Below are 115,343 nucleotides of genomic sequence, written 5' to 3'. Positions count from 1 at the left end.
CCGCGGAGGCCGTGAAGGCCGCCAACACCGCCACCCAGGCCGTCAGCGACGCCATCGAGGTGGAGAAGAACGCCCGCGCCGCCGAGGCGCAGACCCTGGAGCAGGACAAGCAGCAGGCCATCGAGGAGGCCCGGCAGCTCGCCGCCATCGAACAGGCCGAGCTCGCCGACGTCCGCGAGAAGCGGCTGATGGCGGAGCGCACCGCCCAAGCGACCAAGGACCTCATCGCCAAGGCGGAAGAGGCCCTGTACTCCGGCGACATGTCGGTCGCCGCGACCCTGGGCCGGCAGGCCGCGGTCGCCCTGATCGACGCCCGCGGGGCCCACACCCGGCAGGCCGCCCAGCACGCCCTCGCCGGCTCCGACGACGACGTCTACGCCTGGATCGACCTCGACCGGGCCCTCGCCCAGGAGCAGGACGACCGCGAGACCACCCTCCACGTGGCGACGATCGCCGGACCGAAGGTCGCCGCTGCCGCCGCTGCCGCACTGGAGAGCACCGACTCCAAGGCCGTCGGCGACTTCCTCACCGGCGGCATGAAGCGCGCCTCGAACGAGGACCTGCGCGTCGCCATCAGCAAGATCATCGCCGAGGGTGCGGGCAGCGCCGTCACCGAGGCCGCCAACGATGCGCTCAACCAGAACACCACCGAGTCCCTCAACTACTTCTTCGACCATGCCTACCCGCTGGCCATCCAGGAGGACGACCGGGTCCGGGCCAGCGAGCTGATCAGCACCGCGGGCGCCTTCACCAAGGCCTACGCGGAGGTCGCGCTCGAGGGACCGCAGTGGATGCTGCGCAACTTCATCTCCGTGATCCAGTTCCGCACGGCCCAGCTCGACTTCGACACCGCCACCCACGTCGCCGCCGTCCGCGGTGCCATCGCCGCCGCCGCGAAGATCGCGGAGAAGGCGCAGGAGGACGCGGCCCTCGCCTCGAAGGCCGCCGCCGACGCCCGCAAGGCCGCCGCCGAGGCCCAGCAGTGGGCGCAGAAGGCACTCGACTCCGCCGCCAAGGCCGACGACTACGCCCAGCAGGCGCGAGACAACGCCGACGCCGCCGACAAGTCGGCTGCCGCCGCCCAGGCCTCCGCCACCAAGGCGAAGAACGCCGCCGCCACCGCCCGCAGCGCCGCCCGCTCCGCCAACTACTCGGCCAACAGGGCCGTCGACTCGGCGCGCTCGGCCATCGCCTCCTCCGCCGCGGCCCAGCGCTCCGCCGCCGCGGCCCGCGCCTCCGAGCTCGCCGCCTCCGCCGACGCGAAGGCCGCCGCCACCGCGTACGCCCAGGCCAAGCAGATCGCCGCCGACAAGAAGCGGGCCGAGGAGATCGCGAAGGCCAAGGAGGCCGCGCTCAAGGCACAGGAGGAGCGCGAGGCCAACCGGGACCCGGCCAACAGCGACAAGAACAACCAGGTCAACCCGAACGGCACCGCGGACGGCGACGCCGACGAGTGGTGGAACGACGCCCAGTTCTACGCGGACGCCGCCAACGTGATCAGCATCGGCGCCGGGTTCCTGGCGGCCGGCTGCGCCCTCGCCGCCATCGTCTTCCCGCCGGCCCTCGCCGCGGCCGGCTTCTTCGCCGGCGTCTCCGCGGGCGCGGGTGCCCTCAGCAGCCTGTTCACGGGCATCGAACACGGCTTCACCAGCGGCGCCTTCTGGGAGTCCGCCGTCGGCACCGGCCTGAGCCTGGTCTCCTTCGGCGCCTACAAGTGGGTCGGCGCCGCCGACAAGGCGCTCGGCGGCAGCATTGTCAAGCCCGTCGTCAGCAAGATCACGGACACCGGCGAGGACCTGGTCTCCAGCGTCACGAAGGGCCTCAGCGACCTCTACGACTGGGCGGCCTGATCCCGCCCGTTCTCCCTCCCGGGGCGCCGCCATCGGGCGGCGCCCCCTGCCCCCTCACTCCTCTCACGGAAAGGTTCTGCCCCCGTGCATGGAATACGTGGCGGGCGCGCCACAAGCAGACGCGCCCGCTCGACGGTCCTGACCGTCCTCACCGCCCTGACCCTCGTCGTCACGACAGCCGCGACGAGCCAGGCGGCCGAGCCGCCCGCGAAGGCGAAGGCCTCGCCCACCACCAAGTCCGCAGCGCCCGGCGCCAAGACCACCGAGACCAGCAAGTTCGCGGCCGGCTCCGGTGAGGAATGCACCGCCACCGCGCCGGGCTCCAAGGAGCGCCGCGCGGGTGCCGTCGAGTCCTGTGTGACGGTCACCCCCGCCCCTGCGAAGGCGAAGACCCGCACCGCTTTCGCGGCCACCGCCACCGCCGCCCCCACCGCCGCCTCCACCACCGCGGCCGCTGACGCCGGCAGCTGCGACATCACCAGCCCCGGCAACTACAGCTACGAGCGCTTCTCGTACTGCGTGAGCGGCATCAACGTCACCTACATCCTCCGCGACAGCAGGGGTCTGGAGATCGGACGCGGCGTCCTGGCGGTCTCGACCGGCGCCGACCTGTCCCCGACCGCCACGACCTGGAGCGAGCAGGTCACCGTCACGATGACGGGCGCCTCCGGCGATGTCACCTCCCTGAACGCCAAGTTCCGGGCGTCCTGCGACGCCGGCTGCACGGCCACCAAGACCGCCCCCTGGTACGGCGGCAGCATCACCCTCGGCCAGACCCTGACCGGAACCGTCACCTACTCCTCGCCCCAGACGACGGGTTCCTCCGCGTCCTTCTACACGTCCTACGCGATGTACGTGACGTCCCCGGGCGCGACGGCGACCGACCCGAACGCGTCGTGGAAGAACGCGCGTGAGATCAGGTGCGACGACGCGGTCGGCGGCACTTCGGTGGCGGGCTGTGCCGTCCCCTCCGTCATGGCCGTCGTGCCGATGAGCGCGACGGCGTCCGACCCGGGTGGCGCCGTGGCCGCCTACGGCTGGGCGCAGAAGAGCCTCAACGGCGGCTGGGGGAAGAAGGGCAGCCCCCTGACCCGGTCGACGAGCGGTGTGGCCGCCCGCACCGCCGCCACCTGCGGGGGCTTCACGGCCCAGCCGGATCTCGTCGACTCCGACAGCTGCGGCGACTTCCCGTTCGGCGAGGCGAAGGAGGGTGGCGCCGCCGGCAGCCAGTGCGTCGAGGTGATCCCGAACCTGGGCAACGGCGAATGGGACACCTACGTCCTGAACGACGGCCATGTCCTCGACCCCTCCGCACCCTGCGTGCAGGCCCACGTCACGCCCACCGAGAAGCAGTTCGCCGACACCCAGCTCGCCGAAGGCTTCAGGGACCAGCGGGTGATCGACACCGACCAGTTCGAGCTGACGGTCTCGACGCCGGACACCGGACCGCAGGCCAGCTGCCTGAACGACCCCCCGCCGGCCGGCTCGCTGCCCAACGGCGACGGCTGGTTCAAGAACACCACCGAGGCGGTACCGCTCGTCAACAAGACCGACCCCACGAGCGGGCCCGGATACCGTCCGACCCAGGCGCAGGCGTGCCTGGGGCGGAACACCGGCAAGGGGACCGGAACCAGCGACCCCGTCACCGGCATGAAGGACGCGGAGGAGTTCAAGAAGGCGAACAACGTCACCTATCAGCTGGCCCGGTGCCATCTCATCGCGAACATCCTCGGCGGACAGGGCACGAGTGCGCTCACTCGCTACAACCTCGTCCCCTGCTGGCAGTCCGGGATGAACACGGGCACGCCCAGCATGCGGACGTTCGAGACCAAGGCGCAGGACCTGATCAAGGGCCCCATCGCCGCTTTCGGAGCGAACGACGCCGTCTTCTACCAGGTGACGCCCGTCTACAAGGACGCGAGCAGCACCATCCCGACGGGTGTCACGATGAGTGGGACGATCCAGCGGGCGAACGGTACGACCGAGGAACTGTTCCCCAACGTCTACGTCACCAACACCTACCAGAACACCGGATTGCTCAACCTGGGTAACTGACCCGCCCAGTTCGCGCCAACGGGAGCCTGCATGAGTTTCACCACCCCACCGCGGCCGTTCGACGTCACCGCGCTCTTCCCTCAACTCGCCCCGCTGGCGCGCACGGCGACCCGGCTGCACCCGCGGCCGGGGTCGCCGACCGTGCACGACAGCTCCGTCGGCGGGCCGCTGCTGTGGCCCGCCGACGAGCCGTGGCCGCACTGCGACGAGCCGCACGACCGGCACGCGTCGCCGGTGGTCCACTCCCCGGACGACGTCCGGACCCTCCGCCGCGATCTCGCCGCGGCGACCGAGCGGCTGCGCCTCGACCCCGGGGCACCCGAGACCACCCCCGAGGAACGGGAGAACTGGGAGCGGATCAAGGCGGGCCGCCCGTGGTTCGACGGCCCGATCCCCCTCCTCCCCGTCGCCCAGCTGTACGCCCGTGACGTTCCCTTCCCGTGCCCGCCCGACGCGGACCTCCTCCAGGTCCTGTGGTGCCCCTTCGACCACGCGGAGTACGCCCACCCCCGGACCGTGCTCTTCTGGCGCTCCGCCGCCGGCGTCACCGACGTCCTCGACGCGCCGCCCGAGCCGCCGGTCGTCCAGTCCGCGCACTACCTCCCGGAGCCGTGCCTGCTCTCACCGGAGCAGGTCACCGAATACCCCCACCCCAGGGAGCTGGACAAGGAACTCCGGGACCAGCTGGACGATTTCAGCCGCTGGGAGTCGATCGACCCCGCGCGGTACAACGCGTACGCGTACGACCCGGGCGAGCTCTACCTGAACAACCTCTCCACCGCCCCCGGCTGGAAGACCGGCGGCTGGACCCGCTGGGACCCCACCGACCCCGTCGACCGCTCCTGCCCCGAGTGCGGCACCGAGGAGGTCCCGCTCCTCACCATCGCCTCCTCGGAGTGGGACGGCGGCAGCGGGACCTGGATCGCCGAGGAGGACCGGACGACCCCGGCCCCGCGTCATCCGGGCGCGGAGGACGGCAACTTCACCTTGATCGACATCGTCGGCGGCTACAACCTCCAGCTCCACGCCTGCCCGGCCGACCCGACCCACCCTCATATCCAGCTGATCCAGTGACCGGCATGCCGGGAGCCGGCATGCCCCGCCATGGAGGAGCTCCGCGGCCCGGAGCGCCCCTTCGGGCCGCTGATCGCCCTTTCCGACAGAACAGAACAGGAACCTCTGTGACCGGAAGATCCCCTCGTGCCGCCTGGATGACGGGAATAGTCACCGCCGGCGTCGCCGCCGGTCTGCTCGGCACCGCGATCCCCGCGAACGCGGTGGCCGGCGCCGCCGTCGGCGACACCTCGTACGCGTTCACCGTGAACCTGCACATCGGTGAGGGCGACCGGACTCGAGCCTGCTCGGGCGCCCTCATCGACGCGCAGTGGGTCCTCACGGCCGCCGCGTGCTTCGCCACCGACCCGGTGGCCGGCGGCACGGTCGCCGCGGGCAAGCCCGCCCTGAAGACGGTGGCGACCGTCGGCCGCAACGACCTCCTGGGCACCGGCGGCCATGTCAGCGAGGTCGCCGAGCTGGCGCCGCGCGAGGGCACCGACCTCGTACTGGCCCGCCTCACCGCCCCCGCGACCGGCGTCCCCCCGGTCCCGCTGGCCGCCACGCCCGTGGCCCCGGGCGAGGTCCTGAAGGCGGCGGGCTTCGGCCGTACGAAGAGCGAGTGGCGCCCCGACAAGCTGCACGCCGCCACCTTCGGCGTGGACGCCGTCACGAACGGAGCCCTGTCCCTCTCGGGCGCCACCGCCGACGACGCGATCTGCGCGGGCGACACCGGCGGCCCGCTCCTGCGCCAGACGTCCGGCGGCGGCTTCGAGCTGGTCGGCATCAACACCCGTTCCTGGCAGGGTGGCTGCTTCGGCTCGTCCGAGACGCGTACGGGCGCGGTGGCGACCCGCACGGACGGCATGCACTTCGGCTCGGCCCTCGCGGCCGGCCAGACGCTCCGGGCGGGCGACGTCCTGGTGTCGGCCTCCGCCCGGGTGGCGATGCGCGCCGACGGCAACCTGGTCGTCACGTCCGTCGCGGGCAAGGCCCTGTGGTCCACGGGCACGGCCGGCAACGCGGGCGCGACGGCCCACTTCGGCGCGGACGGCAATCTCGTGGTCCGCGACGCCGCAGGCACCACGACCCTGTGGCAGTCCGGCACCGGCGCGGCCGGCGGCCGAGCGGCCCTCCTGGACTCCGGCGACTTCGTCATCCGCGACGCCTCCGGTGCCGCCGTGTGGTCCAGCAACACCGCCGTCCGCGGCGACCTCGACCACGACGGCCGCAGCGACATGTCGGCCTGGTACGTCTTCCCACAGGGCACGGACGCCACGTACACCTTCTCCGGCAAGCCGGACGGCAGCCTCAGCGGCTACAGGAAGACGTACACCTCGGCCGTGGGCCAGTGGGGCAACGAGCACATGAAGCGCGCCACCGGCGACTTCAACGGTGACGGCCGCGCCGACTTCATGGCGATCCAGGGCTACGGCGACAGCAGCGTCAAGCTGTTCATCGCGCTCGGCAAGGCGGACGGCACCTACGGCGAGCCGGCCAAGGCGTGGGAAGTGGTCCCGAACCACGTCACCTTCCACGAGAGCTACATGACCCCGCTGGCCGGCGACTTCAACGGCGACGGCCACGACGACGTGGCGATCTGGAACGTGGACAGGACCACGGGCGTCACCAAGCTGTGGACGCTGACGTCGAACGGCAACGGTGGCGTCGTGCGGCTCATCCCGTCCGAGTGGTCCGGCCCCAAGGGCACCTGGCTGGCCTCCCGCTCCAAGTTCGTGACCGGCGACTTCAACGGCGACGGCCGCGACGAGGTGGGCCTGCTCTACGGCCAGGGCGACAACAGCATCAAGACGTATGTCTTCCCCACCACGCCGACCGGTGTCTTCACCACCCCGGCGACGTGGTGGACGGGCCCGGCGGCCACCACGTTCGACTGGAACCGCGCCCTCCCGCGCACCGGTGACTTCGACGGCGACAGCCGCGACGACCTGATGTTCTGGTACGACCACACCGACGGCACGGACACGGTCCAGACCCTGCTCTCCACGGGCACCGCCTTCGGCCCCACGCCGAAGCTCACCCTGAGCGGCCGCCTCGACATCTCGTCGATGCAGCTGGTGACCGGCGACTACAACGGCGACGGCCGCGACGACCTCGGCGCCATGTACGGCGACTCGTCCACCGGCGTCGTCCGCCTGTGGACCTGGACGGCCAAGCCCGACGCCATGTTCAACGGCGCCCTCCTGGGCTGGGAGTCCTCACCGAACAGCTTCGTCTACGCCCAGACGCACTTCATGCACCCGTACTACGCCTGACCGCTCCCCACCCCCGCAGGCCCGGCGTACTCCCACGACCGGGCCTGCGCCCGCCCCGCCGCTTCGCCATCGGCTGTTCCAGGCCGACCCGTTGCCCGCACCCGTACACGCCCCGTCTCGGATCAAGGAAGCTGGACTCGGTCACGCCGATCGTGGCGCCCGGCAGGCTCCGAGGGGCGGGCCTGGCCCGCCGACGGCGTCACGGTCGGGGGGCCTCCAGAGGCCACCAGGTTCTCCCTGAGGGTCGGAACCGGAACCGCACGATGCCCGGGGGCAAGGGGTCAGTGGGCGGTCCCGGCGGACGCGTTCCTCCTGCGTGCGCGGTAGGCGGCGGCCTTGTACTTGTTGCCACAGGACTCCATGCCGCACCACTGGCGCCGCATGCCGCGGGACCGGTCGATGTAGACCCGCGTGCACTCGGGGTTGCCGCACTCCTTCAGCAGGGGGACGTCCGGGCCGCTGAGCAGCTCGACGGCCTGCCGGGCCACGGTGGCCAGGGCCTGCTCGGGAGTCGCCTCGGTGTGCCGGCCGGTCACGGTGAGCTGCGGCGTCGCGGGAGCCTTGCGCGCGGCGCCGTTGAGCACGGCGAGCGCTTCGCGATCGAGTGCCTCATCGAGGCGACGGTTGGTGATGAGGCGGTAGACGGCCTCACGCACCGTGATCGCGTCCCGGACGTCCTTCTCCTCGCCGGGAGTGATCGTGTCCACGAGTCCGGATTCCAGATACCAGGCGTTCAGTCGCTCCGGGGTCACGAGCATCTCGAACCGGGTCGAGCGCCGCGCCCGGAGGGTGGCCGCGAAGTCGAGCGCCGGATGCCCGCAGACAAAGACGTGGTTGGGATTCACGTCACCACCTTGACAGGTGACTGAAGACGAGCGCAAGGATCGTCACCGGCGCCGCCATGCACGCGGGTCAGGTGAGGGAGCGGGCCGGTGCCACCTCCCGCCGCCGGTCGCGTACCGGCTCCAGTCGGATTTCCCGGCCCTGCCACCGCCGTCGCAGCCAGCGGTCATGGCTGGCGATCACGATCGCGCCCGGTCCGGTGCCCAGCGCCGCCTCCAGCTCGTCGCACAATCGTGGGGAGAGGTGGTTGGTCGGCTCGTCGAGCAGCAGCAGCTGGGGCGGGCGGGCCACCAGCAGTGCCAGTGCCAGGCGGCGACGCTGGCCCACGGACAGTTGCCCGACGGGTTTGTCCAGGTCCGTCTCGTGCACCAGGCCGAGCGAGCCAAGCGGCACCTTCTCGGCCCGCGCCGGGCCGAGCGACAGTTCATAGGTGTCACGGACCGTGCGCTCGGGCCGTTCGAACACGGTGTCCTGGGTGAGCAGGCCCACTGTCAGCCCGCGCCGCCTGCGTACCTCGCCCTCGGCCGCCAGACGTCCGGCCAGTACGGCGAGCAGCGTCGACTTGCCCGCCCCGTTGCCTCCCGTGACCAGCAGCCGCTCGGTGGCCGACACGTCGAGGCCGTCCAGCGCGAGCCGGCCCGGCACCCGCACGTCGCGCAGGGACACCAGAGGCCGCCCACCTGCCTCCGCCCGCTCACTCGCCTCCGCCTGCGGGTTCTCCTCCGCCTGCACGGCCAGGTCCCCTGGAGCGAAGCGCAGCGGGCGCGGCGGCTCGGCGACCTGGTTGCGTTCCAGTTCCTCCAGCCGCCGGGTGGCGTTGCGCACCCGGCGGGAGATCTGTTTCTGCACCCGGCCCGCCCGGTGGCCGTAACCCATCTTCTCGTTGTCGCGCCGTTCCCGGTCCGGTGCCACCAGGTGCGCGGTGACGCCCGCCGAGTGGCGCAGCTCCTCCAACTCCTGCTGCTCCTCGGCGTACCGCCGCTCCCAGCGCTCCCGCTCCGCGCGTTTCTCGGACAGGTAGGCGCTGTAGTTGCCGCCGTAGCGGACCGGGCCGTCCACCGCCGGGTCGAGGTCGATCACATCGGTGCAGACGGCGTCGAGGAACGCGCGGTCGTGGCCGGCGACGACCACTGCCCCGGACAGCCCGCGGACCTGCTCCTCCAGGAAGGCGGCGGCACCGTCGTCGAGGTGGTTGGTCGGCTCGTCCAGCAGCAGCGCCGACGGCCGCCGCACGAGCAGTGCGGCCAGGGCGAGACGGGCCCGCTGCCCGCCGGAGAGCGAGCCGAGCGTGCGGTGGTGCCCGACCGCGCCGAGGCCCAGGCCGTCCAGCACCAGGGCGGCGCGGCGGTCGGCGTCCCAGGACTCACGGTCCTGGGCCTGCTCCAGCCGCCTGCCGTAGGCGTCGAGGAGTTCCCGGTGGACGGGGTCGTCCTCCGGGACGCGGGCCAGCTCCGCGCCGAGCCGGTCCAGTTCCGCGAGGTCCTCGCGGGCCTCGCGCAGGGCCTCGTCCAGCACCGCGGCGATGGTCGAGTCGGCGTCGAACGGCATCTCCTGGTGGAGGAAGCCGAGGTCGCCCGGGCGCGAGACGCTTCCCGCGTCGGGTTCGTCCACGCCGGCCAGCACCCGCAAAAGGGTGGACTTGCCGACGCCGTTCTCCCCGATCAGGCCGATCCGATGGCCGGGGGAGGCGGTCAGGGAGATGCCGTCGAGGACACGGCGGCCGCCCAGGGAGCGGACGAGGTCGTGGGCGTGCAAAACGGTCTGATGGGGCACGGGTGTCCGTCCGGTGTGAGGGGTGGTCGGCCCGCCGGGCACGCGGCCTCGGGCGCGGGCCATTGCGCACGCCGGCGGCTCACACCACTGGGGCCCCGGTCTCCCTGAGCTCCCCGTCGGCCAGCCGGAGCCAGCGGCTGATCCCGATCTCGGCGAGGAACCGCTCGTCGTGACTGACCACCATGAAGGCGCCCTGGTAGGAGTTGAGCGCGCTCTCCAGCTGGCCCGCGCTGACCAGGTCGAGGTTGTTGGTCGGTTCGTCGAGCAGCAGCAGATGGGGGGCCGGCTCCGCGCACAGCACGCACGCCAGGGTGGCGCGCAGCCGCTCGCCGCCGGAGAGCACCCCGACCGGCAGGTGTGCCCGCGGGCCCCGGAAGAGGAAGCGGGCCAGCAGGTTCATTCGCTCCGCCTCGGGCCGCTCGGGCGCGAACGCGGCGAAGTTCTCCGCCACGGTGCGTTCCGGGTCCAGCAGGTCCAGGCGCTGGGACAGGTAGGCGATCCGGCCGTCGTTGCGCTTGATCTCCCCGCTGTCGGGGGCGAGTTCGCCGGTGACGAGACGCATCAGCGTCGTCTTCCCGGCGCCGTTGGGGCCGGTCAGCGCGATGCGCTCCGGACCTCGGACGGTCAGGTCCACACCGCCCGCCGCGAACACGTCCCTGTCTGCCAGGCGGACCTGCATCGCCTTGGCGAGGAAGAGGTTGCGACCCGTGGGCACCTGGGTCTCGGGCAGTTCCAGGGCGAGGCGCTGTTCCTCGCGCAGTGCCCGCCCGGCCTCGTCGAGGCGGGACTTGGCGTCGCTCACCCGGGCCGCGTGCGTCTGTCCGGCCCGGCCCGCGGACTCCTGGGCGCCCCGCTTCATGTTGCCGGCGAAGATGCGGGGCAGGCCGGCGTTCTTGAGGTTGCGGGCTGCGTTGCTCGCGCGGCGCTCGGCGCGTTCGCGGGCCTGTTGCATCTCCCGCTTCTCCCGCTTCAGCTCCTGCTCGGCGTTGCGGACGTTCTTCTCGGCAGTCTCCCGCTCGGCGCGCACCGCCTCCTCGTACGCGGTGAAGTTCCCGCCGAACAGACGCAGTTCACCGCTGCCGAGTTCGGCGATGCGTTCCATGCGGTCGAGCAGCGCCCGGTCGTGGCTGACCAGGAGCAGACAGCCGCTGAAGTCCGACAGCACGCCGTACAGCTTGTGCCGGGCCTCGAGGTCGAGGTTGTTGGTGGGTTCGTCGAGCAGGAGGACGTCGGGACGCTTGAGCAACTGGGCGGCGAGGCCGAGTGAGACGACCTGGCCGCCGCTCAGCGTGCCCAGGCTGCGGTCCAGGGTGAGATCGGCCAGGCCGAGGCGGTCGAGCTGGGCGCGGGTGCGCTCCTCGATGTCCCAGTCGTCGCCGATGGTGGTGAAGTGCTCCTCGCTGACGTCCCCGGACTCGACGGCGTCGAGGGCCCGGATCACTTCCGCGACGCCGAGCACCTCGGCGACCGTGAGGTTCCCGGTCAGGGGCAGGTTCTGCGGGAGGTGACCGAGCGTTCCGCTGACGGACACCGTGCCGGTGGCGGGCTTGAGTTCGCCGGCGATCAGCTTGAGGAGGGTGCTCTTGCCGGAGCCGTTCGGGGCGACCAGGCCCGTACGGCCGGGGGGGACGGTGAAGGACAGGTCGTGGAAGACGGGGGTGTCGTCGGGCCAGGCGAAGGAGAGGTTCGAGCAGACGACGGCAGCGTCGGACATGGATGGCGGCCTCGGAGGTACTGGGGCAGAGCTAGACCTCTGCCCTGGGACAGACGGGAAAAGTGGGTACGACGAAACGGACCACCTCAGCAGCGCCCCTTGGCGCCGGCCGGTGGCCGTCAGATCCGGATCTCACCCGGAGATGTCGTCTTCACCCACCACGTCTGTGACTCCTCGATGGACGATCTATGTCATCCACGAGCCTAGCAGCCTGTGTCCCGCTGCCGGGCCCGGTTGCGGCGTGCGGCGCCGAGCGTGAGGCCCGCCGTGAGCGTCGAGACGGCACTGGTCATCACCGGCACTGTCGATCACGTCACCTTCCTGACTGGTGACGAGCTCCTGTCGGCGTCTCGTCACCTGTCAAGATGGTGACGTGGCGATCGAGGCCCGTGGCCACGTGTGCGAGGCTGGGCCCAAGTGCACGAGTGCACGGACACGCAGAGGAGGCTGAAAGATCATGAGTGACGTGGAGGAAACGGCACTGCTGGCGGGCGGGTGCTTCTGGGGCATGCAGGAGCTCATCCGGTCGCTGCCCGGCGTGGTGCGCACCCGTGTGGGCTACACCGGCGACAGCGACAAGCCTCGTCCCACCTACCGCGATCACGGCCGGCACGCGGAGTCGATCGAGATCGTCTTCGATCCCTCGGTCACCGACTACCGCACGATCCTGGAGTACTTCTTCCAGATCCACGACCCGACCACGAGGAACCGGCAGGGCAACGACGTCGGTCTCAGCTACCGCTCGGCCATCTTCTACCTCGACGACGAGCAGCGGCGCGTCGCGCAGGACACCATCGCCGACGTCGAGGCGTCCGGGCTGTGGCCGGGGCCGGTGGTGACCGAGGTGGAGCCGGCCGGTGCGTTCTGGGAGGCCGAGCCGGAGCACCAGGACTACCTGCAGCGTTACCCGGACGGCTACACCTGCCATTTCCCGCGCCAGAACTGGCGCCTGCCCAGGCGTGGCGAGTCCTGAACGCCGGCGTGGCCGGGAGGGGTACCGCTCCTTCCGGCCGCGTGTGTGCAACGGCAGGCCACGTCCGGTCCTCGGACGAGGAGCACGACCTGGCGGTCGCCCGTCGCGTCCGCACCGGCACCGTCACGGTCAACGGTGCGTCCAGCACCGTCAAGCGTCACCGTCTTGACCAGTGACGCCGGATGCTGCACGCTGATGTCGTTCGCCGTGGCGACGAACGAAGGCGATCCACGATCTTCGAAGAAGCGGAGCATGGCCATGAACGACGAACCCACCATGGACACGGACGCGGCGGCGCGTCACGCGCGCTTCGGCAGGCTCCCCGAGCGAGTCCGCTTCGAGGACATGACCGAAGAGGTCGAGGCTGAGCCGGGCGGCGGGGGCAATGCCTCGTACAACCCCGAGCACTCGTGGAAGTTCTACTCGTGCCTGGCCCTCGACATGGGGCTGTAGAACGTCGAGTCGCGGTGCCCGGCGTCCTTGATCCAGCGCATCCTCTCGGCTGGAAGTCCCGCCCGCCGATCTGGCCGCTGTGGCGCACGGCCATGGCACGTATGAGGAACTGCGGTGAAGCGGTGCCGCCCTCTGCGTGATCTCATCGCGAAACGGCCACTGGCGGGGGATTTCTCTTCGGCTCGACGCGCGGGAGACTTTGGGCGCGGCGGTATTCGACTCTCGGCGGGGAGCGGAGATCATGGCGTCGGAGGTGTATTCCATGGGCGTGTACGTCGAAGTCAACGGAACCACGCTCTGGACCGAAACCCGTGGTGAGGGGCCCGACGTCCTGCTGATCGCCGGGCTGAGCGACCCCGCCGAGGCGTGGCAGGCGCAGATCGACGGGCTGTCGGACCGGTACCGGGTCACCGCCTTCGACAACCGAGGGTCGGGGCGGACGCCGTTGCCCGACGGGTCCATGAGCGTGGCCATGATGGCGGACGACGCCGCGGAACTGCTCCGGGTGCTCCGAGTCGACGAGGCGCACGTCGCAGGCTTCTCGGGCGGCAGCGCGATCGCTCAGGAACTGGCACTCCGTCACCCGGATGTCGTTCGCAGCCTCGTCCTGATGAGCACGTGGGCGAGGGCCGACGCCTACTTCACCGCCATGACCCGCTTCTGGCACTGGCTGGCGACGGAGGCGCCCGACGAACGCGCCATGCAGGAGGCGTTCTTCCTGTGGATCTACACGCCGCGCGCCCACGCCGACGGCACGGTGCAGCGGATCATCGACGAAGCGCTCGCCTTCCCGTACCCGCAGCCCGCCGAGGCGTTCCAGCGTCAACTCGAGGCGTTCGTGCGGCACGACACACTCGAGCGGCTGCCCGGCATCACCGCACCGACACTCGTCCTGGCCGGCGAGCAGGACAGGGCCACACCGCCCCGGCTCGGGCGGGTCGTGGCCGACGCCATCCCGGGTGCCCGCTTCGAGGTCATGGCGGGGGAGGCACACCAGCCGTTCCAGGAGTCCCCGGACGTCTTCAACGCACGGGTCGACGCCTTCTGGCGCGAAGTCGACGGCGGTGGCGGGACTTTGCCGTCCTGATCCGTCAGCAGGGACCCGCGGGACTGAGTGATTCGGCGCGCGATTGACCGCGGTCGTCTCGGTGAAGCTCGACCGTCCCGGGTACCTGGGCTCCACGCGGTATGCGGCTGCGGATGGGTGGCATCCCGGTGGCGACGCCTGTCCTCACTGGTCCGGTTCCCAGCCGAGGTTCTCGAAGATCTCGTCCCAGAACGCGGAATCGTCCACGTTCAGGTCTCTGCGGATCATGCGCTCACGCAGATCGGTGACGGCCGCCATGCGTACCGCGTCGTCGTCCGATCGCAGCGCGTCGTTCGACTCGGCGATCAGCCCGAGGAGCACGGCCAGCACGGGGAGGGAATCAGCGGCCGGCCCCTGCCACCCTTGCCCGTGGTCCCACCCATTGGGGTCGTAGTGGGTGATGCCGCCGTCCGCCGCTTCGAGCATCAGGTGCTGGTCGCCCGAGATGGCAACAGCGAAGCAGAAGTTCTCCGGCGGGCTGTCGTCGTCGGGGTAGCGGTTGCCGTAGATTTCGTCGGCATCGAACGCGTTCAGCCCGTCCTTGTGGCGCAAGTGCCTCGTGTCGATCCCCGCGACGTCGAGGTGGACGGCGGGAAAGCCGACCTTGAGCAGGAACTCCCTCGACTCGGCGTCGGTCAGCTCGGTCGGCAGATGGGCTTCGTCCGGCCGCCAGAGGGTGCCTGGGCCCAGCCGTTCCTCCAGCCATCCGGCGTCCGGTATCAGCGGAGTGTCGTTGCTCTTCACCGCGTCGCCCCCATGAGTTCCGTGTGGTCGATCATTGCCGGCCCCAGTCAATCGCACCGCGGCCGGCCCGCGGGGGCCGGGAGGGCGCCCCGCCCTCGGTACCGTCGGGAACCACCGCCCAAGGCTCCGCTGCCAGGCCGTCGCTCCAGGCGCGCAGGGCGCTCCCGTCCACGCACACGATGCCGCACTGCTCGGCGTACTCCAGGGCCGGTTCTGTGAAGTCGCTGGTGGTGACGACGACGGCCACGTCGGCCTCGTGCACGGTGAAGCAGGTTCCGCCGAAGCGCTGCAGTTCCTGGGAGCCGACCTTGTGTTCGTCCCCGTAGCGCTTGCACTGGACGACCAGGCGCCGGCCGTCGGCGGTCAGCGCCACGACGTCGGCACCCAGGTCCCCGGCTCCGCCGACAACCCGCACCTGCGAGCAGCCGTGCCGCACGCACAGCGCGGCTATCGCCTGCTCGAACTCGTCGGGGCCGAGGACATCGTGGTCGAGGACGGGGGCCGGCTCCGGTGTCGTGTCCCCACCGGTGGGGAAGCGCGCGTCGGGGCGCGTGGGCCCGGGGTCCTTCGCCGGCGCCGTCTCGTCCAGGGCGTCCAGCGCTGTCGTCGTGGCTTCCCGGAGTGCCGCGGTGGTGTGGCGTGCGAGCCGTGCCGCGGAGAGGCGGCGCCGGCGTCTTCCGTGGCCGAGGACGAGGGCCGCGACCGTCAGCGACAGCACGACCGCCCAGAGCGGGTGTCGCTGCACGACCCCCACCGCCGCGCGCGCGACCAGCCCCACGATGACCAGGATCACCGCGCCGAGACCGAAGAACATGGCTGTCGCGCGCAAGTCGAAGCGGCGCTCACGGTGCGCGCGGCGCTCGGGGCGCTCGGGCATGGCCACCAGGGTCACTCCTTCCTCCTGACCTTCCGGGCCCGTGGACCGTCCGGACCTCCGGCGACGGAACGAAAGATCACCTACGTTCGTGTGCCCGCGTATGCTTCCCGGCAACTCCCCCGACCCGCGGAGGACTTCGTGCAGTTGCTGCCCCGCTCCCCGTCCGGCTGGACCATGGCCGTGTTCGGCGTCCTCGCCGCCGCGCTGGGTGTGGTCGGGCTGATCGCCCCGGACACCCTGCTCTCGCTCATGGGTTTCGCATCCACGGCGGGGTCTCGGCGCGCGGAGGGGGACCACACCCTGGTCTTCGTGACGGCGTCCTCCATGGCAGCGCTCAACATGGGCGTCTACTACGTGCTGGCCTCGCTGGCCGACTGGAAGGCGTTCTTCCGCTGGACTGTCCCCTTCCGTCTGCTGACCTGCGTGGTCTTCACGCTGGTGGTGGCCGGCGGCCGCGCTCCGTCCGGCTTCCTCGGGGTGGGCCTGTGGGAGGGGGCCGGCGCGGTGGTCACGGCCGCGGCGCTCCGGTACGAGCGGCGGCGCACTGCGCCTTCGGGGCGGGATGACCGGCCTTGATGTCCGGGTGTGGCCGTGGGCGGTCACCATGAACGCGTCGGCGTCGACGTCGCCACGAACCCCTCCCGACGGCAGCAGTTCCCGGACGGCGTCAGCCGCCGACGTGAGCGGCGCGGCGAAGGCCCGTAGACCCAGGCCATGTCGCCCTAGACAGAGCTCAGTTGATGCCGGTCACTGGGACGAGGTCTCCCAGACGAAGCCGTCAGGGTCGGTGAACGGGCGGTCGGCGCCGGACAGCACGATGCGGTGCGACCCGGTGCCGTCGGCGGGGACACCCGCGACCTTGGCGAGAGCACGCCGCTTGCACAGGGACCTCGACACCGAGCAGGAGCACGAGTTCGTCGACGTCCCGGGTGACCGGGCCGGTGTCCTTCTTGGCCGACGTCGCGATCTGCCAGACCGTGCCGTCCGGTGCCTGCACGCCGCCGCCGTATCCCCACAGCGACTTCGATCAGTCCCTGCGGCTGCCCGGCTCCCCGCCGTCTCCCGGGCATCCGGAGCCCGGGGCGGGCCCCGTGCCCGGAGCCGGGCTCGGCGTCGTGTCGACGGGGATGCCCAGCCGGCCCGCCACGGCGGTGAGGGACGGCCCCAGCGGGAGCGCGACCCGCGTGAGGGCGTGCCGGTCGCCCCTGGTCGCGTCCCGGTTGACGATCAGTACCGGCTTCCCGGCCTGGGCCGCCTGGCGAACGAACCGCAGCCCGGACATCACCGTCAGTGACGAGCCCAGGACCAGCAGCGAGGTCGCCTCGCGGACCAGGTCGCGGCAGTGCTCGACCCGGCGTGGCGGAACGGCCTCCCCGAAGAACACCACGTCCGGTTTGAGGATGCCCCCGCAGCGCGTGCAGGGGACCACGCGGAAGTCTCCGACCTGTTCGTCGGTCAGGTCGGCGTCACCGTCCGGATTGATGCCTGCGGCCACTGGCTCGAACCCCGCGTTGGCCTCCTCCAGCCGCCGGGCGAGTTCGCGGCGCGGGCTGAGGGTGCCGCAGGAAAGGCAGACGACCCGGGCCAGGCTTCCGTGGAGTTCCACGACACCGTCGCTGCCGGCGGCCTGGTGCAGACCGTCGACGTTCTGGGTGATGACCCCCGCGAGCAGGCCGTGCCGCCCGAACGCCGCCACGGCCCGGTGCCCGGCATTGGGGCGGGCGCGGCCGAAGGTACGCCAGCCGAGGTGGCTGCGCGCCCAGTACCGGCGCCGGGCCTGCGCGCTGCCGGTGAAGTCCTGGTAGGTCATCGGGGTGTGCCGGCTCAGGCTCCCGCCCTCGCCCCGGTAGTCGGGGATGCCGGACTCCGTGGAGATGCCCGCCCCGCTGAGCACCAGCACGCCACCGGCGCGCAGCGCCTCGACGACCGGCTCCGGATCCGTGGTGCCCGGCGGCAGGTCGTCACCAGGGGTCCAGCTCAGAGTGGGGCGCATGCGCATGGCGCCAGGGTACGCATCCCGCTAGAGGAAGAGGTGCGTCCGTGCGGTGGTGGTCGCGGGCAGAGGACCGATCACAGTCGGCGCTCGCACCTCGGCCGCGACGACGCCGGTCTCCTCATCCAGTTCCCGCAGAGCGGCCTCCTCGGGCGCTCGGCCGCCGGTTCCGCCGCCGGGTAGATGCAGTACCCGGCGCTGACCGCGACGTGCTCGTACGTCCCAGGCCGGCCGTGCTCCCAGCCCATTCGTCTCCCTCCTCACGTAGCGCACTGGGCCGCCGGTAGTGCGCACTGTCCGGCGGCCTTGACGCACACAGGCACGGTGATCAGCCCGGCGAGTTCAGTCGGCGGTGGTTCGGCGCGCGATCGGACTGGGCAGCCGGGCGGCGCCGTGTGGGGTACTGCGACTGGTGATCGCCGTGCTCGCCCTCCGGATCTGACTCCAATCGGCTCGCACAACCTGCGATGAGAAAGAGGCCCATCGATCAGCCTTCGCTGAGAACGTTCGGCTTCGTGCGACGAACTGTGACTGAGCGGTGTAGCCGGCACCGATCGCCAAGTAACTCGCTCAGTGCCCCGCGAGAGCACCGTGACTCTCGCGGGGCCGGTCGGGCCGTGGTACTCGTTCAGCTGTGTCCGGCTGGCGTCAGTTGAAGTTGACGTCGCTGCACAGGAAGTACTTCTGGTCCATGTGGGACGCCTTCCAGACGGTCACCACGACGTGCCGTCCGCTGTAGCCGGAGGTGCTGACGTCGGTGACGTAGTGAGCCTGGTAGGGGTAGCGGCCGGTCTTCTTCACCAGTTCGAGGTCGTCCCACCCGATCAGCTCGTACTCGGGGTTGAAGCCCTGCTTGGTGACGTAGACCTCGAGCCAGTCCGCGCCGTGGCGGGCCTCGTCGTAGAGGTCGACGGTGAAGTTGGAGCCGATGTCGGTCATCTTCCACGGGCCGGGGCGGTCTAGCGGCCGGTAGTTCGTCTCGCCCTGGCCGCCGGCGCTGCAGATCTGGCCATCGGGGATGACCTGCTTGTAGGTGTCGCCGGTGTTGTTGGCGTAAACGGCCTTCCACGCGGTGATGGCGTTCGGGTTCTCGTGGTAGGTGCGGTAGCACATAGGGTCCTGGGCCTCGCTGGGCTCGTTGTAGCCCCAGCGCTGCAGGCAGCCGTAGTTGCGGGTCTCGGGGGTGATGACCGTGCCGTGTGCGGTGGCCGTCGGCGCTTGGGCGAGCAGGCCGAGCAGGCTGGTGGCCAGTACGGCGGCGCCCAGTGCGGTGCGGCCGGCCGCGGTTGCGGGTACGCGGTTCATGGTGCTCTTCCTCCGTTGTGCGTCGGAACATCACAGGTCGACACGACTGTGATTTACGTGCTCATGACAGGCTTTGGTGTGGGGTCAGACGCTGCGCGTGTCGCTCACCTCCTTGCGCGTTCGCATGGCCTGCCGGCGGTGGGTGGAGAGGGTGAGCAGCTCGGTCGCGGACCACCGGCCGGGGCCGAGGGCGGCGATGAGCAGGAAGGCCCAGCAGAACAGGGCTGCCTGCTCGCCGCCGTTCTCCAGCGGGAACAGGCCGTCGGGCTGGTGGTGGACGAAGTAGGCGTAGGCCATGGAGCCCGAGCACAGAATGGCGGCCGGCCGGGTGCCCAGGCCGAGCAGGACGAGGGCGCCGCCGACCAGCTGGATCACCGCCGCCCACCATCCGGGCCACTGGCCGGTGCTGGGGGGCTGCCCGTGCGGCCCGCCGAGCACGTCGAAGAGCGTCGCCGCCCCGTGGCAGGCGAACAGCAGTCCGAGCACGATCCGGAACAGGCCCAGCACCGGGCCCTGGTACCTGGTGGGTGTCTCCACGGTGATGCCCTCTCTCAGCGGCGAGCGGGGGATGGACGGTTCAGGTTGCTGCGGGATGTGGAGGTCGGTGGCCGCCGGCAGCGGCGGATCTCCGGCGGCCACCGGGACGGGTCAGGAGGTGAGGGTCCACTTCTGGCTGTCCCAGCCGCCGCAGTCCCACAGGTGCAGGCGGGCGCCGTCGGCGGTGCTCTGGCCTTCGATGTCCAGGCAACGTCCGGACTTGACGTTCTTCAGGGTGCCGTCGGACTGGAAGGCCCACTTCTGGCTGTCCCAGCCGCCGCAGTCCCACAGGTGCGCCTTGGTGCCGTTGGCGGTGGCGCCGCCTTCGACGTCCAGGCACTTGCCGCCGGACTTCAGCCGCTGCCCGTCGAGCGCCCAGCTCATCGAGGCCACGTTGGCGCAGGACCACTGCTGGATGGCGGTGCCGTTGGCCGTGGAGCCGCCGGCGCGGTCGATGCACTTGGAGGTTGCCCCGTTGACGACCTGGCCGCCGATGACCGGGTCGGGGTCGGGGTTGCCGCCGCCTGTGCCCCAGGCGTTCCAGTTGTCCCAGTTCTCGGCGTCGAAGCCGATCCGGCCGAGCTGGTCGGCGGCCCAGTTGCCGCCGGACTTCTGGATGACGGTGCCGCCGACGGTGTAGTTCTCCAGCTTCAGGCCGCGGCTGTCACGTGTCTCGTTGCCGAGGGTCACCTTCTGCCCGGCGCTGTTGCTGTACCGCTTGAGGAGGCTTACCTGGGAGGACGGGTCGAGGTGGTTCCACGCGCCGATCCTGAGGTTCTTGACGTGGATGTTCTCGGTGCTGGACAGGGCGAAGACGCGGATCGCGCAGTTGGTCATGCCCTCGACGGTGATGTTCTCGAAGGTCATGTTCTTCACCCACGCGCCCGGGTCGGCCTTGGTGGTCGAGCCCATGTCCTCCCAGTGCGAGGAGGAGTTGAGGATGCAGGTGTTGTACTTGACGTCCTTCCAGTACATCCGGTTGTGGATGACGTGGGTGTTGCTCACCCGGACGTTGTCGATGTTGCGCGGGGTCCAGCCCCACTGGATGACGGGGCCGTTCTCGTTCTTCCAGACGACGGTGTTATCGATGCTGACGTCGCTGTGGTACATCTTCAGCACGTCGTCGTTGGCGTTGAAGAACGTGTTCTTCATGGTGCTGCCGCGGTAGAGCTCGATGCCGTCGGTCTGCCAGTACCAGGACCCGACCTGCTTGTAGTTGTCGACCCGCATGCTGAAGGTCTGCTCGTCGCCGTAGACGACGAAGGAGTGGTAGGGCGGCTCGTTGATGGTCACGCCCTGCAGGTCCAGGTGCTGCTGGCGGCCTTGCGCAGACTGGAACTGCAGCATCTTCACGCAGCTGGAGTGGCAGTTGGACGCGCCGGAGAGGTGGTCGTAGTTGTTGTTGGTGTCCGCCTCGTAGACGTACTGCTCGCCGGAGAGCACGCCCTGGCCGGTCACCTTGTACAGGCCCTGGCTGTCGTCGGGGAACCGGATGGCGCCCTTCACGTACGCGCCGGGGGCCAGGTAGACCCACTTGACCTGCTTGGGCAGCAGCGCGTGGTACTTGGACGTCATGTAGTAGGTGCCGGGCCTGAAGTACACGATCTCCTCACTGATCGTGTTCAGGTTGGTGACCTGGCCCTGCTGCGGGTAGTGGATGCTGCCCGAGGCCGCCGTCGGGACCAGCCGGTCCTTCTCCGCGCCGGTCGGGGCCGGCTCGGCGAAGATCATCATGGAGTTGCGGGGCTCGGTGTGGATGGCCCGGTTGCCGCCGCCCTGGGTGGTGAGCTTGCCGGCGTCGTTCGCGGGGCCGGACATGTCGTTGTAGGCCGTGTACAGCTGCGGGTCGAACTCGACGGAGAACCGGTAGCCCTTGGCGTCGTAGGGCACCTTGACGCGCACGGTCTTGCTGTCGACCAGTTCCTTGGCGAAGTTCAGGCTGCTCGGCTTGATCCTGACCTGGTCGGCGGAGGAGATCGTCTGGCCGGTGCGCAGGGAGACGTCGACCCACACATCGGTGGTGTACTGGAAGGACGACCAGCTCATGGTGAGGTTCGCGGACGAGGAGAATTCGGCCCCGTCCTCCTTGGTGTAGCCGATCTTGCCCTTGCCGCTGCGCGGGATGCTCATGTACGCGAACGAGTCGTACTTCGTCGTCGGCGCCGCCGCGGTGGCGACCTTCACGTCGTAGAACGACGACCGCCGGACCTTGTCGTCGGCCACCGGGCTCGTGGTGTTGAACTCGTAGTTGCCGTGCCACCACGTCTTCAGGGCGGTGCTGTCCGCGGGTGTCGGCTCAGCCGCCGCGGCGGCCCGGGTGTCGGGGGCGGGGCGGGCCGGGGGCGTCCCGGCGGCGGCTGTGCTGACGGGCACGATGACCGAGGCCAGTGCCAGCGCCAGACCGACGGCGATCGCCGCCAGTCGTCTCAGTGCTGCTGCAGGCATGCTGATGTCCCTCTCCTGGGAAACAGGGGGCCCGCCGACGGCTCTGCACCGTCCCAAGTGGTTCGTTCGGGCGGCTCGATCGGCGCGCAGGCCGGCGAGACCGCGCGCGTCAGAGGGCAAGCGCGCCCGAGGCGGCCACCGGCGGGTTCGTAAAGGTGTGCTGGGGGCAGATTCTGTGTGCCCCTGGCCGGTCCGGGCTACGTACGCGTGGATGGCCAGATGCCCGGCGGATGGGCCGGCCGTGGCCTCGTCGCGGACCGGTGACCGTGCCAGTGCAAGAGTCCTCCCTTCGGCAGGCAAGAGCGGGTGACGTGTGCGCCCGGGTTCATCCGAGGGGGCCGGGACACTCCGGCTCTCCGCCCCGCCCGCGCGGTGGGCGCAGCACGCACTCCGCTGAGCGCGCCAACGGCGCAGACAACGGGTCCCTGGGATGCCGCCCAAGCGCCGGCTGTTGGGCCCAGCGCTGTGCGGTCGCCGGATAACGTCCCGTCATTTCTTCCTCATGTCAACGAAATGAACAGGATTCGTTGCCGCTCGGCCTCCCTCTGTGGCCGAGCCGAGGTCGCAGACCAGGACTTCTTGCTCAGGCGGCATGCGCAGGAGGTGCGATCACGGTTGCGTAACGCGCTGTTTTCTTTCTTGACGCACGAAAACTGGGCGGACAGACTCCCGTCATGCCCAGCCGGCCGGCGCCACCGGACCGGCGCCCGGAGCGAGGCGGGAGGGGAGCACGGTGATCTCCCTGCCGCTGGTCGTGCCACGGTTTCGGCGTCATGAGCGACGGCACGCACCGCATCGGGTTCGATGGAAGCGGACCGGACAGACCAGCCCTTGACCGACTACACCTTTGGAGGCGCGCGTGATGAGCCCGTCCAAGATCCGTTTTTCGGAGCTTGTCGGTGAGCAGACCCGGGCGGAGATCTTCGCGACCGTCCTCACCGCGGGTCCCATCTCGCGTACCCAGCTCGCGCAGCGCCTGGGTCTCGTCCCCTCGAGCGTGACCCGGATGCTTCCCCCGCTCCTGGAGCACGACTACCTGCGCGAATCGGACGCCGCTCCGCAGGGGCGGGGCCGGCCGCAGAAGATGCTCCACGTCAATCCGGACAAGCACATCGTCGTCGGCACGAAGATCGGTCCCGCGCAGGTGTCCGGGGTGGTCACCGACATGGCGGCCAATGTCCTGGCCCGCGCCGAGGAACCGATCGCCGACTGCAGGCCTGAGACTGCCCTGTCCGCCGCTGCAGCCCTGACCAGCAGGCTCCTTTCCGAGGCGCCCGAGGCGGCGGACAGGGTACTGGGGCTGGGGGTCGGGGTCAGCGGTCACGTCGACTCGGGCGCCGGTATCTGCCGCTACTCGGCCCTGCTCGACTGGGACAAGGTCGACGTGGCCGGTCCGCTGCGTGAAGCGACCGGTCTGCCGGTCGTCGTCAACAACGACGTCAACACCCTTGTCGTCGCAGAACGTTGGTTCGGGCAGGGGCGCGACGTCGACTCGTTCGCCGTCGTCACCGTCGGACCCGGCATCGGCTGCGGCCTTCTTCTCGATGGAGCCCTGTTCTCCGGCGCCACCGGCCTGGCCGGAGAACTCGGCCACCTGCCCCTCGACCCCGCGGGCCCGATGTGCAGCTGCGGCCGCCGAGGCTGCCTGGAGGCCCTCGCCGGGGACCGGGCTGTCCTGCGCCACCTGCAGGACGCGGGCATCCCCTGCACCACGATCTCCGAAGCCATCGACCTCGCCCGCTCGCCCGGAGGCGGGTCCGCCCAGACGGTCGCCCGCTCCGCGTTCGCCGAAGCAGGAGCGGCCCTCGGGCGGGGACTGGCCGGCATGTGCAACCTGCTGAACCTGCAGAAGATCATCATTGCCGGAGAAGGAGCGGTCGCCCACGACCTCTTCGGCCCGGCGGCCTCACAGGCGCTGGAGGCGCACGCGTTCTCCACGGCTGCCCGTGACTGCGACATCCACGTCGACCCTGTCCGCCACGACCTGTGGGCGCGAGGCGCGGCCTGCCTCGTCATCCGTGACGCGGTGGGCGCGGCCATCTCCTGACCCATTGCCGCCGCCGACCGTCACCACGGCCCTCCCTTCCCCTCCCTCTTCACTTCAAGTAGCCGATCACACACGATGAGGTTTGACGTGCCCGAAAACGTAGCCGGCCCCGCCGATTCCTGGTGGAGCAAGGCGGTCGTCTACCAGATCTATCCGCGCTCCTTCGCCGACTCGAACGCGGACGGCATAGGAGACCTTCAGGGGATCACCGAGCGCCTGGACTACCTCTCCGAGCTCGGCGTGGACGTGCTGTGGCTTTCCCCGGTCTACCCCTCACCGCACGACGACAACGGCTACGACATCAGCGACTACCAGGACATCGACCCGCTGTTCGGGACGCTCGCCGACTTCGACCGGCTCCTGGACTCCGTACACGAGCGCGGCATGAAGCTGGTGATGGACCTGGTCGTGAACCACACCAGCGACGAGCACCCCTGGTTCACCGCCTCCCGAGACGGCGGCCCTGGCGGCCCGAAGCGCGACTGGTACATCTGGCGTCCCGCCCGTGAGGGCATGGAGCCCGGAACGGCGGGAGCGGAACCGAACAACTGGGAGTCGTGGTTCTCCGGTCCCGCCTGGACGTACGACATCGCCGGCGGCGAGTACTACCTGCACACGTTCTCCCGCAAGCAGCCCGACCTGAACTGGGACAACCCCGATGTCCGCCAGGCCGTGTACGCGATGATGCGCTGGTGGCTGGACCGCGGGGTGGACGGCTTCCGCATGGACGTCATCAACCTGATCTCCAAGGACCCGGCCCTGCCCGACGGCATCGTCGCCGAAGGCGCCCGCTACGGCGACGGAAGCCCGCACTACGTGTGCGGGCCCCGGATCCATGACTACCTCGCCGAGATGCACCGCGAGGTCTTCGCCGGCCACCCGCGGCGCCTGCTGACCGTCGGCGAGATGCCCGGCGTCACCGTCGAGGAGGCCAAGCTCTTCACCGACCCCGCCCGCCGCGAACTCGACATGGTCTTCCAGTTCGAGCACGTCGGCCTCGACCAGGGCCCCGGCGGGAAGTTCGACGTCCGGCCCATGAAGCTGACCGACCTCAAGGCCAGCCTCGGCCGCTGGCAGACCGGCCTGGGCGAGACCGGCTGGAACAGCCTGTACTGGAACAACCACGATCAGCCGCGGGTGGTCTCCCGCTTCGGCGACGACTCGCCCTCCTACCGCTACCGCTCGGCGAAGCTGCTCGCCACCGTCCTGCACCTGCACCGCGGCACCCCGTACGTCTACCAGGGCGAGGAACTCGCCATGGCCAACGCGCCCTTCGCCGTCATCGACGACTTCCGGGACATCGAGTCCCTCAACCACCACCGTGATCAGCTGGCCCTCGGCGCCGACGAACAGCAGGTCCTCGACGGGCTGCGGCACCGCAGCCGGGACAACGCCCGCACCCCCATGCAGTGGGACGCCACCGAACACGCCGGCTTCACCGCCGGCACGCCGTGGATCGCGGTCAACCCCGACCACACCGAGGTCAACGCCAAAGCTCAGCTGGCCGACCCCGACTCCGTCTTCCACTACTACCGTCGCCTGATCGCCCTGCGGCACACCGAGCCCGCCCTCACCCACGGTGACTTCCACATGCTCCACCCCGACCACGAACAGCTCTACGCCTTCACCCGCCACGACGCGGACCGGGGCACCGAACTGCTCGTCCTGGCCAACTTCAGCGACACCGACCTCACCGTCGACCTGCCCGACGGCTGGGAGCACAGCGAAACCCTGATCGCCAACGTTCCCGCCACCGCCTCGCTCACCACGCCGCACACCCTGCAGCCGTGGGAAGCCCGCGTCCACCGCCGCCGCACCACTCGCTGACACCGCCCGCCCTTGTCGCAACGACGCACACCAAGGAACAGCCATGAACATCCCGCGCACCCCGTCCGCCCTTCGCAGAAGGCCGCTCCTCCTCGCGGTCACCGCCCTGGCCCTGCTGGCACCACTGACCGCCTGCGGCGGCTCCGACACCGCCGAGGGCGACGGCAAGACCCTGCGCCTGTGGCACTACGAGCAGGAAGACGGGGCCCTGAGCAAGGCATGGGACGCGGCCATCGCCGAATTCAAGAGGACCCACCCTGACGTCAAGGTCGTCTTCGAGCGCAAGACGTTCGAGCAGATCCAGCAGAACGCCGGCATGATCCTCAACTCCGACAAGGCGCCCGACGTCATGGAGTACAACAAGGGCAACGCCACCACCGGACAGCTCGCCAAGCAGGGCCTGCTCACCGACCTCACCCCCCTCGTGAAGGAACACGGCTGGGACAGGAAGATCAGCGACAGCGCCTCCGTCACCGCCCGCTACAACGACAAGGGCGAGATGGGCGGCGACAAGTGGTACGGCATACCCAACTACGGCGAATTCGTCCTCACCTACTACAACGACGACCTGTTCAAGAAGTACAACGTCGACAAGCCCACCGACTTCAAGAGCTTCGAGGCCGCGCTCGCGAAGTTCAAGGCCGCCGGCATCACCCCGCTCGCCAACGCCGGCAACGACCACCCCGCCGGCCACTGGCTCTACCTGCTCGCCCTGTCCAAGGCGAACAACACCTGGGTCGACAACTACCAGCGCTACGTGGGCAAGGTCGACTTCCACGGCCCCGAGATGACCTACGCCGTCGACAAGTACCAGGAGTGGCTCGACAAGGGCTACTTCGACAAGAAGGACGTCGGCCTCAAGGGCAGTGACATGGTCGAGCAGTTCGTCTCGCAGAAACGGCCCATCATGGTCGGCGGCAACTGGTGGTTCGGCAGCCTGACCACTGACATCAAGAACTTCCAGTGGTCCACCGCCGCCTACCCGGGCAGCGAGAGGACCCTCGGTTCCGGCGGCAACAACTGGGTCATCCCCACCAGGGCCAAGAACAAGGAGCTCGCCGAGGACTTCATCGACATCACGATGTCCGACAAGATCCAGAAGCTGATCGATGAGGAGGGCAACGTCCCGCTCGCCGCCAAGCCGGCCGATGTCACCAACCCCAAGTCCCGCCAGCTCACCGAAGCCTTCGCGCAGACCCAGGAGAACGACGGCCTGGCCTTCTACCCCGACTGGCCCGTCGCCGGCTACTACGACACCTGGGTCGCCGCCACGCAGAACCTCATGAACGGCGGCAAGGACGACTCCGTCCTCGACGAGCTGGCGGCCCCCTACGAGAAGTACGTCGCGACCAGGCCGTGACGTTCTCGCCCCGGCCGTCGCCTCATCGCACCGCCGGCCGGTAACCACGCGTTCCGGGGACGGCTGCCCGGCCCGCCGCGACAGCCGTCCCGCCCAACCAGGAGCAACAGTGAAAACCACACGTCACCCGCGGTCCACGGGCTATGCCGTCTTCCTCGCGCCGGGCCTGCTGCTGAGTCTGCTCTTCCTCGTCGTCCCGCTGGTGATGACCTTCTACTACAGCCTGACGGCGTGGCAGGGCATCGGCGACCCCACCTTCATCGGCCTGGACAACTACACACGCCTCTTCCAGGACGCCGACTTCTGGGCCTCCTTCCGCAACATCGCCTTCGTCATCATCGGCATCGCCGTCGTGCCCACCCTGCTCGGCCTGTTCCTGGCCGCGCTGCTGTTCGACTACATCGGCAAGAAGCACGGCGACGGGATCGTCGGCATCTTCCGATCCGGCCTCTACCTGCCCCAGGTCATCCCCGTCGCCGTCACCGGCCTGATGTGGGGCTGGATCCTCGCCCCCGAAGGCGCCGTCAACAGCGTCCTGGACACCATCGGCCTCGGCTCCCTCGCCGAGAACTGGCTCGGCGACCCCGGCCTCGCCCTCTGGGTCGTCCTCGGCGTCCTCGTCTGGATGCAGCTCGGCTACCCGCTCGTCCTCTTCATGTCCGGCCTGCAGCGCATCGACCCCGAACTCTACGAGGCCGCCTCACTCGACGGCGCCTCCTGGTGGCAGCGCTTCACCCGCATCACCGTGCCCATCCTGCGGCCCGAGGTCTACGTCGTCCTCGTCACCACCACCATCGCCGGCCTGAAGGTCTTCGCCCAGATCTTCGTCCTCACCGGCGGCGGCCCCGGAAACTCCACCCTCGTCCCCGCCTACTTCGCCTACCAGAACTTCTTCGAACGCGCCGACGTCGGCTACGGATCCGCGATCTCCAGCACCATCACCCTGCTCGTGCTGGTCATCGCCGGAACCATGCTCACCCGCCAGGCCCGCGAGGACGGATGATCATGACCACCGACACCACCACCCCCGTCACGTCCCGCCCCGAGAAGACACACACCCCCGGCCCTTCCGCCCCCACCCGCCGGCGGAAGAACAGGGCACCCGGCAGGCGCGGCGCAGGCTCCTACGCCGTGGTCGCCGCGGTCACCGTCTTCGTCCTGGCCTTCCTCGCCCCGTTCGCGATCATCCTGCTCAACTCCTTCAAGACCAGCGCGGACTACCGGACCAACGGGTCACTGTCCTGGCCCGAACGCTGGAACTGGGACATCATCGGCGACGTCTGGGAACGCGTCGACTTCACCCAGAAACTCATCAACAGCATCCAGATCAGCCTCGGCGTCGTCCTCATCGCCGTCGTCCTCGCCCTCTTCAACGCCTACGCCATCGGCATCGGCCGCGTCCGCTGGCGCACCGCCTTCCTCGTCTTCTTCCTCGGCGTCAACGTCCTGCCACAGGAAGGACTGGTCTACCCCATCTACTACCTGTTCAAGGAGACGGGCCTGTACGACGGAAAGCTCGGCTACACCATCCTCGTCGGCATCACCTACAGCGCCTTCGGTACCTACCTGCTGTCCTCCGTCTTCAGCAGCTTCCCCCGCGAGCTCATCGAGGCGGCCTCCCTCGACGGCGCCGGCCGCTGGACCATCCTGTGGCGCATCATCCTGCCCATGAGCTGGCCCACCCTGTCGGTGATGTGCGTGTTCTTCTTCGTCTGGAGCTGGAACGAGTTCCTCTACCCTCTCGTCCTGCTGATCTCCAACGACAACCAGACCGTCCCCCTCGGCCTGTCCGTCATGCAGGGCCAGTACACCAGCGACCCCACCGCCATGAGCGCCGCCGCCCTCCTCGGCGTCATCCCCATGGTCGTCTTCTTCCTCATCTTCCAGCGCTCCCTCACCCGCGGCGTCACCGCAGGGGCCGTCAAGTAACCCTCCCACCAGGGGGCCCATGCCACCCCGGATCCGGCCAGCACCTGCCCCGCCGCCGGATCCGGGGTTCAACCATCACGTGGCGAAGACGCGGAACGGCGGCCCCCGGAAGCCGGCGCCGCGGCTGGTGTGGAGGCCCGGTCCTGACCCTCGGCGATGCCGGCCACGGTCAGGACGAGCCGCAAGAAGACACCGGGCAGAACGGACCAGGTGAACAGGACCCAGCTGGTGCCCAGCAACGTGTCACCGACGATCGCCGCCCGGTCCTGCTGGCGCCGCCCGTGGCCGCGCGCCATCGCGAGCGGCATACCGACGAGGCCGAGGGTGAACACAACTGTGCCGACCAGCGTGACGGGCAGCGGCCAGTGCCGGCTCGTGCGCAGGAGCACCCAGCACGGCACGGCCCACAGCAGGACGGGGGCGACCAGGGGGACGTAGCGCATCAGGCGGTGCAGTCGGCTCCGCCGCGGGGCTCGCGCTTCACCCTCGGCGGGCGGGCGCTGCTGGTGTCGGTTCACGCTTCCCCTCCCTGACAGCGTTGCGTCAGCATCGGTCCTGACACGTTCCGCGAAGTGATGGCGTCTCCGAGTCAGCAAGTGGCCAGCATCGGGCCGGAGGGTGTCCGGCCTTGCTGGCCTGCATCCGTGACAGGGGCCCGCTGCGGCGCCCGGCACCTTGCCCGGAAGGCTTGTACGTAGCTCGGTGCGGGCTTCCGCGACGGACGGATGGCGGGAAGGCACCCAGTCCTCGGCACGAACCCGGACGCGGGGCGAGCTCGCGCAACGCCGGCCAGCTGGGTAGCGTGCCGGGCGGTGACCCGCAGCTCCTGAGCGCCCTGCATCCCCGCCGCTTTCACGGTCTCGTCCGCCTCGCCGAGGAAGCCGTCGATTTCACCGAGAAGCTGATCGACCGGCACGGCATCGACTGTGAGTACGAGCGGACGGGCAACGTCGCGGCGGCGGTCTCCCCAAGACAGCTCCGGATCGCGAAGAAGAAGGCAGCCGGTCCTCTTCCTCGCCTCCGCGCAGAAGGACGAGCGCACGCTGGAGGGCAAACTCACCGTGGGCAGTACGGAAATCGAGGCGAGGACGGAGGAATGCCAGGACCCCAAGAGCTGGAACCTGAGCGCGAAGGCCGAGAGCATCGCCTTCAGCGACATCAGCACCTTGGCCGAGCAGACCATGGGCAGCGGTCTGCCCGCCTCCTTGGCCGGGCTGACCTTGCAGGAACTCAGTTTCACCGTCGAGTCCACCGACTCCAGACGAAGGTTCGAGGCGAAGGCGCTCGCCGAGTTCCCCCTGACTGCCGATGTCCGGACCCAGGTCGGACTCGACATGAAGATCGCCATCAATGACGGCACCGCCAAGAAGGACACCACCGAGGGGGACACCACCGAGGGGGCCACCACCGCGAAGGAGGGCGCCGCCAAGGACGGCACCACCAAGGACCGCACGACCGAGGTCACGGTCAAGGGCTCCTTCGCCCTCGGCCGTGTGGAAGCGGAAGAGCCGTTGCTGCAGTTCGAACTGGAGGCGGACAAGGACCCGGAATCGATGGGCCTGACCGCGACATCGTCCTTCGAGGACGGCATCCCGCTCGGCAAGGTGCTCGCCGCCCTGCTGCCCGCGACCGCCTCACCGACGGCAGGTCTGCCGGACCTGCTCCCTCCCGTTGAGAAGATCTCGCTGCGCTACACCGCGCCGAAGGCGCCCGAGGTGGCCTCCCTGGTCCTGACTGCCGAAACTCCGCGAGGAGACCACGCCGTCCTGGTCCTTGCGGGACGTCACGGCGAGAAGCAGTGAGGGGACGGACGGAACAGCGGGTCGCCGCCCGCCACGCGGAGGGCGGACAGCTCCCGCGCGTCCCGCACGTCTCGACCGCCGTCCCTCATCATGGGACGTGGCCATCGTCTCGGTCCATATGAAGCCACACGCGAGGCTCCTCGTAGTCGAGAATGCTCTAGGTAGCCCCCGTTGCACGGCCAGCACCCCCATGCCCTCGAGTCCAAGATGATCAAAGTAGGTGGCTCCGTCCCCGGGCGACAGTGACGGGGGGACTCTCGTACGCACTGGGCGCACCGGCGTGAGACTCCTATTTGACGCTCTGGGCGCCCGGCGGCTCTCATCCGGGACTCAAAGGCATGTCTGACCTGCTGCTTTCCTGCCAAGGTCACTCGCAGGAGCTGCTGCGCCGGGCACAGCTGCGCCAGGACTTCGGCGCTGTCCTACGTGCACATCCCGTTGACCGGACCCTCCAGGCCGCCCGAGTGACGGTCATCACGGATGCCCTTGAGGGGGTGCTGCGTAGGCTTGAACCGTCGTCGCAGGGGGGACGGGAGAGCGGGCGAAGCCTTCCTCCAGTCACCTGACGGGGCGTCAGAAGAGTCAGCAAGTGGTCAGCATGAGTCCTGAAGAACCTGGGGAAAGCTGCCCGGACGTGCGACTCGTTGTAGGGTGTGGAAACAGCCCTTGACCTGCAAAAACGTAGGCAGGGAGCCTACCTGTGGGAGTGCCCCGATGTTGCGTACCATGTTCAAGTCCAAGATCCATCGCGCCACCGTCACCCAGGCCGACCTGCACTACGTCGGCTCCGTGACCATCGACGCCGATCTGCTGGACGCCGCCGACCTGCTGCCGGGCGAGCTCGTGCACATCGTCGACATCACCAACGGCGCACGGCTGGAGACCTACGTCATCGAGGGCGAGCGGGGGTCCGGTGTGATCGGGATCAACGGCGCCGCCGCTCATCTCGTCCACCCCGGGGACCTGGTGATCATCATCAGCTACGCTCAGGTCACCGACGCCGAGGCGCGGTCGCTGCGGCCCCGGGTCGTGCACGTGGACGCCGACAACCGCATCGTCGCCCTGGGTGCCGACCCTTCCGAGCCGGTACCGGGCTCGGACCAGGAACGCAGCCCGCAGGCCGTGTCGGCCTGACCCCGTTCGCACGAGGAGCGTGCCCGTGAGCGACATCGAGATCCGCGACGACCGGGCGGCCGGCCGCCTGGAGGCGGTCGACGGCGACGAGGTCGTCGGCCGCATCGAGTACTTCGTGCTGGAAGCCCCCGAGCGGGCCGTCGTCCCCGTGCACACGATCGTCGAGCCGGCCCACGAGGGCAAGGGCATCGCGGGCTCCCTGGCGCGTGAGCTGTACGACGCCGCGCGGCGCGAGGGCGTCGCCGTGGCCCCGCTGTGCCCGTACGTCGTCAGCTGGGCCCAACGCCACCCTGACGAGGCCCCCGCGGCGGACCCCGAGCTGCTGCGCGCGGCCGAGGAGTGGCTCCGGGCGCATCCCGACCGGTTCTGACGAGGGCCGCGCGCGTGCTGGCCCTGCTGCACACCTCACCCGTCCACGTCCCGGTCTTCGACGCGCTGCGCGACGAAGACCACCCGGGTCTGGAGCTGAGGCACCTCGTGCACGCCGAGCTGCTGGACCGGGCTCGGCGAGAGGGGACCGAGGCGGTGACAGGCTCGGTGCGGGCCGTGCTGCGGGGCGCGGTCGCCGACGGCGCGCGGGCCGTGCTGTGCACGTGTTCGACGATCGGTGGTGTCGCCGAGGCGGCCGCCGGCGTCGGCGGAGTCGGGGTGCCGGTGCTGCGCGTCGACCGGCCGATGGCCGCCGCCGCGGTCGCCGCCGGTCCGCGGGTCGTCGTCCTCGCCGCCCTGGAGAGCACGCTCACGCCGACGGTGGCACTGATCGACGAGGAGGCCCGGCGCGCCGGACGTCCCGTCGAGGTGCGGACACGCCTGGTCGACGGCGCCTGGCGCCGGTTCGAGGCCGGGGACCTGGAGGGCTACCTGCGTCTGGTAGCTGCCGCGGCAGACTCGGTCGCCGCCGCGGACACGATCGTCCTGGCCCAGGCGTCCATGGCGCCCGCCGGACAACTGACGCGGGCCACGGTCCCGGTGCTGGCCAGTCCCGCCTCGGGGCTGGCGGCCGGCGCGGAGGCGGCGCGCTTCCGATAGCCCGCCCCGCCCGTGCCTGCCCTGCCGACTCGCACCGGCCCGTACCGGCCGCCATGTGCGGCTACGTACAGGCGTGTCGGCTTGCGTCGACCCGCGTCGGCCGTGCCGCTTGTATGCGGCTCTTTGTCGGCCGACTGCCGGTGCGTGCCGACACCCGTACCGGCCGCAGCGGGCTGTGCCCTGGCCTGCGTCGGCCACTACCGGCCCGGGTCCGTCCGTGCGGGGCCCGTCCGCAAGAGCCCCGTTGGCCGGGCTGCTGCCACCTGGGTCACCTGGGCCACCTGGTCCCCGCCCTTCATGCGGGGGAGTGAGTGCGCAGGCGGTCGTCGGGTAGGCGGGGGACAAGTCCAGAGCCCAAGTCGACCGACTGGCCGGAGGACACCGCCATGACCAACCCGTACCCGGATCCCGTTCCCCCGGGCCCCACCCCCGGCCCGGACCCCCAGCATCCGCAGCCGCCGTACCCGGATCCGGTCCAGCCTCCCGAGCCGCCTCCGGGCCCGACCCCGACCCCTCCGCCGCCTCCGGGCCCCGGCCCGCAGCCGACCCCTCCGCCGCCCCCGGGTCCCGGACCGACCCCGCCGCCCCCGGGCCCAGGGCCGACGCCGCCCGCGCCTCCGCATCCCGGTCCCCCCGAGCCCTCGCCGTCCCCGATCCCGCCGGGACCGGAGCCGGTGCCGAACCCGGAACCGGGGCCGCCGCTCACCTGAGACGCACGGCACCGGTCCCGCGCAGCGGAGCGGTGGGCGGCCGCATACCGGTCGCCCACCGCTCCCTTACGCCCGGGCTCCTACGCCCGGGCCCCGCGTCATGGGCCGTGCGTCATGGGCCGTGCGGTGCCGCCCGAACCCCGGGCGCACGGACGGCGGCTACGCCGTGACCTCCGAGCGGTCCCCGCCCCACAGCGTGTGGAACGACCCCTCCCGGTCCGTCCGCCGGTACGTGTGCGCCCCGAAGAAGTCCCGCTGCCCCTGCGTCAGCGCGGCCGGCAGCCGCTCGGCGCGCAGGGCGTCGTAGTAGGCGAGGGCCGCGGCGAAGCCGGGTGTCGGCACGCCCTGCCGGGTCGCGGCGATCAGCACCTCGCGCCAGTCGTCCTGGGCGTCCGCGATCTCCTGCGCGAACGTCTCGTCCGACAGCAGGCTCGGCAGGTCGGGCCGGGCGTCGTACGCGGCGCGGATGCGGTCCAGGAACGCGGCGCGGATGATGCAGCCGCCGCGCCAGATCGAGGAGACCGCGCCCAGGTCGATGTCCCAGCCGTACTCCGCGCTGCCCGCCGCGATCTCGTGGAAGCCCTGCGTGTAGGACACGATCTTGGACGCGTACAGCGCCTGCTCCACCCGGTCGGCGAAGGCACCGGCCTCCGACTCGCCCAGCGGTGCGGCCTTCGGACCGGCCAGCCCGCGCGAGGCCTCGCGCAGCGCCGCGTGCCCGGACAGGGAGCGGGCGAAGACCGCCTCCGCGATGCCGGACACCGGCACACCCAGGTCGAGGGCGATCTGCACCGTCCAGCGGCCCGTGCCCTTCTGCTCGGCCTGGTCGACCACCACGTCCACGAACGGCTTGCCCGTCGCCGCGTCCACGTGCGACAGCACTTCCGCCGTGATCTCGATCAGGTACGAGTCCAGGCGGCCGGTGTTCCAGGTGCGGAAGATCTCGGCGATCTGGGCGGGGGAGTACCCGGCGACATCGCGCAGCAGCTGGTACGCCTCGCCGATCAGCTGCATGTCGGCGTACTCGATGCCGTTGTGCACCATCTTCACGAAGTGGCCGGCGCCGTCCGGTCCCACATGGGTGACGCAGGGCGCGCCGTCCTTCGCCTTCGCGGAGATCTTCTCCAGCATCGGGCCGAGCGAGTCGTACGACTCCGTCGAGCCGCCCGGCATGATGCTCGGCCCGTGCAGGGCGCCCTCCTCGCCGCCGGAGATGCCGGTGCCCACGAAGTGGATGCCCCGCTCGCGCAGGTCGCGCTCCCGGCGCCGGGTGTCCGCGAAGTGCGCGTTGCCCCCGTCGATGATCATGTCGCCCGGCTCCAGCAGCGGGGCGAACTCCTCGATCACCGCGTCGGTCGGCTCGCCGGCCTTCACCATCACGACCAGGCGCCGCGGGCGCTCCAGCGCCGCCACGAAGTCCTTCGCGGTCTCGGCCGCGATGAAGTCGCCCTCGTTCCCGAACTCCTCCACCAGCGCGTGCGTGCGCGAAACGGTCCGGTTGTGCACCGCGACCGTGTAGCCGTTGCGGGCGAAGTTGCGGGCCAGATTGCGGCCCATGACCGCGAGACCCGTGACGCCGATCTGGGCTGTAGTACTCATTGGGTTGGCTCCCTGGTGACCTAGGTGTCTGTGGTGCCGATGGTGCCGATGGTGCGATTGGTGTCTGTGGTGCCGGTGGTGCCCCGCCAGTATGGCCTTTGCCGCCGTCCGACCATGCTGACGTGCCGGTACGCGCGCCGCACTTCCTGGCCCGGCGGAATCCAGTACGCGGCGGAAGGGGCCGGCGCCTCAGCGGACGGCCACCCGTTCCGGCCAACGAGTGCCGGTTCCCGGCCACTTGGGTGGACAACCGGCCGATAGCCGTCTTGTCCCGGCCAGTTCGCAGCGCTTACTTTTGCCCCTCCTGACGCAATGTCGAGGGGGATTCATGGCCGTACGCGGCCGGCACCGCCGGTATCAGCCGAACAGGATCAACCGCGCCTCCCTTACCGTCACCGCGAGCGGTGCCGGAATGGCGCTCCCACTCATCGGCACCGGCACCGCCCAGGCGGCCGACGTGGACACCTGGGAAAAGGTCGCCGCCTGCGAGTCGAGCAACGACTGGGACATCAACACCGGCAACGGCTACTACGGCGGACTGCAGTTCACCCAGTCCACCTGGGAGGCGTTCGGCGGCACGCGGTACGCGCCGCGCGCGGACCTGGCCACCAGGGACCAGCAGATCGCGGTCGCCGAGAAGGTCCTCGACGGGCAGGGGCCCGGCGCCTGGCCGGTCTGCTCGGGGCGGGCCGGACTGACCCGGGGCGGCGACGCCCCCGACATCCGCCCGGCCGGTGACGCGGGACGGGAGATGGGCCCGCAGCGGGCGGCCGGGAAGTCCGCCACGACCACCGGGAAGTCCGCCGCCACCGGCGGGAAGTCCGCCACCGACGGGAAGTCCGCCGGAAGGTCCGCCTCCGCCGAGGACGTGCGGCCCCAGACCACCCCGCAGTCCCGGGCCGGCAAGGCCCGGATGTACACCGTGGTCACCGGCGACACGCTCTCCGGCATCGCCGACGCCCAGCAGGTCCGGGGCGGCTGGCAGCGGCTGTACACCGCCAACCGCGCCGAGATCGGAGCCGACCCCGACCTGATCCTGCCGGGCCAGCGGCTGGCACTGCGCGGCGAGGGAGCCGCCGCGGCCTCCCGCAGCGGGACCCGGACGCCCGAGCGGGCGCCGACGAAGCGGAAAGAGTCCGGGCAGCCGGCGAAGACGTCCCCCAAGACCGCCAAGGAAAGCAGCACCAGGGACAACGCCAAGAAGAGCACCAAGGACAGCAGCACCAAGGACACTGCCCAGCAGAAGGCCACGACCCATCGCGCCTTCGTGGCCCCCGTCGACGCACCCACGGGCACGCCCTACCACCAGGCGGGCTCCTCCTGGTCGAAGGGCTACCACACCGGCGTCGACTTCCCCGTACCCACCGGTACGTCCGTCAAGTCCGTCGCGGCCGGCCGTGTTGTCAGCGCCGGCTGGGAGGGCTCCTACGGGTACCAGGTGGTGATCCGGCACAACGACGGCCGCTACTCCCAGTACGCCCACCTGTCGGCGATCACCGTGAAGGACGGACAGAGCGTCGGTGCCGGCCAGCGCATCGGCCGCTCGGGGTCCACCGGCAACAGTACGGGCCCGCATCTGCACTTCGAGGTGCGGACGGGGCCCGGTTTCGGTTCGGACGTCGACCCGGTGGCCTATCTGAGGGCCGGCGGCGTCAGGCTCTGATCCTCCTCGATCCTCCTCGGCGGCGTCAGGAGCCGATCCGCACCCGGCGCCGCTCCAGGGCGGACAACGGAATGCAAGGAGCGCCGTAGAAAGGGCCGTAGACGAGCAGTGGACCGGCCGGACCGGCGGGCTCCGCGGCCTCCCGGCTCTCGTACGTCTCCCCGGAAGAGGACTCCGGCGCCGGCACCAGCACCTTGTCCGCAAGCGCGGCGCCCGGCTGCTCCGGCACCCGGGCGAGCAGAACGCCCTCGGCCGGTACCGGCTCGGGCAGCCCCGCGAGCGTGGCCACCCCGGCCGGCACCGACTCGTCGGAGCCTGCCGCCGGTCCCGCGGCCGCCGGCCCCGCGGACGCCAACTCCGCGGCCACCGGCTGCGCGGCGGCCACCCCGGACACCTCGGTCTCCCCGGTCGCGCCGGACTCCCGCTCCGTGCGCGCGATGCGCTCCGTCGTCAGCAGGATCAGTCCGCCCGCGGCCAGCACACCGCAGCTCAGGGCGAGCGCGGTGCCGGTCGTGCCGTAGCGGAAGGTCTCTCCGAACATCGTGATGCCGACCGCGGCCGCCACCACCGGGTTCACGACCGTCAGCGTGGCCAGCGGCGCGGCCAGACCGGCGCCCCGGTACGAGGCCTGCGACAGCAGCATGCCCGCCGTGGCCAGGACGCCGATCACGGCCAGGGAGGGCAGGTCGGCGCCCGACACCCCGCCCGTCCAGTCGACCGCCACCGTCTTGGTGAACACCGAGGACATGCCGAAGGCGATGCCGGACGCGGTCGCGAGCAGCATGCTGCGCACCGCCGGGTGCCGGTGCGCGGCCCGGCCCGCGATCATCAGTGCCACGACCGCGCCCGCCGTGACGAGGGCCACCGACACGCGCTGCGCCGTGTCCAGGGACTGCGCGTCGGAGGCGCCGACCAGGGACAGCAGTCCCGCGAGGCCGACCGTCGCCATGATCGCGCCCCGCCAGGCCGTCGCGCCGGCCCGGCGGCCGACGAAGAGCGCCGCCATGGGCAGCGCGAACACGATGGTCAGCGCACCCAGTGGCTGCACGAGGCTCAGCGGGCCGTAGGCGAGCGCCACGACGTGGAGGAGACCGCCGAGGCCGTTGAGAGCCACCGCCGCCCACCAGCTCGGCCGGCGCAGCGGGGCGTACTTGGCACCGGGTGAGGACGCCGCGACCCGCTCCTGCACGATCGCCCCGCCCGCGTACGCCACGGCGGAGACGAGCGACAGCAGCACGGACAACGCGAGGGCGCTCATCGGCAGCTCCTCTGCGTGAGGCGAGGCCCTCGGGCCCGGCGCGGCGAACGGTCGTCTTCCATGGACAACACGATGCCGTCCCGGGGGCTTCCCGTCGTCGTCCCTGAGCACTCATTGGGTCATACTGCCGATGGAGTACGACAGGGGCCCCCTCATCCCCAGGGTGGGCTGCACCGGGCGGCGACCCTCTGGTGGGGTCCCCTAGGGGACTTGGTACTACTGCTCCGTGCACCCCGACCCGGACTTCGCCGACGGCCTCGCCGCCCTCCGCCCGCTCGGCGGCTTCTTCGTCCTGCGGCCGCCGGGACCGCCGCCCCGGCGGCTTCCCACGCTCTCACAGGTGTACGGGGACCGGCCACCGGATGTTCACGACGACCCCCTGGCCTTCCGGGTCCGCAAGGTCGAAGCCGCCCTCCGCGCGCCCGAGCCGCGGATCGCCGCCTCCGTCGCCCACCAGGGGCTCGCGGCCCGGCTGTGGTCGGTGACGCTCGGCTGCGCCGCCGTGTACGGCGCCGTCCCCGACCTCGACCCGCGTCTGCTGCACTGGGACCCGGACGGCTCCGCCCCCGACGACCTGTGGCTCGCCGAGCTGCGCCCACGGCCGGCGGACACCGCGACGGTCGCGGACACCGTCCTGCACGCCCACCTCCTGCCGCTGGCCGGGGCACTGCGCGCCCGGTACCGGGTCGCGGCCGGGCTGTTGCGAGGGAACGCGGCCTCCGCGCTGGTCGGCGCGGCCCGGGAAGTGGACCGCTGGGCCGGCCGCCACGGCCGCACCCGGGCCGCCGCCCGCACCCGCTCCCTGACCGCCGGCCTGCTCGCCCACCCCCTGCTCGCCGGCGCCGGCACCCTCACCGGCACCGCCTTCCGGCGCCGCAGCTGCTGCCTGTACTACCGCGTGCCCGGCGGCGGAGTCTGCGGGGACTGCTGCTTCCGGCACCCGCCGCGGTTTCCCCCGCCCCCGCGCTCTTCCCCGCGCGCCCCGTCTGGGTGACCATGAGGGAACCAGCCGCCGAAACGGGGAGGTTCCGGGTGCGTGTGGGACTGCTGACCCGGGAGTTCCCGCCGGACGTCTACGGCGGCGCGGGCGTCCACGTCGAGTTCCTCGCCCGGGAACTCGCCCGGCTCGTCGACCTGGACGTGCACGCCTGGGGCGAGGGCCGCGGCGACGGTGTGCTGCGCCACCGCTCCTGGACGGCGCTCGACGGCGCCAACGACGCCCTGCGCACCTTCTCCGTGGACCTCGCCATGGCCGCCGGCCTCCAGGACTGCGAACTGGTCCACTCCCACACCTGGTACACCAACCTCGGCGGTCACCTCGCCAAACTGCTCCACGGCGTCCCGCATGTGATGACCGCCCACTCCCTGGAGCCGCTGCGCCCCTGGAAGGCCGAGCAACTCGGCGGCGGCTACGCCCTGTCGAGCTGGGCCGAACGCACCGCGATCGAGGCCGCCGACGCGGTGATCGCCGTCTCCGGCGCCATGCGCGAGGACATCCTCGGCTGCTACCCGGCGCTGGAGCCGGGCCGCGTCCACGTCGTGCACAACGGCATCGACACGAGCCTGTACCGGCCCGACCACCGCACCGACGTCCTGGACCGGATCGGACTGGACCGCTCCCGCCCGTACGTCCTGTTCGTCGGCCGCATCACCCGCCAGAAGGGCGTGCCCCATCTGCTGCGCGCCGTGCGGGACATCGACCCGGCGGCACAGGTCGTGCTGTGCGCGGGCGCGCCGGACACCCCCGAGATCGACCGGGAGTTCCGCGACCTGTTCCGGGAGCTGAGCCGGGCCCGCGAGGGTGTGCACTGGATCCCGCGCATGCTGCCGCGCCCGGAGGTGGTCCAGCTGCTGACCCACGCCGCCGCCTTCGTCTGCCCCTCGGTCTACGAGCCCCTGGGCATCGTCAACCTGGAGGCGATGGCCTGCGGCACGCCCGTCGTGGCCTCCCGGGTCGGCGGCATCCCGGAGGTCGTCGAGGACGGCCGCACCGGCCTTCTCGTGCCCCTGGACGACGACTTCGAGGCGGGGCTCGCGCGGGCGCTGGACACCGTCCTCGGCGACCCGGAGGCCGCCCGGCGGATGGGGGAGGCGGGCCGGGAGCGCGCGGTGGGCGAGTTCGGCTGGGACACGGTCGCCCGCCGCACGGTCCGCCTCTACGAGGAGGTCCTCAAGCAGGCGTAGGCCGTCCCGCCCGGGGCGGCCGAGGGTGAACGAGGGTGAGGGGAGCGGCCATGCGTCGTGGTGGTCCTTCGGTGCTCGGGATCGTGCTGGCGGGCGGGGAGGGCAAGCGTCTGATGCCCCTGACCGCGGACCGGGCCAAACCCGCGGTCACCTTCGGCGGCACGTACCGGCTCGTCGACTTCGTGCTGTCCAACCTGGTCAACGGCGACATCCTGCGGATCTGCGTGCTGACCCAGTACAAGTCGCACTCGCTGGACCGGCACATCACCACCACGTGGCGGATGTCCAGCCTGCTCGGCAACTACGTCACGCCCGTCCCCGCCCAGCAGCGCCTGGGCCCGCGCTGGTTCCTGGGCAGCGCCGACGCGATCCTGCAGTCGCTGAACCTCGTGCACGACGAACAGCCCGAGTACGTCGCGGTGTTCGGCGCCGACCACGTGTACCGGATGGACCCGCGCCAGATGCTCGCCCAGCACATCGAGTCCGGCGCCGGCGTGACCGTGGCCGGAATCCGCGTGCCGCGCGCCGAGTCGTCGTCGTTCGGCGTGATCGGCCCCGGGTCCGACGGCCAGACCGTCACGAGCTTCCTGGAGAAGCCGGCCGACCCTCCCGGGCTGCCCGGCGACCCCGAGCGCGTCTTCGCCTCGATGGGCAACTACGTCTTCACCACCAAGGCCCTCGTCGAGGCCCTGCACCGCGACGCCGAGGACCCGGACTCCGTGCACGACATGGGCGGTTCCATCCTGCCCCGGCTGACCGACCGGCGCGAGGCCCAGCTGTACGACTTCAGCGCCAACCACGTCCCCGGCGAGACGGCCCGCGACCAGGGGTACTGGCGGGACGTCGGCACCCTCGACGCGTACTACGACGCCCACATGGACCTCATCGCCGAGCGTCCCGCCTTCAACCTCTACAACCGCGACTGGCCCATCTACACCCACTCCAACCAGCTCTCGCCCGCCCGTTTCAACGCCGGCGGCATGGCGAGCGAGTCGATCATCAGCGCGGGGTGCCTCGTGCGCGGGCAGGTCACGCGGTCCGTGCTGTCGCCGGGCGTGGTGGTCGACCCCGGAGCGGTGGTGCAGGGCTCGGTGCTGCACGACAACGTGCACGTGGGCCGGGGCGCGGTCGTGCGCGGGGCGGTGCTGGACAAGAACGTGGAGGTGCCGCCGGGCGCGACCATCGGCGTCAACCCGGACCGGGACGCCGAGCTGTACACCGTGTCCAAGAACGGTGTGATCGCCCTGGGCAAGGGACAGCGGGTGCCGTAGCGCGACAGGACCGCGGCGGCCCCGGGACGGGAGGTTCCCCCGGGGCCGTTGTCATGTCCCTGGACGGGAAGCGGAATTCGTGCTGTCATGCCGACTGCCGTTGTGTGACAACGTTGTACAGAGCCTGAGCACGAGCCGCCACCCTTCCTCGGAGGAGAGGATCCGTGCGCATCAGACGACTCAGAGACCGCCTCACCCTGCTGCTCGCCGCGGCACTCGGCATCGCGGGACTCACCGCGGCGCCGCCCGCGAGCGCGGCCGGCGAGGACGCCGCGGAGGTCCACGGCCTGAAGGGCGAGTACTACACCCACTCGGCCCCCGGCGCCTTCGACTTCCACGAACTCAAGGCCACCGGCTTCGACCGGCAGCTCGACTTCGACAACCTGGAACCGCGCCTGAGCTTCGCCACCGGACAGTCGGACGACGTCAGCGTCCGCTGGACGGGGCGGCTGGTGCCGGAGAAGACCGGCCCGCACACCTTCTCGATCACCGGCGACAACGGCTTCCGCCTGTGGATCGGAGGGCAGCTCGCCATCGACCACTGGGTCGACGACTGGGACCGCGAACAGACCGCCGAGCCCGTCGAACTGACGGCGGGCCGGGCCTACGACATCAAGCTGGAGTACTTCGAGCACTACGGAGGCTCCAACCTCCACCTGCGCTGGACCGAGCCCGGCGGCACCAAGGAGCCCGTCCCGCAGTCGGCGTTCCGCCTGCCCGAGGGCTTCGACTACAACGGGGCGACCGAGGCCACCGTGCTCGCCGACGGCCGCACCCTCAGGCTCGGCTTCGCCCGGCCCCTCGCGGCGGTCCCGGCCGGCTTCACCGACCACCTCGAAGCGGTCATCGGCGGCGCCGAGTGGCCCCTGGGAACGGCGAAGGCCGACCCCGCCGATCCCACCGCCCTCCTCGTCGCCCTGGACGAACCGGTCGTCGGCAACAGGACCGGCACCGCGCGCGGCACCGCCGACATCCGCTACGACGGCGAGGGCGGCCTCACCGATGCCCGCGGCAACGTTGTCGGGCCGTTCTGGACCAGCGGATCGAACCGCTCCACGTACGAGCTGCGCACCGAGTGGGCGGACGAGGTCGGACCCCGCAACGCCCTCCCGGAGTACCCGCGTCCGCAGCTCAGGCGTGACGAATGGCGCAACCTCAACGGGCACTGGCAGTTCGCCGCCGCGGAAGCGGGCGAGCAGCCGCCGGTGGGCCGCGACCTGGGGGAGCGCATCCTCGTCCCGTACCCGGTGGAGTCGCAGCTCTCCGGCATCCAGCGGCACGAGGACCGCATGTGGTACCGCCGCACCTTCACCGTCCCCGCCGACTGGGACATCGGCTCCGGCAAGCGGCTCAGGCTCAACTTCGGCGCCGTCGACTGGCAGTCGCAGGTGTACGTCAACGGCGTCGAGGTCGCCGAGCACAAGGGCGGGTACGACAAGTTCAGCGCCGACATCACGGACGCGCTCAAGCCCGGCCGAACCCAGGAACTGATCGTCGGCGTCTACGACCCCACCGACGCGGCGAGCGGCGAGAACCCACCGCTGGGCAAACAGCGTCTGGACCCGAGCGGCATCTGGTACACGCCCAGCTCCGGCATCTGGCAGACCGTCTGGATGGAGCCGGTCGCCCCCGACCACGTCGACTCCCTCAAGCTGACCCCGGACGTCGACGCCTCGACGCTGACCGTCGAGCCGAAGGGTGTGCGCGACGGCGTACGGATCACGGCCACCGCGTACGCCGGACAGCGCAGGGTGGCCACGGCGAGCGGCCGCACCGGCGAGCCGCTGACCCTGCGGATCCACGACCCGCGCCTGTGGTCGCCCGACGACCCGTTCCTGTACGACCTGAAGGTGAGCGTCGGCGCCGACCGCGTCGACAGCTACTTCGGAATGCGGTCGATCGCCGTGGAGAAGGTGAACGGCGTGCCGCGCACGCTCCTCAACGGCGAGCCCGTGTTCCTGATGGCCACCCTCGACCAGGGCTTCTGGCCCGACGGCCTGCACACCGCGCCCACCGACGAGGCCCTGGCGTACGACCTGAAGCTGCACAAGAGGCTCGGCTTCAACTCGGTGCGCAAGCACATCAAGGTCGAACCGGACCGCTGGTTCCACTGGGCCGACCGGCTGGGCCTGCTGGTGTGGCAGGACATGCCCGCGATGACCGCGGGGGTGAACCCGAGCGCCGACGCCCGCGCGGAGTACGAGCGCGAGATGAAGGAGATGATCGACGAGCACATCAGCAGCCCGTCGGTCGTCATGTGGGTCACCTTCAACGAGGGCTGGGGCCAGTACGACATCGGCCGGGTCGCCGAGCAGGCCAAGGCCTGGGACCCGAGCCGCCTGGTCAACAACCAGTCCGGCCTGAACCTCGGGGCCGACGGGGGCGCCGGCGACATCATGGACGAGCACGGCTACCCGAGCCCGGCCCTGCCGCCCCACCCGGACGGCGAACGCGCCCTGGTCAGCGGCGAGTACGGCGGCCTCGGCCTCGCGGTGCCCGGACACGCCTGGTCCGTGCAGCAGAGTTACGTCGACGTGGACCCGGCGACGTACACCGACGACTACCTGGCCAAGCTCGACGAGGTGCGCGCGCTCGTCTGCCGGGGAAGCAACGGCGCCGTCTACACCCAGATATCCGACGTCGAGGGTGAGCTGAACGGGCTGACGACCTACGACCGCAAGGTCCTCAAGCCGGACGTCGAGCGGATGAGAGCCGCCCACGAGGCACTGATCCGCGACGCCTCCCGGCCCGCTCCCGCGGGGTGCCCGGCCGCCTGAGCGCCCCACGGACACGCCGGCCCCGCCCCATCCGGTCGCCCCGGGTCCACGGTCGGCCCGCAGCCGTCCGGGTGGGGCGTGACGGCACAGGCGCCGCCACCAGCGCCGACGTAACCACAGGTGCACCATGAGTCCCGCTGCTTTCACAGAGCGGGACTTTAATCTGCTGTTAACTGTGCGTAGCTTGATCGTACTTGACCGTAATCGGCGGAGGGCGATTGACTGCTTGTCCACCCGTCGTCATTGCGAGGCAAGCCCTTGACTTCCGATCTGCTCGCTCCCCTCGACCTGGCGTTCTGGAACATCGAATCCCCCGAGCACCCCATGCACCTCGGCGCGCTCGGCGTCTTCTCGGCCCACTCACCCACCGCGGGGGCCCACGCGGCCGACCTCCTCGCGGTCCGCGCGCCCGCCGTGCCCGGTCTGCGGATGCGGATCCGGGACGTGTGGCAGCCGCCCCTCGCCCTGCGCCGGCCGTTCTCCTTCGGCGGCGCGACCCGCGAGCCGGATCCCGGGTTCGACCCCCTCAACCACATCCGCCTGCACGCCCCGACGACGGACTTCCACGCGCGGGCCGGCCGCCTCATGGAACGCCCGCTGGAACGCGGCCGGCCGCCGTGGGAGGCCCATGTGCTGCCCGGGGCCGACGGGGTGTCCTTCGCCGTGCTCTTCAAGTTCCACCACGCCCTGGCCGACGGGCTGCGGGCACTGACACTCGCCGCGGGCATCCTCGACCCGCTGGACCTGCCCGCGCCCCGCCCCCGCCCCGAGGAACCCCGCCGCGGCCTCCTGCCGGACGTGCGCAGACTGCCCGGGATGCTGCGCGGCGCCCTGTCCGACGCGGGCCGCGCCCTGGACATCGGGGCCTCGGTCGCCCTGTCCACCCTCGACGTGCGCTCCTCCGCCGCGCTCACCGCCGAGCCCTCCGGCACCCGCCGCACCGCCGGAGTGGTCGTCGACCTCGACGACGTCCACGTCGTCCGCAAGACCGTCGGCGGCACCGTCAACGACGTGCTGATCGCGGTCGTCGCCGGCGCCCTGCGCCGCTGGCTGGACGAGCGCGGCGACGGCAGCGAGGGAGTGGCGCCCCGCGCCCTGATCCCCGTCTCCCAGCGCCGCCCGCGCACCGCCCAGCCACCGGGGAACCGGCTCTCGGGCTACCTGATACGGCTTCCGGTCGGCGACCCGGACCCGCTGTCCCGCCTGGGCTCGGTGCGCGCCGCCATGGACCGCAACAAGGACGCCGGACCCGGGCGGGGAGCCGGAGCGGTCGCCCTGCTCGCCGACCACGTTCCGGCGCTCGGCCACCGGCTCGGCGGCCCGCTGGTCGGCCAGGCCGCCCGGCTCTGGTTCGACATCCTGGTCACCAGCGTGCCCCTGCCCAGCCTCGGCCTGCGGCTCGGCGGCCATCCGCTCAACGAGGTCTACCCGCTGGCGCCGCTGGCCCGCGGCCACTCCCTGGCGGTGGCGGTCTCGACGTACCGCGGACGGGTCCACTACGGCCTGGTCGCCGACGCGAAGGCGGTACCGGACCTCGACCGGCTGGCCCGGGCCGTGACCGAGGAGGTGGAGACACTCATCACTGCCTGCGGTCCCTGACCGTCGCGGGTTTGGCGGCACCGCCCGGCGCTCCGTAAAATCCCCCGTTCGAAAGCGGACGCGTCTCGGAGCGCCGCGACGGTGACCGAAGGAACGGCTGCGGCGATGACGGTGACACAGGACGGCTCGGCGACCACGGACGAGGTGGCGTACGGCCCCGGGATCGACCCGGAGCGGCTCGCCGTCTGCCTCAGCGTGCTGGAGGAACTCGACAAGCTGGAGGTCGACCACCCCGACGCCGTCCTGGTCCGCCGGGCCACCTCGCACATCTACCGGACGGTCAAGCAGCGCCGCCGCCAGGAGCGCCGGGCCGCGAAGACCGCCCACGACAAGGCGGTGACCGAGGCCACCGCCACCGGGTCCGCCCAGCGCATCGACGACGAGACGGAAGGCATCCTGCCCTCCTCCCGTACCGAGGAGGGGACGATCGCCGGGATACTCCAGCGCCCCCGGTCCTGCTACACCTGCAAGCAGCGGTACGTCGAGGTCGACTACTTCTACCACCAGCTCTGCCCGGAGTGCGCCGTCGAGAACCGGTCCCGCCGCGACGCCCGCACCGACCTCACCGGCAGGCGCGCGCTGCTCACCGGCGGCCGGGCCAAGATCGGCATGTACATCGCGCTCAGGCTGCTGCGCGACGGCGCCCACACCACGATCACGACCCGCTTCCCCAAGGACGCCATCCGCCGCTTCACGGCCATGGACGACTCCGCGGACTGGATCCACCGCCTGGAGGTCGTCGGCATCGACCTGCGCGACCCCGCCCAGGCCGTCGCCCTGGCCGACCAGGTCGCGGAGCAGGGACCGCTCGACATCCTGATCAACAACGCCACCCAGACCGTGCGCCGCCTGCCGTCCGCGTACGCCGCGCTCGTCGAGGGGGAGAGCGCCCCGCTGCCGGCCGGTGAGCTGCCCGCCCACCACGTCATCGGCGCCTTCGGCTCCGGCTCGGTCGACGGGCTGGCCGCGCTGCCCGCCGGCGTCAGCGGACTCGACGCGCAAGCCGTGGCCGACCTCGCCCTGGTCGCCGGCAACGCCAGCGTGGTCCGCCACCGCGAGGGCACCGCCATCGACGCGGGCGGCCTGGTCCCCGACGTCGTCGACACCAACACCTGGGTGCAGACCATCGACCAGATCTCCCCCGTGGAGCTGCTGGAGACCCAGCTGTGCAACTACACGGCGCCGTTCATCCTCATCAGCAAGCTCCGGCCGGTGATGGCCGAGGCCGCGCGGCGGGCGTCCACCGGGCGTGCGTACGTCGTCAACGTCTCGGCGATGGAGGGCGTCTTCGGCCGCGGCTACAAGGGCGCGGGCCACCCCAACACGAACGCGGCCAAGGCGGCCATGAACATGGTGACGCGGACCAGCGCGAAGGAGATGTTCGACACCGACCGCATCCTGATGACGTCGGTCGACACCGGCTGGATCACCGACGAGCGGCCCCACTACGACAAGCTGCGCCTGGCCGACGAGGGCTTCCACGCCCCGCTCGACCTGGTCGACGGCGCGGCCCGCGTCTACGACCCGATCGTGCGCGGCGAGGCGGGCGAGGATCTGTACGGCGTCTTCCTCAAGGACTACGCGCCCGGCAAGTGGTGACGGCAGCGGCGGGCCGACGGCCCTAATCCGGTGGCCCGTTCGCCGGGCGGCGTCCTACGGTGGGTGCGAGCGCCGGGGTGCCCGGTGCGCCGGTCACGCGTACTTCGTGGTTCGATCCCATGCAGGCCCACCCCTGGGCCTGTCGCCCCGTCGGGGGGCACCGCGCGGCCACCTCGATCTCGGGCACACCCGGGGCCGCTCAGTCGACGGCGCCCAGCCGCGAGTTCCGCGCCGCCACCAGCTCCAGCACGGTGCGCCAGTCCTCCAGGACACCGGCGTCGAACACCGCGGTACGGGCCTCCTCGTCCGCCTGGCGCAGCCTGAGCAGGTCGTCGTCGGGCGCGGCCGCCGCCTGGGTGTGGCGGCGCAGCAGGCGGGCGACGCGTGCGCCGAGCAGGGGCCGTACCGCCTCGGCCGTACCGCCCGCCGGATCTCCGGGCCACAGCAGCCGGCCCACCGGACACACCAGGCCGGCCACCTGGAGCTCCTTGTCGGCGGGCCGGGCCCGGCGCAGCAGCGCCGCGGTGCGCAGCGCGTGGCCGTGCAGGTCGCCGGCTCCGCCGCCGGGGCAGGTGAGCCGTGCGCCCCGGCAGGCGTACAGCAGGTCCATCAGCTCCTCGACGCTGCGCAGTTCCATGCCTCGGTCCTCCCGTGAGACGGCCGTCGCCGTCCGGCAGCAGACCATGGCGAGCTTGCGGCCCAGCCAACGCCAACTGAACGCCCCTTCGCCTCCCGGATGCGAAGGGCGGGCGGCCCTGGCCACCGAAGGGGTGGGCAGCAACCAGTGCACAAGCGGACAAACAGGGATGTAATGGGTGCGTGTGTGCACGCAGCGGCGAGCAATGATTACCCGATGTTTACAGCCCCATAGAGCGCACCCCCGCTCATTTGGTTAATCTGTAGGGGACGGACAGCAGTACGGGGCCCTACCCACACCCACCGTCCGTCAACGGGACAAGCCGGTTCACCACGGCCTGCTCGCGAGTTGCCGGCGCCACCGCGTCCGAACTGCATTCGAACCAGACCCGAGCGGGCGCCGGGTGCCGGACGGCAGACCTCCGGCGGGCCCCGAGGGTGACCCGACACATAAGGAGTGCGCGGTGACACCGGAGAAGACGAACCGCGATCAACGCCCCAAGGAACGCACGGAACGAGCACCCCGCCGGCCCGGAGAGATCGGCATCCTCGACGTGTGGGCCCGGTCCGCCCCCATCCGCCTCGCGGGGTACGAGGACGACCTCGCCGAGCCCCACATCCTGCCGAGCGTGGACTGAGAACACCGCAGGGGGACCCCAGGACGCGCCGGCCGCATGGGCGTGCGAGACTCACGCCCATGCTGATCAGGGAAGCGACCGCCGACGACTGGCCGCACATCTGGCCCTTCTGGCACCGCATCGTCGCGGCCGGCGAGACGTACGCCTGGGACCCGGCCACCCCCGAGGACGAAGCCCGGGCCCTGTGGATGAACCCCGCGAAACGCGTCTACGTCGTCCAGGACGACGCCGGAGCCATCGTCGCCTCCGCCTACGTCACCCCCAACTACGGCGGCCCCGCCGCCCGTATCGCCAACGCCGGCTTCATGGTCGACCCCGACCGGGCCGGCCGCGGCGTCGGCCGCGCCCTCGGCGAACACGTCCTGGCCGCGGCGAAGGCCGACGGGTACCGGGGCATGGTCTTCAACGCCGTCGTCGAGACCAACCCGGCCGTCAAGCTCTGGACCTCGCTCGGCTTCACGATCCTGGGCACGGTGCCGGACGCCTTCGAGCACCCCCGGCACGGGCTGGTCGGCCTGCACATCATGTACCGCGCCCTCTAGGGACCGCGCGGTCGGGCTCCGGTCGGGTCCCGCTCAGGCCGCCGGCGCCGTCCGCCGCCACGGACGCAGCCGCTCGATCTGCTCCGCCAGCTCCAGCAGCGCCGCCTCCGACCCCGGGCGCCCCACCAGCTGCACGGCGCAGGGCGCCCCCGAGGCCAGGGTGCCGAACGGCACCGCCATCGCGGGCCAGCCGGTGAGGTTCCACGGCGGAGTGAAGGGCGAACAGGCCGAGTTGGCCGCCATGTTGCGCAGCCAGCCCCGCTCGTGCCAGGGCCCCGCCTCGGGGGAGCGGCGGGCCAGCGCCGGTGTGAGCAGGACGTCGTACTCGGCGAAGAACGGCTCCAGGCGCCGGCGCAGCCGCTCCCGTTCCGCGCCGGTGGCCACCGTGCGCACGAAGCGCCGTCCGACGGCCGCGTGCACCCGCGTGCGCCGGGCCAGCCGCCGCGGGTCCAGGCTCCGGGCGTCCACGGACGTACCGGCCGTCCAGTGCGTCACCGCGGTGAGACCCAGCGACGCCGGGTAGGGCGGGTCGGCCCGGCGCACCTGGTGTCCGGCCTTCATCAGCACCCCGGCCGCCTCGCGGACGGCCGCCCGGTACGCCCCCGCCACCGGGACGCCCGCGACCGGGCTGCGCAGGGAGGCGGCGACGCGGAGGGCGCCGGGCTCCTCACGGCGGAACGGGCCGCCGTCCGCGAGGACCGTGAGCACCAGGCGCGCGTCCTCGACGGTCGTGGCCAGCGGTCCGTTCTCGGACATGCCGAACCAGTCGCCCTCGCCGATGCCGGCCGGGACGACGCCGTGCCCCGGCTTGAGGGTGACCAGGCCGCAGTTGGCGGCCGGTATGCGCAGCGAGCCCATGCCGTCGTTGCCCAGCGCGACCGGCACCAGGCCGGCGGCGACCGCGGCGGCGCTGCCGCCCGACGAACCGCCCGCCGTGCGCGCCGGGTCCCACGGGTTGCGGGCGGTGCCGTACACGCCCTCCGTGGTGCCGAACACGCACAGCTCGGGCACGTTCGTCAGCCCCACGACCACCGCGCCGGCCGCCCGGAGCCGGGCCACCGTGACGTGGTCGGCGCCGGCCGGTGTGTCCGGTGTCGCGGCGGAGCCGTTCCGGGTGGCCTCACCGCGCACCGCGAGGTTGTCCTTGACCGCCACCGGCACGCCGGCCAGCGGCAGTTCGGCCAGATCGCCGCGGGCGCCCACCTCCTCGGCCTCGGCGAGCGCCGCCTCGGCCCGCACCGTGCGGAAGGCGCCGACCCGGTCGCCCCACCGCTCGATCCGGGCCAGGTGCGCGGCCACCACCTCGCGGGGCGTGACCCGCTTCTCGCGTACGGCGGCGGCGATCTCGGCGGCGGTCCGGCCGGCCCAGCTGGTCACGGAGGGCTCCTCGGGGTGCGGTGGGGCGGGATTACTGGCGAGTACGTGGGGAGAACTCTGCCCGCCCGGACGCCTCCGCGTCGAGACCGCCGTCGGACGGACCTTCAGGAGGCCCGCGCCGGACCCGTGCTGTCCCGCTCGATCAGCCGCGGCACCGGCACCCGCACCGTGCGCGCCGGGCCGCCGTCCAGCAGGGAGACCAGCTCCGTCGCCGCCGTGCGGCCGAACTCCACGCTGTCGCGGGACAGGGCGGACAGCCACGGCTTGACCATGCGGCACAGGGCCGAGTCCTCCCAGGCCACCACCGACACGTCGGCCGGCACCGAGAAGCCCAGCCCGGCCGCCGCGGCGACCCCGGCGACGGCCATCACGTCGTTGTCGTAGATCAGTGCGGTCGGGGGAGCGGAGGAGCGCAGGACCCGCCGGGTGACGGCCTCGCCCTCCGCGTCGGAGTAGTCGGTGGTCACCGACTGCACCTCGGTCAGGCCGCGCCGCCCGGCCTCCGCGCGCAGGGCGCGGATCCGGCGCTCGGTGTGGGCGAGGTCCGGCAGTCCGGCGATGTGCGCGATCCGCCGGTGGCCGAGTGTGTGGAGCCCGTCCACCAGGGAGGCCATCGCGCCCGCGTCGTCCGCCCACACCGTCGACAGACCCGGGTGGCGCTCGTCCGGGGCGCCGCCGATCACGACGGCGGGCAGGCCGAGTTCGTCGAGCAGGTCCGGGCGCGGGTCGTCGGTGCGGGGATCGACCACCAGGACGCCGTCCACCCGGTGCTCGGCCCACCAGCGCCGGTAGACCGCGCACTCGTCCTCGACGTCCGCCGCCACCTGGAACAGCAGGCCCAGGTGACGCCGCGCCAGCACCTCCTGGATGCCCGAGACCAGCTGCAGGAAGAACGAGTCCACGCCGAGCGTGTGCGCCGGCCGGGCCAGCACGAAGCCGACCGTCGCGGCGCCCTCCCCGGACAGCGCGCGGGCCGCCGTACTGGGCCGCCAGCCGAGCTGCTCGGCGACCCGGCGCACCCGGTCCCGGGTGACCTCCGAGACCCCTGGGCGGTCGTTCAGCGCGAAGGAGACCGCGCTCTCGGAGACCCCTGCGCGCCGAGCGATGTCCTTCATCGTCGGCCTGCGCGCGGCGGGCCGCTTCCCGGGCATACTCGCCCCTTTCCCGGTGCTGAGCTAAAGCGCTTGAGTGAGCGCACCCTAAAGCGCATTAGTCGATCGAGGCAAGTTTTCTTCAGCAACCCTTTGACCTGTACTAATGCTGGCATCAGCGCTTTAGTTCGGATGAATCCATTGACTTTCCGCGAGCATGCCGTGCATGGTCGCTGGCATCGCAGCCGCCGACGTCCTTCAGGGAGACGTGTCACCGTGCCCATACCGCGCAGAACCTTCGCCGTCGCCGCCGTAGCCGCCCTCGTCCTGCCGCTCAGTGCCTGCGGCTCCTCGGGCGGCGACGGCGGCTCGACCGACGCCTCGGGCAAGGTCGAGGGCGAGATCACCTTCCAGACCTGGAACCTGCGGGCCAACTTCAAGCCGTACTTCGAGGACCTGATCGCCGCCTTCGAGGAGAAGTACCCCGACACCCACGTCAAGTGGGTCGACCAGCCCGGCGAGGGCTACGCCGACAAGATCAGCGCCGACGCCGCCGGGGGCACCCTGCCCGACGTCGTCAACGTCTCCCCGGACCTCGTCGCCCCGCTGGCCAAGGCGGGCCTCGCCCTCGACCTGGACAAGGCCGCCGGACAGTACGAGAAGGAGTACCTGGAGGGCGCCTGGGCCAGCCACCAGGTGCCGGGCATGGAGGGCACGTACGCCTTCCCCTGGTACCTCAACACCGGCCCGCTGTTCTACAACAAGTCCCTGTTCGAGAAGGCCGGCCTCGACGCCGACAAGCCGCCCACGACGTACGACGAACTCTTCGACACCGCCCTGCGCCTGGCGGAGAAGACGGACGGCGAGGTCGCCACCCTCGCCAACGTGCCCACCATCGAGGACTTCGGCCGCTACGGCGTACCGCTCATGAACAAGGAAGGCACCGCCTTCTCCTTCAACGACGCCAAGGGCGTCGAACTCCTCACCCGGTACAAGGAGCTGTACGAGGCGGGGGCCCTGGACTCGCAGGCGCTGACCGCCACCCCCGAGTCGTCCGGGAAGAAGTTCCTCACCGGAGCCGTCGCCATGAACCCCGGCAGCGCGCTCGACCTCGCCAACTTCAAGAAGCAGGCGCCGAGCCTGTACAAGAACATCGGCATCACCGACCAGATCACCAGCACCGGCCACGTCAACATGTACGTGATGGGCGTGATGGTGAACGCGCAGAGCGAGCGCAAGCCGGCCGCGGTGGCCTTCGCGCACTTCGTCACCAACTCCGCGCACCAGATGTCGTTCGCCAAGCAGGTCGCCATCTTCCCGAGCACCGCCGGCTCGCTGGACGACCCGTACTTCACCCGGGAGGACGGCACCGACGAGACCCGGGTCCGGGTGGCCGCCGCCAAGTCGCTGAAGACCGCCGTCAACTACACGCCGGTGCTGTTCAGCGAGCAGATGAAGACCGAGCTGCGCAACGCGGTCGCCAAGGCGCTCCAGGGCAAGGAGAGCCCGAAGGAAGCCCTCGACAACGCTGTCAAGGCGTGCGACCGGCTCCTGACGCAGCAGGGCTGAGCGATCATGGCGAGCCCCACCGCCTCCGGCACCCGGCGCGTGCGACGACAACTGCCCACCAGCCCGTGGCTGTTCGCTGCCCCCGGCCTGCTGATCACCGGCGCGTTCATCCTGTACCCGTTCGTCTCCACGCTCGTCAACGCCTTCACCGACCGGCGCACGCTGGTCCCCGGCGAGTTCGTGGGCCTCGCCAACTTCCGCGAGCTGCTCCACGACGACATGTTCTGGACCGGCCTGCGCAACAGCACCCTGTACGTCCTCGGGGTCGTCCCCGCGCTCGTCCTGCTGCCGCTGCTGCTCGCCCTGCTGGTGCAGAAGAACATCCCCGGCATCACCTTCTTCCGCTCCGCCTTCTACACCCCGGTCGTCGCCTCGATCGTCGTCGTCGGCCTCATCTGGGTGTGGCTGCTGGACGAGCGCGGACTGGTCAACTCGCTGCTGGAGACGGTCGGCGCGAGTCCCGTCGGCTTCCTCAGCGACCAGTGGCTGATCCTGCTCAGCGCCATGGCCGTCACGGTCTGGAAGGGCCTCGGCTACTACATGATCATCTATCTGGCGGCGCTCGCCAACGTGCCGCGCGAACTGCACGAGGCCGCCGCCGTCGACGGCGCCGGCGCACTGCGCCGCTTCCTCACCGTCACCGTGCCCGCCGTCCGCTCCACCATGGTGCTGGTCGCCGCCCTCTCCTCGGTCGCCGCGTTCAAGGTGTTCTCCGAGGTGTACCTGATGGCGGGCCCCAGCGGCGGGCCGGCGGGCGAGGACACCACCCTCGTCATGCTCGTCCAGCGCACCGGCACCGGCCTGACCGGCCGCGTCGGCTACGCCTCCGCCATCTCCGTCGTCGTCTTCGTCGTCACCGTCGCCCTGATGCTGCTCGTCCTGCGCGCCGACCGGAAGGAGGAGTCGTGAGCGTCGCCGAGAAGACCGGAACCGCCGAGAAGACCGGGCCCGCCGAGAAGGCGCCCGCCCCCGCCCGGGAACCCCGGATCACCGACGAGCACGGCCGCCGCGTACGGGTCTGGGAACTCGCCCTGCGCTACCTGCTGCTGCTCGCCGTCCTCGTCCTGACCGTCGGCCCGTTCCTGTGGCAGCTGTCGACCTCCCTGAAGGGCCCCACGGAGGACATCTTCAGCTCCCCGCCGAAGTTCCTGCCCGCCGACCCCACCCTGCACAACTACGAGCGGGTCTCCGAGACCATCCCCGTCTGGGACTACGCCCTGAACTCCCTGAAGGTGGCCACCGCCAACGTCGTGACCAACTGCGTCGGCTCCGCGCTCGCCGGCTACGCCCTGGCCCGGCTGCGCTACCGCGGCCGGCGCGCGGCCACCCTGGTCTTCATCCTGGCGATGCTCGTGCCCGTGGAGGGCATCATCATCGCCCAGTTCACCACCATGCGGGAGCTCGGCCTCAACAACACCCTCGTCGGCGTGCTGCTCCCCGGCTGCGTCAGCGCCCTCAACGTGCTGCTGATGCGCAACGCCTTCCTCAACCTCCCCCACGAGATCGAGGAGGCGGCCTACGTCGACGGCGCCAACGTCTGGCAGCGGTTCTGGCGCATCGCGCTGCCGTCCGTGAAGGGCACCCTCGCCGTCGTCGCGATCTTCGCCTTCATGGGCGCCTGGGACGACTTCCTGTGGCCGCTCATCGTGCTGAGCGACCCGTCCCGGTTCACCCTCACCATCGGCCTCAACTATCTGCACGGCACCTTCGCCAACGACGAACGCCTCGTCGCCGCCGGCACGATCATCGCCGTCGCGCCGCTGATCGTCCTGTTCGCCTGCCTCCAGCGGTACTTCTTCCGCGGGGTCGGCGAGGGCGCCGTCAAGGGCTGACTCCCGTACTTCCCCGTCACAAGGACACCGCATGCCTTCCGCCGTGCGCTTCGGCGTCAACTACACCCCCAGCGTCGGGTGGTTCCACCACTGGCTCGACTTCGACCTCGACTCCGTACGCGCAGACCTCGACTCCATCGCCGCGCTGGACGTGGACCACATCCGCGTCTTCCCGCTGTGGCCCTACTTCCAGCCCAACCGCACCCTGATCCGCGGCCGGGCCGTCGAGCACCTGGTGCAGCTGGTCGACGCGGCCGGCGAACGCGGACTCGACGTCAACGTGGACGGCCTCCAGGGACACCTGAGCAGCTTCGACTTCCTGCCGGCCTGGACCCGCACCTGGCACCGGCGCAACCTGTTCACCGACCCCGACGTCCTCGACGGACAGGCCGCCTACCTGCGCACCCTCGCCGCCGCCCTCGCCGGCCGGCCCAACTTCCTCGGCATGACCCTCGGCAACGAGGTCAACCAGTTCTCCGCCGGCCCCCACCCGGACCCGGACCGGGCGACCGGCGACCAGATCGACGCCTGGCTGCGGCGGATGCTGGCCGCCTGCGAGGAGGGCGCCCCGGGCCGGATGCACCTGCACGCCGAGTACGACGCCACCTGGTACCAGGACGACCAGCCCTTCACCCCCGCCCAGGCCGCCCGGCTCGGCGCCGTCACCGCCGTGCACTCCTGGGTGTTCAACGGCACCGCCCAGCGCCACGGCCGCGCCTCCGTCCCCACCGAGCACCACGCGGCCTATCTGATCGAGCTGAGCAAGGCATGGGCCGACGACCCGCACCGGCCCGTCTGGCTCCAGGAGGTCGGCGCCCCCGCGCCCCTCGTCCCCGCCGAGCACGCCGCCGCGTTCACCGAGGCGACGATCGCGAGCGCCCTGGACTGCCCCGGCCTGTGGGGCGTGACCTGGTGGTGCTCGCACGACGTCTCCCGGGCGCTGGCCGACTTCCCCGAACTGGAGTACGGGCTCGGTCTGCTGACCAACGACCGCCGGCCCAAGGACACGGCCCGGGTCCTTTCACGCGCGGCCCGCGAGCACCCCCCGGCCCCGGCCCCGCGCACGACCGCGCTGGCCGTCCCCGCCGACCCGGCCGCGCGCTCGGCCTGCGCCCCGGGAGGCGCGGTCTTCGACGCCTTCTTCCGGCTGGTCGCCGACGGGGCCCGCCCGACCACCGTCCTCGATGCGCGCGCCGCCGACACCGGGCACCTCACGGCGCGCGGCATCACCGAGGTCGTCACACCCGACCAGGTACTTCCCACCTCGCAGGGACCACGAGTCCGCCAAGGAGGCACCCGCCCGTGAACCCCACCCGACGCACCGTCCTGCTCGCCGGCGCCGCGGCCGCGCTGCTGCCCTCGGCGCCGGCGACGGCCGCCCCGAAGGCCGCCGCGGCCCTCCAGCCGTACGCCTCCTACTGGTACCCGGACTCCCTGCCCTCGGGCAGCCCGGGCCCCGGCATCACCTGGCGCAGCCTGATGGACTGGCGCGCGGCCGACGACCCCGACCTCGCCTTCAACGCCTCCACGGTGCCGCTCACCGACCGCTTCACCCCGACGCCGGCCAACACCACGGCCCGCGCCGGGCAGGCCCGCATCCAGTCCCTGGTGTCCTTCGGCCCCACCGCGGGCAACCCCGCGCAGGGCTCGGCCACCGCCGACTACTACGCCCTCACGCACTGGGCGTACCTCGACGAACTCGTCTTCTGGGGCGGCTCGTCGGGCGAGGGGCTGATCCTCGCGCCGAACGCGCCGATCGTGGACGCCGCCCACCGCCACGGCGTCCCCGTCCTCGGCAACGTCTTCCTGCCGCCCGTCGCCTACGGTGGGCAGCTGCGCTGGACCCGCGACCTGGTGCAGAAGGACGCCGCCGGGCGTTTCCCGCTCGCCGCACGGCTCGTGGCGGTCGCGGAGGCCTACGGCTTCGACGGCTGGTTCGTCAACGCCGAGACCGGAGGCGGGGACGCCGCGCTCGGGGCGGACATGCTGGGGTTCGTCCGGGAGCTCAGGTCGCTCGCCGCGGCCAGGGGACAGCGGGTGACCTGGTACGACTCGATGACCGTGGACGGCACGGTGAGCTGGCAGGGGGCGCTCAACGACAGGAACCGGGCGTTCTTCGAGTCCGCCGACGACATGTTCGTCGACTTCCGCTGGTCCGCGTCCGGGCTATCCGCCTCCGGGGAGGCCGCCGAGCGGCTGGGACGCAGCCGCTACGCGCTGTGGGCGGGCGTGGACGTGGAGGCGAACGGCTGGAACACCGCCGAGAACTGGGACGCGATCGTGCCGCGGGACCGGCCGCACATCACGTCCGTCGGCCTGTACCGGCCGGAGTGGACCCGCAACCACCTGCCCGCGGACCGGCGCACGCCCGGTGACTTCCACGCCGCCGACGACCGCTTCTGGACGGGGGCGTCCCTCGACCCGTCACGACCGGACGCCGCGGACGGCTGGCGCGCGCCCGCTGTGTCGGTCGCCGACCGGTCGACGGTGACCTCGCTGCCGTTCGCCAGTGTGTTCAACACCGGGCACGGGCTGCGGTGGTACGAGGAGGGTGCCGTCACCTCGGACGCACCCTGGAACCACCTCGGGCTGCAGGACCGGCTGCCGTCCCGGCGCTGGGTGGTGCGGACGGACGGCGCGCGCCCCGCGGTCTCCTTCGACTTCGCGGACGCGTGGCGGGGCGGCAGCAGCGTGCTGGTGGCCGGCGAACCGGACGCGCCCGTGACCGTCGACCTGTACGCGACCCGGCTGCCGCTGGCCGCCGGCACGGTGGTCGAGCTGACGTACCGGACGGAGGCGGGAGAGGTGGACGTGGAACTCGCCGTGGCCACCGCCGAGCCGCCGGGGGCCGGTGCGGCACCGCCGTACCGCCACCTTCCCGCGGCGGACCCGGGCAGCGGCTGGCGGACGGTGACGGTGCCGCTCACGGGGCTGTCCGGCACCGTGCACGCGATCGGCGTGCGGCTCACGGCGACCGCGGGCCCGGTGCGCTGGCGGCTCGGCGGTCTCGCCGTCCGCACCGCGCGGACGCCGGCCCCGGCCGCCCCCACCGCGCTGCGCGTCACCGGCGCGAGCGGCGGCGACCTGCGGTTCGGCTGGACCCCGGCCCGGGGCGAGGACGTGCGCCACTACACCCTCCACCGCCTGCTGCCCGACGGCACGCGCCGCTTCCTCGGCGCCACCTGCCAGCACGCCTACTTCGCCGGCGGACTGCGCCCCGAGGGGAGCGAGCGCGCGGCACGGTTCGAACTGCGCGCGGTGGGGGAGCTGTACTCCTCGTCGGACCCTGTCACCGTGACCCACACCTGGTAATCCCCGCACCCGCCACCTGACCCACCCACCCCGTCCGCCACCTCCGCACCCGGCGCCGACCGCACCGGTGACCACCCGCCCCCGAACCACGGAGCACCCCGCATGCATGACGACCGCAGCCTGGTCGAAGCCCGCCTCAAGCGCGTCCTCGACGAGCGTGTCCGCCCCGCCGTGTACCCCGAGTCCGTGCCGCTGGACGTGGCGGTCTGGCACGCGCCCGGCGAGCCCGTGCCGGTCGCCGAGGGACTGGCGGCCGAACCCGAGCCCATCGAGGTGGGCGCCCGCTGGGGCGCTCCCTGGGGCACCAGCTGGTTCCGCGTCACCGGGACCGTGCCCGAGGCGTGGGCCGGCCGGACCGTCGAGGCGCTCCTCGACCTCGGCTTCGACGAGAACATGCCCGGCTTCCAGTGCGAGGGCCTGGTCTACCGGCCCGACGGCACCCCGGTGAAGGGCCTCAACCCGCGCAACCAGTGGGTGCGTGTCGGCGCCCCCGCCGAGGGCGGCGAGGAGGTGCGCCTGCACGTCGAGGCGGCCTCCAACCCCGTCATCCTCGACTACCACCCCTTCGTGCCGACGAAGCTCGGGGACAAGGACACCGCGGGCAGCGAGCCGCAGTACACGCTCACCCGGATGGATCTCGCCGTCTTCGACGAGACCGTGTGGCAGCTCGTGCTCGACCTGGAGGTGCTCGGCGAGCTGATGGCCGAGCTGCCGGTGGAGTCGCAGCGCCGCTGGGACATCCTGCGGGCGGTGGACAAGGCCCTGGACGCGATCGACCTGCAGGACGTGAACGGCACGGCGGAACAGGCCCGCTCCCTCCTCACCGAGGTGCTGTCCGCCCCCGCCGTGCCCTCCGCGCACCGCATCAGCGCCGTCGGCCACGCGCACATCGACTCGGCGTGGCTGTGGCCGCTGCGCGAGACCGTGCGCAAGGTGGCCCGTACGACCTCCAACATGACCGCCCTGCTGGAGGACGAGCCGGACTTTGTCTTCGCCATGTCGCAGGCCCAGCAGTGGGCGTGGGTGCGCGACCACCGCCCCGAGGTGTGGGCCCGGGTGAAGAAGGCCGTCGCGGACGGGCGGTTCGTGCCGGCCGGCGGGATGTGGGTGGAGTCGGACACCAACATGCCCGGCTCGGAGGCGATGGCCCGGCAGTTCGTGCACGGCAAGCGGTTCTTCCTCGACGAGTTCGGCATCGAGAACGACGAGGCGTGGCTGCCGGACACCTTCGGCTTCGCGGCCGGTCTGCCGCAGATCATCAAGGCGGCCGGGGCGAAGTACCTGCTGACGCAGAAGATCTCCTGGTCGCAGACGAACAAGTTCCCCCACCACACCTTCCGGTGGGAGGGCATCGACGGCACCCGGATCTTCACCCACTTCCCGCCCGTCGACACCTACAACTGCTCCATGAAGGGCAGCGAGATCGCCCACGCGGTCCGCAACTTCAAGGACAAGGGCGTCGCCCGCCACTCGCTCGCCCCCACCGGCTGGGGCGACGGGGGCGGCGGCACCACCCGCGAGATGGTCGCCAAGGCCGCCCGGCTGCGGAACCTCGAAGGCTCGGCGACGGTGACCTGGGAGACCCCCCGGGCCTTCTTCGAGAAGGCCGAGGCCGAGTACCCCGAGCCGCCCGTGTGGGTCGGCGAGCTCTACCTCGAACTGCACCGCGCCACCCTCACCAGCCAGGCCAAGACCAAGCAGGGCAACCGCCGCAGCGAACACCTGCTGAGGGAGGCCGAACTGTGGGCGGCCACCGCGGCCGTACGCACCGGGTTCGCCTACCCGTACGAGGAGCTGGACCGCATCTGGAAGACGGTGCTGCTGCACCAGTTCCACGACATCCTGCCCGGCTCGTCCATCGCCTGGGTGCACCGCGAGGCACGCGCGACGTACGACCGCGTGGCCGGCGAGCTGAACGGGATCATCGAGGCCGCCCAGCGCGCCCTGGCCGGCGAGGGCGACACCCCGCTCGTGTTCAACGCGGCCCCGCACGCCCGAGACGGCGTCCCCGCCGGAGCCGCGGGCACCCCCGCCGTCGCCGGGCGCACCTCCCTCACCCCCCGTCCCGGTGGGGGACACGTCCTGGACAACGGCCTGCTGCGCGTCGAGATCGACGCCCGGGGCCTGGTCGTGTCGGCGTACGACACCCAGGCCGACCGCGAGAGCGTCGCACCCGGCGCGGCGGCCAACCTCCTCCAGCTCCACCCCGACTTCCCGAACATGTGGGACGCCTGGGACGTCGACGAGTTCTACCGCAACTCGGTCACCGACCTGACCGATGCCGACGAGGTCGCGCCGGGCGACGACGGCACCTCGGTGCGGATCGTGAGGTCCTTCGGCTCCTCCCGCGTCACCCAGGTGCTCTCGCTGCCGCCCGGCGAGCGGCGGCTCGTGGTGGACACCGAGGTCGACTGGCACGAGACGGAGAAGTTCCTCAAGCTCGCCTTCCCGCTGGACGTGCACGCCGAGCGGTACGCGTCGGAGACCCAGTTCGGTCACTTCCACCGGCCCACGCACACCAACACCTCGTGGGAGGCGGCCAAGTTCGAGGCGTGCAACCACCGCTTCGTCCACCTGGAGGAGCCCGGCTGGGGTGTGGCGGTCGTCAACGACTCGACGTACGGCCACGACGTGACCCGTACCGTCCGCGCCGACGCCGGTACGACGACCACCGTCCGCGTGTCCCTGCTGCGCGCCCCGCGCTTCCCCGACCCCGAGACCGACCAGGGCGTGCACCGCTTCCGGCACGCGCTGGTGCCCGGCGCCGGCATCGGGGACGCGGTGCGCGAGGGCTGGCGGATCAACCTCCCGGAGCGGCGGGTGACCGGCGCCGGGGAGGTGGCGCCGCTGGTGACGGTCGATCAGGACGCGGTCGTGGTCAGCGCCGTCAAGCTGGCCGACGACGGCAGCGGCGACGTGGTCGTCCGCTTCCACGAGGCGCACGGCGGCCGGGTGCGGGCCACGCTCACCGCGGGCTTCGCGGTCGCCGGCGTGACGGTGACGGACCTGCTGGAACGCCCGCTGTCCGAAGAGGAGCCCGCGGTCCGCGTCGACGGCGACCGGATCGCCGTACGGCTGAGGCCGTTCCAGCTGATGACGCTGCGGCTGAAGCGCGCCTAGTGCCGGACTCCCCTCGCCGGGCGTCCAGGAAGCCCCTGGACGCCCGGCGAGGGGTCAGCCCTGTTCCGGAACGGGCGTCCGCGCCCCGGACGCGGCCAGCAGGCCCAGTACCTCGGCGAGTTGCCGGCGGACCTCCGGATCGGCGACGAGACCGCCCTCCGCGAGTCCTCCCCGGTCCACCGGGACCCTCACGCAGGCCGGCTCCACGATGTCGGCGCCGGTATAGCCCAGTACCGCCCGCAGCGTGGCCTCCATGCCCTGACCCCGGCCTGGGGCGGCCGCGTTGATCCAGGCGACCGGCTTGTCGCAGATCTCGGTTCCGCCGACCGTCCAGTCGAGCAGGTTCTTGAACGAACCGGGCAGCGTGCCCGCGTACTCCGGGGAGCAGATGAGGATCCCGGCCGCCGAGTCGATCGCCGTGCGCAGTTCGCTGACGGGAGCGGGCAGTGAAAGGTCGGTGTCGTCGTCGGGGTTGAAGTGCGGCAACTCGGCCAGACCGCCGTACATGACGGCGCGTACCTGCACGGACGGCGCCACGGCCTGGGCGGTGCGCAGAACGGCTTCATTGGTGGAACCGGTTCGCAGGCTCCCCGACAGCAACAGAATCTCCGGCAGTGCGGACATCGGCTCAACCTACCTCTCGACGACCGTCTCCCGCGAACCGTTCGCCTCACCGTGCCGTGGGATCGTCCCCGTCGAACGCCTCGCGGTTGCGGACGATCTCCGCCTGGTGCTCCTGCACCCAGCCGACGACATGCGCGACGGTGTCGCCGAGCGACCGGCCCAGCGGGGTGAGCGCGTATTCGACGCGGGGCGGCACTTCGGCGTAGGCCGTCCGTGTGACCAGACCGTCGCGCGTGAGTGAGCGCAGGGTCTGGCTCAGCATCCGCTGGGAAATGCCGGCGGTCCGCTCGTGCAGGGTCTTGAAGCGCAGCGGCCCGTCGGCGAGCGCGGTGATGACCAGGACGGTCCACTTGTCTCCGACGCGGGCGAGCACGTCGCGCACGAGCTCGATGGTCGCCGCGCACTCCGGCGCGACTCCGGCGGCCGACAGGCGGGAACGCAGCGCGGAATCCATGGGCCTCCGTTCCCTTCTCGTGCGTAGCTGACATGAAAGTGCGTGTGGGCGAGACCTTGATCGCGGCGGCCGCACCCCCGTTACATACGGATGGTAACCAATGGGCCCCCGGCCCGACCCGCCCCGATGCGACGTGAGGTGACCATGGCCGCCACAGAAGCCACCGGCCCGGAGCCGGCCACCGGCAGGCACGCCGGCAGTGCGGTGCCGCCCGTACGGCACGACACCTTCACGGTCGGAGTCCACCTGGACGCTCCCCCCGACGCGGTGTTCGAGGCTTTCGCCGACACCTCCGTCCGGCGCCGGTGGTTCAGGCTGCCCGGCCGCCAGGTGTCCTACCGGCACGACTTCACCGTGGCCGGAGGGGAGACGGCGTCGAGCGTCTTCACGATCCCGGGAGCGCCGCCGGAACGGCTCGTGTACGACTCCCGGTACCTCGGCATCACGCCGGGTTCGAGGATCGTCTACGCGTACACGTCCACCGTGGACGACATCCCGCGCTGGAGCTCACTGGTGACCGTCGAGCTGGTACCGGAGCGGCCCGGCGGCACGCACCTGCGCTGGACCGAGCAGGCGGCCTTCCTGACCCCTTCCGCAGAGCCGGAACACGACCTTCCCCATCTGCGCGGTGCCGCCCGCCTGCGGCTGAACGGTCTCCCGGCGGCCTTGACCGCCGCCGCGGACCGAGCCGGTGCCCGTCCGCGCGAGGGAGCCTGACCTGCCTACGGCCTCTGCGCCACCTCCGCCAGCCGGGTCGGCGGCAGGAACTCCCGGACGTACGTCCGTTCCCAGCACGCGCCCGTCTCCCGCAGTTCGCGCCAGGTCGTGTACCGGTAGCGGAACAGGCGGGCGCGGACGAAGCGGGGCGGCGCGTCCGCCGGGAACGGCGAACGGCGCAGCAGCCGCAGCGTGGCGCGGTCGTTCTCCAGCAGCCGCTCCACCAGGACGCCGAACCACGAGCCGGCGTACGCGGGCGACAGCGCGGCGAACCACATCAGCCAGTCCAGCCGCAGATGGTACGGCGCGAACTGACGCGGCCAGTGCCGCGGATCACCGGGCTTCCCCTTGAACTCGTACTCCCGCCAGTCCGCGTTCTCGCGCGGCGCCTCGTCGGCGGTGCCCTCGATCACCACCTCGTAGCGCACGCGGCTGACCGTCCCGAAGGCGCCGTAGGTGTTGACCAGGTGCAGCGGGTCGAAGGTGCGGTTCATCACCTGGCGGCGCGAGATCATGTTGCGGACCGGCCGGTAGCTCAGGAGGACCAGGACCGCGGCCACCGCCAGGACCACCACCTCGTACCACAGGGGCGCGCCCGCGACGGACGGCGGATCGGCCGGGAACTGCACCGCCGACAGGGCCAGCACGATGGTGATCCAGTTCAGCCAGGCGAAGTTGCCGGACAGCACCAGCCACAGCTGGGTGACGATCATCAGCGCCGCCGCGGCCGTCGCCACGGGCTGCGGGGTGAACAGCAGGAAGGGCACCAGGAGCTGGGTCACGTGGTTCGCGGCCACCTCGGCGCGGTGCAGCGGCCGTGGCAGATGGTGGAAGAACCAGCTCAGCGGCCCCGGCATCGGCTGGGTCTCGTGGTGATGGTCCAGACAGGTCAGCTTCCGCCAGCACTCGTCGCCCCGCATCTTGATCAGACCCGCGCCGAACTCGACCCGGAACAGCAGCCAGCGCAGCAGGAACAGCACGACGATCGGCGGGGCCACCTCGTCGTTGCCGAGGAGGACGGCGACGAAGCCGGTCTCCAGCAGCAGCGACTCCCAGCCGAAGGAGTACCAGGTCTGCCCGACGTTGACGATCGACAGGTACAACGCCCACGGCACCAGCCACAGCAGCATGGCGCCCCACAGCGGCAGGAGCGAGTCCAGCCCCGCGACCAGCGCCGCCGACACCGCGCAGCCCGCCCAGGCGCAGCCCGCGAAGAAGCGGTCCGAATAGCGCAGCTGGAACAGGCTCGGCGCCCGTGCGAACGGCACCCGCGCCACGTAGCGGGGCACGGGCAGCATGCCGCGCTCGCCGATCAGTGCGCGGAACTGCAGGGCCGCCGTCAGGAACGCGACCAGGTACAGGACGGCCAGGGCCCGCTGGAAGACCAGCCGGCTCAGCCAGTAGTCGGGTGCGGTGAACCACTCCACGGCCGCGCTCCTCTCGTGTCAGGCTCCGTGTACCCGGTCGTGTCGCGGACGTCGCCGGGCGGGCCGGCCGGCAGCGGACAGGAGTCGAAGAATCCGGCAAATCCTGGCAAGGTGGGCTCATGGCTGATCGGGGAGCGAGCGCCCTGTCACTCCCGGACGACTGGCCCGCCCACCCGGAGCCGATCCTGGCGCTCAATCGCATGGGCAGTTTCGACTGGGACCTGGACTCCGGTCTGTTCCACATGGACGCCCAGGCGCACGAGGTGTTCGACCTGCGCCCCGAGGAGTTCGACGGCCGCGCCGAGTCCCTGACGGCACGGGTGCCTCACGCCGAGAGCTCCCGCCTGGACGCCCTGATCGCCCAGGCCATGAAGGACGGCAGGGAGAACTACGGCGCGTACTTCCGCCTGCGCTGCCGCGACGGCACCCTGCGCTGGACCCACACCCAGGGCTGCATCCGGCGCGACGGGACCGGACGCCCCCGCCGGATCGTCGGCATCGTCCGGGACGCCACCGAGGAGATCGCGGAGATCGCGGGGCACCGCGCGCAGGCGGCCCAGGACGAGGCGCGGCGCCGGCAGATCAACGTCGTGCAGGTCGCCACGGCCGCCCTCGCCCACGCCCGCACCGTGGACGACGTCATCCACGTCCTGAAGGACACCCACGGCATCACCCGCCTGGGCGCCACCAGCCTGGTCATGGGACTGGTCGAGGCCGGCCGCATCCGGCTGGTCTCCGACGGACCCGACAACAGCTTCGTCCCCGGCACCCGCATCACCCGGATCGACGAGCCCTACCCGATGAGCGAGGCCGTCCGCACCCTCAGCCCGCGCTTCATCGAGTCCCCGGAGGAGTTCGCGGAACGCTACCCCGGCCTGTGGTCGAACATCACCCACCTCGACGTCACGTCGGCCGCCTACCTGCCGCTGATCGCCCAGGCCCGGCCGATCGGCGCGATGGGGCTCCTCTACAGCGACCGGCGCGGCTTCTCGCCCGAGGACCGCACCGTCCTCGTGGCGCTCGGCAGCAGCATCGCGCAGAGCCTGCAGCGGGCCATGCTGTACGAGCAGCAGATGGACCTAGCCGAGGGCCTGCAGCAGGCCATGCTGCCCCGCACCATCCCCAGCGTTCCCGGCTGCGACGTCGCCGTCCGCTACCGGGCGGCCACCATCGGCGGCGCCCTCGGCCGCGACATAGGCGGCGACTGGTACGACCTGATCCCGCTGCCCGGCGGGCGCGTCGGCGCCGTCATCGGCGACGTCCAGGGCCACGACACACACGCCGCCGCCGTCATGGGTCAGCTGCGCATCGTGCTGCGCGCCTACGCCGCCGAGGGCCACACCCCGGCCACCGTGATGGCGCGGGCCTCCGTCTTCCTCGACGAACTGGACACCGACCGCTTCGCGACCTGCCTGTACGCGGAGGCCGACCTGGCCACCGGCGTCGTCCAGGTGGTGCGGGCCGGGCACATCGACCCGCTGGTGCGACACAGCGACGGCACCTGCCGCCGCATGCCCGTCGAGGGCGGGCTGCCGCTCGGCCTGTCCGCCGAGTTCGGGCGCCTCGACTACCCGGTCGGCACCATCGAACTCGACCCTGGCAACACCCTGCTGCTGTGCACCGACGGCCTGGTCGAGCAGCCCGGCGCCGACCTCGACGACGGGATGCAGTCCCTCGCGGCACATGTCGCCACCGGCCCCGGCGACGTACGGGAGCTCGCCGACCGGCTGATCGACGAGGCCGAGGAGCGGGGCGGCGACGACGACGTGGCGCTGCTCCTGCTGTGCCGGCGCGGACTGGACGCCCCGAAGTCCGGCGGCCGGCTCCAGCAGCACGTGGCACCGGGCGATCCCGAGGCGCTGACCGAGGCCCGGCACATGATCCGCGCCGCGGTCCGTGCCTGGGGCGCCGAGGACCGCGTCGACGAGATCGAGCTGGTCGCCGACGAGCTGATCACCAACTCCCTGATGCACACCGAGGGCTCCGCGATCGTCACCCTGCGGGTCCTCACCGGCACCGACCGCCGGCTGCGCGTCGAGGTCGAGGACTCCTCCAGTGCACTGCCGCGCCCCCGTGAGGCGGGGGAGTCCGGGGTCTCGGGGCGGGGGCTGCTGCTGGTCGAGCTGCTCACCGACGTGTGGGGCGTGGAGGCGCGCGGCGGCGGCAAGTGCGTGTGGTCCGAGTTCGTCGTCCCGCAGCGCTAGGGCCTGTCGTTCGGATCATCCCGGCGTCGCGGGGCCGGCACGCACATCGGCCGCGCTGTCGTCACTCGCCGACTCCCCCACGCTCGGCTTCGCTCACGCGGGGACCCCCATGGCGTCGGCTCCCTCCTCCTCCGCCTCGCAACCGCACGCACCAGACCCCGCTCGGGTCGGCCGAAAGGCGCCGCACCTCACAGCCGGACCGATCCGAACGACAGGCCTTGGAGCCCGGCGAGGGGGGCGCGGCTTCGCCTGGCGGCTCCGGTTCCCGGTGGCACTCTGGACGTATGCCCGAACTGCCCGAGGTGGAGGCGCTCAGGGACTTCCTCACCGAGCACCTCGCCGGCCATGAGATCGTGCGCGTGCTGCCCGCGGCGATCAGCGTGCTGAAGACGTACGACCCGCCGCTCACGGCCCTGGAGGGCCACCGGGTCGCCGCCGTGCACCGGTACGGCAAGTTCCTCGACGTCGAGACCGCGGACGGCCCGCACCTGGTGACGCATCTGGCCCGGGCGGGCTGGCTGCAGTGGAGGGACAGCCTCCCCGACGGCCCGCCGCGCCCCGGCAAGGGGCCCCTCGCCCTGCGCGTCGCGCTCGAGACCGGTGCGGGCTTCGACCTGACGGAGGCGGGCACGCAGAAGCGGCTGGCGGTGTACGTGGTGCGCGATCCGCAGGAGGTGCCGGGCGTGGCCCGGCTCGGCCCGGACCCGCTCGCCGACGACTTCGACGAGGCGCGTTTCGCCGGGCTCCTCGCCGGCGAGCGGCGGCAGCTCAAGGGCGCCTTGCGCGACCAGTCCCTGATCGCGGGAGTCGGGAACGCCTACAGCGACGAGATCCTGCACGCGGCGAAGATGTCGCCGTTCAAACTGGCCTCGTCGCTCACGCCCGAGGAGACCGCCCTGCTGTACCGGGCTCTGCGCGAGACGCTCACCGAGGCGGTCGAGCGCTCCCGGGGTCTTGCGGCGGGCCGGCTGAAGGCGGAGAAGAAGAGCGGGCTGCGTGTGCACGGCCGCACCGGTGAGCCCTGCCCGGTGTGCGGCGACACCATCCGCGAGGTCTCCTTCAGCGACTCCTCGCTCCAGTACTGCCCGACCTGTCAGACGGGCGGCAAGCCGCTGGCGGACCGGAGGCTGTCCCGGCTGCTCAAGTAGGCACTTGTACGGGGAATCCGTCCAGGGGCGCCTTCGAACAAGCACGGCTCCCTTCGAATAAAAGGGACAAAGGTCCCGAATGGCTTCAAGAGCCGGGTGGGAACAGTGGTCGGTGAAGCCATGTGACCGAGCCCACAGCGAGGAACCCAGCAGTATGCCGACCGATGTCGTCGCCCGCCCGTACGCCTCCGCCGACCGGGCCTCGGGCCTGGCCACCCCGGACGCCGTCACCGCCGCCTTCGTACGCTTCGCCGCCCTCGACGACGGCCCCGTGAAGGAGCGGCTCCAGGAGGAGCTGATGCGGGCCTGGCTGCCGATGGCCCACCGCCTCGCCGCGCGCTTCCGGGACCGGGGCGAGAGCCACGAGGACCTGCGGCAGGTCGCGGCCCTCGGGCTGCTCAAGGCGATCCGCCGCTTCGATCCCGCCCGCGGGCCCTTCGAGCCCTTCGCGATTCCCACCATCAGGGGCGAGATACGGCGGCACTTCCGCGACCGCACCTGGGGCGTGCGGGTGCCGCGCCGGATCCAGGAACTGCGCAACCAGGTGCGGGCCGCCTATGTGGAACTGGCCCTCACACCCGGCAGCCCCTGCCCCACCGTCGCCGACGTGGCCCGCCACACCGGGCTGTGCGAGGACGAGGTACGCGACGGCATGGAGGCCCTGGAGAGCTACCGCGCCCTCTCCCTCGACGCGCCGAACGGCGACACCGGCGGGGAGGCCGAGGGCCCGCGCCTCGCGGACGCGCTGGGAGAGCCCGACCACGCCTTCGATCTCGTGGTCGACCGGGAGAGCGTCAAGGAGGCGGTGCGCCGGCTGCCCTCCCGCGAACGGGCCATCCTCTACCTGCGGTTCTTCGAGGACTGGTCGCAGAGCCGCATCGCGGACCGGATGGGCATCTCCCAGATGCACGTCTCCCGCCTGCTCAGCCGGACCTGCGCCCGGATCCGCCAGGAGACCCTCGACCCGAGCTGACCGCCGGGTCCCCGCTCGTCCTCGATGCGCCTAGCCGGCGGGGAGCGTCACCAGACGCTCCCCGTCCGCCGTCCGCACCTCGTAGCGGGCGATCTGGTCGGGGTGCAGGGCGGCGCCGCCGTGCACGGTGTTCGGCCGCGCGTCGTGCCGGGGCACGCTCCAGCTGGTGACCGTCTGCTCCGTGCCGTCGCGGCCCACGGCGACCAGCCGGCAGGCGCGGGGGCCCGCTCCGTCCCGGACCCTGAGCTCGACCTCGCTGCCCCAGGCCGCGTCCTCGGCCGTGACCTGCGCCCACACCCCCGACCGCTCGTCGGTCGCGGTGACGGAGACCGCGGGGCCGTCGTGCACGGCGTGGAGCGCGACACCGGGCCCGGCCACGGCGAGGGCGACCGCCGCCGCGGCGGCGTACAGCAGCCGCCGGCGCCCGGCGCGGCGCCGGGCCGCCACCCCGGACAGCAGGCGGTCCAGCAGCCCGGGTCCCGGCGCGGCCAGGGGATGCACGAGAGGCGGGGTCGCCCGCCGGTACAGCATCAGCTGCCGGGTGGCGGGACCGAACTCGGTCACCTGTGCCGCGCAGCGGGGGCACTCCATGAGGTGGTCCTCGAAGCGGAAGGCGTCCGCCTCCTCCAGCACGCCCAGCGCGTAGGCGCCGACGTCGCGATGCCTCTCCAGGGACCTCATGCCGAATCCTCGTGCCGTCGGGTGCGGGTGGGGTTACTCCTTGCTCCCACCCGTACGCACCGGACGACCGAATCACTCAAGCCGCGCGGAGAATCGCAACCAAGGGGTTCGGAGCGGCCCGGCCCGCGGATTGGTCCCCGCGGGAAGATTCAGAAGACGGGAAGATTCAGAAGACGGGCAGGTTCGGGCGACGGGAGGATTCAGAAGAGATGGATGGCGAGGTGGCCGAGCGGCAGGCCGAGCTGCCAGGCCGGTGTCCAGACCTTCGGCCCCTCGTCCTCACCGGCCCCCGTCGCCCCGCCCGGCACCGCGTTGAGGTCCGGGGCGAGCAGCTCGGTCTCCTGGAGCCAGCGCCAGGCGGCCCGGGCGAGCTCCAGGTCCGGTGAGGGCCGGCCGGCGACAGCCGGGTCCGCCGCGGCGCGGGCGTCGATCTCGTCGAAGCGCCGGCGCACCCACTCCTGCCACGGCTGGTCGTAGGCCGTCAGGGACAGCCAGGTCTCCAGCTGGGTGACGACCCGGATGCCGCAGAGCTCGCCCTCGGTGTCGGACAGGAAGACGGTCAGCGCCAGCGCGTCCCGTCCGGCGCGGAACTCGAACGACGTCGGCGGCATCAGATCACCGGTGCGCAGCAGCTCGTCGGCGATGTACTCGGCGTACAACCACGCCATAGGGACGGTCAGTTCGCCATCACCGGTGCCGTCCGTGCTCTCTTGACCTCTGTGCAGCATCCCTTCCTGCCTTCCTCCGGTGCGTGCGCGTCGCCCGATCCGGGTCGTGGGCCCCCGTCCGGAACACGGATGAGGACAGCCGATTACTCAACCGGGGTCCTCGGCAAGGCGCTTTACGGAGGTTTGACTCGGCCGTCGGTTTCACCGCAGGTCGGCGGCGTAACCCGGCAGCACCCGGCGCAGGGCGCGCAGCGCGTAGTACGCGCGGGACTTCACCGTACCGGGCGGGATTCCCAGGGCCTTCGCCGCTTCCGCCACACTCGCCCCCTGGAAGTACACCAGCACCAGGACTTCACGGTGTTCCGGAGTGAGTGTCTTCACAGCCTCGCGCACGTCGAGCGTGGCGGCGGCCCGTTCGGCGTGGTCGGCGCAGACGCGGGCGTTCTCCAGCACCGCGTCGCCGACCTCCGCGGGCCGTGCCTGCCGGGCCCGCCGCGCGTCGATCGCGAGGCGCCGGCCGACCGTGAGCAGCCAGGGCCGCACCGAGTCGAAGTCGTCGGCGCGCAGGGCCTCGGGATGCTGCCAGGCCCGGACGAGGGTCTCCTGCACGAGGTCCTCGGCGCGCTGCCGGTCGCCGTCGCACAGCCGCAGCAGCAGCGCGAAGAGCGGCCGGCCGTGCTCGCGCTGCAGCGCGGCGAGCTCGTGCTCGGCGGTCGTCCCGTGGGTGAGGGTGGTTCCGGCCGTCATGGCCGTATGGCATCGCAGGGGTGCCGCTCGGGGACAGGGCGCGCGCACGGGTGTGCGACGGACGGTCGATCGCGTCGACGAACGGTTCGACGAACGGTCGGCGCCCCTCGTTCCGGCACGCCGGACGGGCTAATGGGCGTGTCGGAGCCGTCCGTGACCGTGTACGACTCCTTACCTATTCATGTGTAAATGTCACGAGCGTAAATGTGACTTACCCGTGTTTGCGACCCCGGCGGAGCGAACGGATGATCACACGCAGTCGGCAGGTGGCCCTGGCCCTGACCGTCCTTCTCACCGCGGGCGCGGCCTGCCAGGCCCGCGACAACGAGGCGCAGGGGCGGCCGGGCCCGGCCGCCGGTGCCTTCACCCTCGTCGCCTCCGGTGGCGTCCTGCCGCACGACTCGATCATCGAACGGGCGCTCTTCGACGGGGGAGGCGCCGGCCACGACTTCCGCCCCATGCTCGCCGGCGTCGAGCCCGTCGTCTCGCGTGCCGACCTCGCCCTGTGCCACCTGGAGACGGTGACCGGCGCGGACGGCGACTACAGCGGCGCTGCCCTCCTCAAGTCCCCGCCCCAGCTGGCCGACGGACTGGCCGCCACCGGCTACGACGGCTGCTCCACGGCCTCCGATCACAGCCTCGACGACGGCGTCGACGGCATCCACCGCACCCTGGCCGCCCTCGACCGGGCCGGGATGCGGCACGCCGGAACGGCACGCATCGCGGCCGAGCGCACCGCCGCCGTCCTGCCGGCGGGCCCCGCCGCACAGGTCGCCCACCTCTCCTACACCTACGGCACCAACGGCCGCCCGCTGCCGCAGGGCCAGCCCTGGGCCGTGAACCTGATCGACGAGAAGAAGATCGTCGCGGACGCCCGGGCCGCCCGTGAGGCCGGGGCGGAGGTCGTCGTCGTCTCGGTGCACTGGGGCACGGAATGGCAGGAGAAGCCGGACGCGCGGCAGCTGGCGCTGGCCGAGCGGCTCACCGCCGCGGCCACCGGCGGCCGGCCCGACATCGATCTGATCCTCGGCACCCACGCGCGTGTGCCGCAGGCGTACGAGAAGGTCAACGGCACCTGGGTGGTCTACGGGACGGGAGACCAGATCGCGGGCGTGACGACCGATGCCCGGGGCCGGCAGGACCCGCGCGGCAGCCAGTCGACGATCGGCCGCTTCACCTTCTCCCCTCCCGGCCGGCCCGGTGGACGCTGGCGCGTGACGAAGGCCGAGTTCGTCCCGCAGCTGTTCGACGTGGACGCCGGCCGGGTGGTGAACCTCAACCGGGCCCTGGAGCAGGGCGCCGACGTGCGCGGCGTGCGCGACCGCATCCGGGACGTGGTGCTCAGCCGGGGCGCGGCGAAGGACGGCCTGGTGATGGGGAAGTAGGTCAGGTGATGGGGAGGTGGGTCAGGTGACGTCCACGTGGTCGAGGGCCGTCAGCATGGCCCCGAGCACGCGCAGGCACGCCGTCACGTCCGCGTCCGTGAGGTCCCCGCCCACCTGCCGGAGCAGCAGGTGCTCCCGGTCCAGGACCGCGCCGATCGTCGTCCGCCCCGCCTCGGTGAGCCGGATCAGCGACGAGCGCCGGTGCGCGGGGTTCGCGATGCTCTCGACCAGGCCCCCGGCCGCGGCGTCGTTGACCATGCGCTGCACGAACTGACGGCTGATCGCCTGTGCCCGGCCCATCTGCGGCACGGTCATCGGCCCGTTCCGGTGCAGCAGGGTCAGCACGGCGCGCACGCCGACGGACAGGCCGTCGCCGGTCAGCTCCTGCTCCACACTGCGCTGCGCGCGCCGGTAGAGGGGACCGACCAGGTCGTAGATCTCGGTGAGGCGCCGGCCGAGCTCGTCCGGCGGGAGGGGGGCGTCGGTGGTGGTCACCCGTCCATCATGACATCTAGGTTGCCAAGATTCCGAGATGATGACACCTTGGTTGTCATGAATGCTGCTTCGGATCTGCGCTTCTTCACCTCCTCCGACGGGGACCTCGCCTACCGCGACGCCGGCGCCGGGGACCTCGTCGTGCTGCTCCACTCCGGGTTCGTCGACCACCGTCTCTACGACGCCCAGATCCCGGCCCTGGCCGCCCACCACCGCGTGATCGCCCCGGACGTCCGCGGCCACGGATTCTCGGCCAACGCCACCGAGCCGTTCCGCTGGGCGGACGACCTCGCCGGGCTGCTGCGGCACCTCGACGCCGGCCCCGCTGTGCTCGTCGGTCTGTCGATGGGCGGCGCGATCGCCACCGACACCGTCCTGGAGTACCCGGAGCTGGTGCGCGCGGTGGTCGCCTGCGGCGCCGCCACCAGCGATTTCGAGTACACCGACCCCTGGTACCGGCAGATCCAGGAGGAGTACGCGCGCACCCTGGCGGCCGGTGACCTCGACGGCTGGCTCGCAGCGTTCCTGCGCGTGGTACCCGGCGCCCACCGCACGCCGGACGACATCGACCCCGGCATCCTGCACCGCCTGCGCGACATGGCCCTCCACACCATGTCCAAGCACAGCCCCGGCGAGCCGAACCTGCACGTGCCGATGACCGACACGTGGTCCCGGGTCCCGAAGGTCGACGTACCGGTGCTCGCCGTCAACGGCTCCCTCGAACCGGACGACCTGACCGGCGCCGCCGAACGGCTCGTCCGCGCCGTCCGCGACGGCCGGTCCGTGACCGTCGACGGCGTCGGCCACTACATCAACCTGGAGAAGCCGGAGGAGTTCACCACGATCCTGCTCGACTTCCTCCGCACCCTGTGACGGCCGGTCCTACCGGGGGCCGGCCAGCGCGGAGCGCCGGTAGGAGTAACCGAAGTAGATCACCAGGCCGACCGCGAACCACACCGCGAACCGCGCCCAGGTCTGCCACTGCAGGAACGTGATCAGCCAGATCGAGAACACGATCCCCAGGCCCGGCACGAACGGCATCCACGGCGTCCGGAACGTGCGCGGCAGCTCCGGCTGCCGGTAGCGCAGCACGATCACCGCCGCGCACACCACCACGAACGCCAGCAGGATGCCGATGTTGGTCAGCTCGGCCGCCTCGCCGATCGGCAGGAACCCGGCGATGGCGGCCGACGCGAACCCGACGATCCACGTCACCCGGGTCGGCACGTGCCGCGTCGGGTGCGTCTTGGCGAACCACCTGGGCAGCAGCCCGTCCCGGCTCATGCTGAACCACACCCGCGTGACACCCAGCATGAAGGTGAACATCACGGTGAGGATGCCGATGATGGCGCCCACCGCGATGACATCGGCCAGGCCGCTCAGTCCCACCGACTTGAACGCCGTCGAGAAGCCGCTCTCCGGGTCGATGTCCCGGTAGTTCTGCATGCCGGTCAGGACCAGGCAGGCCGCCACGTACAGCACCATCGAGATCGCCAGCGAGTAGATGATCGCCTTCGGCATGTGCCGCTGGGCGTCCTTGGACTCCTCCGCCGCCGTCGACATGGCGTCGTAGCCGAAGACCGCGAAGAACACCGTCGCCGCGCCGGTGAACGCCCCGCCCACCCCGTACGGGAAGAACGGGCTGTAGTTCGCGGCGTTGATGTGGAAGACACCGACCGCGATCACCAGCAGCACCACCAGCACCTTCAGCACGACCACCACCATCTCGAAGCGGGCCGCGTTCTTGATACCGAGGTTCAGCAGGTACGCGATGAGCAGGCACAGCACCGCCGCGAACAGGTCGACCCGGTGCCCGTCGCCGGTGCCGGGCGCGCCCAGCATCCAGGTCGGCAGTTCGAGCCCCGTCTCGCCGAGCAGGAAGCTGAAGTAGCCGGAGATGCCGATGGCGACCACCGCCACGATGGCCGTGTACTCCAGCAGCAGGTCCCAGCCGATGAACCAGCCCGCCAGCTCCCCGAGCACCGCGTAGCCGTACGTGTACGCGGAACCCGCCTTCGGGATCAGCCCGGCGAACTCGGCGTACGACAGGGCCGCCGCGGCGCTCGCCACACCGGCGATCAGGAACGACACCAGGACCGCGGGACCGGCCGTGCCGTTGGCGACCGTGCCGGCCAGGGTGAAGATGCCCGCACCGATGATGCCGCCCACACCGATCGCGGTCAGCTGCCACAGGCCCAGCGACCGCTCCAGCCGCGGGCCCTCACCGACCTCCGTCTCCTCGATGTGCTCGATGGGTTTGCGACGGAGAATGCCCTCGCCCATGCGGAGCCCGGCCATGCGCCTCACCTCTTTGTGATCGGCAAACGGCTGACGGTGGATCATGATGACTCACGCACGTCCCCGACGGAAGGCACGACGCACACACCGCGCCGACGGGTGTCACGGCACCACGGTCACGGGCCAGCGCCCCGCCTTCACCAGCCGGACCGCGACCGAACCCACGATCCGGTGCCCGGCCTGCTCGGAGGCGCCCACGACCACCGCGTCCGCCTTCAGCTCGTCGGCCGCCGACACCAGGCCGTTGTAGGGGTCCCCACGGAAGGTGTGGAACTCCCAGCGCACCTCGAATATCCCCTTCACCCGCTCGGCCGCGGCACGGATCTGCGCCACCAGGTCCTCGGCGATCTCGTCGGTCGTCTCCACCACCGGAGCGCCGAGCGCAGCCCCCGCCGCCATCACCGGCTGCACGTACACCACGGCGAGCAGGGCACGCTGCCGCCGGGCCAGCCCGCCGGCATAGGCCGCCGCGCGGAGCGAGGAGTCGGAGCCGTCCACCCCGACGACGATGACCTTCGGCCCGTCCGTGCCCCGCTCGAACCGATGGGAGTGCGAGTGCTGCTGTTCCGTCACGCCGGTGAGGTTATCGGAACCGGCGGAGTCACCCGTTCCGCCGTTCCCCGGGCAGCGTCGCCGTCGGTGTGATCACTGGGCCGGGCGAGTGGACCGGTACCGCCGTCCCGGTGTTGCTCAAGTGCGCCGGTCCCCCTCCGGGCGACTGATGAGTCATGAAGACGGATCAGTTGCTCACGCGGCGCCGCGCCCTGCTCGCCGGTGCCGTCGCTGTGGGAGCGGCCGGCACCGCCGGTGCGCTCGCGGGGGGCCTGGGGGAGGAGCCGGTCCGTCCAGCCGCGCCCGCCCCCGGCCCCCAGGCGCGCCGCCCGCTCAAGCCCTCCGCCTACCGCCTCCAGCCGCTGACCGGCCACGGCGCACCGCGTACCGCGCCCGGCCGGACCCCGGTGCGCCGTGAGCCGCTGCTCCGCATGACCGGACGGGGCCGTGTCATGGTGCTGACCTTCGACGACGGACCCGACCCCCGCTACACCCCGGACATCCTCGACACACTGGCGACGTACGACGTGCGCGCCATGTTCTTCGTGTGCGGGGAGATGGCCGTCCACAACCAGGACCTGCTGGCCCGGATGAGCGAGGAGGGCCATGTCGTCGGCAACCACACCTGGTCCCACCCCCTGCTCACCCGTCTCACCCGGCGCCGGATCCGCTCCGAGATGACACGCACCAGCGACGTCATCGAGGAAGCCTGCGGGGAGCGGCCCCGGTGGTTCCGCGCGCCGTACGGGGCCTGGAACCGCGCGGCCTTCCATCTGGGCGCCGAACTCGGCATGGAGCCGCTCGCCTGGACCGTCGACACCCTCGACTGGACCACCCCCGGCACCCGCACGATCGTCGACCGGGTCGAGGACGGAGCCGCCCCCGGGGTCGTGGTGCTCTCCCACGACGCCGGGGGCGACCGCTCCCAGAGCGTCCGCGCCCTGCGCTCCTACCTGCCCCGGCTGCTGGACTCCGGCTACCACATCACCGTCCCCCGGCGGCCACGCGCCTGACCGGCCCGCGCCCGCCCGGCCGGGCCCGCCCGGCCGGGCAGGCTCAGCGGACCCCGGCCAGGCGGGCGAACACGACGACGTTCCCCTCGTAGCCGTTCTGCTCGGTGAAGCCGCCGCCGCAGGTGATGACCCGCAGTTCGGGGGCGCCCTTGGAGGCGTAGACCCGGTCGCCGGGGAAGTCTTTCTTCTCGAACACCTCGACGCCGTAGATCTCGAACACCGCGGTCTTCCGGTCCCGGCGGACGATCTCGACCGTGTTCCCCTTCTTCAGGGCGCCGAGCCCGTAGAAGACGGCCGGCCCCTCGTCGTTGTCGACGTGGCCGACCACGACCGCGGTGCCCTTCTCGCCGGGGGAGACGGCGCCGGTGAACCAGCCGGCCAGGTCGGGGTCCTCCGGCGGGGGCGCGTCGACCCATCCCTGCGCGTCCAGGCCGACCCCGGTGATCGGCGCGTCGACCTGGATCGCGGGGATCCTGACCCGGTCGGGGACGGCGTACGGCAGCGGCGCGAGGCCGTCGGCGGGGCGCGTGTCACCGGCCGCGCGGGTGTCGGAGGCGGCGGCCGACGCGGGCTGCGGCGGGCCGGCGTCGAACTCCCCCGAACCATTCCGAATGAGTGCGAGGCCACTCAGCAGAACAAGCGCTATCACACCCCAGGGCGCGCGCTTCCTCCTCTGCGGCTCCTCCTCTTCGGCCAGTTCGGACGCAGACATTCGTCATCCCCTCTCGACGCGGCCGTCGCCGTGTCGGTCGCGCATACCGGAACGCTAAGGGCCGCGCATCCGGCCGGCGACGCGAGCGGGGCGAACGGGTGGTTCCCGGGGCATGCGGTAGGCCATCCGGGATCGCCCGTGCGGAAATTCCTGACAGCCCGTGACCTGCGGCGACAGACGCTCACGCGTTCCGGCCGGCGGCTGCCCTCACCAGGACGGACCATTCCCGAAATGCGGCCGCGCGCAGGGCAACTGAGGGTCTACCCCGGAGACGCTTTCTCGCCGATTGACCGGGACAGGACCCGGGGCGTCTTCAGCGGAGGATCACATGCGCAACTCTCGTGCCTTGGCGGCCGCAGGCGCCGCGGTGGCTGTACTGGGGCTTGCCACGCCCTTGGCCGCCGCGGGGGACGCGAGCACCATCGCCGCCCGGCCCGGCGTCGTCGGCGGCGGCGACAGCGAACCCCTGGGCGGCGGCAACGGCGGCAACGACGGGGTTGGGGGCAATGACGGTTTCGACGGGAACGGGGACTTCGGTGGCAATGGGAACTTCCGGGGCGACGGCGGCCATGGCGGCTTCGGTGGCCACGGAGGCAATGGCGGCTTCGGCGGTAATGGTGGCTTCGGTGGCAACCGTGGCAACGGTGACTTCCGTGGCCATGGCGATAACGATGAATTCGGGGGCAATGGCGGCTTCGGAGACCGCGGCAACGGTGGCAACGGTGGCTTCGGGAACGGAGGCAACGGCGGTCACCACGGCGGGCTGAGCAACATCGTCGCCCTGCCGAGCGCGATCGCCCGCGGTGGTGAGCTGACGGTCACGGTCGACGGCTGCCCGGACGGCGGCACGATGAGCTCGGGCGCCTTCCGGACCGCCGAACTCACCCCGGTCAGCGGTGCCAACCAGACCTCCCGGGGCACCGCCACCATCAACAGCAACGCCCGGCCGGGCTCGTACGACATCCGGGCCGACTGCTCGGGCAGGAGGCTGACCCGCCCGGCCGCCTTCACCGTGATCGGCGGTGTCCGCGGCGGCGTCGGCGGCAGCAGGTCGCGCGGGGCGACCCCGGCGGACATCGCGATCGGCGGCGGACTCGTGACCGCGGCCGTCGCCGGCGGCGGGCTGTTCTGGATGCGCCGCCGGTCCGAGCGACGGATGTGACCTCCTTCTCCACGGACCGTACGGATGGGTCCCCCCGGATCACCTGCCGGGGGACGGAGCCGGTGTACCGGTCGTCCCCCGGCGGGCTCCCCGTGAGCCCTTGTCAGTCCCCCACACCCGGGAAGAGGTTCAGGAAGGGGTCCGTCGATGCCGCGACCCCGCGGCTGTAGGGGGCGTCGAAGTCCCAGATCAGGAACAACAGGAAGGCGATCAGCGCGGAGAACAGCCCGGCGAGCACCAGTTCACGCGCCGTGCGCCGGATCTGCAGGGCGAAGACCATCCCGACGGTGACGACGCCCCCGGTGATCAGACCGAACCACACCACGCCCGGCATCGTCGCCCCGGTCGACTCCGCCCGGGCGCTGCGCGCCTGGTCCGCCGCCGTCACCTGGTCGACGAGCGGCTGGTAGGCCTGTGCCTCGAAGTCCGTCCTCGGTTCGTAGTCGGTGACGTCCGCGCGGACGCGGTCGAGCAGTTCGTCGCCGCGTTCGGTGACCCGGCCGTGGTCGGCCATGGCCTTCCACTCGGTGGTCACCACGTGTCCGACATAGGCGTTGACATCCTCCCGGATGCGGTCGCGTACCTCGGGCGGATAGACCCGGACGCGTTCCGAGATCTCGTGCAGCGCGACCGCCTCCGCCTGCACGTGGTCCTGGGCGGCGCTGCGTGCCTCCCAGACGCCCGCGATGGCCAGACCCAGGACGATGGCGTACACGACGCCGATCCACATCGTCATGTACTCGATGACGTCCGGGGTCTCGGTGATGTCCTCGTCATCGGACGCCGTCCGGTGCCGTACGAAGGTGACGACGACCACCACGGCACAGGCGGCCAGCATCGCGAGGGTGAGAACAAGCCATTCCGGCAAGAGGAACCTCCAGGAATCAGCGCGGGCGCAGCGCGGCGACGGCGACCACCGCGGGGGCCGTGATGAGCAGGACGAAGACGAGCGGCGACGGGGCACCGCGGGAGGGCCGCCGCTGCGGCCGGGCGGCGCGGTACCGGGGGTAGTGCACCGGGGTCAGCGACGGGCGGGGGGTGGGCGTGACCGACGGCGTGGGCGTCGGCGTCACCGGGGGAGCCGGGGGCCTGGGCGTCGGCGTGGGACTCGGCGTCGGTGTCGGCGTGGGCCGGGCCGGCGCCGGCTGCGGTGGCGGCGGCTCGGGTGCCGGGGTCGGCGGGGGCGGCTTCGGCGCGGGCGGAGGCGGAGGCGTGGGCCTGGGCGGAGGCGGTGTCGGCGTCGGGGTGGGCGTCGGTGTCGGCGTCGGCGTGGGCGTCTGACACGGCGGGAAGGTCGGCCAGGAGCCGCTCCCGGCGACCGCCACCGCCTCGGTACCGCCCGGGCCGGTCGACACGTAGGCGCAGGCGTCGGCCCGCACCTCGCCGACGGGTGCGCCGACGAGCGCGAAGGCCAGGGTCACCAGGGCCAACACCCGCCCCGCACAGGCGGATCGGGTTGGTTCGGGTGCATGCACGACCGAGATCATGGAGCCTGATCCCCCGGGGCACGCGGGAGTACCGGGCGATTGCCCCGAACGGGGGACAATCGCAGGCCGGGGGTTTGATCGGCCGAAGCCGCCCGTGTCAGCGGACCCGCACTGGCGTACGGGGACCCGGCGGGCCCGGAAGAAAAACCGGGCCCGGGTTGAACACAATCGAGGCCCCGCTCCGTACCCAGTGTCGTGCGGCGGCGCAGAAGGGCGCCGCAACACCCTTGTGACGATGGGGGAACGGACCATGAAGACCTCCTGGCGGAGCGCCTCACTCCTGGCGAGCGCCGCGGCGGTGCTGGCGCTCACGACGGCGTGCGGTCAGGACGGCGGCGGAGCCGGGGCCAGCCAGAACGTCGGTGCCACGGCCGCACCCGGGGACATCGGCGACATCGGTGCCGGGGCCGGCGACGGGCTCGGCGCGGGCGTGAACGACGGGCGGCGGTCGGCGAGTCCGCCCGCCTCCGCGGGCAAGCTGTCCGTCTCCGCGGACACCGAACTCGGCGAGCTGGTGACCGACGGCTCGGGCCGCACCCTGTACCGCTTCGACCAGGACACGGCCCAGCCGCCCAAGTCGACGTGCGACGGCGACTGCGCCACCGCCTGGCCGCCCGTGGCCGCGGACGACGCCATCGCCGGCGAGGGCATCGACAAGGCCCTCCTCGGCGAGGTCACCCGCGCCGACGGCACCAAGCAGCTGACCATCGGCGGCTGGCCGGCGTACCGCTACGCCAAGGACACCGCCGCCGGGGACGTCAAGGGCCAGGGCGTGAACGGCAAGTGGTACGCGCTCGCCCCGGACGGCAAGAAGGCGAAGGCCGCCGACCTGCCCGGCCTGTCCACCCGCAACGACCCGGAGCTCGGCGAGATCGTCGTCGACAAGAACGGCATGACCGTCTACCGCTTCATGAAGGACGAGGCGTGGCCGAAGCCGGTGTCGGCGTGCGACGGCGCCTGCCTGGAGAAGTGGCCGGCCGTGGCCCCCGTCGCCGCGGACGACACCGAGGGCGTGCAGAAGAAGGGCCTGATGAGCTTCACCCGCTCCGACGGCACCGAGCAGCAGACGGTCGACTGCTGGCCCATCTACACCTTCGCCGGTGACGAGAAACCCGGCGACACCAACGGTCAGGGCGTCGGCGGCACCTGGTACGCCGTCGCACCCGACGGAAAGCCGGTCGGCGCGCCCAAGAAGTAGAAACCCCTCCCCAGGGTTTCGCCTCGCCCGGACGGGCACCACCGCACGCGAAGGGAGGGTCGAGGGCGAGCGAGAGTGCCGTACGAACCCCGCGGCGCGCGGCCGAACGGTCCGTCCCCTCCGCATCCCAGGCGGAGGGGACGGACCCGTTTCGCGTGCTTTGGCGCGCCTTGGCGGGCGGCACGTGCCGCAGGCAGTGACCGGGAACGGATGGTCAATTTCCGTTTCAGCTCGCTCCTTTGCCGGGCGATCAGTAGCCTCGGCTCGAACACCGGATCGCCTAAGCCATGGAGAGAGAGATGGAGCGTCCCGCCTGGGCTCCACGGAGCATCGACATCTCGGTGCCCAGCGTGTCCCGGATCTACGACTTCTACCTGGGCGGTTCGCACAACTTCGAGGTCGACCGGGAAGCGGCCCGCAAGGCGATGGAGTTCATGCCGGGACTCCCCAAGATCATGCAGGCGAACCGGGCCTTGATGCGCCGCGCCGTGCGCTTCGCCGCCGACGAGGGCATCAGCCAGTTCCTGGACATCGGCTCCGGCATCCCCACCTTCGGCAACGTCCACGAGGTGGCCCAGACGGTCCGGCCCGGCGCCCGCGTGGTCTACGTCGACCACGACCCGGTGGCGGTCGCGCACAGCCAGGCGGTCCTGGACGGCAACACCGACGCGGACGTCGTGGCCGCGGACCTCCTCAAGCCCCAGGACATCCTCTCCAGCCCCCAGGTGGAGCGGCTGATCGACCTGAATCGCCCGGTGGCGCTCCTTCTCGTTGCCATACTGCACTTCGTGGAAGACGCGGACGACCCGTACGGGGCGGTGGCCGAACTGAGCGACGCGCTCGCGCCCGGCAGCCTGCTCGTCCTCACGCATGCCTCGTACGAGGGAATCCCGCTGCCCGCCGAGCGGGCCGGGGGCGCGGTGGACGTATACAAGGACATTCGCAACCCGCTGATCATGCGCTCGCGCGAGGAGATCGCGCGGTTCTTCGAAGGGTACGACATGGTGGAACCCGGCTTGGTGCCGATGCCGCGCTGGCGGCCCGAGACGGCGCCGGAGGACGAGGACCCCTATGCGTTCTCCGGCTTCGCGGGCGTGGGGCGTACGGCGTGAGCGCGGAGCCGGACGGGCCGGAGGACAGACTGCGGCGGTTCGCGACGATCTGGAGCCGGGCGGTCTTCCCGGTGACGTCGACGTCGTCGACCCGGCCCGAGTTCGAGGAGCAACTGCTGCCGCTGGCCCGGAGGCTGAGCGAGGCGCTGCGGGCCCGGGCCTTCGACCAGGAGGAGGCCAGGGCGGTCGGCGCCGCGCTCGTCGGCGCGCACTGCACCGACCCCGAGGCGCTCAGCCGGACGCTGGACTGCGTCGACGCCTACCTGGTGCTCTACTGCGGCCAGGGCGGCGACCCCGAGCATCTGCGGGCGCGCTCGGCCCGGCTGCAGCACGCCATGGCGGCGGGGTTCGCGCAGGCGCTGAGGGAACGCACCCTGGCCGAGCAGGAGGCCATCGCCCAGGCCGCGCTGAAGGCGCAGGGCGTGGTCGCACAGGCGCTGCACGCCAGCGAGGCCCGCTTCCGCGCGGTCTTCGAGGGCGCCGCCATAGGCATCGGCATCGCCGACCTGGACGGCAACATCCTTCAGGTCAACGGGGCGCTGACCCGCATGTTCGGCATGAGCGACCAGCAGCTGCGCGGCCGCAACGCCATGGAGTGGACGCACCCCGACGACGCGCCCCAGACCTGGCGGCTCTACGAGGAGCTGGTGCGCGGCGAACGCGAGCACTACCACGTGGAGAAGGCCTTCTACCGGCCCGACGGAACGGTCCTGTGGACCAATCTGACGGTCTCCCTGCTGCGCGACGCCGACGGCACCCCCCGGTACCAGCTGGCCCTCATGGAGGACACCACCGAGCGGCGGCTGCTCAATCTGCGGCTGCGCTATGAGGCCACGCACGACGCGCTCACCGGACTGCCCAACCGCAGCTTCTTCTTCGAACGCCTGGAGAAGGCACTCGCCGCGGGCCCGGGCCAGCGCTTCGGCCTGTGCTACCTGGACCTCGACGGCTTCAAGACCGTCAACGACAGCCTCGGCCACGCGGCCGGCGACCGGCTGCTCGTCGAGGTCGCCGACCGGCTGCAGGCGTGCGCCACGGCGCCCGGCGAGATGGTCGCCCGGCTCGGCGGCGACGAGTTCGTGGCCCTCACCACCGGCCCGGACACCGCGCACCAGGTCGACGAGCTGGCCGGGCGCATCATGAACGCCCTGCTCGCCCCCATCAGCATCGACGGCCGGGAGCTGACCGTGCGCGGCAGCATCGGCATCGTGGAGGGCCCGGCGGGGGAGCGCAGCCCGGCCGAGGTGCTGCGCAGCGCCGACATCACCATGTACCGGGCCAAGTCGGCGGGCGGCAACCGGTTCGAGCTCGCCGACCCGGAGGCCGACGCCCGTGTCATCACCCGGCACGGGCTGACGACCGCGCTGCCGGCCGCTCTGGAGCGGGGCGAGTTCTTCATCGAGTACCAGCCGCTGGTCCGCCTCGGCGACGGCACGGTGCGCGGCGCCGAGGCCCTGGTGCGGTGGCTGCACCCGCAGCACGGGGTGCTCGGCCCCGACCGGTTCATCCCGCTCGCCGAGCACACGGGCCTGATCGTTCCGCTGGGCCGCTGGGTGCTGGAGCAGTCGGTGCGCCAGGCCCGCGAGTGGCGGGAGCGGCACGGCGGTCCGGACGCCGCGGGTCCGCTGCGCATCAACGTCAACCTCTCGCCGTGCCAGCTCAACCACCCCGGCCTGGTGCAGGACACCGTCGACATCCTGGAGCGGACGGGCGTCGCCCCCGACGCGCTGTGCCTGGAGGTGACGGAGTCGGCGCTGATCGGCGCCGACGACGATCTGCTGAAACCATTGCGCCGGCTGGCCGACATGGGCGTCGACATCGCCCTGGACGACTTCGGCACCGGGTACTCCAACCTCGCCAACCTGCGCCGGCTGCCGGTGAGCGTGCTCAAGCTGGACCGCTCCTTCACCCAGAGCATGCAGCGGTTCCCGGCCGATCCGGTGGACCTCAAGATCGTCGAGGGCATCGTCGCCCTGGCCCACAGCCTGGACCTGGCGGTCACCGTGGAGGGCGTGGAGACCGGAGCCCAGGCCGAGCAACTGCGCATACTGGGCTGCGACACGGCCCAGGGCTGGTACTACGCCCGCCCGGGCCCGCCCGAGCGACTGCACCAACTGGCGCTGGTGGACGCCACGGGCTGACCGGCCGGCACCGGCGGGCTGCGCGAGGGCCCAGGCGGGGACCGGTCCCCCGGGCTACTCGGCGGCCCGCGCGGCCGCCCCGGCGGAGGCGACGTCCAGGTCGACCACGACCTCCTCGCCCTCCCGGCGACCGCGCTCGGTGATCGCGAGTCCGATCAGCGCCAGTTCCGCGGCGGCGTCACGGAGCGCGTACCGCGCGGCGCCCTCCGGGCCCGGCTCGGCGGTCTCCTCGCGCTGCCACGCGGCCACCGCCGCCTCGGCCAGGGCCCCGGACAGACGTACGGTGACCCGGTCGGTCTGCGCCGCGACCTGCGTGCCGATGGCCGCCAGCACCTCCAGGTCGTCCCGGTACCTCAGATACTGATCGTCGCTCACAGCGCGAGGGTATGCGCGAAACGCCCGCCGGACACGGTGAATCCCCCGTCCGTGTCACGGACACCGGAGCGCCGACGCCCCTGACCGGTCCACGAGGGCTGTGCGACCGTCAGCGGGGCTTCAGGCCGTGGAGCAGGTGATGGACCAGGGTCTCCACGCCTGCCAGGGCCGCCTCCGGGGTCAGCATGCCGCCGGCGATGAAGGCGGCCATGCCGTGCAGGGTGGCGCCCGTGACGAGGTTCAGCTCCTCGGGGGCGCCCGCGATGATCTCGCCGCGCTTCTGGGCGTCCGCGACGACCTGGGCGAGTTTGCCCACCGTCCGTTCGACGGCGGCGGCCATCTGCTCCGAGGCGTCCGGGTCGTGCTTGCGGGCGTACATCAGCTCCAGCAGCTCCGCGTTGTCGATGGCGAAGCCGAGGTAGGCCCGGGCGAGGGCGGTGAGCCGGGGTTCGAGGGCAAGGGCGGGGTCGTCGGCGGCGTCCAGGGCCTGGCCCAGCCGGTCGTACCCGTCCAGCGCCAGGGCGTTGAGCAGGGCCTGCTTGTCCTTGAAGTGCCGGCCGGGCGCGGCGTGGCTGACACCGACCTCGCGGGCGAGCTCGCGCAGCGACAGGGAACCGGCCCCCCTCTCACGCAGGGTGTGTTCCGCGGCTGCGAGCAGGGTGGCGCGCAGATCTCCGTGGTGGTAGGGGCGGCTCTTGGGCATGGGCGACATCGTAACTCCATGTAGGCATCGCCAGCATAGTTGTCGTTGCCATCATTGTTGTCATTGACAGCATTGTTGGCGGCGTCTACATTCGGTTCATGGCTGAGAAGACGAAGAGCAACGCGTGGGACGCGAGCCGCCTGCCCGACCTCACCGGCCGTACGGCGGTCGTCACCGGCGCCAACAGCGGGATCGGCCTCACGACGGCGGAGGCGCTGGCGCGTGCGGGAGCGCACGTGGTCTTCGCGGTGCGGGACCTGGAGCGCGGTCGTGGCGCGGCGGCGAGGGTGAGCGGCAGTACGGAGGTGCGGCGCCTGGACCTGGCGGACCTGTCCTCCGTGCGGGAGTTCGCGGACGCCTGGGAGGCCCGGCCGCTGGACCTGCTGATCAACAACGCGGGCGTGATGATGCTGCCGGAGCAGCGGACGGCGGACGGCTTCGAGATGCAGTTCGGCACGAACCATCTGGGCCACTTCGCGCTGACGAACCTGCTCCTGCCGCACATCACCGACCGGGTGGTGACGGTGTCCTCCGGCGCCCACCGCTGGGCCGACGGACGGATCCGCTTCGAGGACCTGAACTGGACGTCCGGCTACGACCCGCGGCGCGCGTACGCCCAGTCGAAGCTGGCGAACCTCCTCTTCACGCTGGAACTCCAGCGCCGCCTGACGGCCTCCGGCTCCCCGGTCCGCGCCCTCGCCGCCCACCCCGGCTACGCGGCGACCAACCTGCAGAGCCATGCCGCGAGTGCGGTGATGCGGGCGTTCATGAAGGTCGGCAACAGGTTCTTCGCCCAGGACGACAGGGCGGGCGCCCTTCCGACGCTGTACGCCGCGACGCAGGACCTGCCCGGGGCGAGTTACGTGGGCCCGGACGGGCTGGGCGAGCTGCGGGGCGGGCCGACGCTGGTCGGACGGTCGGCGGCGGCGAGCGATGCGGTGGTGGCCCGGCGGTTGTGGACGGTGTCGGAGGAACTGACGGGCGTGAGCCGGCCGGTGGGGCAGCCGGTCGCCGGACGCTAGCGGTCGACGGCGCTCCGGTCGCGGGCGCGGCCGGAGCGCGGCGTGCTCCCGGAGAAGCCCGCCGTCCTGGCGGCAGGTCGAGCTGCCGAACCCGCGCCGTCACCCCCTGGAGCTTGCCCGGTGCACAGTCGAGGCGGCGTGCCGGGGCCGGTGCTAGCGCTCCAGCAGCATTCGCTGAAGCTCCCGTGCCGCCCGCGGTGGAGCCACGTCGCTGCGGTGGGCGAGGGCGATGGTGCGATGCAGGCCGGGGCGGGCCAGCGGAGTGACCCGCAGTCCCCGCCCGGACCGCGCGGCGACCATCCGGGGAACGACGGCCACCCCCAGCCCGGCCCGCACGAACCCCAGCACCGCGTCCATCTCCCCGCCCTCCACGGCGAAGTCCGGCTCGAAGCCCTCCGCGCGGCACGCGGCCACGGTCAGCTCCCGCAGGTCGTAGCCGTGCCGGAACATCACCAGACGCTCACCCTCCAGGTCGGCGATGCGCACGGTGCGCCGCCCGCCGCCCGGCCGGGGCGCCTCCGGGGACGACACCACCACCAGGTCCTCGCGCAGCAGCTCCACGGTGGTCAGCGCCGGCGACGCGGTGGGCAGCGGGAGCACCACCAGGGCGAGATCGAGCGCACCGCGCGCGAGTCCCCGTACGAGGTCGTGCGAGCCGCCCTCCTCGATCAGCAGCTGGATGCCGGGGTAGCGGTCGTGGAAGGCGCGCAGCACGTCGGGGAGCAGGCCGGTGCACAGGCTCGGGGTGGCGCCCAGGCGGACCCGGCCGCGGCGCAGCTGCACCAGCTCCAGCACCTCGTGCCGGGCGGTGTCCGCGTCGGCCAGGATGCGCCGGGCCAGCGGCAGCAGCGCCTCGCCGGCGTCCGTCAGCGTGATGTTGCCGCGCGCCCGCAGGAACAGGTCCGCCCCGAGCTCCCGCTCCAGCGCCTTGATCTGCTGGGACAGCGACGGCTGCGCGACGTGGACGGCCTCGGCGGCCCGGGTGAAGTGCCGGGTCTCGGCGACCGCCACGAAGTACTGGAGCTGCTGCAACTGCATTCCGCCAGGATACGCCGTCGATAGCCATCCCCTATGGAAACAAGGCGCACCATGTCTTGGACCGATCGGCCCTTCCCCCCGTAGCGTCTTGTGACATGGCTCTGGCAACGCGGACGGACCGACGGCCGTCCATGGCGCGCACCGTGTGGGACTCGACCGTCGGCAAGAAGACAGTGATGGCGGTCAGCGGTCTCGTCATGCTGCTCTACCTGGTCGCCCACATGATCGGGAACCTGAAGATCTACTTCGGCGCGGGCGAGTTCAACCACTATGCCCACTGGCTGCGCACCGTCGGCGAACCCTTCATGCACTACGAGTGGACGCTCTGGCTGGTCCGCGTCGTGCTGGTCGTCGCCGTCGTCGCGCACGCCACGTCCGCGTACCAGCTCAGCCGCCGCGACATCAAGGCCCGGCCCAGCAAGTACGTCCACAAGAAGCCGCGGGCGAGCTACGCGACGCGCACCATGCGCTGGGGCGGGATCATCCTCGGCCTCTTCATCGTCTGGCACATCCTGGACCTGACCACCGGCACCGTGCACTCCGGAGGCTTCGAGACGGGCAAGCCCTACCAGAACGTCGTGGACACCTTCTCCACCTGGTACGGCAACGTCATCTACATCGTCGCGATGCTCGCGCTCGGCCTGCACATCCGGCACGGCTTCTGGAGCGCCGCCCAGACCCTCGGCGCCGGCAGCCGTACCCGCGACCGCGCCCTGAAGACCGTCGCCAACGTCCTCGCGCTGCTGCTCACGGTGGGCTTCATCGCCGTCCCCGTGGGCGTCATGACCGGAGTGGTGAGCTGACATGACTACCTACGCCGACTACACGACCGGTGAGCCGGTCGTCGACACCAAGGCCCCCACCGGCCCGATCAACGAGCGCTGGGACAAGCGCCGCTTCGAGGCCAAGCTGGTCAACCCCGCCAACCGGCGCAAGCACACGGTGATCGTCGTGGGCACCGGTCTCGCGGGCGGCTCCGCCGGTGCCACGCTCGCCGAGCAGGGCTACCACGTCGTCCAGTTCTGCTACCAGGACTCCCCGCGCCGCGCCCACTCGATCGCCGCCCAGGGCGGCATCAACGCGGCCAAGAACTACCGCAACGACGGCGACTCCATCCACCGCCTGTTCTACGACACCGTCAAGGGCGGCGACTTCCGGGCGCGCGAGTCCAACGTGCACCGGCTCGCCCAGATCTCCGTGGAGATCATCGACCAGTGCGTGGCGCAGGGCGTCCCCTTCGCCCGCGAGTACGGCGGCCTGCTCGACACCCGCTCCTTCGGCGGCGTCCAGGTGTCGCGCACGTTCTACGCCCGCGGCCAGACGGGTCAGCAGCTCCTGCTCGGCGCCTACCAGGCGCTCAGCCGGCAGATCGCGGCCGGCAACGTCGAGATGCACCCGCGCACCGAGATGCTCGACCTGATCGTCGTCGACGGGCGGGCGCGCGGCATCGTCGCCCGCGACCTGATCACCGGGAAGATCTCCACGTACTTCGCGGACGCGGTGGTGCTGGCGAGCGGCGGCTACGGCAACGTCTTCTACCTGTCGACCAACGCCATGAACTCCAACGCGACCGCGATCTGGCGGGCGCACCGGCGCGGCGCCTACTTCGCCAACCCCTGCTTCACGCAGATCCACCCCACCTGCATCCCGCGCACCGGCGACCACCAGTCCAAGCTGACGCTGATGAGCGAGTCGCTGCGCAACGACGGCCGGATCTGGGTGCCGAAGGCCAAGGGCGACGACCGGCCGCCGAACAAGATCCCCGAGGACGAGCGCGACTACTACCTGGAGCGCATCTACCCGTCCTTCGGCAACCTCGTCCCCCGCGACATCGCCTCCCGCGCCGCGAAGAACGTCTGCGACGAGGGCCGCGGCGTCGGCCCCGGCGGCCAGGGCGTCTACCTGGACTTCGCCGACGCCATCAAGCGCATGGGCCGCAAGGCGGTCGAGGCCAAGTACGGCAACCTCTTCGACATGTACCAGCGGATCACCGACGAGGATCCGTACGAGGTGCCGATGCGGATCTACCCCGCCGTGCACTACACGATGGGCGGCCTGTGGGTCGACTACGACCTGCAGACCACCATCCCCGGCCTGTTCGCGATCGGCGAGGCCAACTTCTCCGACCACGGCGCCAACCGGCTCGGCGCCTCCGCGCTGATGCAGGGCCTGGCGGACGGCTACTTCGTCCTCCCGGCCACGATCAACGACTACCTCGCCCGCAACCCGCACAAGGACGAGGTGGGCGCCGACCACCCGGTGGTCCAGGAGGTGCTGGCCGAGACCGAGGACCGGCTGAACCTGCTGCTGTCCGTGGACGGCGACCGCACTCCGGACTCCTTCCACCGCGAACTCGGCGAACTCATGTGGGAGTTCTGCGGCATGGCCCGCACCGACTCCGGCCTGCGCAAGGCCCTGGAGCGGATCCCGCAGATCCGCGAGGAGTTCTGGCGGCGGATCAAGGTCCCGGGCACCGGCGAGGAGTTCAACCAGTCCCTGGAGAAGGCCAACCGCATCGTCGACTACCTGGAACTCGCCGAGCTGATGTGCCTCGACGCCCTGCACCGCTCCGAGTCCTGCGGCGGCCACTTCCGCGAGGAGTCCCAGACCCCCGACGGCGAGGCGGCCCGCAAGGACGACGAGTTCGGCTACGCCGCGGCCTGGGAGTTCACGGGCACCGGCGAGGCCCCCACCCTGCACAAGGAAGACCTGGTCTTCGAGTACGTCCACCCCACTCAGCGGAGCTACGCATGAGGCTCACCCTGCGCGTCTGGCGGCAGAAGAACGCCGACGCCGACGGCGCCATGTCCACGTACGAGGTGGACGGCATCTCGCCCGACATGTCCTTCCTGGAGATGCTCGACACCCTCAACGAGGAGCTCATCCTCAAGGGCGAGGACCCGGTCGCCTTCGACCACGACTGCCGCGAGGGCATCTGCGGTGCCTGCTCGCTCGTGATCAACGGCGACGCCCACGGTCCCGAGCGCACCACCACCTGCCAGCTGCACATGCGGTCCTTCAAGGACGGCGACACGATCGACATCGAGCCGTGGCGGGCCGCCGCCTTCCCGGTCGTGAAGGACCTGGTCGTCGACCGGTCGGCCTTCGACCGCATCATCCAGGCCGGCGGCTACATCACCGCGCCGACCGGCGCCGCGCCGGAGGCCCACGCCACCCCGGTGCCGAAGCCGGACGCCGACTTCGCCTTCGAGCACGCCGAGTGCATCGGCTGCGGCGCCTGCGTGGCGGCCTGCCCGAACGGCGCGGCGATGCTGTTCACCTCCGCCAAGATCAACCACCTCAACGTCCTGCCGCAGGGCGCGCCCGAGCGGGAGACCCGGGTGCTGGACATGGTGGCGCAGATGGACGAGGAGGGCTTCGGCGGCTGCACGCTCACCGGCGAGTGCGCGACGGCCTGCCCGAAGGGCATCCCGCTGATGTCCATCACCAGTATGAACAAGGAGTGGCTGCGGGCGACGCGCAAGGCGGCCAAGCGGTAGCGCCGTTTCGCGCAGGGCGCTGCACTGAACGTTCGCCGGACGTGCGGACGGGCGGGGCCGGGAGTGGTGCTCCCCGGCCCCGTCTCGCATGTCCACGGCGGTTCAGCGCAGGAAGTCGCGGCGGATCAGGGTGCTGCCCAGGGCCGCCGCGGCCGCGCGGACCGCCGTCGCCTGGGCCTCGGGCCGGAACCTGCTGGTCGGCCCGGCCACGCTGATCGCCGCCAGGGGCGCGTCCTCACGGCCGAGGACGGGCGCGGCCACGCACACCAGCCCCACCGCCGACTCCTCCCGCTCGAACGCGACGCCCGTCTCCGTCACCCGCTGCAGCTGACGGCGCAGCATGCCCGGCGCCACGACGGTGTGCGGGGTGCGGCGCTCCAGCGGCCCGGTCAGGACCGCGCGCCGCAGATCGGCGTCCGCGTGCGCGAGCAGCGCCTTGCCGATCGCCGTGCAGTACAGCGGCATCCGCCCACCCGGACGGGAGGGCACCTTGGCCTGGCGGTGTCCGCCGATCTTCGCGACGTAGACGACCTCATGGCCCTCGCGCAGCCCGAGGTGCACGGTCTCGTGGGTGCGCTCGTACAGGTCCTGGAGGAACGGCATCGCCACCTCCAGCAGGCTGCGCTCCAGTGAGGCGAGCATGCCGAGCTCGAACAGGCCGCCGCTGAGCCGGTAGCCGCCGCCGGCCCGCTCCAGCAGCCGGTTCGCGACCAGCTCGCCGGACAGCCGGTGCACCGTCGCCTTGTGCAGCCCGGTGCGCCGAACCAGCTCGGCGAGGCTCACGGCCTGGTCGTCGGGCCGGAAGGCGCGCAGGATCGTCACCGCCTTGCCCAGCACCGTGTTCAGATCGGCCGTGTCCGTCATGCCCGCCAGCGTATCGCTGAGCGAGACGAAGTGCTGGTCCGGCGTCCGGGCCGACCGCACAGTGAAGGCGTGAACGAAAGCAACCGGCTCGCCACCGCGAGCGCCTCCGACATCGCGGCCGCGGCCGAGCGGATCGCCGAGGCCGTCGCCTCCGGCGTGCCGTGCGCGCCCGTGCGCGACCTGATCGGCCGGGACGACCTGGCCGCCGCGTACGCCGTGCAGGGCACGCTCACCGAGCGCCGGCTCGCCTCCGGCGCGTCGGTCGTCGGCCGCAAGATCGGTCTCACCTCCGGGGCCGTACAGCGGCAACTCGGCGTCGACCAGCCCGACTTCGGTGTCCTCTTCGACGACATGGCGTATGCCGACGGCGACACGATCCCGTTCGGGCAGGTGCTCCAGCCCCGGGCCGAGGCGGAGATCGCGTTCGTGCTCGGTGCCGATCTGTCCGACGGCCCGCTCTCGCGCGAGCAGATCCGTGACGCGATCGCGTACGCGGTGGCCGCGCTCGAGATCTGCGGCAGCCGGATCGCCGGATGGGACATCGGCTTCGGCGACACGGTCGCCGACAACGCCTCCGCGGGCGCGTACGTGCTCGGCACGGAGCGGCTGAAGCTCGACGCCTTCGACCCGGTGGCCGTCGCGATGTCGATGGCGGTCAACGGCGAGGAGGTCTCCACCGGATCCGGCGCGGCCTGCCTGGGCGACCCGGTCGAGGCGGTCGTCTGGCTCGCTCGCACCGCCCGCGAGCTCGGCGAACCGCTGCGCGCCGGCCAGGTCGTCCTCTCCGGTGCCCTCGGCCCGATGCGCCCGGTGGCCGCCGGTGACACCGTCACCGCCACCCTGTCCGGTCTCGGCGCCGTGACGGTCCGCTTCGGTGAGGGAGCAGCATGAGCAGGACGAAGGTCGCGGTCATCGGCTCGGGCAACATCGGCACCGACCTGATGATCAAGGTGCTGCGCGGGTCGCGGCACCTGGAGATGGGCGCCATGGCCGGCATCGACCCCGCCTCGGACGGTCTGGCCCGCGCCGCCAGGCTCGGCGTGCCCACCACCCACGAGGGCGTCGACGGGCTGATCGCCCTGCCGGGCTTCGACGAGATCGAGATCGTCTTCGACGCGACCTCCGCCAAGGCACACCAGGCGAACGCCGCCAGGCTGCTCCCGCTCGGGAAGCGGCTGATCGACCTGACGCCGGCCGCGATCGGGCCGTACGTCGTCCCGGCCGTCAACCTCGACGACCACCTGGACGCGCCCGACGTCAACATGGTCACCTGCGGCGGCCAGGCCACCATCCCGGTCGTCGCCGCGGTCGGACGCGTCGTGCCGGTCCAGTACGCCGAGATCGTCGCGTCGATCGCGTCGAAGTCGGCCGGTCCGGGCACCCGCGCCAACATCGACGAGTTCACCGAGACCACCTCCGCCGCCATCGAGCGGGTCGGCGGGGCCCGCCGCGGCAAGGCGATCATCGTGCTCAACCCGGCCGAGCCCCCGCTGATGATGCGGGACACGGTCTTCTGCCTCGTCACGGCACCCGACCCGGCAACCCACGACGAGATCCGCCGGTCGGTGGAGAAGATGGTCGCCGACGTCGCCGCGTACGTCCCCGGCTACCGCCTCAAGCAGCAGGTGCAGATCGGCGAGATCCCCGCCGGCCGGCCGGTGGGCACGCTCCTGCCCGACGGCGACGGCGACGGCGTCCGGCCCACCCACCAGGTGTCCGTCTTCCTGGAGGTCGAGGGCGCCGCACACTACCTCCCGGCCTACGCCGGCAACCTCGACATCATGACCTCCGCCGGCCTCCAGGTCGCGGAGCGCATCGCAGCACGGAAGGCGGGTCGCTGATGGGCACCCCGATCTTCGTCCAGGACGTGACCCTGCGGGACGGCATGCACGCCGTACGCCACCGGATCACTCCGAAGGACGTCCAGCGCATCGTCTCCGCGCTCGACCGGGCGGGCGTCGACGCGATCGAGGTCGCGCACGGCGACGGCCTCGCCGGCGGGTCGGTCACCTACGGCCCCGGTTCGCACACGGACTGGGAGTGGATCGAGGCGGCGGCCTCGGTGCTGGAACGGGCACGCCTGACCACGCTGCTGCTGCCGGGCGTCGGCACCATCCACGAGCTGAAGCGCGCCCACGCCCTGGGCGTGCGCTCCGTCCGGGTCGCCACGCACTGCACCGAGGCCGACATCGCCGCCCAGCACATCGCCGCCGCGCGCGAACTCGGCATGGACGTGTCCGGCTTCCTGATGCTCTCCCACATGGCCCCGCCGGAGGAACTGGCGAAACAGGCCAAGCTGATGGAGTCGTACGGCGCGCACTGCGTCTACGTCACCGACTCCGGCGGCCGGCTCACGATGAACGACGTGGCCGCGCGCGTACGGGCCTACCGCGACGTCCTGGACCCCGGGACCGAGATCGGCATCCACGCCCACGAGAACCTCTCGCTGTCGGTCGCCAACTCCGTCGTTGCGGTCGAGAACGGCGTGCGCCGGGTCGACGCGTCGCTCGCCGGGCACGGCGCGGGCGCGGGCAACTGCCCGCTGGAGGCGTTCATCGCGGTCGCGGACATCTCGGGTTTCGAGCACGGCTGCGACCTGTTCCGGATCCAGGACGCCGCCGACGACATCGTCCGGCCGCTGCAGGACCGTCCGGTGCGCGTCGACCGGGAGACCCTCACCCTGGGGTACGCGGGCGTCTACTCGTCGTTCCTGCGGCACGCGGAGGCCGCCGCCGAGCGCTACGGCGTCGATGTGCGCGAGATCCTCATGGAGTGCGGCCGGCGCCGGCTCGTCGGCGGTCAGGAGGACATGATCGTCGACATCGCGCTCACGCTCGTGGCCGGGCGCGGTGAGCGGGCCGCCTGACGTGGGCGGCCGGCTCAGCGGGCGGAGAGGAGGGCCTCGCCGAGCGCCGCCACGGAGTCGGCGAGTTCCTCCATGAACTGCGCGATCGGCTTGCCGTCCGCCGACTGGAAGGACACGAAGGCGCCGTCGAAGCCCGCCATGCCGAAGGGGGCCAGGGCGTCCGCGACCGCGTCGGCGCCGGCCTCGCCCTCGCCCTCGAACGCGGAGCGGATCATGTGCCGCATATAGGCGCGGCCTTCGGCACGGACGGCCTGCACGGTCTCCAGCGCCTCCGGCGCCTCGGCGGCCTCGTGACTCATCACCAGCACCAGGAGCAGACGGAGGAACTCCTCGCGGCTCTCGATGACCTGACCCGTTCTCAGCAGGTACCAGCGCATGCGCTCGCGCGGCGTGCCGCCCTGCGGAGGTTCGCGGTGGGCGTCGCGCATGGCGCCGAAGAAGCCCTGCGCGCCCTCCGCCATGACCGCCGACAGCAGCCCCGCCTTGGACTCGAAGTGGTGGTAGAAGGCGCTCTTCGGCAGCCCCGTCTCCTTGACGAGCGTCGACATCGACGTGCCGGCGTACCCGCGGACGGACATGACCCGTGCGGCCGCGTCGAGGATCTCCTGCCGTGATCGGCGGCCGCGGCGGTTGCTGATGTGCGCTTTCGGCGCGGACGTGTCCACGCGCCGAAGTCTAGGCGTCCCCCCGGAGACGGTGACCGGCACCTTGATCGGCCCGTCCTCCCATGTCAGGAGATCCCGCCACAACTCTTGACATGTCGCCGCGACGAGTTGTTAACCTCGCCGGAAATGGACCGACCGATCGGTCCAATACCCGCACGGGATGTGCGGATGGACAACGGAGTCTGTGCATGACCCACAGCTATGACGCGGATGTCGCCATCGTCGGATACGGCCCGACCGGTGTGATCGCCGCACTCACCCTCGCCCGGTACGGCGTCTCGGTCGTCGCCCTCGAACGGGACCAGGACCTCTACCCGCGGGCCCGTGCCGTCACCGTCAACGACTGGACGATGCGGATCTTCCAGGACCTCGGCGTCGACGAGCGCGTCGAGAAGAAGATCGACCCGCAGCGGGCCCTGCGCTGGGTGACCTACGACGGCACCGAGATCATGCGGATCGAGCACCCGCCGTCCACGCTCGGCCGCAAAGCGCGGTTCTACAACATCTACCAGCCGACCATGGAGGCCGAACTGCGCGCGGCCGCCGAGGAGTCGGGCGACCGCGTCACCGTCCACTACGGCGCCGAGGTCACCGGCATCGACCAGGACTCCGACGGCGTCACCCTCACCGCGACGGACACCGCCACCGGCGAGGTCCGCACCGTCCGCACCCGCTACGCGATAGCCGCCGACGGCGGCTCCAGCGCCACCCGCGGCCGGATCGGCTGCCGGCTGGACGGCGACACCAACCACGTCACCTGGGTGGTCGTCGACTGCCGCGTCAAGCGCTGGTGGCCCGACCGGGACTTCCTGACCTTCTGGTCCGACAAGGAGCGCCCCGTCGTCGACATCGCCCTGTCCGCGGGCAACCACCGCTGGGAGATCCCGCTCAAGCCCGACGAGTCCCCGGACGACTACCCGACCAGCACCGAGGTGTGGCCCCTGCTCAAGGCGCTCGGGGTGACCGAGGACGACGTCGAGATCCACCAGCACGCCTTCTACCGGCACCACGTCCGCATGGCCGACACCTGGCGCCGGGGCCGGGTCTTCCTGGCCGGTGACGCTGCCCACCTGATGCCGCCGTGGGCGGGTGCCGGGATGCAGACCGGCATGCGCGACGCCCACAACCTCGGCTGGAAGCTCGCCCGCGTCATCAAGGGCGAACTGCCCGAGAGCTGGCTGGACACCTACGAGGCGGAGCGGCGCCCGAACGCCGCCTTCTACACCCGCCTCGCGGTCGGCCTCGGACGCGTCATCAAGCGGGAGGTCTCCGAGGAGGAGCAGGCCGCGATGAACGCGGTGCCCGACAACCCCGTCACCCCCTACGAGCCGCCGCTGATCGCCCCGCCGGTGCTGGAGGGCGGCTGGCTGCGGGGTCCGCTCGGCGACGCCAGCATCGTCGGCCGGATGGTGCCGCAGCCGGTCATGGGCGACACCGCCGGCCGGATGGCCCGGCTCGACGACCTCCTCGGCCACGGCTTCGTCCTGCTCGGCGACGACGTCGACCCCGCGACCCTGCTGACCCCCGAGGAGAAGGCCGGCTGGGACGCGCTCGGCGCCCGCTGTCTCGCCGTACGGCCGAAGACGGCGTACACGCGGGGACCGGACGAACTGGTCGACCTCGACGAGGCCCTGCTGCCCTGGCTGCGCCGGTACGGCGTGCGCTGCGTGGCCGTGCGCCCCGACCGCTTCGTGGCCGCGGCCGACGTCAGCGGCCTCGCCGTCCCCACGCTCTGAGAAGCCCGAGAGAAACCGAGAGAAGGAGTACCGCCATGTCCGGAGTCAAGGAACTCGGATACGTCGTCTACGAGGTCAGCAGCCTCACCGACTGGGAGCACTTCGGCGTCGAACTGCTGGGCATGCAGTACGGCGAGAAGACCGCCGACGGTTTCACGCTGCGCACCGACGAGAAGGCCCACCGCTGGGTCGTCACCGAGGGCACGGCCGACGACCTGGTCGCCACCGGCTACGAGGTCTCCGACGCCGCCGCCCTGGACGCGCTCGTCGACAGGCTGCGCGCCGCCGGGATCGAGGTCGCCGAGGGCGACGACACGCTCGCCGCCGCCCGCAAGGTCGAGCGGATCTTCGTCACGGCCGACCCGATGGGCAACCGCGTCGAGCTGGTCACCGGCCTGGCCGACGCGGCCACTCCGTTCGAGTCCGCGAAGCTGCTCGGCGGCTTCGTCACCGGCGCCGGCGGTGCGGGACACCAGGTCCTGCTCGCCCACGGCGTCTCCCGCGAGACCTACCTCGGCTTCTACATCGACCTGCTCGGCTTCAAGATCAGCGACATCATCGTCGAGGAACTGGCCCCGGGCGTCGTCGCCGACCTGATCTTCCTGCACTGCAACGGCCGCCACCACACCGTGGCCTTCGGCGACCTGCCCTCGCCGAAGAAGACCCACCACTTCATGGTCGAGGTCACCGACATCCGCGACGTCGGCCTCGCCTACGACCGCTGCATGGACGCCAAGCAGCCGTTCGAGATGACCCTCGGCATGCACCCCAACGACCAGATGTTCAGCTTCTACGTCTTCACGCCCTCGGGCTTCAGCATCGAGTACGGCTGGGGCGGGCTGATCATCGACGACGAGACCTGGGAGGTGAGGACGCTCGACAAGCTGCACAGCTGGGGCCACCGCCCGCCGGGCGCCGTCGCCGAGCTGCTCGCCGCCGCCCCCGCCCCGCACGGAGAGGCCCACTGATGACCCTCGACCCGAACACCCTCGCCCGCACCGTCGAGACCCCCGACTGGAAGCTCCGCTACTACGAGGCCGGCTCCGGCCACCCGGTCGTGCTGCTGCACGGCAGCGGGCCCGGTGCGACCGGCTGGAGCAACTTCGCCGGCAACATCGAGGCGCTGGCCGAGCACTTCCACGTGTACGCCGTCGACATGCCCGGCTGGGGCGAGTCGTCGGCGGCCACCGTCGACCAGCTCGACCACGTCACCGCGGCGGTCCAGTTCCTGGACGCCCTCGGCATCGACAAGGCCGCGTTCGTCGGCAACTCGATGGGCGGCCAGACCTCGCTGCGGCTGGCCACCGAACACCCCGACCGCATCTCCCACCTGATCACCATGGGCCCGCCGGTCGGCCGGATGCCCACCCTCTTCGGCGCCGGAGACGGCCCCTCCGAGGGCCTGAAGGTGCTGATCCAGGCCTACCGGGACGCGAGCCCCGAGAACATGCGCCGCCTCGTCGAGATCATGGTCTACGACAAGGCCCGCTTCGCCACCCCGGAACTGTGCCGGGCCCGCTCCGACGCCGCGCTCGCCCGCCCCGACCACCTGCGCAACTACGTCGACGGCCTGCCCAAGGGCGCGCCGCTGCCGAAGTGGGTCAGGCCCGAGCTGCTGCCGGCCATCCAGGTGCCGACGCTGCTCATCCACGGCCGGGACGACCGCGTCGTCTCCTACGAGAACTCGCTGTACCTGCTGGCGAACATCCCGAACAGCCGGCTGGTCGTACTCAACCACTGCGGACACTGGGCGATGATCGAGCACGCCGACGAGTTCAACCGGTTGGTCGTAGACTTCGTCACGAACAACTGACCTGCGGTTACCGACGGCTCCCGGGGCACCCCACCCGTTCAACAACCGCACATTCACTCTCCTGGCACAGGTCACGCACGCGCCAACCGGCGTCGGAAGAACTGGGGTGTCCCCGACGTCGCCGCACAGACCCGTGACCAGGAGAGAGCCATGACCGGCGTTTCCACCCTCGACCGTCCCCCGCAGTCCGAGGCGCCCACCCGCTACACCGTCACGTTCGCGCGCGACGAGGCAGAGGTGCGCGCCGCGCAGCGGCTGCGGCACGACGTCTTCGCCGGTGAGATGGGCGCTCTGCTGTCGACCCCGCAGCCCGGATACGACATCGACCCCTTCGACGCGTACTGCGACCACCTGCTCGTGAACGACACGGTGACCGGGCAGGTCGTCGGCACCTACCGGCTGCTGCCGCCGGAGCGCGCGTCGGTCGCCGGGCGGCTCTACTCCGAGGGCGAGTTCGACCTGAGCGCGCTCGACGGAATCCGGCCGGGTCTGGTCGAGGTCGGCCGTTCCTGCGTTCACCCCGACCACCGCGACGGCACGGTCATCGGTCTCATCTGGGCCGGTATAGCCCGCTACATGACCGACCGCGGCCACGAGTGGCTGGCCGGCTGCTGCTCGATCCCGCTCGCCGACGGCGGCGCCCTCGCCTCCGGCACCTGGAACCGGGTGCGCGCCAAGCACCTGGCGCCCGAGGAGTACCGCGTACGGCCCCTGCTGCCGTGGACGCCGCGCGCGGAGGCCCCCGCCGGCCGCACCGAACTGCCCGCCCTGCTCCGCGGCTACCTCCGCCTCGGCGCCTGGGTCTGCGGGGAACCCGCGCACGACGTGGACTTCGGGGTCGCCGACCTCTACGTGCTGCTGCCGATGAGCCGGGTCGACCCGCGCTACCTGCGGCACTTCCTCTCGCTGCTCGCGGCCCGATGAGCAGCTGGCTGCCCGCCGCGCCCTGCACCCCCAGGGCCTGCGTGGAGCCGACGCGGACCCCGGCGGCCGTACCACGCGCCGTCCTCCGGCTCACGGCCGTCGCCGTTCTGCTCCTCGCCGGGATCGCGCTGTCGCCGCTCGGCGCCCGGATTCCCGCCCACCTGGTGCGCCGCTGGTGCCGGGCGATCGTACGGGCGGCCGGGGTGCGGGTGCGGATCACCGGGGCCGCGCCGCCGGACGGCGGGGTGCTGCTGGTCGCCAACCACATCTCCTGGCTGGACATACCGCTGCTGGCCGCCGTCCGCCCGGCCCGGATGCTCGCCAAGACCGAGATCCGGCGGTGGCCGGTCGCCGGGCCGCTGGCCGCGCGGGGCGGGGCGCTGTTCATCGAGCGGGACCGGCTGCGGGCCCTGCCCGGGACGGTGGCGCGGATCGCCGGAGCACTGCGGGCCGGGGCGGCGGTCGGCGTCTTCCCCGAGGGCAGCACCTGGTGCGGGCGCGCCCAGGGGCACTTCCGGCGGGCCGTCTTCCAGGCCGCGCTGGACGCCCACGCCCCGGTCCAGCCGGTCCTCATCCGTTACCGCCTCGCCGACGGCACCACCAGCACCACGCCGGCCTTCGTCGGCGACGACTCGCTGATCGCGTCGGTGTGGCGAGTGGTGACGGCGCGCGGGCTGGTCGCGGAGGCCGACGTACGGCCACCGCTGGCGCCGGGCAGCCACCCGGACCGCCGTTCCCTGGCCCGGGCGGCACAGCCGGGTCCGCCGGACGAGTGCGGTCACGTGCCTGCCGCACCGCTCCCGCCACTCCGCAGCGCCATGGCCGGCGCCGACGCCCGGGGCGGGCCGCTATGACCGGTTCCCCGCCCAGCGGTTGAGCGCGGCCACGGCATCCGCACGGTCGGCCGGGGCCAGGTCGGCGAGGTCGACGCCGTGGTTGCCGCCCTCCACCCACAGGACGCGGGAGTCACGGCCGCCGGGCCGGAAGGCTTCGGCGACGGAGGGGTCCTGGGTGCCGTTGACGAAGAGCATGCGGGAGCCGTGGCGGCGGACCCAGCGGTCCACGTCGGGCATGGCGTCCCGGTCGAAGGGCATGGGGACGTCCCGGGGGACGAACGTCCGGGGCGCCATCGCGTCGGGGTGGCGCAGCAGGCCGTCCAGATGGCCGGTGGGCGTGGACACATAGCCCAGCTGGGTGCCCACTTGGTAGAAGTACGGCACGAACTCCAGGGCGACGGCATCGGTGTACAGGCTCAGGCCCGCGGTGCCGTCCAGCCACGTGTACAGGGCGTCCGTGGCGTCGTGCGGCGAGGGGATCGCGGTGGCGTCGGCCGCCGTGGAGCGCTGCCAGAACATGAACGGCACCCGCAGCACGGCGGCTTCGAAGGCCTTCTCGGCGCTGCCGACGAGTTGGAAGCCCGTGCCGGAGGCGGCGGTCCGGGCCGCGTACCGGGCGACCAGGTCCGCGCGGCGCAGCAGCAGCTCCCGCTGCACGGCCTTCAGGGCCTTGCGGGACTCACGGGTGCCCACGCGCTCCAGGAAGCGGACGTAGGCGGAGTTGTCGCGGTCGTCCACGTTGTTCGGGGCGGAGTAGGCCACCGTGCCGGCCACGTCGTGCGGGTGGAAGCGGCGGTGGTAGACGGCGGCCATGCCGCCCTTGCTGCTGCCGGCGGAGATCCACGCGCCGGGGTACAGACCGCGCAGCAGCCGGACCACGCGGTGGTAGTCGTCCGCCGCCTGGCGGATGGTCAGACAGGAGTAGTCGGACGTGGCCGGGCGGGAGGTGCCGAACCAGCGGTGCTCGACCTCGACCTGGTTGGCCTCCAGCAGCACCGTCGGCTCGGCGCGCCGCGGGGCCGACATCGCCGCGTACCCGGTGCTGAAGAGCACGGTGGGCCGGTCGGCGCCGGTGTGCAGCAGAGTGAGACGCTGCTCGAACGTGCCGGCCGCGGGGTTCGTGTGGTCGACGGGCTGCCGCAGGCCGAGGACGAGGATGCGGTAGCCGGGGTCGGCGCCGGGCCGCTCCTCGATCACCCTCAGTCCGGGCAGGGCCCGCAGGGCGGCCACGAGGCCGTCGTCGCCGGAACGGGGACGCCGCCCCGCCGCCGCGGCCGCGGGCGCGGCCACCACGAGGCCGGCCGCCGAAGCCGCCGCCGTACCGAACAGCCGCCGCCTGGTCCACGTACTCATCCTCGACTCCCCTCTCACGCAACGATGCCGGCTTCAGTACAGCCGCCCCGCCGCCCGGGAGGATCACGCACGCGAGGGATGTCGCTCCCCCCTGCGGGGGAGACCGGCTACCGCCCGGTCCCGAGCACCCGTGCCAGATAGGGCGCCGTGGCGCTGCCGCCCGCCGCGGCCACCGCCGCCGGAGTCCCCGCCGCCACGATCCGGCCGCCCTCGGCCCCACCGCCGGGACCCAGGTCGATCACCCAGTCCGCGCCCGCGACGACGGACATGTCGTGTTCGACGACGATCACGGTCTGCCCGGCGTCCACCAAACCGTGCAGCTGCCGCATCAGGACCTCGACGTCGGCCGGATGGAGACCGGTCGTCGGCTCGTCTAGGAGGTACAGGGTGTGGCCGCGACGCCCGCGCTGCAGCTCGCTCGCCAGTTTGATGCGCTGCGCCTCTCCGCCGGACAGCTCGGTCGCCGGCTGGCCGAGCCGGAGATAGCCGAGGCCGACGTCGAGCAGGGTGCCCAGGCTGCGGGCCACGGCCGGGGTGTCGGCGAAGAACTCCGCCGCCGACTCGACGGTCAGGTCCAGCACCTCGGCGATGTTCCGGCCCCGGTACGTCACTTCGAGCGTCCCGGGGTTGTAGCGCGCGCCGCCGCAGTCCGGACACGGTGCGTACGTGCTCGGCAGGAACAGCAGCTCGACGCTGACGAACCCCTCGCCCTGGCAGGTCTCGCAGCGCCCTCCGGCCACGTTGAAGGAGAACCGCCCGACGCCGTACCCCCGCTCGCGCGCCGCGTCCGTCGCCGCGAACACCTTGCGCACCACGTCGAACAGTCCGGTGTAGGTCGCCAGATTGGAGCGCGGGGTCCGGCCGATCGGCTTCTGGTCGACCGACACCAGCCGTCCCACACCCGGCAACTCCTCGGTGATCTCCCCGATCAGCGTGGACTTCCCGGACCCGGACACCCCGGTGACGGCCGTCAGCACGCCGAGCGGGAACTCGGCCGTCACACCGCGCAGGTTGTGCCGGGTGACGGGGCCCAGCGTCACCCGGCCCCGCGGCTCCCGCACCCGGCGCGCCGGGGCGGGGGAGGCGTCGAACAGGAAGCGGGCCGTCGCCGACCCGGTGACCGACGCCAGCCCGTCCACCGGGCCGCTGTACAGCACCCGCCCGCCGTGCTCGCCCGCCCGCGGGCCCACCTCCACGATCCAGTCGGCGTCGCGCACCACGTCCACGTGGTGCTCGACCACGAACACCGAGTTGCCCGCGGCCTTCAGCCGCTCCAGCACCGTCAGCAGCGCCTCCGTGTCCGCCGGGTGCAGTCCCGCCGACGGCTCGTCCAGCACGTACACCACGCCGAACAGCCCGGAGCGCAGCTGGGTCGCCAGCCGCAGCCGCTGCAGTTCCCCCGCCGACAGCGTGGGCGTCGGGCGGTCGAGGCTCAGATACCCGAGGCCCAGCTCGACGACGGGCGCGATACGGGAGGTGAGGTCGGCGCAGAGCACCCGGGCCGTCTCGTCGCCCGACGGCAGCGATCCGGCGAGTTCCGTGAGCGGCAGCGCGGCCAGCTCGGCGATGGTCCGGCCGCCGACGGTCACCGCCAGCGCCTCGGGCCGCAGCCGGCTGCCGCCGCAGCCGGGGCAGGGCTCGCTGGTGAGGAAGCGTTCCGCCTTCGCGCGCAGCGTCGGGCTCTTCGAATCCGAGAACGTCTTCATCACATACCGCCGGGCACTCATGTACGTGCCCTGGTACGGCCGTTGGATGCGGCCGGCCTCCCGCACCGGGTGCACGGTGACCACCGGCTGCTCGTCCGTGAACAGGATCCACTCCCGCTGCCCGGCGGGCAGCTCGCGCCAGGGCCGGTCCACGTCGTAGCCGAGCGCGTCGAGGACGTCCCGCAGGTTCTTGCCCTGCCAGGCCCCCGGCCACGCCGCGATCGCGCCCTCGCGGATGGACAGCGACGGGTCCGGGACCAGCAGTTCCTCCGTCGTGCGGTGGACCCGGCCGAGCCCGTGGCACTCGGGGCAGGCCCCGGCCGCCGTGTTGGGCGAGAACGCGTCGGAGTCGAGCCGCGCGGCGCCCGGCGGATAGTCGCCGGCCCGGGAGAACAGCATGCGCAGGGAGTTGGAGAGGTTGGTGACCGTGCCGACGGAGGAGCGGGACGTCGGCGCCGCGCGGCGCTGCTGGAGCGACACCGCGGGCGGCAGGCCGGTGATCTCGCCGACCTTCGGGGCGCCGACCTGGTGGATCAGCCGGCGGGCGTAGGGCGCGACCGACTCGAAGTAGCGGCGCTGCGCCTCCGCGTAGATCGTGCCGAAGGCGAGCGAGGACTTCCCCGACCCGGAAACGCCGGTGAACACGGCCACCACGTCCCGCGGGATGTCGACGTCCACGCCCTTGAGGTTGTGCTCACGGGCGCCGCGGACCCGGACGTACGGGTCGTGGGGGCTGTGCATGGCGGGGAACTCCGTACGGTCTGCGGCCGGGGCCAGGCTGGACAAACCCCGCGATTCTATGCCGCGGTGCCCGACCCCGCCGGGTCACCGCCCCGGGGCCGGCCCCCGCGCCCGTGCCGGACCGGCGTGCCCACCGAGGCCGGCTCCGCCCGGCCGCCCATCGCGCGGGGCGGGTTCGGCGCGAGGCCGGTGACGGCCGGCCGGGGCGTCGGAGACGTGCTGGTCACCGGGGCCGCGGCGGGTCGGCCGGTGCCGCCGCCGGGGCGGGCGTGACCCGGGTCGTGGCACCGGTCCCTAGCGGGCGGCCTGCGGTGTCTCTTCCCGGTGGACCGGGCTGTCCCCGTCGGGTGACGGCCCGGCGCCGACGACGCGGGCGAGCCGCCGGTAGGAGTCGAGCAGGGCGTCGCGGTCGTAGGTGCTCGTGGTCACCAGGACCTCCTGCGCGCCGGTCTCCTTCAGCACCGACTCCAGTTCGCCGGCGACCTGCTCCTCGGTCCCGGCGATGTGACCGGCGAGACCGGAGTCGTACAGGTCGCGTTCCTTCGCGGTCATCGTCCGGGCCTCGACGTCCTCCGCCGGGGGCAGCGGAGGGAAGGAGCCGCGCGTGCGTGCCCGCGCCATGGACCACGCCTCGGGGAGCAGCAGCAGCCGGGCCGCCTCGGGCGTGCCGGCCACGGCGACGGTGCCGGAGACGACGACGTACGGCTCCGCGGCCCAGGGGGAGGGGCGGAAGCCGGCGCGGTAGCGGTCGACGGCGCGCCGCATCCGGTCCCGGTCGCGCAGGTCCCCGACGACCATCGGCAGACCCGCCCGGGCGGCGACGGCCGCGCCCTCGCCCATGGCCAGCACGAACGGCGGGACGCTCATCCCCTCGGCGGGACGGGCGTGCACGCCCGTGGGGGAGGTGCCCCGGAACCAGCCGAGCAGCTCCGCCAGTTGCGCCTCGAAGTCCTCGGCGTCCTCCTTGTCGCGGCCCAGCGCCCGGCGGACGCCGTCGGTGAAGCCCACCGAGCGGCCGAGCCCCATGTCGATCCGCCCCGGGAAGAGCGACTCCAGTACGCCGAACTGCTCGGCCACGACCAGCGGCCGGTGGTTGGGCAGCATCACGCCGCCCGTCCCGACCCGTATGGTCCGCGTGGCACCGGCGACGGCCGCGGCCAGCACGGTCGGCGCCGAGCCCGCCACCCCGGGTACGCCGTGGTGCTCGGCGACCCAGAAGCGGTGGTAGCCGAGCCGCTCCGCCTCCCGGGCCAGCCGCACCGTGTCGCGCAGCGCCTCCGCGCCGGTGTGACCCTCGCGGATGCGGGAGCGGTCGAGGACGGAGAAACGTGTCGTCGCGATCAGTGAGCTCACGTGGGGTTCAACGCCTGGACGCCGTGGGGATTCCCGCACCGGCCGCCGGGTACGGGGCCGCGGACGCCGCCGGCGGTGACCGGGGTGTCCACGGCCGGTCACCGCCAGGTCCTAGGCTGAGGGCGTGACCGACAGCAGCAGGCCCCCGCTGGCCGTGTTCGACCTGGACAACACCCTCGCCGACACCGCGCACCGGCAGCGGTTCCTGGAGCGCCGGCCGCGCGACTGGGACGCCTTCTTCGCCGCCGCGCCGCAGGACCCGCCGCTCCCGGAGGGGATCGCGCTGGTGCGGGCGAGCGCCGAGGAGTGCGAGGTGGTCTATCTGACCGGGCGGCCCGAGCGCTGCCGGCGCGACACCCTCGACTGGCTGGCCGCACAGGGGCTGCCCGAGGGGCGCGTGTACATGCGGCGGGACAGTGACCGCCGGCCGGCCCGGCGCACCAAGCTGGAGATCCTGCGCCGGCTCGCCCGCACCCGCGAGATCCGCGTCCTGGTGGACGACGACGAGCTGGTGTGCGCGGACGCCGAACGGGCGGGATTCACCGTCGTCCGCGCGAGGTGGGCGGCCCCGTCGGCCGAGCTGAAGGTCGCGCAGGAGCAGGAGGGGCGTACCTGACGGCCGGAGCGGGAGCGCCGGCCCGGCGGCCGGCCGAGGGCCGGGGGCCGCGGCTCGGCACGTCCGGCCCGACACCATTGGCCCGGCACGTCCGGCCCGACACCATTGGCCCGGCAGGTCCGGCCGGTGACCGGGGCCGTCAGTCCGACTCGTCCAGGCGGAAGCCGACCTTCAGGCAGACCTGCCAGTGCTCGATCCGCCCCTCCTCGATCTGGCCGCGCACCTGTGTCACCTCGAACCAGTCCAGGTGGCGCAGGGTCTGCGAGGCCCGGGCGATGCCGTTGCGGATGGCCTGGTCGACGCCTTCGTGCGAGGTGCCGACGATCTCGGTGACCCGGTAGGTGTGGTGCGTCATGCGGGTGCTCCCTTCCGCGGTGCGGCGGTGCCGCGTGTGTCACGCGTCACTCCACCGTGCCCCAGGTCGCGGCGGAGCGCGAGACAGCGCGGTGCCCGTCCGGCCGCCCCCTTGACCTCCGCATTGGTCCATACCAAAATCCCAGACACCCGTACGAGCCGTACGCTCGTCCCCCCACGTCGGGTCTTCCTTCGCGTGCGCAGGACACCTGTCCGCCGCCACCACTCGCCCCAGTCAGAAGGACCCCTCGTGAGACGTCGCCTCCTCGCCCTTGTCTGTGTGTCGGCCTCCCTGCTCAGCGGCTGCGGCCTGGTGTCGCAGGACGGCGGGGGCGAGCGGCGCTCCGTGACGGTCTGGCTGATGAAGGACAGCGCCTCGCAGGAGTTCCTGCGCAGGTTCACCGAGGACTTCGAGCGCACGCACCCCGACCTGGACCTCGACATCCGCATCCAGCAGTGGACCGGCATCGGCGAGAAGGTGCAGTCCGCGCTGAAGGCCGACGGCGACGGGGCGGGACCCGACGTCATCGAGGTCGGCAACACCCAGGTCGCCCAGTACGCGGAAGGGGGCCGGCTGCTCGACCTGACCCTGGAGTCCATGCGTGACTGGGGGATCCGCGACTGGCTGCCCGGCCTCGCCGAACCGGGGCAGTGGATGTCCCAGCAGTTCGGCATCCCCTGGTACGCCGCCAACCGCGTGGTCATCTACCGCAAGGACCTGTTCGAGCAGGCGGGCATCACCGAGCCGCCCCGGACCCGCGACGAGTGGCTGACCGTCACCGAGCAGCTGAACTCGGGCGGCAACCAGGGCATCTACCTGGCCGGACAGGACTGGTACACCCTCTCCGGGTTCATCTGGGACGAGGGGGGCGAGCTCGCCAGGCAGAGCGGCGGCGTCTGGCGGGGCACGCTGGACTCCGAGGAGGCCCTGCGCGGCATGGACTTCTACCGCGAACTCCAGGCCCTGGGCGACGGCCCGGTCGACGCCGACGAGGAACACCCGCCGCAGGCCGGAGTGTTCGCCGACGGGCGGGTCGCACAGATCGTGGCGGTCCCCGGACTCGCCCAGGCCATCGTCCGCCAGAACCCCGAACTCAGGGACCGGCTGGGCTTCTTCCCCGTGCCCGGCAAGACCGCCGGCAAGCCGGGGGCCGTCTTCACCGGCGGCTCCGACCTGGTCGTCCCGAAGAACACCGACGACCGGGACGGCGCCCTCGCCGTGATCGAGGCGCTGGCGGGCGCCGAGTGGAACACCGAGCTGGCCCGGACCATGAACTACGTCCCGAACAAGAAGTCCCTCGCCAAGGCCGTCGCGGACGAGGAGGGCGTCGCCGCCATGGCGGCCGGCGCCGCACAGGGCCGGGCGACCCCCGGCACGCCCCGGTGGGGCGCGGTCGAGGCGGACAACCCGATCAAGGAGTACATGACGAAGGTGCTCACCGGGGCCGACGCACGGTCGGAGGCCCGCCGGGCCTCCGACCGCATCACCGAGCTGCTGGACCTCGACGCGCGGTGACGCCGGCGCGCTCAGCGCCTCACGCCGGGCGCACCATGCTCAGCGACAGCGCGAAACGGCCCTCGCGGTCCGTCCACCAGCGGGCCAGGTCCAGGCCGGCCGTGGACAGTTCGGAGCGGACGCCGTCCTTCCTGAACTTCGCCGAGACCTCGGTGCGCAGCTCCTCGCCCGCCTCGAAGTCCACGGCCAGGTCGAGCTCCTGGACCTTCACGGTCTGCGCCGTCCGCGAGCGCAGCCGCATCTCGATCCACTCCCGCCCGGCGTTCCACAGGGCCACGTGGTCGAAGGCCGCCGGGTCGAAGTCGGCGCCGAGTTCCCGGTTGATCACGGACAGGACGTTCTTGTTGAACGCGGCCGTGACCCCGGCCGCGTCGTCGTAGGCCCGCACGAGCACCCGCTCGTCCTTGACCAGGTCCGTGCCCAGCAGCAGGGCGTCGCCGGGTGAGAGCAGGCTCCGGACGGAGGACAGGAACGCGGCGCGCTCGGCGGGCAGCAGGTTGCCGATCGTGCCGCCGAGGAACGCCACCAGCCGGGGCCCGGCCGTCGCGGGCAGGGTGAGGCCCGCGGTGAAGTCGGCGATCAGCGCGTGCACGTCCAGCGCCGGCCGCTGGGCGACGAGCGCCCGCCCGGCCTGGGTGAGGGCGCTCTCGCTGACGTCGACCGGCACGTAGCAGCGCAGCCCGGTCAGGGCGTCGAGCAGGTACCGCGTCTTCTCCGACGAGCCGGAGCCCAGCTCGACCAGGGTGCGGGCGCCGGTCGCGGCGGCGATCTCGCCGGACCGGCCGGCGAGGATCTCGCGCTCGGCGCGCGTGGGGTAGTACTCGGGCAGGGCGGTGATCCGCTCGAACAGCTCGCTGCCGCGCGCGTCGTAGAACCACTTGGGGGGCAGTGTCTTGGGCGTGCCGGTCAGGCCCGTCAGGACGTCGGCGCGCAGGGCGGCGTCCGTGGCGTCCTCGGGCAGTGTGCGGGTCAGGTGGAACGGGCTCACGTACGGGGCTCCTTCGCGGATGCGGGCGCGGGTGCGAGGGCGTGGTCGCTCGGTTCCTTCATCGGGGTGAGCAGCACGTCGGTGCGGCTCGCCGTGAGCAGGGTGCGGTCGGGCACCTCCTGCCAGTGCGGGTCGTCGTCGTACGGCTCGGAGGCGACGACCGTGCCGCCGCCGGGCCGGGCCAGGTACCACAGCGTGTCGCCCCATGCGGTGGCGGCGATCGTCTCCCCGCCGGTGAGCAGCAGGTTGAGCCGGGAGCCGGGCGCCGCCCCGGCGACCTCCAGCACCGTGTCGGCCAGCGCCCGCCCCTCCTCGTCCCCGGCGCGCAGCCGGTTCAGGACGAGCGCCCACACCAGCGCCGAGTCGTTGCGGGCCTCCAGTGACAGGACGTCCTCGGGCGGCAGCGTCCGGGCGGGCGCCGCCAGCGAGCCCGGCCAGCCCGCCACGGCACCGTTGTGACTGAACAGCCAGGTTCCCGAGGCGAACGGCGCGGCGGCGGCCTCCGCGTCGGCGCCCGCCAGGGTCGCGTCCCGTACCGCGGCGAGCAGCGCGCCGGTCCGCACGACACGGGCCAGGTCGGCGAAGGACTGGTCGGCCCAGATCGGCCCGGCCCGCCGGTACCGGGCCGGCACCGGGTCCCCGTCGGCGTACCAGCCGACGCCGAACCCGTCGGCGTTGACCGTCCCGTACCGCTGCCGCCTGGGCGCCCAGGACTGGCGGTACAGCGCGTGCGGCGGCGCCACGAGAAGCCGGCCGAGCGGCTCCTCGGGGCCCACGTAGGCGAGGTGGCGGCACATCAGACGTTCTCCGAGCGCGCGGTGCGGAACCCGGAGAAGATCTGGCGCCGGATCGGATAGTCCCAGTTGCGGAACGTGCCCCGGCAGGCCACGGGGTCCACGGCGAACGAACCACCGCGCAGCACCTTGTACTCGGGTCCGAAGAACACCTCCGAGTACTCCTTGTAGGGGAACGCCCGGAACCCCGGGTACGGCGCGAAGTCGCTCGACGTCCACTCCCACACGTCGCCGATGAGCTGGCGGACGCCTAGCGGCGACTCACCGGCCGGATAGCTGCCCGCGGGCGCCGGCCGCAGATGCCGCTGGCCGAGGTTGGCGTGCTCCGGGCCCGGGTCGGCGTCGCCCCACGGGTAGCGCATCGAGCGGTCGCCGGCCGGGTCGTACCGCGCGGCCTTCTCCCACTCGGTCTCCGTGGGCAGCCGCCGCCCGGCCCAGCGGGCGTATGCGTCGGCCTCGTACCAGCACACGTGCAGCACCGGCTCGTCGGGCGGCACCACCTCGGTGACGCCGAACCGGCGCCGCAGCCACTGCCTGCCGTCGCGGCGCCAGAACAGCGGGGCGGTGACGGAGTGACGGCGGATGTGGTCCCAGCCGTCCGGCGCCCACCAGCGCGGGTCGTCGTAACCGCCGTCGTCGATGAACGCCTGGTAGGCGGCGTTCGTCACCGGCGTGGTGTCGATGAAGAACGGCGCCACCTCGCGCCGGTGCGCGGGCCGCTCGTTGTCCAGCGCCCACGGCTCGGTGGAGGTGCCCATCGTGAACGGGCCCCCGGGCACCAGCACTTCGGACGGTCCCGTGAACAGCGGCACGGGGTCCGGGTCGGGCGCGGTGAGCGCCTGGGGGCCGCGGCGCAGCTGGTGGGTGATGAGCATTGTCTCGTCGTGCTGCTGCTCGTGCTGGGCGATCATGCCGAAGGCGAAGCCCGCCTCGGTCAGCCGCGTTCCGTGCAGCGCGGTGCTCTCCAGCACGTCCAGGGCCCGGCCGCGCACCTCCGCCGCGTAACGGCGGGCCTCGTCGGGCGGCAGCAGCGGCAGGCGGGGGCGTTCGGCGCGCGGGTGCTCGAAGGCGTCGTACAGGCTGTCGATCTCGGGCCGTATCGCCTCCTGCCCTGCGACGGCCCGCAGCAGCCACAGCTCCTCCTGGTTGCCGATGTGTGCCAGGTCCCACACGAGGGGGGACATCAGCGGCGAGTGCTGGGCGGTCAGGTCGGGTTCCTCCACGCAACTGGTCAGCAGCGTGGTGCGGTCGCGGGCGGTGACCAGCCCGGTCAGCGCCCGCTCGCGCAGGGTCTCGGGATCCTCGGGGTGTTCGACGGCGGGGTCGGTCATGGGCGGAAGTCCCTCCGGTGCGGGCCACGGCTCGCGCCGTCCGGCCGGTCCAGCAGATCGTCGGCGGGGCAGCGGCCCCGGAACACGTAGCGGTCCAGGTACGCCGAGACGGCGGCGGTCACGTCGGCGGTGGCGCCGAGCCGGGGCAGGGCGGCGAGCGCCGCCGTGAAGCACACGACGGCCGCGTCGCGCAGCTCCCGGTCGGCCAGTCCGTGGCGGGCGGCGTCCCGCCACAGGGGGTTGTGCGGGGCGGGCAGGTCGAGGGTGCGCTCGGCGAGCGGCTTCACGCAACGGTAGGCGGTCTCGGTTGCCTCCGGGTCGTCGAACAGCGCCGCCGTCACGGCGAGCGGCACGATCCAGCCGTCGTCGCCGGGCTGCGCGTCGATCATGCGCAGCTCCAGATGGCCGCGCGGTCTGACCGGCGGGAACAGCGTGGTGAGGTGGTAGTCGAGATCGTCCCCGGTCGGCGCCCTCGGCGTCCGCGACCTGGTCCACCGCCGGAAGGTCAGCCCGTCGGGCACGTCCCAGGGCCCGCCGTCCCGCCGCACGCACATCACCGGGGCGTCCAGCACGTGCCGGGCCCAGGTGCCGCGCGGGTCGGTGTCCAGCGGGGGGCCGCCGGCCCGGGCGGCGCCGATCTGCGTCCAGCGCAGCTGCCGGGTGGACCGCCAGCCGGTGGGCAGGCCGCCGGCCAGCGGGGAGTTGGCGAACGAGGCCACCAGGACCGCGCCCAGATGGTGGGCCAGCCACCAGCGCCGCACATGGCCGAGGGGCCCGGGCTCCTCGTACCCGGCGTCCACGCACACCTGCACGGAGGCCGAGGTGCACATCATGGCGCGGCCGGCGGGCCCCGTGCGGTCCAGGCACGCCTCCATCGCGTCGTAACGCGGGCGGCGCAGGAACCGGCGAGGGGCGTGCCAGGGGTCGTGGCCGAGGCCGACGAGGGTCAGTCCCCGCTCACGCAGGACCGCGCGGACGGCGTCGAGGTCGGCGGAGACGGTGGCGACGCACTCCATCAGGGAGGTCGCGGGCGGTGAGCTGAGCTCCAGCTGACCGCCGGGTTCGACGGTGAGCGCCGACGAGAGGGGCACGGTCCGCAGGGCGGAGTAGGCCGCTTCGAGTCGTCGGGACGTCACGGGGAGCCGCGGGTTGCGCAACTCGTGGACGAGCCATTCCACTTCGACGCCGAGACGCCGGGGCGGACCGGTCTTGAAGCAGATGCCGCGGACCAGTGCCTCGGCCTCGGCCTCGGTGACCGCGGTGCGCGGCCGGGTGCAGCCGGCTACCGAATCGGACATGTCGGGATCCTCCTGAGATTCCACCATGCCGCCGGCCCGCTTGAGGTGGGCCGGGTCGGCACACTCGTCCCACCCAAGACCCTCGTGCCGCTCCGCACAAGGGGGCATACCTGGGCGTTCCGGCACGGAGATTCGGGCTTTCCGACTGTTCCCGGAAGCTTTCCCGGTCGTTCCCGGGACCGGGGAAACTCCGTTGCGCCGCATCACCAGCATCGCTCAGGATGCACGCATGAGCACGACGGGGGAGACCGGGCGGCGCGCGGTCGAGGCGTGTACGGGGGTGGCGCCATGAGCGCGCGCCTGCGCGGAATCGCCCAGCAGACCGAGCAGATCGTGATGGCGGGGGCCTACCGCACGCCCGACGGGCGCGAGGTGTCGATCGCCGCGGCGGTCGACGCGGCACGCCAGGGCACCCGGATGCACGGCCCCGGGCCCGTCGAGGTGCCGCCCTTCCCGCCGGCGCGTACGGTGTGGGAGGTGACGGGCGAGAGCAGCCTGGAGGCCGCCCGCCGGCTCGGCGGCCGGGTCGCGGTGCTGAACTTCGCCTCAGCCCGCAACCCCGGCGGCGGTTACCTGAACGGCGCACAGGCCCAGGAGGAGGCCCTGTGCCGGGCCTCGGCGCTGTACACGTGCCTGCTGAGGGCCCGTGACTTCTACGACCACCACCGCGCCCACCGCGACCCGTTCTACACGGACCGCGTCATCCACTCGCCCGCCGTGCCCGTCTTCCGCGACGACCGCGGCCGCCTGCTGGACGAGCCGTACACCGCCGGCTTCCTCACGGCCGCCGCGCCGAACGCGGGCGTGGTGCTGCGCACGGCCCCGGAACGCGCCCCCGAACTGCCCGCCGCCCTGGCCGTGCGCGCCGAGCGGGTGCTGGAGACGGCCCTGGCCCACGGCTACCGGCACGTGGTGCTCGGCGCCTGGGGCTGCGGGGTGTTCCGCAACGACCCCGCTCAGGTCGCGGGCGCCTTCCGTGCTCTGCTCGGGCCCGGCGGCCGGTTCGCGTCGGCCTTCGAGCGGGTGGTGTTCGGCATCCTGGACCGTACGCCGGGCAGTTCGGTGCGGGCGGCGTTCACGCGGGCGTTCGAGGCGGATCAGCTCCAGCCGTAGCGCTCCCGCAGCCGCTGCCGTACGAGGTTGAACCGCATCCGGTCCAGGGCGCACGCCTCCCTGCGCATCCCGGCCTCGTGCAGCCGCAGCACCCGGTCCACGTCCACCCACGACTCGCGCCCCGACCGGTCCCAGGGCCCACTCCCGATCGGCACCCACTCCCGGTCCCCGTCATGCCGTTTGCTGGACAACTGCACGGCGAGCAGCGTGCCGGCCGCCTCGCGGGCGACGACCAGCACCGGGCGGTCCTTGCCCCGCCCGTCGTTCTCCTCGTAGGGCACCCAGGTCCACACGATCTCGCCCGGGTCGGGATCGCCGTCGTGCGCGGGGGAGTACTCGGTGCGCACCCGGCCCACGACTCGCGGGTCGGCCTCCACGGTGGCGGAGGGGCCGTGACGGCCGGGTACGTTCTCATCGGTAAACGCGGTCACGGCCGTACCGTACGGGACGCGTCCGGGGCATCCGTGTCCGGATCGGGGTTGCCCACCGGTCGCACAGCGAACACCTACCACCCGGCCCGCCCCCACGGGGCCCTCGTCCAGCGCCGGGCCGGGCACGGGCTTGTCTGCGCGCCGTGGCCGCTCGCACGTACCCAAGCCGTATCGGGGGTGCGCCGGGCGTGGCGCGGGCGCTTGCCGCAGGGCGTGGCCGTGCGGGATGTCGTATGGCGCCGGGCCGGAAACGGGGCTGTCCCCTCGACGGGGCGGGTGCCGTGCCGGGTGCCCTGGCCGCCCGGACGTGCCCAAGCCGTATCGGG

100 protein-coding genes and 4 pseudogenes (1 of these 104 running past the window's edge) are annotated in these 115,343 nt (G+C 72.0%); 60 read left to right on the top strand and 44 right to left on the bottom strand.

Translation table 11 applies throughout. From position 1 onward, the window contains the following. From H0H10_RS07210 to H0H10_RS07195, 4 genes are all read left to right on the top strand, one after another. On the top strand, positions 1-1,850 hold the 3' portion of the coding sequence (locus H0H10_RS07210; RefSeq protein ID WP_188180004.1) for an ALF repeat-containing protein. Its footprint begins 1,534 nt before the window's first position; 1,850 of the gene's 3,384 nt are visible here — the last part of the coding sequence; the start codon falls outside the window, past its left edge; it ends in the stop codon at positions 1,848-1,850. Between the two features lie 84 nt (positions 1,851-1,934). Then, positions 1,935-3,905 (top strand): DNA/RNA non-specific endonuclease, encoded by a 1,971-nt coding sequence (locus H0H10_RS07205; protein WP_188180003.1) that lies wholly within the window; start codon positions 1,935-1,937, stop codon positions 3,903-3,905. A 30-nt stretch (positions 3,906-3,935) separates the two neighbouring features. After that, a complete protein-coding gene (locus H0H10_RS07200) occupies positions 3,936-4,979 on the top strand; it encodes a hypothetical protein (protein WP_188180002.1) in 1,044 nt (347 codons plus the stop codon). Positions 4,980-5,116: 137 nt separating this feature from the next. Continuing rightward, a complete protein-coding gene (locus tag H0H10_RS07195) occupies positions 5,117-7,234 on the top strand; it encodes an FG-GAP-like repeat-containing protein (RefSeq protein ID WP_188180001.1) in 2,118 nt (705 codons plus the stop codon). Positions 7,235-7,515: 281 nt separating this feature from the next. Here the strand turns inward: H0H10_RS07195 and H0H10_RS07190 are convergent, their stop codons facing one another. The 3 genes from H0H10_RS07190 to abc-f form a co-directional block, all read right to left on the bottom strand. Continuing rightward, entirely contained in the window at positions 7,516-8,079 is a 564-nt protein-coding gene (locus tag H0H10_RS07190) for a CGNR zinc finger domain-containing protein (RefSeq protein WP_188180000.1), read from the bottom strand. A 67-nt stretch (positions 8,080-8,146) separates the two neighbouring features. Further along, entirely contained in the window at positions 8,147-9,913 is a 1,767-nt protein-coding gene (locus H0H10_RS07185) for an ABC-F family ATP-binding cassette domain-containing protein (RefSeq protein ID WP_223179484.1), read from the bottom strand. 16 nt (positions 9,914-9,929) lie between these two features. Then, the gene (abc-f, locus tag H0H10_RS07180) at positions 9,930-11,564 is read right to left on the bottom strand and encodes a ribosomal protection-like ABC-F family protein (RefSeq protein WP_188179998.1); all 1,635 of its coding nucleotides are present in this window, start codon (positions 11,562-11,564) and stop codon (positions 9,930-9,932) included. A gap of 457 nt (positions 11,565-12,021) precedes the next feature. On the opposite strand from abc-f, the gene msrA reads away from it, so the two are divergent. The 3 genes from msrA to H0H10_RS07165 all read left to right on the top strand — a co-directional run bounded on the left by msrA (position 12,022) and on the right by H0H10_RS07165 (position 14,077). Then, positions 12,022-12,537: a peptide-methionine (S)-S-oxide reductase MsrA gene (msrA, locus tag H0H10_RS07175; RefSeq protein WP_188179997.1), complete on the top strand. Its 516-nt coding sequence runs from the start codon at positions 12,022-12,024 to the stop codon at positions 12,535-12,537. A 258-nt stretch (positions 12,538-12,795) separates the two neighbouring features. Then, the gene (locus H0H10_RS07170) at positions 12,796-12,990 is read left to right on the top strand and encodes a hypothetical protein (protein WP_188180121.1); all 195 of its coding nucleotides are present in this window, start codon (positions 12,796-12,798) and stop codon (positions 12,988-12,990) included. A 241-nt stretch (positions 12,991-13,231) separates the two neighbouring features. Further along, positions 13,232-14,077 (top strand): alpha/beta fold hydrolase, encoded by an 846-nt coding sequence (locus H0H10_RS07165; protein WP_223179483.1) that lies wholly within the window; start codon positions 13,232-13,234, stop codon positions 14,075-14,077. Between the two features lie 144 nt (positions 14,078-14,221). Here the strand turns inward: H0H10_RS07165 and H0H10_RS07160 are convergent, their stop codons facing one another. Then, complete coding sequence (locus tag H0H10_RS07160) at positions 14,222-14,821, bottom strand: hypothetical protein (protein WP_188179996.1); 600 nt, start codon at positions 14,819-14,821, stop codon at positions 14,222-14,224. A 31-nt stretch (positions 14,822-14,852) separates the two neighbouring features. Further along, complete coding sequence (locus H0H10_RS07155) at positions 14,853-15,704, bottom strand: restriction endonuclease (protein ID WP_444875691.1); 852 nt, start codon at positions 15,702-15,704, stop codon at positions 14,853-14,855. A 168-nt stretch (positions 15,705-15,872) separates the two neighbouring features. Between H0H10_RS07155 and H0H10_RS07150 the strand changes: the two genes are divergently transcribed. Beyond that, entirely contained in the window at positions 15,873-16,274 is a 402-nt protein-coding gene (locus H0H10_RS07150) for a hypothetical protein (protein WP_188180118.1), read from the top strand. A 171-nt stretch (positions 16,275-16,445) separates the two neighbouring features. On the opposite strand, the pseudogene H0H10_RS07145 reads toward H0H10_RS07150, so the two are convergent. From H0H10_RS07145 to H0H10_RS07120, 6 genes and pseudogenes are all read right to left on the bottom strand, one after another. Continuing rightward, a pseudogene (locus tag H0H10_RS07145) lies at positions 16,446-16,725 on the bottom strand (VOC family protein); the annotation flags it as partial. Next, positions 16,726-17,697: an NAD-dependent protein deacetylase gene (locus tag H0H10_RS07140; protein ID WP_223179482.1), complete on the bottom strand. Its 972-nt coding sequence runs from the start codon at positions 17,695-17,697 to the stop codon at positions 16,726-16,728. It lies immediately after the preceding pseudogene. 21 nt (positions 17,698-17,718) lie between these two features. Beyond that, the gene (locus tag H0H10_RS41175) at positions 17,719-17,955 is read right to left on the bottom strand and encodes an NUDIX domain-containing protein (RefSeq protein ID WP_188179995.1); all 237 of its coding nucleotides are present in this window, start codon (positions 17,953-17,955) and stop codon (positions 17,719-17,721) included. A 384-nt stretch (positions 17,956-18,339) separates the two neighbouring features. After that, on the bottom strand, positions 18,340-18,996 hold the full coding sequence (locus H0H10_RS07130) for a lytic polysaccharide monooxygenase (protein WP_188179994.1): 657 nt from the start codon (positions 18,994-18,996) through the stop codon (positions 18,340-18,342). An 84-nt stretch (positions 18,997-19,080) separates the two neighbouring features. Next, a complete protein-coding gene (locus H0H10_RS07125) occupies positions 19,081-19,533 on the bottom strand; it encodes a DoxX family protein (protein ID WP_188179993.1) in 453 nt (150 codons plus the stop codon). Positions 19,534-19,644: 111 nt separating this feature from the next. After that, complete coding sequence (locus H0H10_RS07120; RefSeq protein ID WP_188179992.1) at positions 19,645-21,978, bottom strand: family 49 glycosyl hydrolase; 2,334 nt, start codon at positions 21,976-21,978, stop codon at positions 19,645-19,647. An 862-nt stretch (positions 21,979-22,840) separates the two neighbouring features. Between H0H10_RS07120 and H0H10_RS07115 the strand changes: the two genes are divergently transcribed. The 5 genes from H0H10_RS07115 (at position 22,841) to H0H10_RS07095 (ending at position 29,141) form a co-directional block, all read left to right on the top strand. Continuing rightward, on the top strand, positions 22,841-24,025 hold the full coding sequence (locus H0H10_RS07115; RefSeq protein ID WP_188179991.1) for an ROK family transcriptional regulator: 1,185 nt from the start codon (positions 22,841-22,843) through the stop codon (positions 24,023-24,025). Positions 24,026-24,112: 87 nt separating this feature from the next. Next, positions 24,113-25,852: an alpha-glucosidase gene (locus H0H10_RS07110; RefSeq protein ID WP_309141740.1), complete on the top strand. Its 1,740-nt coding sequence runs from the start codon at positions 24,113-24,115 to the stop codon at positions 25,850-25,852. A gap of 43 nt (positions 25,853-25,895) precedes the next feature. Continuing rightward, on the top strand, positions 25,896-27,212 hold the full coding sequence (locus H0H10_RS07105; RefSeq protein WP_188179989.1) for an ABC transporter substrate-binding protein: 1,317 nt from the start codon (positions 25,896-25,898) through the stop codon (positions 27,210-27,212). 109 nt (positions 27,213-27,321) lie between these two features. Continuing rightward, complete coding sequence (locus H0H10_RS07100) at positions 27,322-28,215, top strand: carbohydrate ABC transporter permease (protein ID WP_309141739.1); 894 nt, start codon at positions 27,322-27,324, stop codon at positions 28,213-28,215. 2 nt (positions 28,216-28,217) lie between these two features. Continuing rightward, positions 28,218-29,141 (top strand): carbohydrate ABC transporter permease, encoded by a 924-nt coding sequence (locus tag H0H10_RS07095; RefSeq protein ID WP_188179988.1) that lies wholly within the window; start codon positions 28,218-28,220, stop codon positions 29,139-29,141. A 134-nt stretch (positions 29,142-29,275) separates the two neighbouring features. Here the strand turns inward: H0H10_RS07095 and H0H10_RS07090 are convergent. Continuing rightward, positions 29,276-29,584: pseudogene (locus H0H10_RS07090) on the bottom strand (metallophosphoesterase); the annotation flags it as partial. Between the two features lie 185 nt (positions 29,585-29,769). On the opposite strand from H0H10_RS07090, the pseudogene H0H10_RS41170 reads away from it, so the two are divergent. The 5 genes and pseudogenes from H0H10_RS41170 to H0H10_RS07065 all read left to right on the top strand — a co-directional run. Then, positions 29,770-30,150: pseudogene (locus tag H0H10_RS41170) on the top strand (FAD-dependent oxidoreductase); the annotation flags it as partial. A gap of 52 nt (positions 30,151-30,202) precedes the next feature. Beyond that, on the top strand, positions 30,203-30,943 hold the full coding sequence (locus H0H10_RS40490) for a hypothetical protein (RefSeq protein WP_262506237.1): 741 nt from the start codon (positions 30,203-30,205) through the stop codon (positions 30,941-30,943). Between the two features lie 714 nt (positions 30,944-31,657). Continuing rightward, positions 31,658-32,077 (top strand): aspartate 1-decarboxylase, encoded by a 420-nt coding sequence (panD, locus tag H0H10_RS07075; RefSeq protein ID WP_188179985.1) that lies wholly within the window; start codon positions 31,658-31,660, stop codon positions 32,075-32,077. 25 nt (positions 32,078-32,102) lie between these two features. After that, complete coding sequence (locus H0H10_RS07070; protein WP_309141738.1) at positions 32,103-32,447, top strand: GNAT family N-acetyltransferase; 345 nt, start codon at positions 32,103-32,105, stop codon at positions 32,445-32,447. A 14-nt stretch (positions 32,448-32,461) separates the two neighbouring features. Beyond that, entirely contained in the window at positions 32,462-33,106 is a 645-nt protein-coding gene (locus tag H0H10_RS07065) for an aspartate/glutamate racemase family protein (protein ID WP_188179983.1), read from the top strand. An 869-nt stretch (positions 33,107-33,975) separates the two neighbouring features. Here H0H10_RS07065 and gnd read toward each other — a convergent pair. Further along, positions 33,976-35,415: an NADP-dependent phosphogluconate dehydrogenase gene (gene gnd, locus H0H10_RS07060; protein WP_188179982.1), complete on the bottom strand. Its 1,440-nt coding sequence runs from the start codon at positions 35,413-35,415 to the stop codon at positions 33,976-33,978. 328 nt (positions 35,416-35,743) lie between these two features. Between gnd and H0H10_RS07055 the strand changes: the two genes are divergently transcribed. Next, a complete protein-coding gene (locus H0H10_RS07055; protein WP_188179981.1) occupies positions 35,744-37,078 on the top strand; it encodes a transglycosylase family protein in 1,335 nt (444 codons plus the stop codon). A gap of 25 nt (positions 37,079-37,103) precedes the next feature. On the opposite strand, the gene H0H10_RS07050 is transcribed toward H0H10_RS07055, so the two are convergent. Further along, positions 37,104-38,336 carry a DMT family transporter gene (locus H0H10_RS07050; protein ID WP_188179980.1) on the bottom strand — a complete coding sequence of 411 codons (1,233 nt, stop codon included), beginning with the start codon at positions 38,334-38,336 and terminating at the stop codon, positions 37,104-37,106. Between the two features lie 226 nt (positions 38,337-38,562). Between H0H10_RS07050 and H0H10_RS07045 the strand changes: the two genes are divergently transcribed. The 6 genes from H0H10_RS07045 (at position 38,563) to H0H10_RS07020 (ending at position 47,766) form a co-directional block, all read left to right on the top strand. Further along, complete coding sequence (locus H0H10_RS07045) at positions 38,563-39,330, top strand: (2Fe-2S)-binding protein (protein ID WP_188179979.1); 768 nt, start codon at positions 38,563-38,565, stop codon at positions 39,328-39,330. Between the two features lie 38 nt (positions 39,331-39,368). After that, complete coding sequence (gene glgA, locus H0H10_RS07040) at positions 39,369-40,520, top strand: glycogen synthase (protein WP_188179978.1); 1,152 nt, start codon at positions 39,369-39,371, stop codon at positions 40,518-40,520. A 50-nt stretch (positions 40,521-40,570) separates the two neighbouring features. Continuing rightward, positions 40,571-41,791: a glucose-1-phosphate adenylyltransferase gene (gene glgC, locus H0H10_RS07035; protein WP_188179977.1), complete on the top strand. Its 1,221-nt coding sequence runs from the start codon at positions 40,571-40,573 to the stop codon at positions 41,789-41,791. A 164-nt stretch (positions 41,792-41,955) separates the two neighbouring features. Next, complete coding sequence (locus H0H10_RS07030) at positions 41,956-44,568, top strand: PA14 domain-containing protein (protein ID WP_188179976.1); 2,613 nt, start codon at positions 41,956-41,958, stop codon at positions 44,566-44,568. Between the two features lie 258 nt (positions 44,569-44,826). Continuing rightward, positions 44,827-46,167, top strand: a complete 1,341-nt coding sequence (locus H0H10_RS07025) for a wax ester/triacylglycerol synthase family O-acyltransferase (protein ID WP_188179975.1) — start codon at positions 44,827-44,829, stop codon at positions 46,165-46,167. Between the two features lie 105 nt (positions 46,168-46,272). Further along, positions 46,273-47,766, top strand: coding sequence for an SDR family NAD(P)-dependent oxidoreductase (locus tag H0H10_RS07020; protein WP_188179974.1), 1,494 nt, complete (start codon positions 46,273-46,275; stop codon positions 47,764-47,766). A 199-nt stretch (positions 47,767-47,965) separates the two neighbouring features. On the opposite strand, the gene H0H10_RS07015 is transcribed toward H0H10_RS07020, so the two are convergent. Then, complete coding sequence (locus tag H0H10_RS07015; protein WP_188179973.1) at positions 47,966-48,403, bottom strand: hypothetical protein; 438 nt, start codon at positions 48,401-48,403, stop codon at positions 47,966-47,968. A gap of 463 nt (positions 48,404-48,866) precedes the next feature. On the opposite strand from H0H10_RS07015, the gene H0H10_RS07010 reads away from it, so the two are divergent. Further along, complete coding sequence (locus tag H0H10_RS07010; RefSeq protein WP_188179972.1) at positions 48,867-49,040, top strand: hypothetical protein; 174 nt, start codon at positions 48,867-48,869, stop codon at positions 49,038-49,040. A 59-nt stretch (positions 49,041-49,099) separates the two neighbouring features. Beyond that, a complete protein-coding gene (locus H0H10_RS07005) occupies positions 49,100-49,582 on the top strand; it encodes a GNAT family N-acetyltransferase (RefSeq protein ID WP_188179971.1) in 483 nt (160 codons plus the stop codon). 33 nt (positions 49,583-49,615) lie between these two features. Here H0H10_RS07005 and H0H10_RS07000 read toward each other — a convergent pair whose 3' ends face one another. Further along, on the bottom strand, positions 49,616-50,959 hold the full coding sequence (locus H0H10_RS07000; RefSeq protein WP_188179970.1) for an amidase: 1,344 nt from the start codon (positions 50,957-50,959) through the stop codon (positions 49,616-49,618). Positions 50,960-51,063: 104 nt separating this feature from the next. Further along, positions 51,064-52,110: a LacI family DNA-binding transcriptional regulator gene (locus H0H10_RS06995; protein WP_188179969.1), complete on the bottom strand. Its 1,047-nt coding sequence runs from the start codon at positions 52,108-52,110 to the stop codon at positions 51,064-51,066. A gap of 216 nt (positions 52,111-52,326) precedes the next feature. Here H0H10_RS06995 and H0H10_RS06990 point away from each other — a divergent pair, with 216 nt between their 5' ends. The 6 genes from H0H10_RS06990 (at position 52,327) to H0H10_RS06965 (ending at position 61,883) form a co-directional block, all read left to right on the top strand. After that, complete coding sequence (locus H0H10_RS06990; protein ID WP_188179968.1) at positions 52,327-53,619, top strand: ABC transporter substrate-binding protein; 1,293 nt, start codon at positions 52,327-52,329, stop codon at positions 53,617-53,619. Positions 53,620-53,625: 6 nt separating this feature from the next. After that, on the top strand, positions 53,626-54,528 hold the full coding sequence (locus H0H10_RS06985; protein ID WP_188179967.1) for a carbohydrate ABC transporter permease: 903 nt from the start codon (positions 53,626-53,628) through the stop codon (positions 54,526-54,528). After that, the gene (locus H0H10_RS06980) at positions 54,525-55,451 is read left to right on the top strand and encodes a carbohydrate ABC transporter permease (protein ID WP_188179966.1); all 927 of its coding nucleotides are present in this window, start codon (positions 54,525-54,527) and stop codon (positions 55,449-55,451) included. The genes H0H10_RS06985 and H0H10_RS06980 overlap by 4 nt, the downstream gene beginning before the upstream one ends. Positions 55,452-55,482: 31 nt before the next feature. Next, the gene (locus H0H10_RS06975; protein ID WP_188179965.1) at positions 55,483-56,757 is read left to right on the top strand and encodes a glycoside hydrolase 5 family protein; all 1,275 of its coding nucleotides are present in this window, start codon (positions 55,483-55,485) and stop codon (positions 56,755-56,757) included. Next, the gene (locus H0H10_RS06970) at positions 56,754-58,763 is read left to right on the top strand and encodes an endo-beta-N-acetylglucosaminidase (RefSeq protein WP_188179964.1); all 2,010 of its coding nucleotides are present in this window, start codon (positions 56,754-56,756) and stop codon (positions 58,761-58,763) included. Before H0H10_RS06975 ends, H0H10_RS06970 begins: the two co-directional genes overlap by 4 nt. Positions 58,764-58,865: 102 nt before the next feature. After that, entirely contained in the window at positions 58,866-61,883 is a 3,018-nt protein-coding gene (locus tag H0H10_RS06965; RefSeq protein ID WP_188179963.1) for an alpha-mannosidase, read from the top strand. A 54-nt stretch (positions 61,884-61,937) separates the two neighbouring features. On the opposite strand, the gene H0H10_RS06960 is transcribed toward H0H10_RS06965, so the two are convergent. Continuing rightward, complete coding sequence (locus tag H0H10_RS06960; protein WP_188179962.1) at positions 61,938-62,507, bottom strand: NADPH-dependent FMN reductase; 570 nt, start codon at positions 62,505-62,507, stop codon at positions 61,938-61,940. Positions 62,508-62,553: 46 nt separating this feature from the next. Further along, entirely contained in the window at positions 62,554-62,961 is a 408-nt protein-coding gene (locus tag H0H10_RS06955) for a winged helix-turn-helix transcriptional regulator (protein WP_188179961.1), read from the bottom strand. Positions 62,962-63,105: 144 nt separating this feature from the next. Here H0H10_RS06955 and H0H10_RS06950 point away from each other — a divergent pair, with 144 nt between their 5' ends. Next, a complete protein-coding gene (locus tag H0H10_RS06950; RefSeq protein ID WP_188179960.1) occupies positions 63,106-63,678 on the top strand; it encodes an SRPBCC domain-containing protein in 573 nt (190 codons plus the stop codon). A 5-nt stretch (positions 63,679-63,683) separates the two neighbouring features. On the opposite strand, the gene H0H10_RS06945 is transcribed toward H0H10_RS06950, so the two are convergent. Further along, positions 63,684-65,105, bottom strand: a complete 1,422-nt coding sequence (locus tag H0H10_RS06945; protein ID WP_188179959.1) for a lipase maturation factor family protein — start codon at positions 65,103-65,105, stop codon at positions 63,684-63,686. A 119-nt stretch (positions 65,106-65,224) separates the two neighbouring features. On the opposite strand from H0H10_RS06945, the gene H0H10_RS06940 reads away from it, so the two are divergent. The 3 genes from H0H10_RS06940 (at position 65,225) to H0H10_RS06930 (ending at position 69,430) form a co-directional block, all read left to right on the top strand. Continuing rightward, positions 65,225-67,309, top strand: coding sequence for a SpoIIE family protein phosphatase (locus H0H10_RS06940; protein ID WP_188179958.1), 2,085 nt, complete (start codon positions 65,225-65,227; stop codon positions 67,307-67,309). Positions 67,310-67,593: 284 nt separating this feature from the next. After that, positions 67,594-68,457: an Fpg/Nei family DNA glycosylase gene (locus tag H0H10_RS06935; protein WP_188179957.1), complete on the top strand. Its 864-nt coding sequence runs from the start codon at positions 67,594-67,596 to the stop codon at positions 68,455-68,457. Positions 68,458-68,611: 154 nt separating this feature from the next. After that, a complete protein-coding gene (locus H0H10_RS06930) occupies positions 68,612-69,430 on the top strand; it encodes a SigB/SigF/SigG family RNA polymerase sigma factor (RefSeq protein WP_188179956.1) in 819 nt (272 codons plus the stop codon). A 30-nt stretch (positions 69,431-69,460) separates the two neighbouring features. Here the strand turns inward: H0H10_RS06930 and H0H10_RS06925 are convergent, their stop codons facing one another. The 3 genes from H0H10_RS06925 to H0H10_RS06915 form a co-directional block, all read right to left on the bottom strand. Next, complete coding sequence (locus tag H0H10_RS06925; RefSeq protein ID WP_188179955.1) at positions 69,461-70,111, bottom strand: zf-HC2 domain-containing protein; 651 nt, start codon at positions 70,109-70,111, stop codon at positions 69,461-69,463. A 200-nt stretch (positions 70,112-70,311) separates the two neighbouring features. Beyond that, entirely contained in the window at positions 70,312-70,839 is a 528-nt protein-coding gene (locus H0H10_RS06920) for a hypothetical protein (protein WP_188179954.1), read from the bottom strand. Positions 70,840-70,980: 141 nt separating this feature from the next. Then, complete coding sequence (locus tag H0H10_RS06915; protein WP_188179953.1) at positions 70,981-71,526, bottom strand: sigma-70 family RNA polymerase sigma factor; 546 nt, start codon at positions 71,524-71,526, stop codon at positions 70,981-70,983. A 245-nt stretch (positions 71,527-71,771) separates the two neighbouring features. On the opposite strand from H0H10_RS06915, the gene H0H10_RS06910 reads away from it, so the two are divergent. Next, positions 71,772-72,911, top strand: coding sequence for a CapA family protein (locus H0H10_RS06910; protein ID WP_188179952.1), 1,140 nt, complete (start codon positions 71,772-71,774; stop codon positions 72,909-72,911). 21 nt (positions 72,912-72,932) lie between these two features. Here the strand turns inward: H0H10_RS06910 and H0H10_RS06905 are convergent, their stop codons facing one another. Beyond that, positions 72,933-73,406, bottom strand: a complete 474-nt coding sequence (locus H0H10_RS06905; RefSeq protein WP_188179951.1) for a MarR family winged helix-turn-helix transcriptional regulator — start codon at positions 73,404-73,406, stop codon at positions 72,933-72,935. Between the two features lie 57 nt (positions 73,407-73,463). Here H0H10_RS06905 and H0H10_RS06900 point away from each other — a divergent pair, with 57 nt between their 5' ends. Further along, entirely contained in the window at positions 73,464-74,279 is an 816-nt protein-coding gene (locus H0H10_RS06900; RefSeq protein WP_188179950.1) for an alpha/beta fold hydrolase, read from the top strand. Between the two features lie 9 nt (positions 74,280-74,288). On the opposite strand, the gene H0H10_RS06895 is transcribed toward H0H10_RS06900, so the two are convergent. Both H0H10_RS06895 and H0H10_RS06890 read right to left on the bottom strand, forming a co-directional pair. Further along, positions 74,289-75,704 carry an amino acid permease gene (locus tag H0H10_RS06895; RefSeq protein WP_188179949.1) on the bottom strand — a complete coding sequence of 472 codons (1,416 nt, stop codon included), beginning with the start codon at positions 75,702-75,704 and terminating at the stop codon, positions 74,289-74,291. A 102-nt stretch (positions 75,705-75,806) separates the two neighbouring features. Continuing rightward, a complete protein-coding gene (locus H0H10_RS06890; protein WP_188179948.1) occupies positions 75,807-76,277 on the bottom strand; it encodes a universal stress protein in 471 nt (156 codons plus the stop codon). A 155-nt stretch (positions 76,278-76,432) separates the two neighbouring features. Here H0H10_RS06890 and H0H10_RS06885 point away from each other — a divergent pair, with 155 nt between their 5' ends. Continuing rightward, positions 76,433-77,269 carry a polysaccharide deacetylase family protein gene (locus H0H10_RS06885; protein WP_188179947.1) on the top strand — a complete coding sequence of 279 codons (837 nt, stop codon included), beginning with the start codon at positions 76,433-76,435 and terminating at the stop codon, positions 77,267-77,269. Between the two features lie 43 nt (positions 77,270-77,312). On the opposite strand, the gene H0H10_RS06880 is transcribed toward H0H10_RS06885, so the two are convergent. Beyond that, a complete protein-coding gene (locus tag H0H10_RS06880) occupies positions 77,313-77,981 on the bottom strand; it encodes a class F sortase (protein ID WP_188179946.1) in 669 nt (222 codons plus the stop codon). 313 nt (positions 77,982-78,294) lie between these two features. Next, positions 78,295-78,642, bottom strand: a complete 348-nt coding sequence (locus H0H10_RS41165) for a hypothetical protein (RefSeq protein WP_373566815.1) — start codon at positions 78,640-78,642, stop codon at positions 78,295-78,297. Between H0H10_RS41165 and H0H10_RS41160 the strand changes: the two are divergent. Then, positions 78,641-79,143: pseudogene (locus H0H10_RS41160) on the top strand (hypothetical protein). The gene H0H10_RS41165 and the pseudogene H0H10_RS41160 overlap by 2 nt on opposite strands. 103 nt (positions 79,144-79,246) lie before the next feature. Here the strand turns inward: H0H10_RS41160 and H0H10_RS06870 are convergent. Together H0H10_RS06870 and H0H10_RS40485 are read right to left on the bottom strand one after the other, a co-directional pair. Next, entirely contained in the window at positions 79,247-80,011 is a 765-nt protein-coding gene (locus tag H0H10_RS06870) for a bestrophin-like domain (protein WP_188179944.1), read from the bottom strand. A 16-nt stretch (positions 80,012-80,027) separates the two neighbouring features. Next, on the bottom strand, positions 80,028-80,159 hold the full coding sequence (locus H0H10_RS40485) for a hypothetical protein (protein WP_262506240.1): 132 nt from the start codon (positions 80,157-80,159) through the stop codon (positions 80,028-80,030). 28 nt (positions 80,160-80,187) lie between these two features. On the opposite strand from H0H10_RS40485, the gene H0H10_RS39660 reads away from it, so the two are divergent. From H0H10_RS39660 to H0H10_RS06850, 4 genes are all read left to right on the top strand, one after another. Continuing rightward, complete coding sequence (locus H0H10_RS39660; RefSeq protein ID WP_223179480.1) at positions 80,188-80,424, top strand: hypothetical protein; 237 nt, start codon at positions 80,188-80,190, stop codon at positions 80,422-80,424. Positions 80,425-80,880: 456 nt separating this feature from the next. Next, positions 80,881-81,828, top strand: coding sequence for an SCO0930 family lipoprotein (locus H0H10_RS06860; RefSeq protein WP_188180116.1), 948 nt, complete (start codon positions 80,881-80,883; stop codon positions 81,826-81,828). 299 nt (positions 81,829-82,127) lie between these two features. Beyond that, the gene (locus H0H10_RS06855; protein ID WP_188179942.1) at positions 82,128-82,940 is read left to right on the top strand and encodes an SAM-dependent methyltransferase; all 813 of its coding nucleotides are present in this window, start codon (positions 82,128-82,130) and stop codon (positions 82,938-82,940) included. Beyond that, complete coding sequence (locus tag H0H10_RS06850) at positions 82,937-85,081, top strand: putative bifunctional diguanylate cyclase/phosphodiesterase (RefSeq protein WP_188179941.1); 2,145 nt, start codon at positions 82,937-82,939, stop codon at positions 85,079-85,081. The genes H0H10_RS06855 and H0H10_RS06850 overlap by 4 nt, the downstream gene beginning before the upstream one ends. Positions 85,082-85,135: 54 nt before the next feature. Here H0H10_RS06850 and H0H10_RS06845 read toward each other — a convergent pair whose 3' ends face one another. Both H0H10_RS06845 and H0H10_RS06840 read right to left on the bottom strand, forming a co-directional pair. Next, complete coding sequence (locus H0H10_RS06845; protein ID WP_223179479.1) at positions 85,136-85,456, bottom strand: hypothetical protein; 321 nt, start codon at positions 85,454-85,456, stop codon at positions 85,136-85,138. A 109-nt stretch (positions 85,457-85,565) separates the two neighbouring features. Continuing rightward, positions 85,566-86,168 (bottom strand): TetR/AcrR family transcriptional regulator, encoded by a 603-nt coding sequence (locus H0H10_RS06840; RefSeq protein ID WP_188179940.1) that lies wholly within the window; start codon positions 86,166-86,168, stop codon positions 85,566-85,568. An 89-nt stretch (positions 86,169-86,257) separates the two neighbouring features. Here H0H10_RS06840 and H0H10_RS06835 point away from each other — a divergent pair, with 89 nt between their 5' ends. Further along, a complete protein-coding gene (locus tag H0H10_RS06835) occupies positions 86,258-87,181 on the top strand; it encodes an oxidoreductase (RefSeq protein WP_188179939.1) in 924 nt (307 codons plus the stop codon). Positions 87,182-87,334: 153 nt separating this feature from the next. On the opposite strand, the gene H0H10_RS06830 is transcribed toward H0H10_RS06835, so the two are convergent. Then, positions 87,335-88,219 (bottom strand): LysR family transcriptional regulator, encoded by an 885-nt coding sequence (locus H0H10_RS06830; RefSeq protein ID WP_188179938.1) that lies wholly within the window; start codon positions 88,217-88,219, stop codon positions 87,335-87,337. 131 nt (positions 88,220-88,350) lie between these two features. Between H0H10_RS06830 and H0H10_RS06825 the strand changes: the two genes are divergently transcribed. From H0H10_RS06825 to H0H10_RS06815, 3 genes are read left to right on the top strand one after another with little or no spacing between them, the layout of a single operon-like run. Further along, a complete protein-coding gene (locus H0H10_RS06825; protein ID WP_188180114.1) occupies positions 88,351-89,022 on the top strand; it encodes a succinate dehydrogenase in 672 nt (223 codons plus the stop codon). 1 nt (position 89,023) lies between these two features. Beyond that, positions 89,024-90,973: a fumarate reductase/succinate dehydrogenase flavoprotein subunit gene (locus H0H10_RS06820; protein ID WP_188179937.1), complete on the top strand. Its 1,950-nt coding sequence runs from the start codon at positions 89,024-89,026 to the stop codon at positions 90,971-90,973. Beyond that, positions 90,970-91,719 (top strand): succinate dehydrogenase/fumarate reductase iron-sulfur subunit, encoded by a 750-nt coding sequence (locus H0H10_RS06815; protein ID WP_188179936.1) that lies wholly within the window; start codon positions 90,970-90,972, stop codon positions 91,717-91,719. Before H0H10_RS06820 ends, H0H10_RS06815 begins: the two co-directional genes overlap by 4 nt. A 102-nt stretch (positions 91,720-91,821) precedes the next feature. Here H0H10_RS06815 and H0H10_RS06810 read toward each other — a convergent pair whose 3' ends face one another. Then, a complete protein-coding gene (locus tag H0H10_RS06810; protein WP_188179935.1) occupies positions 91,822-92,583 on the bottom strand; it encodes an IclR family transcriptional regulator in 762 nt (253 codons plus the stop codon). 69 nt (positions 92,584-92,652) lie between these two features. Here H0H10_RS06810 and H0H10_RS06805 point away from each other — a divergent pair, with 69 nt between their 5' ends. From H0H10_RS06805 to dmpG, 3 genes are read left to right on the top strand one after another with little or no spacing between them, the layout of a single operon-like run. Beyond that, entirely contained in the window at positions 92,653-93,474 is an 822-nt protein-coding gene (locus tag H0H10_RS06805) for a 2-keto-4-pentenoate hydratase (RefSeq protein ID WP_309141737.1), read from the top strand. After that, entirely contained in the window at positions 93,471-94,424 is a 954-nt protein-coding gene (locus H0H10_RS06800; protein WP_188179933.1) for an acetaldehyde dehydrogenase (acetylating), read from the top strand. Before H0H10_RS06805 ends, H0H10_RS06800 begins: the two co-directional genes overlap by 4 nt. Continuing rightward, positions 94,424-95,449 (top strand): 4-hydroxy-2-oxovalerate aldolase, encoded by a 1,026-nt coding sequence (gene dmpG, locus H0H10_RS06795; RefSeq protein ID WP_188179932.1) that lies wholly within the window; start codon positions 94,424-94,426, stop codon positions 95,447-95,449. Before H0H10_RS06800 ends, dmpG begins: the two co-directional genes overlap by 1 nt. Before the next feature lie 14 nt (positions 95,450-95,463). Here the strand turns inward: dmpG and H0H10_RS06790 are convergent, their stop codons facing one another. Continuing rightward, a complete protein-coding gene (locus H0H10_RS06790) occupies positions 95,464-96,114 on the bottom strand; it encodes a TetR/AcrR family transcriptional regulator (RefSeq protein ID WP_188179931.1) in 651 nt (216 codons plus the stop codon). Positions 96,115-96,302: 188 nt separating this feature from the next. Between H0H10_RS06790 and H0H10_RS06785 the strand changes: the two genes are divergently transcribed. The 5 genes from H0H10_RS06785 (at position 96,303) to H0H10_RS06765 (ending at position 101,441) form a co-directional block, all read left to right on the top strand. Beyond that, complete coding sequence (locus H0H10_RS06785) at positions 96,303-97,850, top strand: bifunctional 3-(3-hydroxy-phenyl)propionate/3-hydroxycinnamic acid hydroxylase (protein ID WP_188179930.1); 1,548 nt, start codon at positions 96,303-96,305, stop codon at positions 97,848-97,850. 35 nt (positions 97,851-97,885) lie between these two features. Beyond that, on the top strand, positions 97,886-98,818 hold the full coding sequence (locus H0H10_RS06780; protein ID WP_188179929.1) for a VOC family protein: 933 nt from the start codon (positions 97,886-97,888) through the stop codon (positions 98,816-98,818). Then, complete coding sequence (locus H0H10_RS06775; protein ID WP_188179928.1) at positions 98,818-99,663, top strand: alpha/beta fold hydrolase; 846 nt, start codon at positions 98,818-98,820, stop codon at positions 99,661-99,663. Before H0H10_RS06780 ends, H0H10_RS06775 begins: the two co-directional genes overlap by 1 nt. A gap of 150 nt (positions 99,664-99,813) precedes the next feature. Continuing rightward, positions 99,814-100,587: a GNAT family N-acetyltransferase gene (locus tag H0H10_RS06770; RefSeq protein WP_188179927.1), complete on the top strand. Its 774-nt coding sequence runs from the start codon at positions 99,814-99,816 to the stop codon at positions 100,585-100,587. Next, entirely contained in the window at positions 100,584-101,441 is an 858-nt protein-coding gene (locus H0H10_RS06765) for a lysophospholipid acyltransferase family protein (RefSeq protein ID WP_188179926.1), read from the top strand. The genes H0H10_RS06770 and H0H10_RS06765 overlap by 4 nt, the downstream gene beginning before the upstream one ends. Here H0H10_RS06765 and H0H10_RS06760 read toward each other — a convergent pair. The 3 genes from H0H10_RS06760 to H0H10_RS06750 form a co-directional block, all read right to left on the bottom strand. Next, positions 101,436-102,776, bottom strand: a complete 1,341-nt coding sequence (locus tag H0H10_RS06760; RefSeq protein ID WP_188179925.1) for a S28 family serine protease — start codon at positions 102,774-102,776, stop codon at positions 101,436-101,438. The genes H0H10_RS06765 and H0H10_RS06760 overlap by 6 nt on opposite strands. 107 nt (positions 102,777-102,883) lie before the next feature. Further along, positions 102,884-105,223 carry an ATP-binding cassette domain-containing protein gene (locus tag H0H10_RS06755; RefSeq protein ID WP_188179924.1) on the bottom strand — a complete coding sequence of 780 codons (2,340 nt, stop codon included), beginning with the start codon at positions 105,221-105,223 and terminating at the stop codon, positions 102,884-102,886. A gap of 294 nt (positions 105,224-105,517) precedes the next feature. Further along, positions 105,518-106,576: an LLM class flavin-dependent oxidoreductase gene (locus H0H10_RS06750; protein WP_188179923.1), complete on the bottom strand. Its 1,059-nt coding sequence runs from the start codon at positions 106,574-106,576 to the stop codon at positions 105,518-105,520. A gap of 124 nt (positions 106,577-106,700) precedes the next feature. Here H0H10_RS06750 and H0H10_RS06745 point away from each other — a divergent pair, with 124 nt between their 5' ends. Then, on the top strand, positions 106,701-107,192 hold the full coding sequence (locus H0H10_RS06745; protein ID WP_188179922.1) for a phosphatase domain-containing protein: 492 nt from the start codon (positions 106,701-106,703) through the stop codon (positions 107,190-107,192). A 139-nt stretch (positions 107,193-107,331) separates the two neighbouring features. Here H0H10_RS06745 and H0H10_RS06740 read toward each other — a convergent pair whose 3' ends face one another. Next, complete coding sequence (locus H0H10_RS06740; protein WP_188179921.1) at positions 107,332-107,547, bottom strand: dodecin; 216 nt, start codon at positions 107,545-107,547, stop codon at positions 107,332-107,334. Positions 107,548-107,796: 249 nt separating this feature from the next. On the opposite strand from H0H10_RS06740, the gene H0H10_RS06735 reads away from it, so the two are divergent. Next, positions 107,797-109,062 carry an extracellular solute-binding protein gene (locus H0H10_RS06735; protein WP_188179920.1) on the top strand — a complete coding sequence of 422 codons (1,266 nt, stop codon included), beginning with the start codon at positions 107,797-107,799 and terminating at the stop codon, positions 109,060-109,062. Between the two features lie 19 nt (positions 109,063-109,081). Here H0H10_RS06735 and egtD read toward each other — a convergent pair whose 3' ends face one another. From egtD to egtA, 4 genes are read right to left on the bottom strand one after another with little or no spacing between them, the layout of a single operon-like run. Continuing rightward, on the bottom strand, positions 109,082-110,050 hold the full coding sequence (gene egtD / locus H0H10_RS06730) for an L-histidine N(alpha)-methyltransferase (protein ID WP_188179919.1): 969 nt from the start codon (positions 110,048-110,050) through the stop codon (positions 109,082-109,084). Further along, positions 110,047-110,847, bottom strand: coding sequence for an ergothioneine biosynthesis protein EgtC (gene egtC / locus H0H10_RS06725; RefSeq protein WP_188179918.1), 801 nt, complete (start codon positions 110,845-110,847; stop codon positions 110,047-110,049). Before egtC ends, egtD begins: the two co-directional genes overlap by 4 nt. After that, positions 110,847-112,175, bottom strand: a complete 1,329-nt coding sequence (gene egtB, locus H0H10_RS06720; RefSeq protein ID WP_188179917.1) for an ergothioneine biosynthesis protein EgtB — start codon at positions 112,173-112,175, stop codon at positions 110,847-110,849. Before egtB ends, egtC begins: the two co-directional genes overlap by 1 nt. Next, positions 112,172-113,473, bottom strand: a complete 1,302-nt coding sequence (egtA, locus tag H0H10_RS06715) for an ergothioneine biosynthesis glutamate--cysteine ligase EgtA (protein ID WP_188179916.1) — start codon at positions 113,471-113,473, stop codon at positions 112,172-112,174. Before egtA ends, egtB begins: the two co-directional genes overlap by 4 nt. Positions 113,474-113,761: 288 nt before the next feature. Between egtA and H0H10_RS06710 the strand changes: the two genes are divergently transcribed. Then, positions 113,762-114,586, top strand: a complete 825-nt coding sequence (locus H0H10_RS06710; RefSeq protein ID WP_188179915.1) for a TIGR02452 family protein — start codon at positions 113,762-113,764, stop codon at positions 114,584-114,586. On the opposite strand, the gene H0H10_RS06705 is transcribed toward H0H10_RS06710, so the two are convergent. Beyond that, positions 114,571-115,017 (bottom strand): type II toxin-antitoxin system PemK/MazF family toxin, encoded by a 447-nt coding sequence (locus H0H10_RS06705; RefSeq protein ID WP_188179914.1) that lies wholly within the window; start codon positions 115,015-115,017, stop codon positions 114,571-114,573. The genes H0H10_RS06710 and H0H10_RS06705 overlap by 16 nt on opposite strands. Positions 115,018-115,343 lie beyond the last annotated feature (326 nt).

Source organism: Streptomyces griseicoloratus (assembly GCF_014534645.1).
Taxonomy (GTDB): Bacteria; Actinomycetota; Actinomycetes; order Streptomycetales; family Streptomycetaceae; genus Streptomyces; species Streptomyces griseicoloratus.
This window is presented reverse-complemented; position numbering and strand designations above follow the sequence as displayed.

Coding starts and splice junctions, on each gene's coding strand:
- H0H10_RS06965 (WP_188179963.1), top strand. CDS start 58,866: ATGCATGACGACCGCAGCCTGGTCGAAGCCCGCCTCAAGCGCGTCCTC.
- H0H10_RS07170 (WP_188180121.1), top strand. CDS start 12,796: ATGAACGACGAACCCACCATGGACACGGACGCGGCGGCGCGTCACGCG.
- H0H10_RS06825 (WP_188180114.1), top strand. CDS start 88,351: ATGGCGCGCACCGTGTGGGACTCGACCGTCGGCAAGAAGACAGTGATG.
- dmpG (WP_188179932.1), top strand. CDS start 94,424: ATGGGCACCCCGATCTTCGTCCAGGACGTGACCCTGCGGGACGGCATG.
- H0H10_RS41165 (WP_373566815.1), bottom strand. CDS start 78,642: ATGGCCACGGAAGTCACCGTTGCCACGGTTGCCACCGAAGCCACCATT.
- H0H10_RS07165 (WP_223179483.1), top strand. CDS start 13,232: ATGGCGTCGGAGGTGTATTCCATGGGCGTGTACGTCGAAGTCAACGGA.
- H0H10_RS06985 (WP_188179967.1), top strand. CDS start 53,626: ATGGCGAGCCCCACCGCCTCCGGCACCCGGCGCGTGCGACGACAACTG.
- H0H10_RS06760 (WP_188179925.1), bottom strand. CDS start 102,776: ATGAGTACGTGGACCAGGCGGCGGCTGTTCGGTACGGCGGCGGCTTCG.
- egtB (WP_188179917.1), bottom strand. CDS start 112,175: ATGACCGACCCCGCCGTCGAACACCCCGAGGATCCCGAGACCCTGCGC.
- H0H10_RS07140 (WP_223179482.1), bottom strand. CDS start 17,697: ATGCGCATGCGCCCCACTCTGAGCTGGACCCCTGGTGACGACCTGCCG.
- H0H10_RS07095 (WP_188179988.1), top strand. CDS start 28,218: ATGACCACCGACACCACCACCCCCGTCACGTCCCGCCCCGAGAAGACA.
- H0H10_RS06830 (WP_188179938.1), bottom strand. CDS start 88,219: ATGCAGTTGCAGCAGCTCCAGTACTTCGTGGCGGTCGCCGAGACCCGG.
- H0H10_RS06765 (WP_188179926.1), top strand. CDS start 100,584: ATGAGCAGCTGGCTGCCCGCCGCGCCCTGCACCCCCAGGGCCTGCGTG.
- H0H10_RS06860 (WP_188180116.1), top strand. CDS start 80,881: ATGAAGACCTCCTGGCGGAGCGCCTCACTCCTGGCGAGCGCCGCGGCG.
- H0H10_RS07195 (WP_188180001.1), top strand. CDS start 5,117: ATGACGGGAATAGTCACCGCCGGCGTCGCCGCCGGTCTGCTCGGCACC.
- H0H10_RS07020 (WP_188179974.1), top strand. CDS start 46,273: ATGACGGTGACACAGGACGGCTCGGCGACCACGGACGAGGTGGCGTAC.
- msrA (WP_188179997.1), top strand. CDS start 12,022: ATGAGTGACGTGGAGGAAACGGCACTGCTGGCGGGCGGGTGCTTCTGG.
- H0H10_RS06910 (WP_188179952.1), top strand. CDS start 71,772: ATGATCACACGCAGTCGGCAGGTGGCCCTGGCCCTGACCGTCCTTCTC.
- H0H10_RS06815 (WP_188179936.1), top strand. CDS start 90,970: ATGAGGCTCACCCTGCGCGTCTGGCGGCAGAAGAACGCCGACGCCGAC.
- H0H10_RS06710 (WP_188179915.1), top strand. CDS start 113,762: ATGAGCGCGCGCCTGCGCGGAATCGCCCAGCAGACCGAGCAGATCGTG.
- H0H10_RS07055 (WP_188179981.1), top strand. CDS start 35,744: ATGGCCGTACGCGGCCGGCACCGCCGGTATCAGCCGAACAGGATCAAC.
- H0H10_RS06770 (WP_188179927.1), top strand. CDS start 99,814: ATGACCGGCGTTTCCACCCTCGACCGTCCCCCGCAGTCCGAGGCGCCC.
- H0H10_RS06840 (WP_188179940.1), bottom strand. CDS start 86,168: ATGTCGCCCATGCCCAAGAGCCGCCCCTACCACCACGGAGATCTGCGC.
- H0H10_RS06955 (WP_188179961.1), bottom strand. CDS start 62,961: ATGGATTCCGCGCTGCGTTCCCGCCTGTCGGCCGCCGGAGTCGCGCCG.
- H0H10_RS07115 (WP_188179991.1), top strand. CDS start 22,841: ATGAGCCCGTCCAAGATCCGTTTTTCGGAGCTTGTCGGTGAGCAGACC.
- H0H10_RS06810 (WP_188179935.1), bottom strand. CDS start 92,583: ATGACGGACACGGCCGATCTGAACACGGTGCTGGGCAAGGCGGTGACG.
- H0H10_RS07005 (WP_188179971.1), top strand. CDS start 49,100: ATGCTGATCAGGGAAGCGACCGCCGACGACTGGCCGCACATCTGGCCC.
- H0H10_RS06950 (WP_188179960.1), top strand. CDS start 63,106: ATGGCCGCCACAGAAGCCACCGGCCCGGAGCCGGCCACCGGCAGGCAC.
- H0H10_RS06785 (WP_188179930.1), top strand. CDS start 96,303: ATGACCCACAGCTATGACGCGGATGTCGCCATCGTCGGATACGGCCCG.
- H0H10_RS06775 (WP_188179928.1), top strand. CDS start 98,818: ATGACCCTCGACCCGAACACCCTCGCCCGCACCGTCGAGACCCCCGAC.
- H0H10_RS07105 (WP_188179989.1), top strand. CDS start 25,896: ATGAACATCCCGCGCACCCCGTCCGCCCTTCGCAGAAGGCCGCTCCTC.
- H0H10_RS07185 (WP_223179484.1), bottom strand. CDS start 9,913: ATGGCCCGCGCCCGAGGCCGCGTGCCCGGCGGGCCGACCACCCCTCAC.
- H0H10_RS06755 (WP_188179924.1), bottom strand. CDS start 105,223: ATGCACAGCCCCCACGACCCGTACGTCCGGGTCCGCGGCGCCCGTGAG.
- H0H10_RS07050 (WP_188179980.1), bottom strand. CDS start 38,336: ATGAGCGCCCTCGCGTTGTCCGTGCTGCTGTCGCTCGTCTCCGCCGTG.
- H0H10_RS06940 (WP_188179958.1), top strand. CDS start 65,225: ATGGCTGATCGGGGAGCGAGCGCCCTGTCACTCCCGGACGACTGGCCC.
- H0H10_RS06930 (WP_188179956.1), top strand. CDS start 68,612: ATGCCGACCGATGTCGTCGCCCGCCCGTACGCCTCCGCCGACCGGGCC.
- abc-f (WP_188179998.1), bottom strand. CDS start 11,564: ATGTCCGACGCTGCCGTCGTCTGCTCGAACCTCTCCTTCGCCTGGCCC.
- H0H10_RS07200 (WP_188180002.1), top strand. CDS start 3,936: ATGAGTTTCACCACCCCACCGCGGCCGTTCGACGTCACCGCGCTCTTC.
- H0H10_RS06800 (WP_188179933.1), top strand. CDS start 93,471: ATGAGCAGGACGAAGGTCGCGGTCATCGGCTCGGGCAACATCGGCACC.
- H0H10_RS06780 (WP_188179929.1), top strand. CDS start 97,886: ATGTCCGGAGTCAAGGAACTCGGATACGTCGTCTACGAGGTCAGCAGC.
- H0H10_RS06975 (WP_188179965.1), top strand. CDS start 55,483: ATGCCTTCCGCCGTGCGCTTCGGCGTCAACTACACCCCCAGCGTCGGG.
- H0H10_RS07015 (WP_188179973.1), bottom strand. CDS start 48,403: ATGGAACTGCGCAGCGTCGAGGAGCTGATGGACCTGCTGTACGCCTGC.
- H0H10_RS07120 (WP_188179992.1), bottom strand. CDS start 21,978: ATGCCTGCAGCAGCACTGAGACGACTGGCGGCGATCGCCGTCGGTCTG.
- H0H10_RS06855 (WP_188179942.1), top strand. CDS start 82,128: ATGGAGCGTCCCGCCTGGGCTCCACGGAGCATCGACATCTCGGTGCCC.
- glgC (WP_188179977.1), top strand. CDS start 40,571: ATGCGTCGTGGTGGTCCTTCGGTGCTCGGGATCGTGCTGGCGGGCGGG.
- H0H10_RS06900 (WP_188179950.1), top strand. CDS start 73,464: ATGAATGCTGCTTCGGATCTGCGCTTCTTCACCTCCTCCGACGGGGAC.
- H0H10_RS06925 (WP_188179955.1), bottom strand. CDS start 70,111: ATGAGGTCCCTGGAGAGGCATCGCGACGTCGGCGCCTACGCGCTGGGC.
- H0H10_RS06880 (WP_188179946.1), bottom strand. CDS start 77,981: ATGTCTGCGTCCGAACTGGCCGAAGAGGAGGAGCCGCAGAGGAGGAAG.
- H0H10_RS06835 (WP_188179939.1), top strand. CDS start 86,258: ATGGCTGAGAAGACGAAGAGCAACGCGTGGGACGCGAGCCGCCTGCCC.
- H0H10_RS06935 (WP_188179957.1), top strand. CDS start 67,594: ATGCCCGAACTGCCCGAGGTGGAGGCGCTCAGGGACTTCCTCACCGAG.
- H0H10_RS06995 (WP_188179969.1), bottom strand. CDS start 52,110: ATGCCCGGGAAGCGGCCCGCCGCGCGCAGGCCGACGATGAAGGACATC.
- H0H10_RS06820 (WP_188179937.1), top strand. CDS start 89,024: ATGACTACCTACGCCGACTACACGACCGGTGAGCCGGTCGTCGACACC.
- gnd (WP_188179982.1), bottom strand. CDS start 35,415: ATGAGTACTACAGCCCAGATCGGCGTCACGGGTCTCGCGGTCATGGGC.
- H0H10_RS06915 (WP_188179953.1), bottom strand. CDS start 71,526: ATGACGGCCGGAACCACCCTCACCCACGGGACGACCGCCGAGCACGAG.
- H0H10_RS07150 (WP_188180118.1), top strand. CDS start 15,873: ATGGCCGTGTTCGGCGTCCTCGCCGCCGCGCTGGGTGTGGTCGGGCTG.
- H0H10_RS06895 (WP_188179949.1), bottom strand. CDS start 75,704: ATGGCCGGGCTCCGCATGGGCGAGGGCATTCTCCGTCGCAAACCCATC.
- H0H10_RS07130 (WP_188179994.1), bottom strand. CDS start 18,996: ATGAACCGCGTACCCGCAACCGCGGCCGGCCGCACCGCACTGGGCGCC.
- H0H10_RS06740 (WP_188179921.1), bottom strand. CDS start 107,547: ATGACGCACCACACCTACCGGGTCACCGAGATCGTCGGCACCTCGCAC.
- panD (WP_188179985.1), top strand. CDS start 31,658: ATGTTGCGTACCATGTTCAAGTCCAAGATCCATCGCGCCACCGTCACC.
- egtA (WP_188179916.1), bottom strand. CDS start 113,473: ATGTCCGATTCGGTAGCCGGCTGCACCCGGCCGCGCACCGCGGTCACC.
- H0H10_RS06960 (WP_188179962.1), bottom strand. CDS start 62,507: ATGTCCGCACTGCCGGAGATTCTGTTGCTGTCGGGGAGCCTGCGAACC.
- H0H10_RS06885 (WP_188179947.1), top strand. CDS start 76,433: ATGAAGACGGATCAGTTGCTCACGCGGCGCCGCGCCCTGCTCGCCGGT.
- egtC (WP_188179918.1), bottom strand. CDS start 110,847: ATGTGCCGCCACCTCGCCTACGTGGGCCCCGAGGAGCCGCTCGGCCGG.
- H0H10_RS06920 (WP_188179954.1), bottom strand. CDS start 70,839: ATGCTGCACAGAGGTCAAGAGAGCACGGACGGCACCGGTGATGGCGAA.